The following is a 114651-nucleotide window of genomic DNA, read 5'->3' as shown; positions in this document are numbered from 1 at the left end:
GGGCAAGGCGGCGCAGGTGGCACAGGATCTGGCCGCCGCGCTGTCGCTGAAGAATCCGCCCCGCGCATGGCATGCGATGCGCGACGGAGTGGCTGAATTCGCGGGGCTGTTGTCGCTGGTCAGCGGCACTCTGGGCAAGATGGGGCAGGACATCGCCCTGATGGCGCAGCAGGGCATTGCCGAGATCGCGCTGTCGGGCGGCGGCGCATCCTCGGCCATGCCACACAAGCAGAACCCGGTTCTGGCGGAATTGCTGGTCACACTGGCGCGGTTCAACGCGGTGCAACTGTCGGGCCTGCATCAGGCGCTGATCCATGAACAGGAACGCTCGGGCGCGACATGGGCGCTGGAATGGATGATCCTGCCGCAGATGGCACAGGCGACCGGACGGGCGCTGGAGGTGGCGATCACGCTGACCGCTCAGATCAACCGCATCGGCACCCCTGAATGAGATCGGGCGCGGGATGTACCCCGCGCCCACGGCATTCCATGAAACAGGGCCCCGCAGCGCCGCTTTTCGTCAGACCTTCTGCGTCAGCACCTTCGACTGCGCCAGCGCGATGGCCCCCAGCAGGCCGACGATGGCAAAGGCGTAAAAGCCCCAGGGATGGCCGATGCCCATCGACACCAGCGTGCCTCCGGCCAGCGGCCCGGCGATGGCCCCCAGCCGCCCGACACCCGCCGACATGCCAAGTGCGGTTGCCCGGATTCCCGGCGGATAGTTCGAGGCAACGAAGGCATAGACCAGAATCTGCGCCGAAAAGACGAAGCAGCCGGTCAGGAACACCATCGGATAAAGCAGTACCGGTCCCATCCTGACCGACAGACCCGCCAGCAGCACCGCGCCGCACAGGAACCATGCCACCGCCGCAAGTTTCAGCCCGACGCGGTCGCCGACCTGCCCCGCGACCAGCAACCCGCAGACCGCCCCGGCATTCAGCAACAGCAGCAGCCACAGCCCGCCGGTCAGGCTATAGCCCGCGGCGACCATCAGCTTGGGCAGCCATGTGTTCAGGCCATAGACCAGCAACAGCCCCATGAACGAGGTCACGCAGATGGCGATGGAATTGCGCAGGAACGTGCCCCGGAACAGCGACCCGAAAGAGGCGCGTTCCTCGGGCTGGGGCGCGGCCTCGGGCAGGGTCAGGTGATAGTCAGCGGCGATTCTTTCGGCCTCGGCCCGCCGCCCGGTCGCCAGCAGGAACGAGGGCGATTCCGGCAGGTGGCGATACATGATCGGCGCAAGGACAAAGCCCGGGATCGCACCGATGATGAACATCGCCCGCCAGCCAAGCGATGGCAACACGATCAGCCCCAGCAGCGCCGTCGCCACCGCCCCGACGTGATAGCCGGTCATCACCGTGGTCGAGGCCTTGCCCGCCCGGCCGCGCGAAAACTCGGTCACCATGGCGATGGCGGTCGGCAGGCAGCCGCCCAGCCCGAACCCCGCCAGAAAGCGGAAGACGCCCAGCTGGACATAGCTTTGCGAGAATGCGCAGGCCAGCGTCAGGGCGGAAAAGGCGGTAACCGCCCAGATCATCACCTTGCGCCGCCCCAGCCAGTCGGTCGCGATGCCGATGGACAGCGCGCCAAGCGTCATGCCGACAAGGCTGATGGTGGAGACAAAGGTCGCCTGCGCGGCGGTCATCCACGGAATCTCGCCACCGGTCAGCGTCGGGATCAGCGCGCCAAGGACCACAAGATCGAAGCCGTCCAGAACGACGGCGATCCAGCACAGCAACGCGACAGTGCGCGCAGCCGTGCCATGCGCCACGGTGTGGGTCGAGGTGAGTGTCATATCGTCTCCTTCCCGATAAAGGGACGGCGACAAGGCTCCTCTGCCCCGGCATCGCGTTCACACCGCGAATCCAATCCCCCGGCGCGACGTTAAACCCGTCGGGACGGGCAGGACAATATTCAACTCTTGCCCGGAAACATGATATTACACCGTCACGACATAACCCATCGGTTAATAATCATTCCGCCAGATCCATGACGGCGCGCACCGCATGAACGTATCCACGCGCGCCCAAACCGGCGATCACCGCCGTCACCACCGGCGACATCAGCGACTTGTGATAGATCGCCTCGCGCCGGTGGATGTTCGAGATGTGCAGCTCGATGATCGGGCCGGGAAACATCTTCAGCGCATCCATGATGGGGACCGATGTAAAGGTCAGACCCGCCGGATTGATGACGATTCCCGTGGCGCCTTCGTCGGTGGCCTCGTGAATCCAGTCGATCAGCTGGTATTCGGCATTGGACTGATGGAACGCCACCGGGACAGACCCCGCCGCCTCGCGGCACCAGCCCTCGATCTCGGCAAGGGTCGTGGCGCCATAGATTTCGGGTTCGCGCCTGCCAAGGCGGTTCAGGTTGGGACCGTTCAGGATATACAACGTCATGTCGGTTACTCTTGCAGATCAGCCCTCATAGCCCGCCAGTCGCGGCAGCCAGAGCGAGATTTCGGGAAACAGCGTGATCAGGATCAGACACAGCAGCATCCAGCCCAGAAACGGCAGGCAGTCGCGGATGATCGCCTTCATCGGAGAGCCCGAGATATTGGTCATGATGAACAGCAGCAATCCATAGGGCGGCGTCACCAGCCCCAGCATGATGTTCACCACCACCACCACGCCGAAATGCACAAGGTCGATGCCAAGCGCCTGCGCCGCGGGAATGAAGACCGGCACGATGATCAGCAGGACCGCCGTGCCCTCCAGCACGCAGCCCAGCAGCAACAGGATCACATTGACCAGCAGCAGGAATTGCAGGGGTGTCAGTTCCCACCCTTGCAGGATGGCGCGCAGGGTCTCGGGGATGTTCTCGATAGTCACGACATAGTTGAAGACCAGCGCGCCGCCGATCATCATGCCGATAGAGGCCGATGTCTTGGCGCTGACAAGGATCGCGCCATAACCCTCGCGCCAGCTGAGGCTGCGATAGATCACCACCGACACCAGCACGGCATAGGCGGCGGCAAGGGCCGCGGCCTCGGTCGGCGTCGTCACACCGCTATAGATGCAGCCAAGCAGGATCACCGGCATCAGCAGGGTGGGAAATGCCTGCCATGTCACGCGCGGGATTTCACGCAATGGCACCCTCTGCTCGACCGGAAAGTTCAGGCGCCGCGCGTCCCAGCCGACCTGCACCATCTGCAAGGCGGTCATCAGCAGGCCCGGCACGACACCGGCAAGGAACAGATAACCGATCGAGGCATCCGACACGAGCGCATAGATCACCATCGGGATCGACGGCGGCAGGATCGGCCCGATCACCGCCGTCACCGCCGTCAGTGCCGCCGCATAGCTGGGCGTATAGCGGTTCTCGCGCGTCATCATGTTCTGCATCATCCGCCCCGATCCGGCGGCATCGGCGATGGCCGAACCCGACATGCCCGCGAAGATCAGGCTTTGCACGACGTTGATCTGCGCCAGCCCGCCCCGGAAATGACCGACCAGCACATTGCAGAAACGCAAAAGCCGCTCGGTCATGGAACCCGAGTTCATGATCTCGGCGGCAAAGATGAACAGCGGCACGGCCAGGATGATATAGTTCGAATACATCCCGTTCAGGAACTGCTCGGCGGCGGTTCCCATATCCATGCCGTTCATCGACAGATACAGGATCGAGCCGCAGATCATCGACAGCCCGATGGGCAGGCCCAGAAGGGCCAGTCCGGTGATGGCGACGATCGCGATGGAAAAGGGGCTGGTCAGGTTCATATGCCGGAACTCGCCTTGGTCGGGTCATAGGCCTCGGGCGCGCGTCCGAAAACCGCGGCCCAGCCAATCCAGAGCTGGCGCAGGATCATGCCGACGGCAAAGACGACATAGATCGCATAAAGCCAGTCGAACCGGATACGCAGATAGGCCGACCGTTCGATCTTCATGAAGGTGACGTAATCCCAGGTTGCCGGAAGCGACCAGCAGAACAGCGTCACCAGAATGACGGCGGTGGTAAAGGCCAGCGCCCGCCGCGTGCGCGGCCCCACCGAGCCGTAAAGCAGATCGAAACGCATCTCTTCGGTATCAGGAACAACGAATGTGGCCCCGAAAAGCACCAGCCAGATCCACAGGATGACGCTGATCTCATGCGTCCATCCGATCGGCAGGTTCAGCGCATAGCGCGATACGATCTGCAACAGGAAGACAAGGAACATCGCCAGCAGCATCGCGGCCAGCAGGTTTTCGGCGCGGCGGCGCAGCCACGCAAATACGGGTCTGATCTTTGGCATCGTTTACCATCCCTGCCCTGCCGCCAGCCGGTCGGACCGGCCGGCGCGGGCTGCGTTACAGGGCCGAGACACGCTCGATGATGTCATCCGGCCACTCGGCCGCCAGCGCCGAATCCAGATAGGCGGCCTGCACATGCGCGCGGAACGCCTCGACATCGGGCGCATAAACCCGAAGGCCGCGCTCGGCGAAGGACTGGGCCAGCTCTTCCTCCTGCTTCACATGCTCGGCCGTGGACCATGCGATGGCCTCATCCGCCGCGGCCTGAAGGCTGGCCTGCTGGTCTTCGGTCAGCCCCTCCCAGAACCGCCCGGACACCACCAGCAGATCGAACGCGACCAGATGCGCCGTCAGCACGATCTGGTCCATCACCTCATAGAATTTCATGTTATCGACATTTGGCAGGGGATTGTCCTGCCCGTCGATGGCCCCGGTCTGCAGGCCGGTATATACCTCGGCATAGGCCATCGGCGTCGGATTGGCACCAAGCGCCTGACCAAGGAATTGCCATGCCTCGCCCCCCGGCATCCGCAGCTTGATGCCCGCCATATCCGCCGGAGTGTTGATTTCCTTCGTCCCGCGCAGACCGACCTGCCGGGTGCCGAAAAAGGTCGGCCCCAGGACCTTGATCCCCAGCGACTCTTCCGCCATCCCCGTCATCTCGGCCCCCACATCCGAGGCAAAGAACGCCGTCAGATGCGCGGGATCGCGGAACAAATAGCCCGAGGTCAGCGACGACCATGCGGGCAGCTGGTTCGAGACATCCTGCGGCGCGATATTCCCCATCTCGAGGTTGCCGCGCTGAAGCGCGACCAGCTCGGTCGCCTGCTTGAACAGGGTGCCGCCATAGAAGCCCTGATAGTTGAACCCCTCACCGATCCCCGCCGCGAATTTCTTCATCATCTCGGCGCGGATATCCTGTTCCGAGAACACGGCGGAAAAGCGGATCCTGACAGGATCCTGCGCCCAGCCCGCACGCGCCAGAAACGGCGTTGCCAGACTGGCGGCGCCAAGCGCCACGACAGAGCGCCGCGAAATCTTGTAGGTCATGGTCTCCTCCCCGGTATGCCCCCGGCTTTTCTGCGGGATGCCGGTAAAGTCTGGCACCGGCTATTTTCAAAATCAACGCGTAAATTAATTTTCATCTGATATTTCTGTTTTTCGCCTATGATAGTGGCTATGAACGACGTGTCGCACTTGATGCGGCATCGGACTTTGGTGAAACTGGCAGGACGAAGGGGAAGCGGGAATGGTCGTGCTGGATTCACAGGATTCTATCGGTGGCGGCCTGCATCGCCGCCTGCGCGACGACATCATCTTCGGCCGTTTCGCCCCCGGCTCGAAATTGCGGTTGGAGCAGTTGCGCAAGCATTATGATGTCAGCATCACCACCCTGCGCGAGGCCCTGCCCCGTCTGGTCTCGGACGGTCTGATCCACTTCGAGCCCGCCAAGGGGTTCGAGGTCGCCGCGATCTCGGCCCGCGAATTGCGCGAGATTTCGGACATGCGCCTGCTGCTGGAACAGCACGCGATCGCGCAATCCTTTGCCAAAGGCGGGCTGGACTGGGAGGCATCGGTTCTGGCCGCGCATCACAAGCTGTCACGAATGGAAACCCGCATGCTGTCCGGCGACAGGTCCGTCAGCGAGGCATGGAAACGCTATGACCGGGAATTTCACGCAGCGCTCATCTCGGCCTGCGGGTCGCCCGAATTGCTGGCCGCGCATGATCGCATCTTCGACCGCTTCCTGCGCTATCAGGTCCTGCTGGTCATGTTCCGTGGCAAGGAGGCAAGCGACGAACATGATGCGCTGATGGCGGCGGCGCTGGACCACGACGCCGACCGCGCGCAACGCCTGCTGGTGCAACATATCGGGGCCTGCATCGACTATACCGTCGCGCATGGCCTGCTGGAGGATGCGCAATGACGACCGGCGGCAGAATGGCGGAAGCCCCCGAAAATCTGGGCGAGACAATCTATCAGAAACTGCGCATCGACATCATGATGGGGGTGCTGTCGCCCGGCCAGAGGCTGCGGCTCGATGCGCTGAAGCGGGATTATGCCGCCGGTGCCAGTACCCTGCGCGAGGCCCTCAGCCGTCTTGTCGCCGAGCGTTTCGTCATTGCCGAAGATCAGCGCGGCTTCAAGGTTGCTCCGATCTCGGAATCCGGTCTGCGCGACATCGCCGCCTTGCGCCTGCTGATCGAAGAACACGCCCTCGCCCTGTCCTTTGCCGCCGGAACGCTGGACTGGGAAGCCGCCGTGATCGCCGCCCATCACCAGCTTGACGCGCATGAGGACCGGCTGGAGCGTGGCGACACATCCGGGCTTGCCGCATGGCGCGAAAGCGACTGGAAATTCCATCAGGCGCTGATTTCGGCCTGCAATTCCCGGGTGCTGATGCAAAGCCATGCCGAGGTCTTCGACCGGTATCTGCGTTATCAGATGATCGCGCTGGCCTTCCGCCCCGCCGCGTCCCGACCCGAACACCGCGCCCTGATGGAGGCCGCCCTGCGCCGCGACACGGCCGCCGCGTCCTCGATGCTGCGCCATCACATCAATGCCGGGCTGGCGCAAGCCATCGCCCTTGGCAACCTGCCCGCGGATCAATAGGACGCTGACAGACGCCCCTGTCCGACCTGTCCTGTCTTGACCTTCCGCGCCATTGCGGCGACCAAAGGCGTCTCTGTTTCCGCAGCGTCACCAAACGCGGGTCATCCATGCCTGATTACTACCGTTCGATTGCCGACGAACTGGCCGAGGCCCTGACCTCGCAGCGCAACCGTATCGCGCTGCGCGACCGGCAGCTTTGTCTCAGCTATGGCGACCTTGCGGCCTTCGTCGGGGCAGCGCAGAAACTGCTGGCGGGGCAGAAGGCGGTCGCGGTCTATGGCGCACCGGGGGCGCTGTTCGGCGCGGCGGCGATCGCCTGCGTGATCGACGGGCGGCCCTTCGTGCATCTGGACCCGGCGATGCCCAGGGCGGTGCTGGGCAATATCCTGGCAGAGCTTGAAATCGGGATGATCCTTACTGCGCAACCGCCGAAGGAAGGCCAGTTGCCGACCCATTGCCGGGTTGTCGATGCGGCGGCGCTGCTGGACGCGCCATCTGCCGGGCCGGTGCTGCCCGCGCGCATCCGGCCCACCGATCCGATCTATCTGGTGGCCACATCCGGCACGACGGGGCGGCCGAAATGCATCCCGGTGACCCATGACGCGGCCTTGCTGTCCTATCACTGGCGCGACGAGTTCACGCCTTACCTGCCCGGCATGAAGGTGGGCGTCTATATCTTCGCCATCTGGGAAATGTTCCGACCGCTGAGAAACGGGGCCGAGATCTGCTTTCCCGGCCTTCAGGACCTGCTGTCGCCCTTGGCATTGGCGTCGTTCCTGTCGGATCACGACATCCACGAGATGCTGTTCACGCCCTCTTTCCTTGAAAAGATCCTCGGCGGGATGGAACCGGCCATCAGCGCCGCCCTGCCGCTGCGACGGGTGATCCTGAACGGAGAGGTGGTCAGCGACCGGCTGATCGCCGAGGCGCGGGCCAGGCTGCCCGGCGCGCGGCTGTGGAACCTCTACAGCATTTGCGAGACCCATGACATCTGCATGTCCGAACTGACTGCCCCCGCAGGCGGGGATGGCGGGGTGACGGTCGGCAAGCCCATGCCGCATCTGCGCGCGGTGGTGCTGGATGATGACGACCGCCCCTGCCCGCCCGGCATGCCGGGTCTGCTGCATTTCGAGGGCCCGCGCATGCTGGGGCCGGGCTATGTCAACCGGCCCGAGGAAACCGCCCGCCGCTTTCGCGAACTGGTGATCGAGGGGCGCGCGACCCGGCTCTATGACACCGGCGATCAGGGTTATGTGGGCGAGGACGGCCAGATAACCGTGCTGGGGCGGGTGGCGCATATGCTCAAACTGCGCGGGCACAGCATCCAGACGCAGGAACTGACCCAGACCATGGCCGGGCTGCTGGAATTCTCGCAGGCAATCCCATGGGTGCGGCAGATCGACGATCACGGGCAGGCGCTGGTCTTCTACTATACCGCCGATGCCGCGCAAAGGGCCGGGAACACAGCGCGCTGGGGGATTGCACCAGACAGCAACCGTATGCCCGAGGCACTGGCGGCGGCGCTGCGCGAGGTGCTGCCCGGCTATTGCGTTCCGGCCTATCTGGTGCGGCTGGACGAGATTCCGATCCATCAGGTCTCGGGCAAATGCGACTTCAAGGCGCTGCCCGCCGTGGCCGCCGAACCCGGCCAGCCGGTCGGGGCGGGCGATACGCTGCCGGTCGTCGCCCATGTCGCGCGGATCCTGCGCTGCGGGATCGACGGTGTTGACCCCGAACGCTCTTTCCACGATCAGGGCGGCGATTCCCTGATGTGCGTCGATCTGATCCTGTCGCTGGAGGCCAGCCACGGGCGGCGCGTCGATTTCGACTGGGCGCTGAACCTGCCCCTGACGCGGTTGCATCAGCTGCTGACGGAACAGGCGGTCGCGGCGCCGCAAAGCTTTGAGCGCAAAGGCATCCTGCTGACCGGGGCGACCGGCTTTCTGGGCGGGCATGTGCTGGCGGCGGCGCTGGAACGATTGCCTGCGGATGAGGTGATCTATTGCCTGATCCGCCCGCGCAACCGTGATCCGCAGCTGCGCCTCGATGCCGTCGCGCAGGCGCTGGATGCCCCGCCGGGCCGGATCGTCGCGGTCGTGGGTTCGATCGACGATCCGCGTTTCGGACTGGACGCGGCGCATTATTCCGCGCTGTGCCGTCAGGTCCGCACCGTCATCCATTGCGCGGCGACGGTCAATCTGGCCGTGGACCGCGCCCGGATGGAGGAATGGTCGCAGACCGGCATCCGCACCACCCTGCAATTCTGCCGCGACGCGGGTGCGGATCTGCGCTTTTCCTCGTCATCGGCGGTGTTTCCCGCGACCGGAGGCCCCTGGCCCGAAGCCCCCGCGCGGCTTTACGACGGCTGTTCCGGCTATGGGGCCGCCAAGATCGTGGCCGAGGCCGAAATCGCCGCATCCGGGGTGGCGGCGGCCGTTGTGCGGCTGCCGTCGCTCTATGACCTTGACGCGCCCAATCCCAAGGATATCTGCGAGATCATCCTTGATGCCTGCCGCGCGTCACGCAGCATTCCCGCCGGGCTGAGCTTTCCCATGTCCGATGTCCGGGCCGCGGCCCAGTTTCTGGTCGGGCTGCCGCCGTCGGATGGCCTGTCCTTTTACAACCTGATCGCGGAAGGGCCGATCACCCCCCGCGCAGGCACAGCGCTTGCCCCCGACACATGGCTGGCGGCGGCCCCTCTGCCCGACGCGGTGCGGCGTCTGATCGCCGCCGATCCCCTGATCCTGCATGCGGATGCGACATTCGACAACGCCGCTGCCAGCGACGCATGGCGGCAGGCCGGGGCCGGGCCGTTCGAAAGCATCTTGGACGGCCCCGCGTTATTGACGCGCAGATTGGGCTACCACAATGAGCCGGCATTGACCTGATAATCGGCCATCGTCACCGCGCGTGCGGCCTCGCTGGTCAGATAGGCCACCAGTTCGGCGACCTCCTCGGGCTGGACCAGCTTGCCCTGCGGGTTCGAGGCCTCGTATCTGGCCACCACCTCGGATCGCGGCGCGCCCTGCGCCACCTCGTCGTCGATGAACTTCTTCAGCATTTCCGTCTCGACCCAGGTCGGGCTGACGCTGTTGCAGGTGACGCCGGCCGCCGCCCCTTCCAGCGCGACGCAGCGCCCCAGCCCCAGCAGCCCCGCCTTTGACGCGCAATAGGCGGCGTTGTCGGCCATCCCCTGATGCGCGGCGACCGAGGCCAGATTGACGATCCGCCCCCATTTCTGCCGCATCATCGAAGGCATCACCGCGCGGATCATCTTGAAGGTGCCGGTCAGATTGGTGTCGATGGTGTCGTCCCAGATCCGGTCCGGATGGCCGCTGACCGGGGCTTCTTCATAGACCCCCGCCGCATTGACCAGAATGTCGATGCGTCCGTAGGCGTCCAGAACCCGCCCGACAAACCCTTCACAGCTTTGCGAATCGCGCACATCGAGGCGGTCGAACCCGATCCGGTCGCCGAACTGCCCGGTCAGCCCGCGTGTCAGCTCGGGGTCGGCGCCACGCCTTGCACCGATGAAAACCACCGTGCCGTCCCGCGCCAGCCTGCTGGCGATGGCGCGCCCCATGCCGGACAAGCCCCCGGTGACAATTGCAATCCTGTTCGGGTTTCGCATCAATTCGCCTGTCCTCGCTCCATTCGCGCCCGTAAGTCGCATGAATGCAGGTGCAAGGTCCAGACGACATCAGATCGGGTCATTGCGCGGGGGGCTTGGAACCTCTGCGCCTGCCATTCGTTCTGATCCGGAACCGTAACGGAGTATGACGATGGCCAATGTTGCCGATGATGTCCGGGCCAACCTGGAAAAACAGATCACCGATCTGAAGAAGGAAATGTCGAAGATCAGCAAGTCGCTGGCCTCTTACGCCTCGGATGCGGCAGAGGATGCCGAGGATATTTACGAGCAAGGCAGGGGCCGGGCGCGGCAGGTCGTTCACCAGATGCGCGATCAGGCTCATGTCGCAGCCGATGTCGCCCGGGATAATCCCGGCACCACCGCAACCGTTCTGTCCACCGTCGGTCTGCTTGGCTTTGCCGTCGGCCTCGTCGTCGGGGGGATGCTGGCAAGCGGCGGCAGTCGCCGCTGATCGTAACCGGGCAAGGGACATGCCTTGCCCGCACGACGCGCCGCCCCCGCCGAAGAAAGGCGGGGGCGTTCGGTTTCAGCCTTCGTCGGGCAGCGCATAGGCGATGATGTAATCGCCCCGGTCCGGCGACTGACGCGCACCGCCTGCCGAAATCACCACATATTGCCTGCCGGTATTGGGTGACTTGTAGCTCATCGGGCCGCCCTGACTGCCGACCGGCAGACGGGATTTCCAGACCTCTTGCCCTGTCGCGGCGTCCCATGCCCGCAGATAGTAATCCTGCGTCCCGGCAAAGAAGATCAGCCCGCCCTGCGTCGCCAGCGTGCCACCCAGCGTCGGCAGACCGACCGGGATCGGCAGCCGCATCTTCATGCCAAGCGGGCCGGTGTCGCGCACCGTGCCCACCGGCACCTGCCATGCCACCTGACGATCCTTCAGGTCGATGGCGGTCAACGTGCCATAGGGCGGCTTCTGGCAGGGAATGCCAAGCGGCGACAGGAAGCGGTCCTTGATGACGGAATAGGGCGTGCCCCCCAGCGGCACCTGACCCATTCCGGCATTCGGGGCCTCGCCACCATCCGACAGCGCGGCGCCGGATTCCTGCGGCATCATCTGCACCCACAGACCCAGCCGCATGTCGTTGACAAACAGCAGGTCGTTGTTGGGATCGACCGACACCCCGCCCCAGTTCATGCCACCCAAAGACCCCGGATAGCTGAGCGACATATCCGTATCCGGCGCGGTGAACAGCCCCTCATAGCGCATCGATTTGAAGCCGATGCGGCAGATCAGCTGATCGAAGGGCGTGGCGCCCCACATATCGGCCTCGACCAGCGTATCGGCCCCGATCTGCGGCATCCCGACCGAGACCGGCTGCGTCGCGGCATAGGGCTCGTCGGGGATGTTCGCGGGCAGCACGGGTCGGTCCTCGACCTCGGTCAGCGGCTCTCCGGTCTGGCGGTCCAGCACGAAGATCTGGCCCGCCTTGGTGGCAAAGACCAGCGCCGGGACGCGCGCACCACCTTCGGTCGGAAAGTCGATCAGCGTCGGCGCCATCGGCAGGTCGAAATCCCACAGATCGTTACGCACCGTCTGATAGTGCCATTTCAGCACCCCGGTCGTGGCATCAACGGCCAGCATCGAGGCACCGTAAAGGTGGTCCATCTCGGTCCGGGTCACGCCATAAAGATCGACCGAAGGCGAACCCATCGGCAGGAAAACGGTATTCGAGGCCGGATCATAGGTCGTGCCGGCCCAGACATTGGCCGAGGACCGGCTGTAGGTCTCACCCGGTTGCAACTCGCGGTTGGGCGTCTCGGAGCCGGGATCGAAGGCCCAACGCATCGCGCCGGTCATCACGTCAAAGCCCCGGATCACGCCACCGGGCATATCGACCTGCACGTTGTCGGCCACGCGGCCACCGACGACGATGGTGGTTCCGGCAATCGTCGGGGCAGAGGTCAGCGTGTAATAGGCGATATTATCCACCTCGCCGACACCGTCTTTCAGATCGACCTGCCCGCCATCGCCGAAATCGGCGCAGAATTCACCGCTGTCGGCGTCAATGGCAAACAGCCGCGCGTCGATCGAGTTCATGATGATCCGCCGCTGGCAGGCCGCGTCCTCGGCCAGCGCGACGGGCGGAACCTGCGTCGAGCCGGGCACGCTTGGCTGCTGGATCGGGGCGGTGGCATCGAAATAGGCCAGCCCCCGGCAGCGTTCCCAGACCCCGCCCACACTGGCATCGACATCACGGCGCCAGATCTGTTCGCCGCTATCGACATCCAGTGCGATCACGTTGTTGCTGGGGGTGCAGACGAACAGCTTGTCACCCACCTGCAAAGGCGTCATCTGATCCTCGGCCCCCGAGCCGGTCGAGACCGGCACATCGCCGGTGCGGAAGGTCCAGGCGACCTCAAGCTGGCCGACATTGCCGGTATTGATCTGGTCCAGCGCGGCGAAACGGTCATTGGCCACCCCGTTGCCGTAATGCGCCCAGTCGGTCTGTTCGGTTTCCGGCGTCACCGCCACCGCTTCGGCGGCAGGGGCGGCCGCCACGACCTCGGGATGGATGCGGAACATCGACCCAAAGCCCGCAAGCCCCGCCACCAGCAGCACCAGCGCGCCGAACAGCGGCAGGACCGGACGTGCAGGGCGCCCCGCGGCACGGTTCAGCAGCGGCAGCGTCGCCAGAACCACCGCCGCGCCAAAGCCCATCGCCAGCAAGCGAGAGATCAGGCCCCAATAATCGGCGCCGACCTCGAACAGCGCCCATGCGACGGTTCCGCCGAATGCCAGCAGATACAGCCAGACGCCCACGGGCCGGGCCCGGATGATCTGGATGGCCGACAGGATCAGGACGAGGCCCGCCACCACGAAATACCAGCTTCCGCCAAGCATCAGCAGCCTGACCCCGCCGATGGCGAAGAACAGCCCCGCCGCCAGCAGTACGATACCCAGAAGCCAGAGCCATAGCCGGGCCACCGCCGGAATCGGTCGCGTTGTTGTTGTCATGCTGTCTCGTCCTGATTGTTTTGTTGCCTGGGTGTGGTGCCATCCAGCCACCCTTGGTCTGCCATCGGATTATACCCGCCGACGGGAAACCTCAAGGTTGTGCCGGAATGGCGGAACGTCGGTGGCAAAGCGCCCCCTCGGCGCGACCCCATTTCGACCGCAGCAAGGAATTGCCGATGGGCATATGCCCATATCACGGGCAATTGATAATCCCGAGTGTTTCTGTCAATATGGCGTGATCGACTCATGTCTCAGGAACGCGCCATGTCCCCTTCGCCCCGCCGCGCCTTGTTGCTTGGCGCCAGCCTCATCGTCCTTGCCCATCCCGCGCTGGCGCAGGATGACAGCGGAACCACCGTTCTGGGCGTGATCGAGATCACGGCGGATGCCGCCCGCTCGGTCGCGTTGGACGGTTATGTCGCCACCAATTCCCAGGTCGCGACCAAATCGAACACGCCGCTGGCCGAAAGCCAGCAATCGGTCTCGGTCGTCACCAACCAGCAGATCCGCGATCAGGGTGCCGCCAATCTGAGTCAGGCGCTGTCCTATACGGCGGGCGTGTCCAGCCAGCCCTTCGGCGCCGATCCCCGGGCGGACGAGCCCATCGTGCGCGGCTTCAGTTCGTCGCATGCGCAATATGTGAACGGTTTGCGTCAGGGGCGCTATTTCGGCGCCACCAACTATGAGCTGTATGGCATGCAGCAGGTCGAGGTGCTGCGCGGGCCGTCCTCGTCGCTTTATGGCGCGGGTTCTCCGGTGGGCGTGATCAACCTTGTGCAGAAACGCGCGCAGGATTTCGATTTCAACGAGGTCGGCCTGTCCTATGGCAGCAATGACAGCCGCAAGCTGTTTTTCGACCTGAACCGCGTGGTCTCGGACGATCTGTCATGGCGTCTGACCGGACTTGGCAGCGATATCCGCCAGCAAGTGCGCGAGGTGAACAACGAACGCGGCTATCTGGCGGGGGCGGTGCGCTGGCGGCCCGACGATGCGACGGTGATCGACTTCATGGCGTCCTATACCAAGGATAAGCCGATCTCGCCCATCGGCCTGCCTTACGAATTGACGCAGACGGGGGATGGCGATTATCTGCGCGATCTTTATGCCGGGCAATCGGATTGGGACGACAGCGACCGGACCATGTGGAATCTGGGGCTGGAGATGAGCCACCAGATGGACAACGGCTGGACGCTGGCGCAGGCCTTCCGCTACGAAAAGCTGGACTGGGATTATACCGGCACCTATCTGCCCATCGGCGCCACCCTGCAACCCGATGGCACCTTCCCGCGCGGATCCAGCCGTCAGAGCGAACGCAGCGAGAGCATCAGCCTTGACACCCGCCTGTCGGGCGAAATGCAGACCGGCGCGGCCACGCATCAGTTGCTGTTCGGTGTGGATATCCGCAAATACGATGCCGACGAAAGCAGCCATTTCGGCACCGCCCCCGGCTTCGACCCGCGCACCGGAACCGCGACTGATGGCGAGCGTGGCTTTGCAGGCACGCCCAACGCGGGCAGCGTGACGCTGAAACAGGTCGGCGTCTATGCGCAGGACGAGATCGTCTATGACAACTGGCGCGGATCGCTGGCGCTGCGTTACGATTACGTCAAGCAGACCGGCGAGCAGTATGGCTTTGAATCCGCTTATAAGGAAAACGACCTGACCGGGCGGGCGGGCCTGTCCTATGTCTTTGCCAATGGGGTGATGCCCTATGTCAGCTATTCGTCCTCTTTCGATCCGCAGACCGGCCGGACCGAGGATGGCCGCCCGCTGGACCCCACGACCGGGCGGCAATGGGAACTGGGCGTGAAGTATCAGCCGGCTGAATTCGACGCGCTGTTCACCGCCGCGATCTATGACCTGCGGCAGAAGAACATCAGGCAGGCGATTGGCGGCAACCTCTATCAGCAGATCGGCGAGGTGAAGTCGCGCGGGGTGGAACTTGAGGCGACGGCGGAACTGGCGCAGGGCTGGGATATTCGCGCGGGCTATGCCTATAACGATACCGAGCAGGTGGGCGGCACCAATACCGGCCAGCCGATGCCCAACGCGCCGCGCCACACCGCCAGCCTGTGGCTGGACCGCGATTTCGGCAACGGGCTGCGGGTCGGCGGTGGCGTGCGCTATGTCGGCGCGCGTGACGATACCACCAATACGCACCGGCTGGACGATGTGACGCTGGTCGATCTGGGCGCAAGCTATACCCGCGACAATATCGAGGCATCGCTGAACATCCACAACTTGACCGACAAGACCTATGTCTCGACCTGCAGCTTCTTCGGCTGCTTCTATGGCGAGGGTCGCACGGTCATGGCCACGGTCGCCTACAAGTGGTGACAAGGCCCGGCGCGGCCTTCCGCACCCATCGGCGCAGGGTTCTGATGGGCAGCGGTGCCCTGCTGGCGGCGGGGCTGGCGCCGGGGGTGCTGCGCAGCGCACCCGCCGCGCCCCGGTTGGCGACGATCGACTGGGCGATGATGGAAACCGCCATCGCCATCGGCCACATGCCGGTGGCGGGGTGCGAGTTGATCCGCTATCGCGCCGATGCCGTCAGCCCCGAGATCCCCGATCAGGTGACCGATCTGGGCCTGCGCGGCGCGCCGAATTACGAATTGCTGCAACTGACCCGGCCCGACCTGATCCTTAGTTCGCCCTATTACACTCGATACGAGGCGCGGCTGGCCTCGATCGCGCCGGTCCTGTCGCTGCCTTTCTATCTGCCGGGCGAAGCGCCTTTGCCCAGGGCCCTGTCGGCGCTGGACGGGCTGGCCGCCGCCATCGGCGATGCCGGGGCGGGACGGGATGCGCGTGCGGCCTGCGAGGCCGAATTCGACCGGCTGGCCGGGCGGCTGCGCCCCTTTGCGGATCGCCCGGTCTGTCCGGTCAATCTGGGCGATGCCCGCCATCTGCGCGCCTTCGGCAATGACAGCATGTTCGGCAATGTGCTGGAGAGGCTGGGGCTGATAAACGCCTGGACCGGCGGAACCCGGTTCAGCTTTCTGGCACCGGTCCCGATCGAGGAACTGGCCCGCATCCCCGAGGCCCGCATCGCCATTGTCGGCGCCGTCCCGCCCGAGGCCCGGCGCGGCTTGCGGCGCAGCGTGCTGTGGCAGGCCCTGCCCGCCGTCGCGGAAAACCGCGTCTTTCAGTTGGGCCGGGTCAATCCCTTCGGCGGGGTGCCTGCCGGGCTGCGTTTCGCGCGACTGCTGGCCGATGCCTTCACCCGCGCCCCGCAACCGGTGGAAAGCATCGGATGACCCCTGCCCGGCTGTCGATCCTTCTGGCCGCCCTTCTGGCGCTGGCCTCGCTGATGTGGTTGTCGGCGGCGCTGCGGCTGCTGCCTGCGTCCGACTGGCCCGCCCTGCCCCTCAATCCGCAGCGAATGAGCCTTGGCCAGATCCTGCTGGGCTTTGGCCTGATGCCGCGCGGGGTGATCGCGCTGCTGGCGGGGGCGGCGCTGGGTCTGTCGGGGGCGCTGCTGCAGGCGGTGCTGCGCAATCCGGTGGCCGATCCGACGACGCTGGGGATCTCCTCGGGCGCGCAGCTTGCGCTGGTGATCGCCACCATCCTGACCCCCAGTCTGCTGGATACGCTGGGGCGCTGGCCCGTCGCCATGGGCGGCGCGGTGCTGGCGGCGGCGTTGGTGATGGCGATCGGGGCGGCGCGCGCCTTTGCTCCGGTGACGATGGTCATTGCCGGGATGCTGATCGCCATGACCGCCAGCGCCATCGCCACCGCGATCACGCTGGCGCAGGGCGAATATCTGCTGTCGCTGGTGATCTGGAACGGCGGCTCTCTGGTGCAGCAGGACTGGTCGGGCGTGCGCGGGCTGACCGCGATCCTGCTGGCCGGGGCGGGGGCGGCGGCGCTGCTGGCGCGGCCTTTGCGGGTGCTGTCGCTGGGGGTCGAGGGCGCGCGCGGGCTGGGCCTGAACGTCACCGCGATCCGGTTGGCCGCGATGGCGCTGGCGGTGGCGCTGGCGGGGTCGGTCTCGGCCGAGCTTGGGCTGATCGGCTTCGTCGGTCTGGCCGCACCGGCGCTGGCGCGCACGCTGGGGGCGCGCAACATGGTGCAGGTGCTGTGGCTGGCCCCGCCTATCGGCGCGCTGATCCTGTCGCTTTGCGACGGGCTGGTGCTGGCCATCGCCGGACGGCTGCACGAGATGTTCCCCACCGGCGCCCTGACCGGGCTGATCGGCGGGCCGCTGCTGATCTGGCTGCTGCCGCGACTGCGCGGCTCGACCCCGCCCGGAACCGAGGCCGCCGAAGGCCCGCCCCCGCGGCTGCGCCGCCCGGCAAGGCTGCTGGCGGCATTGGCGCTGTTGCTGATGGCGGGGGCGCTGATGCTGGTCTGGATCGGGCGGGTGCCCGGCGGCTGGACCGTGCTGGACCGCGAAAGCGTCGCCGCCTTCCTGCCGCTGCGGCTGCCGCGTCTGGTCGCCGCAGCGGGCGCGGGCGCGGCGCTGGGGCTGGCCGGGGCGCTGTTGCAACGGCTGACCGCCAACCCGCTGGCCTCGCCCGAGGTGCTGGGCGTGTCGGGAGGCGCCACGCTTGGCTTTGCGCTGGTGCTGTTCATGATCCCCGTCCCATCGGTGCTAGCGCAGATCGGCGGCAGCATGGTGGGAGGCGCGCTGGCGCTGGCGCTGCTGGCGATCTATGTCAGCCGCCGCGACATGCCTGCCGAACGTGTGCTGCTGGCCGGAATCGCGGTTTCCGCCCTGTCCACGGCGGTTCTGTCGGCGATGATGGCGGTGGGCGATGCGCGCGCCTTTGCGGTGCTGTCATGGCTCAGCGGTTCGTCCTCGGCCATCGGGGGGCGCGAAGCTGTGGCCATGGCCCTGCTGGCCGTGCTGCTGCTGGTGGCGGCGCTGCTGATGCGGCGCTGGCTGGCGGTGCTGCCGTTGGGGACCGGGGTCTCGACCGGGCTGGGCCTGCCCCTGCGCCGGGCGCGGCTGGCCATCGTCGGGCTGGCCGGGCTGGCAACCGGGGCCGCGACCATGCTGGTCGGCCCGCTCAGCTTTGTCGGGCTGATGGCACCGCATCTGGCGCGGCGCGCGGGTTTTGCCCGGCCGCAGGATCAGATCGCCGCCGCCGCGCTGATCGGGGCCGCGCTGATGATGACCGCCGATTTCGGCGCGCGCATGGCCGGTTTCCCCTATGAGTTGCCGCTGGGGTTGTTCGCCTCGCTCATCGGGGCGCCGTGGCTGTTGTGGCTGATGATGAGGAAGACCAGATGACCACGCCGCTGTTTCGTATAACAAACCTCTGCGTCGATGTGCCGGGCCGCCGCCTGCTGCATGATCTGACGCTGGATCTGCCGCAGGGCCGGATGATCGCGCTGATCGGCCATAACGGCTCGGGCAAATCGACGCTGCTGAAGGTGCTGGCGCGGCAGATCGCGGTGGCCGAAGGTCAGGTCGGCTTTCAGGGGCGGCCCTTGGGCGACTGGCCGATCCGCGACTATGCCCGGCAGTTGGCCTTCCTGCCGCAGCATCCGCCCCCGGCCGAGGGGATGCTGGTGCGCGAGTTGGTGGCGCTGGGGCGTTATCCTTGGCATGGCGCGCTGGGGCGGTTCGGGCCGGACGACCACGCCGCCTGCGCCGGCGCGCTGGAGGAATGCGGCCTAACCGGAATGCAGGACCAGTTGGTCGATACCCTGTCGGGCGGCGAAAGGCAGCGATGCTGGCTGGCCATGCTGGTGGCGCAACAGGCCGGAACACTGCTGCTGGACGAGCCGATATCGGCGCTGGACATCGCCCATCAGGTCGAGGTTCTGGCTCTGGTGCGCCGGATGTGCCATGCGCAGCAGCGCACCGCGATCATCGTGCTGCATGACGTGAACATGGCAGCGCGTTTCTGCGATCATGTCGTTGCGCTGAAACGGGGGCGGCTGGCGATGCAGGGCAGCACGTCCGAGCTGATGCTGCCCCGGACGCTGCACGAGATCTATGGCTTGCCGATGCAGGTGCTGACCCGCCAGGACGGGCTGCCGGTGGCCATCCCTGCCTGAGCCTGCCAACCCTGTTGTCAGTTGCCCCCTTGTTCATGGACGGCAAGCAGGTCCTCGACAGGATATCGAAGCGATCTTGCCACCAGAACCGAAGGATCATAATTCCCGATGGCGATGAATGAGATCAGCGCCTCGCTTTCTGGAATTTTCAGAATGCGCCGGATGGTGGTTTCACGCTGGGAACCCATCGCCGCATTCAATGGGCAGGCACCCAATCCGACCTGCTCCAGCCCAAGCAACAGCGCCATCATGAACAGGCCGCCATCAATAAAGCCCTGATTGCGTTCCATCGAGAAAACGAACGCGGTCAGATCACAGGTGACCAGCAACAGCCCCGGCGGCTTGGGATAGCCACCAAAACCGCCTTGCAGATTCACCAGCTTTTCGATCTGGGTCGGATCGCGAAAGTAATGGACACGCGGCCCCTGCCGATTACAGACCGATGGCGCCTGCGAAGCGATCTGCACCGCCTGCCTGACCTGATCCAGATTGATCGGCTCCGGGGTATATTCCCGAACGCTGCGCCTGCCATAGACAACATCCATGAAGAATTTGTCGCCCCCGGCGACCGGAACCGCTTCGCGATCCAGTCGCGATTTCAGCGCCCCGCCATGCTGATCGTCGGCCTGCGTTATCAGTTCCTGCACGCGCGGAGAAAACATTTCCCAGAAATGCGAGACATCGAAGTCAAGGCGTTCATGTCGATCAAAATAAACATGCGCAGCGGAAATCGCCGCCTTGAAAAACGGATCATCAATACTTTTACCGGATTCAAGCCACTTCCTCGTGTCCCTGGCCACACGCCCCATCGGCTTTTTGCCGAATCCGGGTCGGAATTTGGAATGGCTCAGACCTTTTTCAAGCGCATGGGCATGAAACATCAGCCGCGCACGAGCCTGCCCGACAGGATCGCCGTTCATATAGGCGGCAGAAAATCTTTCACTGTCATATAATGCCAGATCCCGGGCACCCTTGATAAAACCGTCATCCACCGCCACCGGCGCGCCATTGTTTTTCACGGGCAGGCCGCTGCTGTCGGACCGCTTCTTCCTGCCGCTGACACGCACCGCCTGTCCGGCGTCCGCTGTCAATCCCAAGGCATCAAGCAGAAACTGTCTGGAGTGCGCCCGGAGGGTCTCGATCCGCTGGTTGACGCCGTCCCAGTCGATCGGTTGCAGCAGCTGTTCAAGATCGGCGGCCTCGGCATCGATGACCAGACGGTCCTCCAGCCCGGCCATCTTCAGGATCGACGTGAACCGTGCCATCCCCCGCTGCGGATTGGCGAAAGCGATGAAGGGCCTGTTGAACAGGATCGAGAAGGCCACGCCGTGAAAGGAATCGGTAAACACGAAATCGGCCTGATAAAAGGCGGCCAGCCAGCCCTCGACCGATGTATCGCGCGACGCGGCGCCGGTGGACAGGATGGGCATGGAAAGCCGGTCTGATATCGCATCCATCAACCGCAGCTTTTCGGGGTTCGGATCCAGCACATAGCTGGTGATCCGGCGTCCGGCAGCATCGCTCAGCCGGTCCGCGAACAGCTGGCGATAGCGTTCCGGCGTCAGCAGCAGCGTCGGGTCCAGCACATGGCTGGCGTCGGCACCCAGATGTTCGCGGCACAGATCGACGGCGCTGTCCTCGCGGACCGAAACCGCGTCGAAGCGGCTGATCAGCTCTGCCGCCTTCCGCGTCTGCTCGTCGCTGAACTCCCAACTGTCTGCGCCGAAGGACGCGGCATAGCTGATGCGCCGGATGCTGCGGTTCTCTCCGTCCAGATAGCCGTGGAAGAAATCCATCAGCAGGCCGCGCGCATATTTCGGGCGCCAGACCTGATCGCTTCCGGCCACGACCGCATCCAGATCGTAATCGGCCAGATGTTTCCTCAGCTGTGCCGAATTGCGGAAGCTGCGGGTGATCGGCAGGATATTGCTTTCGATGAAAGAGCGGTTCTCGCAATCGGTCTCGAGGTCGATCCGGTTGGTGATCGGCGCCATGTCGTCCTGCGGCACGCGCCGTGCGGGGTTCTGGATGACATATCGCCTGTTGATCAGCACCGGATCACATCCCAGATCCTGAACCGCCTGCATCAGCGCATAGGCCTGCAGGTTGCCGCCATAGTTCTTGCTGAGCGGCAGGGTCAGGATACCGACCTTGCGCCGCCGCACCGGTTCGGTTTCGGCTTCCGGCACCGGGCCGCTGTCGGTATTGTCCGCGCGATGGGCATCAATGCGGGCAGTCAGGTCGCGCAGCCTTGCCACGACCGTCGCAATCGCCTCATCGGCCGAGGCATCACTGGCCAGCCGGTCCTTCTTTTCGCCGCTTTCGGTAACCGAAAACACCTGCGACTTGCCGCGTTGCACCAGATCGACCGCAAGCCCGCCTTCCGGCAACAGCGAAAAATCAACGCCGAAATGAACCCGCTGATAGGCAAAATCCACGACAAGGGATCGCTGCTGATACACCCAGATCCGCTTGACATGCCGACCCAGGTCGTTGCTGTCCAGAGCCTCGGTGACAGAACCGGTCAGTTCCTTCGCCTTGGACGGGCTCATCTTCGCGTAGTTCATCCCGGTTCCCTTGCTGCGTGCGCGCGATGCCTGCATTACCCCGATTGTCTATACCAATCGTGACAGGGCATGAACCCCGGTCATGCAACCGGCGCCGACTTGACGCCATAAGCCGTAACGGACAGGTTGCGCGCGACTTCTGGGGGTGGCGAATGCGGGACGCTTTGGGCGAATTGATGCGGCGCAGACGCTCGGTGCGGGCCTATCGCGACCAGCCGGTCGCGCGGGACGTGATCGAGGAAATCTGTCGACTGGCCCGCACGGCCCCCAGCGGCGCGAACCTTCAGCCCGGGCATTTCCACGTCCTGACCGGGGCGGCGCTGGATGATCTGGTGCGCGGGCTTGGGGCGGCGATCGACGCGGGCCTGCCCGAGACCAGCGAATATTCATGGTTTCCCGACCCGATGCCCGCCCGGCTGAAGGCGCGACAGCGGGCAGCGGGGTTTGCGCTTTATCAGGCGCTGGGGATCGACCGGCGCGATCTGGAGGGACGGCGGCGGCAGTTCCGGCGCAACTATGCCTTTTTCGGGGCACCGGTGGGTGTCGTCGTCACCATCGACCGGAACATGGGCAAGGGCTGCTTCATGGATCTGGGGATGAGCCTGATGGGCTTTCTGCTGGCCGCCGAAGCGCAGGGGCTGGGCACATCCGGCATCGGCGCGCTGGCGAATTACGGGCCCACCATCCAGCGGCTTTTGGACCTGCCCGACGAGGAAATGGTCGTCTGCGGCATCGCTCTGGGCTGGCCCGACCCTGACGCGGCGGAAAACCGGTTGCGCACCGAACGCGAGGACCTGCCCGCATTCACCAGCTTCCGGGGCTTCTAGGCAAGCCGCTCCAGCGCGACGGCGGTGCCAAGCCCGCCTGCGGCGGCGATGGCCGCCAGTCCGGTCTGGCCACTGGCGGTCAGCTCGTGGAACAGCCGCACCAGATTGATCGCGCCCGAGGCTCCGATCGGATGGCCCCGCGCCAGCGCCCCGCCGCCCCGGTTGATCCGCCCGACCGGCAGCCCCGTCAGCTGCGCGCAGGCAATGGCCTGAACGGCAAAGGCCTCCATCAGTTCGACGGCCTCGAACGCATCGGCGGACAGCCCCGCCGCCCGCAGCACCGCGCGGATCGCCGGAACCGGGGCCAGACCCGGCAATTCGGGATCGTCCCCCAGCGTCGCCCCCGCAAGAATACGCAGCCGTGGCACCCTCAGCCGCTGCGCGACGCGGCCCGAGACCAGCAGGCAAAAGCCCACGCCATCGGCGGCCACGGCGGTATTGGCGGCCGTCACGCTGCCCGTCAGCACCGGCGCGCGGGCGCAGGTCCGCACCGTCATGGCGCGGGTAAAGCCGTCCTGCGCCACCCCGGCCAGAGCGGTGATCTCGGCCTGCATCCGGATCTGCGCGGCCAATGCCCGGGTATGGCTGGCGATGGCCCATCCATCCTGTTCGTCACGGGTGATTCCCATCTGCACCGCGATGGCTTCGGCGGCCTCGGCCATGCCGGGATCGCGGTCGGGCCAGGGGGTGAAGGGCGGCTGGTCATAGGCGCGCGGCGCGCCACCCTGCGGATCGCTGCGCAATCGCAACGGGCGGCGGGACCAGCTTTCGGCACCGCCCGCGATCACGACCTCGTGCCGCCCCGCGCGGATCAGCGCATCGGCCAGCAGAATTGCATCCATCCCGGCGCAGCATTGCCGGTCGATGCTCAGCCCTGCCACATGCTGCGGCAGCCCTGCGGCCAGGGCAGTAACCCGCGCCGGATTGCCCCCCGCCCCCAGCGCATTGCCGAGGATCACCTCGTCCACATCCCCGGGCGCAAGCCCTGCATCATTCAGCAGATCTGCGATGACCGGGGCGGCCAGCTGATGGATCTCGAGCGCACGAAAGGCGCCGCCGCGCGGCATGACGGGGCTGCGGCGCGCGGCGACAATGACCGGGTGGTTCACGGAACGGTCCCGAACATACCCGCCAGCGCCGCCAGATCGGGCTTGTCCGAGGCCAGCATCGGCAGGCTCGGCACAAAGACGACACGGCGCGGGGCGGCATGATCGCCCAATGCGTCACGACAGGCACGGCGCAACCGGGCGGCAAGGGCATCGTCTTCCGCCCCCTCGACCACGGCAATGACGGCATGGCCGCGCTGCAAATCGGGCACCGCCACGGCGGCACAGGCACCTGCGCCCACCGCCATCATCGCGGCCTCGACATCCTCCAGAAACAGGTTGCGGTCGGCCACCGTGACCATGCGGCTTTCCCGCCCGCGCAGAAACAGATGGCCCGCCGCATCAAGCCAGCCGATATCACCGGTGCGGATATAATCGCCGTCGCGCGGCACGGGCAGCAGGTCGGGCTCGGCATAGCCGTCGAACAGATAGGGGCTGGCGACGAAGATCCGCCCATCCTCGTCAATGCGGATCCGCACCTGCGGATAGGCCCGGCCGACCGAACCCCCGGGCGTGCCAGCATCCGCGATGGTGATGAAGCTGGTTTCCGAGGCGCCGTAGAATTCCCGGATCGTGGCATTCGGGCAAAGCGCCGCCATGCCGTCTTGGCAGGCCTGATCCAGCTTGCCTCCGCCGCAGATGATATGGGACATGGCGGGCAGGGCGCCCTCGGCCGCCAGCAAAAGCCGCCGCAGCTGCGTCGGCGTGGCGTAAAGCACGGTGATCCGCAGATCGGCCAGCTGCCTTATCTGGCTGCGCGGACCGTCGCCGGCAAGAACGGCCAGACCCGCGCCCAGATGCAGCGCCTCCAGCGCGGCATAGAGCGACAGCGAATGGCCCATCTGGCCCAGCACGCCATAGCGGTCGCGGTCCGACAGCCCGAAAGCCGCGCGGTTGACCTCGAAACTGGCGATCCACGAGGCATGGCTGCGTCGGATCGTCTTGACCCGCCCCCCGGAACCCGAGCTTTGGCAGTAAAGCAATGGCGCGGGCTCAGGGGCGGCGGCGCGAATGCCGTCAAGGCTGGCATGAACGGGCAGCCCCCGCGCCAGACAGTCCAGCAGGGCCGCGACCGCCCCGGCATTCTGCCCCCGCAGACCGCAACCGATCACCGCACCGGGGCGCGCAGGGTTGAAATGCGGGGCGACCCCGTCCTTCACAGGCGCAGATCGCCCGCGCCGGGTGCCGCGCGATGCCAGGCCAGCGTTTGCGGCCGGACCTTCGCCAGCGCCTGCACCAGCATCCCGGTGATCGCCGCCTTCAGCAGATCGCCCGGAATGAAGGCGGCGACCAGCGTGACGGCCTCGACCGGGCTTTTATCCAGAACGATGGCCAGCCCCGCCGCGCCAAAGACATACAGAACCACGATCCCGCCAAAGACCGCGCCCAGCCCGGCAACCAGCCCGACCGGACGCAGCCGGACATGCTCGACAAACAGGCCCGTCGCATAGGCCGCGACCGGAAAGCCAAGCGCAAAGCCCGCCGTGGGCGAGACAAAGACCCCAAGCCCCCCACGTCCGCCCGCCAGCAGCGGCAGGCCAAGCGCGACCAGCAGCAGGAACAGCCCGACCGCCGCTGCCCCCCGGCGCGCGCCCAGCACCGCCCCGGCCAGCATGACGCCAAGCGTCTGCGCCGTGATCGGCACACCGAAGCCAAGGGTGATCTGCGGCACCAGCCCCAAAGCCGCGATCATCGCGGCGAAAAGGGCGATATGGGCGATACTGCGTTCCATCTGGTGTCTCCTGTTCCTGCGGTCCCGATGGCCCGCCTTGCGCGCGCGAAGTTTCACCGACATGACCGGCGCCGTCCAGTACTTACAACGTATCGGCAGGCCCGGACAGTCAGTCGTCATCGAACACGCCACGCAGCAGGTGTTTCTCGACCTCCAGCACCACCAGCGTCAGCACCCCGATGGTGACGATGATCACCCCGTCCATCAGGCCAAGCGGGCGCGATCCGAAAATGCCGTTCATCACCGGCAGATAGGTAAAGGCGAACTGCCCCGCGACCACCACGGCGATGGCCGCCAGCACCGGCCCGGTGCCTTTCAGGCCGGTCAGCGTGAACGAGGTCATATGCAGATAGCGGATGTTGAACAGATAGAAGATCTCCATCACCACCAGCGTATTGACGACCATGGTGCGCGCCACCTCGATCTCCCGGCCCTGCCCCAGCGCCCAGAAGAACACGGCCAGAGAGATCGCCATGAACATCACCGAAACAAAGCAGACGCGCCACAACATGAACGGCGTCAGCAGCCCCGCCCCCGCCTTGCGCGGTTTGCGGGCCATCACGCCGGGCTCGGACGGCTCGAAGGCCAGCACAAGGCCCAGGGTCGAGGCCAGGATCAGGTTGATCCACAGGATCTGCACCGGCGTCATCGGCAGCGCGAAGTTCAGCAGGATCGCCATGATCACCGTCAGCGCCTCGCCGCCATTGGTGGGCAGGGTCCAGCCGATGACCTTGCGGATATTGTCATGGACCGTGCGCCCCTCGTGCACGGCGGCGACGATCGAGGCGAAATTGTCGTCCATCAGCACGATCTGCGCGGCCTCCTTGGCGGCCTCGGTGCCCTTGATGCCCATAGCGATGCCGACATCGGCCTGTTTCAGCGAGGGCGCGTCATTCACCCCGTCGCCGGTCATCGCAACCACCCGGCCCTGCGATTGCAGGGCGCGGACGATGCGCAGCTTGTGTTCGGGGCTGGTGCGGGCAAAGACCTGCGTGCGCGCGACCGCCTTGACGAAACCGGCATCGGGGATGCGGTCCAGATCCTGCCCGGTCAGCACCTGCGGATCGCGGGCAAGGCCAAGCTGGCGGGCAATGGCGGCGGCGGTTTCGGCGTGATCGCCGGTGATCATCCGCACCTCGATCCCGGCGCGGTGGCATTCGGCGATGGCCGCGACCGCCTCGGGGCGCGGCGGGTCGATGAAGCCGGTGATGCCAAGAAAGGTCAGCCCGCCCTGCACATCGTCAAAGCCGATGCCGGTCGTCCCTTGCGGCATGGCCTTGAAGGCATAGGCCAGCACCCGTTCGCCTTCGCGCGCGGCCTCGTCGATACGGTCGGTCCAGAAGGCGGCGTCCAGCAGCTGCGGCCCCGACGCGCCCGCCTGATCGCCGGACATGGTCAGCAGCCGTTCGGGCGCGCCCTTGACCAGCAGGACCGGGCCTTCGGGCAACGCGTGCAGCGTCGCCATGAACCGATGTTCGGCGTCAAAGGGGATCGCGTCCAGCCGCCCTGCCCCGCGTTCCGCCGCCGGATCAAGCCCCGCCTTGATCGCGGCGGCGATCAGCGCGCCCTCCATCGGGTCGCCCTCGACCTTCCAGCCATCGGGGCGCAGTTCCGCATCGTTGCACTGGATTGCCGCCCGCAGCAGGTCGCGCGTGATCCCGTCGGGGGCGAAACCGTGCCCGGTCGGGTCATAGCCCGCGCCCTGCACCATCGTCACCCCATCGGCGGTGACGACGCGGCGCACGGTCATCTCGTTCCGGGTCAGGGTGCCGGTCTTGTCGGAACAGATGATCGAGGTCGCGCCAAGCGTTTCGACCGCAGGCAGGCGGCGGATCACCGCGCGGCGCGACGCCATACGCTGCACCCCGATGGCCAGCGTGATGGTGATGACGGCGGGCAAGCCCTCGGGCACCAGCCCCACGGCCAGCGCGACGACCGCCATCAGCGCGTCCTCCCAGCTGAACCCGCGCAGGGTGACGGCAAAGACAAAGATCAGCGCCGCGCCGGCAAAGGCGAAAAGGGTGAAGCGGCGGGCAAAGGCATTGATCTGGCGCAGCAATGGCGTGGTCAGGGTCTGGACCTCGCCCAGCATGGTGCTGATCTGCCCGATCTGGGTCTGCGGGCCGGTGGCGGTGACCACGCCGCTGCCCTGTCCGCTGGCGACCAGCGTGCCGGACCAGGCCATCGGGCGGCGATCACCCAAAGCCGCGTCGGCGGCCACCGGATCGGTGGCCTTGGAACTGGCAACGGATTCGCCGGTCAGGATCGCCTCGTCGATCAGCAGGTTGCGGGCGCTGATCAGCCGCAGATCGGCGGGCACGCGGTCACCCGCCTCGATCAGCACGACATCGCCGGGGACCAGATCCGCCACGCCGACGCTGACCCGGTGACCGTCGCGCAGCACGCTGGCATGGGGCGCGATCATGCCGCGAATGGCGTTCAGCGCGTTTTCGGCCTTGCCCTCTTGCAGAAAGCCCACCACCGCGTTGACGATCACCACCGCCATGATCACGCCGGCGTCGATGTAATGCGACAACAGGGCCGCGGCGGTGGCCCCGGCCAGCATGAACCAGATCAGCGCATTGTTGAATTGCCCAAGGAAACGCAGGATCGCGGGACGGGGCGCCTCGTCCGGCAGGCTGTTGGGTCCGTGACGGGCCAGCCGTGCGGCAGCATCAGCCGCAGTCAGACCGGAAGCCGAGCTGTCCAGCGCGGCAAGAATGGCGGCGGCTGGGCGGGCATGGCTGTCGGCCGTGGGGCACGGATCGGTCATGTCGTCTTCCTGTTGCGGCATCGGGCGGCTGGACAGGACAAGGCTTGCCGCAGGGCCGGTTTGTCAAGCCGCCGCACTGTCGCAGCAAGGGCAAAAGGCCGGGGGCAGGATCAGGCACGCAGCCAGTCCGGCGCATGGTGGATATCGTCCACCCCGGCCAATGGCGCCAGCCTTTCGAATTCCGCCCGCAGCGCCGCGACACGCGCCGCGCCCATGCGTATCCCGGGTTCCGGCCAGAACGCCCGGACGACCAGCGCCCCGGCCTCTCGCTTGGCGTCCACCCGCCCGATCAGCCGGTCTCCCTGCATCACCGGAAAGACGTAATAGCCGTAACGGCGTTTCGGCGCGGGCACGAAGATCTCGATCCGATAGCGAAAGCCGAACAGACGCTCGGCCCGTGCCCTGTCGCGCAGCGCCGGATCGAAAGGCGACAGCACCCGCACCCGTGCCGATGGAGCAGGCAGCGACGGCACCAGATCCAGCAGCGCCGCATCGGAAAAGCAGCGCCGCCGCGACCCATCGGCCATTTCCACGTCGATCTCGACGATCCGCCCGGCGGCCAGCGCCTCGGCGCACCACAGCTTTGCCTCGTCGCGGGTGACGATCTCGAAAAAGGCGGCCAGTTCGCCGCTGGTGCCGAAGCCCAGCCGGTCCAGCGCCGCCGTCATCGCCCAGTCGATGATCTCGGCATCCTCCCTGCTGGCGGTCAGGTGTTCCGCCGGAATGACCCTCTCGCTGAGGTCATAGAACTTGCGGAACCCCTCGCGGCGGCAGATCGCCAGCCGCCCGGACCGCCACAGATATTCCAGCGCGGTCTTGGACGGATGCCAGTCCCACCAGCCCGTTGATCCCCGTTCCTCGCCCTCGCCGACATCCTGCGACGAGGCGGGGCCGTGATCCGCGATCCGCCGCAGCACCGTGTCCAGCTCCGAGTCCCAGCCCTCGCGCCGCCATTTCGGCCAGCGTTGCTGCATCCGAGCCTCGTCGCGGGCGAATTTCAGCCGCCACATCGGATAATATGGCATCGGCACCACGGCGGCATCATGGGTCCAGTGCTCAAATGCGGTCCGGTGCCGCGCCACCATGTCTTGCAGCGCGCGCGGACGGTATCGGCCCCGGCGCGACCACAGGATCAGGTCATGCGCACGCGCCAGCGTGTTCACGCTGTCCACCTGCACGAAACCCAGCCCCGCCAGCAGCCCGGCCAGATCGGCGCCCTTGCCCGGTCCCGATCCGGGCCGCAACAGCAGATGCCGGTCCAGAAACAGGCGGCGGGCGTCGCGATTGGCAAGCAGTGGTCGGGTCATGACCGTATCGATTGCCGGTTTTCGGCGCGGACGCAAGCGCGGGGCGGCGATCAGTCCTGCTGGCGCAGGATGCGGGCGGGGCGGGTGGCCAGCGGGCGCAGCGCAAACAGGATGCCCGCGCCCAGCACCGCCACGACCCCGCCCAAGACGATGGCGATGGCCGACAGCGGCTCGAAGGCGAAACTCGTCTCCATCACGAAGGTGACGACCGCCCAACCCGCCACCGCCCCGGCAAGGATCGCGACACCCCCGCCGCCGCCCCCATCAGCACCGACCGCAGCGCGAACGAGGCCAGCACCCATCCCCGCGTGGCCCCCAGTGTGCGCAGCACCGTCGCCTCGAAGATCCGCTCGCGCTCTCCGGCGGCGGCGGTGCCGATCAGCACGACAAGCCCGGTCAGCAGCGTCGCGCCGGCGGCCCAGGCGGCGGCCGAGGCGATGGCACCCAGAACGGCGGTCGCCTGATCCACCGCGTCGCGCACCCGGATCGCCGTCACATTGGGCATGTCGCCGGCGATGGCGCGCAGGATACGGCCCTCGGCTTCCGGGGCGGCATAGACGGTGGCGATATGGGTATGGGGCGCGCCCGCCAGCGCAGCGGGGCTCATCGCCATCACGAAGCCAAGGCCACCGGTCGAGAAATCGACCTGACGGAAGCTGGTGATTTCACCCTCGATATCGCGGCCAAGGATATTGACGGTGATGCTGTCGCCCAATTGCAGGCCCAGCTCGGCGGCCTCTTCCGCGCCGAAAGAGATCTGCGGCGGGCCGTCGTAATCGGCCGGCCACCATGTGCCTTCGGTGATCGTCGTGCCCTCGGGCGGGGTGTCGGAATAGGTCACGCCGCGGTCACCGCGCAAAACCCAGTGATCGCCCGCGACCTCGGTGGCGGGGCGGCCATTGATCCGGGTCAGGATGCCGCGCAGCATCGGCGCGGTCTCGACCCGCTCGACCCCCGGATCGGCCGCCAGCGTCGCGTTGAACGCGTCCAGCTGGTCGTTCTGGATATCGAGGAAGAAATAGGCCGGCGCGCGGGCGGGCAGGTCGCGGTCGATGGCGGCGCGCAGGTTGGCCTCGATCTGGCCGACGCTGGCCAGTACCGCAAGACCCAGACCAAGCGACAGCATGACCGAGGTGGTTTCCGAACCCGGTCCGCCGACCGCCGCGAAGGCCAGCCGCAGCGCCGGGCGGCCCCGCATGATCCGGCTGCGCGCAAGGGCCCGCGCCAGCAGGCGCACCAGAACCGCCGCGCCCGCCAGCAGCGCCAGCGCGCCGATCACACCGGCGGCGGTGCCAAACGCCAGATCCGGCGCGCCGGAAAACCACGCCGCCCCGCCCACCAGCAGCACCGCCAGCCCGGCGCTGACCATCCACCAGACCGGCCGCGGCGCCGCCCCCGCGCCGCCCACCGCCGCGCGATAGAGCGCCGCCGCGCGGACCTGCGCCGTGCGCGCCAGCGGCCACAGCGTGAACAGCAGCGCCGTTACCAGCCCGTAAAACGCGGCCTCCGCCAGCGGCGCGGGCCAGGGCGCAAAGACGGCGGGCACGGGCAGCAGACGCTCCAGCACCGGGGCCAGCGCCATGACCGCTCCCGTTCCAAAGATCAGCCCGGCCAGCACACCCAGCAGGGCCATGGCGCCGATCTGCACCAGATAGACCATGAAGATCAGCCGCTGTTCCGCGCCCAACGTGCGCGGCGTGGCGATGGTCGCCGTCTTGCCCGCCAGATAGCTGCGCACGGCGGCGGACACACCCACGCCGCCCACCGCCAGCCCGGCCAGACCCACAAGGATCAGGAAGGCCCCGATCCGGTCGATGAAATTCTCGGCCCCCGGCGCGGCGCGGCGGCTGTCGCGCCAGCGCAGACCGGTGTCGCGGAATGCCGTCATCGCCTCGGTTCGCAGGGCGTCCAGATCGGCGCCCGGCGGCAGGATCATGCGGTATTGCGTGTCGTAAAGCGTGCCCGGCCCGATCAGCCCCGAATCCGCCAGCGCCCCGGTCGCCACCAGCGTGCGCGGCCCAAGGCCAAACCCGCCTGCCGCCGCGTCGGGTTCATGGGTCAGCACTGTCATCAGCCGGAAGGATTGCATGCCCAGCCGGAACTCGTCGCCGGGGGTAAGGCCCAGCCGTTCAACCAGCACCGCATCCATCGCCGCACCCGGCAGCCCCTCCGCGCCCGCCAGCACCTCGGACACCGGCATCGGCGGATCAAAACCCGGATCGCCCAGCAGCGGCCAGCCGTCGTCCACCGCCTTGACCTGCGTCAGACCGCGTTCTTCACCCACCACGGCCATCGAGCGGAAATCCACCACCTCGGAAACGCGCATCGCGATGCGGTCCATGAAGGCGTGTTCGTCATCGGTGGCGAAGCGATAGATGAACTGCATCCGCGCATCGCCGCCCAGCATGACCGCACCCTGATCGGACAGGCCCTGCCGGATGGATTCGCGCACCAGCCCCACCGCCGCGATCGCCGCGACGCCAAGGATCAGGCAAGCCAGAAAGATGCGGAAACCCGCCAATCCCCCGCGCAACTCTCGCCGGGCGATGCGAAAGGCCAGTGCGGCGCTCATTCGGCGGCGGCCCGCTGTGCGTCCTCAACGGCGATCCGCCCGTCGGCCAGATGCACCACCCGGTCGCAGCGCGCCGCCAGTTCCGGCGCATGGGTCACAAGAACCAGCGTCGCGCCATGCCGGTCGCGCAAACCGAACAGCAGGTCCATGATCGCCGCACCGTTCGCGCCGTCCAAATTGCCGGTCGGCTCATCCGCCAGCAGGATCGCCGGGCGCGCCACGGCGGCCCGCGCCAGCGCCACGCGCTGTTGTTCGCCCCCCGACAGCTGCGCCGGGTAATGGCCCTTGCGCGTCGCAAGGCCGACGGCGGCCAATTCGTCCTCCGCCCGTTCAAAAGCATCGCGGGCGCCGTTCAGTTCCAGCGGCAGGGCGACGTTTTCCAGCGCGGTCATCGTCGGAATCAGGTGGAAGGACTGGAACACCACCCCCATATTGTCACGGCGGAACCGGGCGAGCTGATCCTCGTTCAGGGCGGTCAGGTCGCGGCCCTGCGCCATCACCTCGCCACCCGTGGCGCGTTCGAGCCCGCCCATGAGCATGAGGAGAGACGACTTGCCCGAACCCGACGGCCCCACCAGCCCCAATGTTTCCCCGCGCGCGACCTGCAAGGTAATGCCGCGCAGGATCTCGACCGGCCCCGCCGCGCCCGTCAGCGACAGCCGCGCGTCGCGCAGCGAGATCACAGCTTCTGTCATCCGTTCCGCCCCCATGCGCCGCCTTCGCAGGCAATATGGGGGTATGTCGCGTTTCTGCAACCGCAAAGCGGCGGCCATCGCGGCACTTGTGATGCTGGCGGCAACCCCCGGCTGGGCCGAGGCGCTGCGGCTGGTCGCGCTTGGCGACAGTCTGACTCAGGGCTATGGCCTGCCACCCGAGGACGGCTTTACCGCGCAGCTGGAACGCTGGCTGACCTCGCAGGGGCGCGATGTGCAGGTGGTGAATGCGGGCGTGTCGGGCGACACGACGGCGGGCGGGCGATCGCGGGTCGGATGGGCGCTGGCCGATGGCGCGGATGCGATGCTGGTCACGCTTGGCGGCAACGACCTGCTGCGCGGGATCGACCCCGCGGTCAGCCGCGACAACCTGGACGCGATCCTGACCGAAGCCGCCGCGCAAGAGGTTCCCGTTCTGCTGGTCGCGATGGAGGCACCGGGCAATTACGGCCCCGAATACCGCGCCAGTTTCGACGCGATCTATCCCCAGCTTGCCGAAGAACATGGCGTCGCGCTGGCCGAAAGCTTCCTCGCCCCGCTGCTCGACGACAGCCAGGATGCGGCGCTGCGCGACTATCTGCAAGAGGACGGGCTGCACCCCAATGCCGAGGGCGTGGCGCGCATCGTCGAAGGGCTTGGCCCAAAGGTGCTGGACCTGATCGACACCGCGACCCGGTGACACCCCGGACCAGGGGGCGCAGGCACCATCCGCCAAAACGAAAAGGGATCGCCGGCACATCGCCCGCGACCCCTGCACCCGCCCCAATCGGGCAGGCCTTTCCGGGAAAACCGAAACTTATCCTTCAGGGGCCGGCGCGGGGGCTTCCGGTGCGGGGGCTTCCGGTGCGGGGGCTTCCGTCGCGGGCGCGGCGGCAGGATCGGTGATCGCGGCATCGCCGGCCTCACCGTCTTCCTTGCATGCCGCAAGCGCGGTGGTGGCAGCAAGCGCGGCGACAACGACAAAGGCACGCAGGGGTTTGTGACGAACAGACATCAGGCTTATCTCCATTGCGGTTCCGTTTCGCGTCCCGCGATCCGTATGCCATCGGACATGCGTCGCGAGATTGCCCCCCTGATCTGATCCATCCGCGCCAGCGCGACCAGCCCCCATGAAATCACCCAGCGAAAACAAGCCATTCGCGCAAGTCCCGCTTGGCGGGTTCCCGCTGTCATCACAGGGGCGCAAAAAACCGCCGAGAGGGGCGAACCGGGGCCGGAGTGCCGCCCGGCACCCATCAGCAGGCGGGCAGCGCGAAGGGATTGAAGCCGCTGCGACCGTGGCCCTCGTCACCGGCGGCGGCGTCAAGCGCAAGGCTGGCCAGATCGTCGGCGACCACTTCGGCGCCGGGGTCTCGCTCAAGGCTGATGACCTTCAGATAGCTGCCGCAGGCACTGCACGCCTCGGCCCGGATGGCGGCCTCGGGCGTGTCGAAGCTGAGATAGTCCAGCCGTGTCGAATCCCCGCAATTCGAACATTTCGCCCGCACCATATGCCATTCGCATTCACACAGCGCGCAATGCAGATAACGCAGCCCCTGACGGTCGCCGGTATGGATCACGCTGGCGACGGGGGCGGTGCCGCAGATGGGGCAATCGGCGGGCTCTTGCTGTGCCGCTGCGGGCAAGGGGGCGGCGCGCGCGGCCTGCGCGACCCGCGATGACAATGCCGCCCAGAGGAACGGGGCCAGCGCCGGATCGACGGCATCGAACCGACCCTCGACCAGCGCAACCCCGGCGTCACGCCGGGCGGCCTCGGGCATCTGCGACAGCGCGGCCAGATGCGGCGCGACCTGATCCGGGGCGCGCGGGGTCAGCCGGGCGATCATCCGGTCCAGAGCCTCGGGCCAGTCGCCATTCTGCGCCAGCGCCACCGGATCGACCGGGCCGGATGGTGCGATGTCGGTCAGGCAGGCGGCCTGCGCCCCGGCCATATCGGCGGCCAGCGCCAGATAGGCCGACAGCTCGTGCCCTTCGGCCAGCGCGCGCAGACGGGCGGCGCGAGTGACATAAAGCACCGCCAGATCCGGGCGCAGCACCGGGTCGAAGTGGCGGCTGGCGGACTCGGGCGGGACCGAGGGGCGCAGGTTCGGTGTCACGCTCATGGTTTTCCTCTGCCGGGTGCGGCCTCTTTCGCGTCGAGCTCATCGGCCCAACGGTCGTGATGCTGACGCGCCCATGCTTTCGAGACATAGCCGGTCACCATGCCGCTGACCGATCCCCGAACCCAGATCGCCAGATAGATATGGCCGAGGATCAGCAGGATCAGCCCGATTCCGGCCACCGAATGGACAAGGATCGCCAGCCTGATCACCGGGATCGTGAAATATTCCGAGAAATAGGCCCGCCACATGATCAGGCCCGAGACCAGAAGCACGATGATGGATGCCATGATCGCCCAGAACAGCAGTTTTTGCCCGGCATTGTATTTGCCGATGCGCAGCGGCTGTTCGTGATTGTTCAGCAGCACGCCCCTGATATTGCGAAACCAGATCGCGTCGGTCCGCGCGGGCAGATTGTATTTCACGAACTTCACGAACATGTAGCACAGGCCGACAAACACCGCGATCCCAAGGAAGGGATGCAGGATGCGCGCCATCTGCGGCGTGCCCAGCAAGCCCGACAGCCATGCGAATGTCGGAAGGAACCACGAAATCCCCGAAGTCGCGGCGAGAAAGAAGCACAGCACGATCATCCAGTGGCAAAGCCGCTCGGGGAATTTCGTGCGCAGGATCTGATCCTTCTTGCGGTTCATGGTGATACCCTCGCTTATTCCGCCGCTTGACGGGGTTGCGTTTCGGCGTTCTCGGCGTCCCCTTCGGGGTGATCGCCCTCGTCAACGTCATTGGGGCCGACGCCGATGTAATGCGCGACCATGCCGGCCACGGCCACCGCGCCCGCCACCGCCGCCGCAGGTTTCAGAACATCCTTCCAGCCCGAGACGGCGGCGCTGATCTTGGGATCCTTTGGCAGACCCGCATAACGTTCCGGGTCGTCGGCATGTTGCAGCACATACATGACATGGGTGCCGCCCACGCCCGCAGGGTCGTACAGCCCGGCATTGTCAAAGCCGCGCTCGTTCAGTTCGGCCACGCGGGTGGCGGCCAGATCCTGCATCTCGGCCTTGGAGCCGAAGGCAATGGCGCCGGTCGGGCAGGTCTTGGCGCAGGCGGGCGCCTGACCGACCGCCAGCCGGTCCGAGCACAGCGTGCATTTATAGGCCTTGTTATCCACCTTCGAGATACGCGGCACATCGAACGGACAGCCCGCCACACAATAGCCGCAGCCGACGCAGAGATCGGACTGGAAATCCACCACGCCATTGGCATATTGCACGATCGCGCCGGGGATCGGGCAGGCCTTGAGACAGCCCGGATCCTCGCAATGCATGCAGCCATCCTTGCGGATCAGCCATTCCAGCTTGCCGGATTCGTCCTCGTGTTCGGTAAAGCGCATCAGCGTCCAGCTGTCGGGAGACAGATCGCGCGGGTTGTCATAGACGCCGACGTTCTCCTGCACCTCGCCGCGCAGGTCGTTCCATTCGTTGCAGGCGGTCTGGCAGGCCTTGCAGCCGATGCAGATCGACACGTCGATCAGCTTGGCGACCTCCATCTGGTGGTCGCGGATCTGCGGCGCGGGGGTGGCGGCACTGGTGGCCGAGCGGCGGACGATATTCTGCGAGTTCATGCCAGCGCCCCTTCCGCCTTTTCGACATTGACCAGAAACGCCTTGAATTCAGGGGTCTGCGAATTCGCATCCCCGACGCCCGGCGCCAGCGTATTGGCCAGATAGCCCTTGCGCGTCGCGCCCTCGAACCCCCAATGGCAGGGGATGCCGATCTGCTCGACCTCTTGCCCCGCGACATTCAGCGTGCGCATCCGTTTCGTCACCACGGCCTTGGCGGTGATATAGCCGCGCTTGGTGGTGATCTTGACCGTATCGCCGTGACCGATGCCCTTTTCACCGGCCAGCTTCTCGCCGATCTCGATGAACTGCTCGGGTTGCAGCATGGCGTTCAGGTGGCTGTGCTTGGTCCAGTGGCGGAACAGCTCGGTCACCGAATAGGTCGTCGCGACATAGGGGTAATCATGCCGGTTGCCCATCCGCTGCGCATCGTTCTGGAAGATGCGCGCGGTCGGGTTATGGGTCACGACCTCATGCAGCGGGTTTTTGGCGATGGGGCTTTCGACCGGCTCGTAATGTTCGGGGAAGGGGCCGTCATTCATGCCCTTTTCCGAGAACAGCCGCGCCATGCCTTCGGGCAGCATGATGAAGGGCGCTGCGGGCGCTCCGGGCGGCAGATCGGCCGGGAAATCGGGAATATCCGCGCCGGTCCATTTCTCGCCGTTCCAGTGCAGGATCTGCCGGTTCGGGTCCCACGGCTTGCCGTCCACATCCATCGAGGCGCGGTTATAAAGGATGCGCCGGTTCGCGGGCCATGCGAAGGCCCAGCCGGGGGTGTTTCCAAGGCCGGTATCGGTATTGTCGCGATTGGCCATCTGGTTCCCGCGCTCGGTCCATGACCCGGTAAACACCCAGCAAAAGCTTTGCGTCGTGCCGTCATCGCGAAGCTGCGCGAAACTGTCCAGCAACCGCCCCTTGCGCAGGATCCGGGTGCCGTTTTCGTCGAACACGTCCTCCAGCGCATAGCCATTGGATTCCTTGGCCATTTCCTCAGGATGGGGGAAATGAGGATCGTGATAGGTGTCGTGGTCCCAGCTCATATGCAGAACCTGCTCGGGGCAGGCGCCGCCTTCGGTCTGATACAGCCGGCGCAGCTCCATCATGATGTCGCCCAGGATTTTCGGGTCGTGGCGGGCCTCTCCCGGGGGTTCCTGCCCGGCCAGATGCCATTGCAGCCAGCGGCCCGAATTGACGATGGCCCCGTCCTCTTCGGCAAAGCAGTTCGAGGGCAGGCGGAACACCTCGGTCATGATCTCTTCGGTGGGAACGTCGTTGAAGCGGCCCTCATTGCGCCAGAAATTCGATGTTTCCGTGACCAGCGGGTCGATCACGACAAGGAATTTCAGCCGCGACAGCGCCTTCGAGGTCTTGTTCTTGTCCGGCATCGCCGCCAGCGGGTTGAAGCCCTGCGCGATATAGCCGTTCACCTGACCTTCATACATCATGTCGAAATAGGCCAGCATGTCATAGCTGCGATCCCATTTCGGCAGCAGATCGAAGGCGAAATCATTGTCGCGGGTGGCATGCCTGCCATAAAGGTTCTTGAGCAGCGAGATGAAGAATTTGGGCGTGTTCTTCCAGTAATTGACCTGCCCCGGCACCATGTTTTTGGGCGTCACCTCGTCCAGATATTGCGCCAGCGTCTGCTGATCGTCCGAGGGCAGGTTCATATAGCCCGGCACCCGCAGCGACAGCAGCCCCAGATCGGTATAGCCCTGAATGTTGGAATGGCCGCGCAGCGCGTTCACGCCGCCGCCCGCCATGCCGATATTACCCAGCAACAGCTGGATCATCGCCGCGCCACGAATGATCTGCGCGCCACCCGTGTGATGGGTCCAGCCAAGCGCGTAAAGCCATGTCATGGTCCGGTCGCGGGCCGCGCATGACCCGACGATCCCGGCGATTTGCAGGAAATCCTCGCGCTTGACGCCGGTGATCTCCTCGACCATCTCGGGCGTATAGCGGTCCACATGCTTTTTCAGCAATTGCAGCACCGAACGCGGATGCGTCATCGAGGGGTCGCGCAGGGCATTGCCCTCTGCGTCACGCTCATAGGTCCAGCTTGATTTGTCATAGACCCGCGTTTCGGGATCGAAGCCCGAAAACACGCCCTCGTCAAAGTTGAAATCCTCGCGCACGATCATCGAGGCATTGGTGTAATCGCGCACATAGTCATGCTGGATCTGGCCGGTATCCAGCAGATAGCGCACCATCCCCATCAGAAAGGCCGCGTCCGACCCGGCGCGGATCGGCGAAAAGATATCGGCCACGGCAGCGGTTCGGTTGAAACGCGGATCGACGACGATGACCTTGGCCTTGTTCTTGATCTTGGCCTCGATCACCCATTTGAAGCCGACCGGATGCGCCTCGGCCGGGTTGCCGCCCATCACGATGACCACATTGGCGTTCTTGATATCGACCCAGTGATTGGTCATCGCACCGCGCCCGAAACTGGGCGCCAGCGCCGAAACCGTCGGCGCGTGGCACAGCCGCGCCTGACAATCCAGACCCAGCATGCCAAGCGCGCGGGCGAATTTGAAATCCAGCACGCCGGTTTCATTGGACGCCGCCGAGGATGCCAGCATCCCCGAGGACAGCCAGCGGTTCACCAACTGGCCTTTTTCGTTGCGCTCGATGAAATTCGCGTCGCGGTCGTCCTTCAACAGGCGGGCGATACGCCGGGTGGCCTCGTCCCAGCTGATGCGGATCCATTCCTTTGATCCCGGCGCGCGATATTCGGGATGGGTCAGCCGACCCTTGGAATGGATCATGTCGATCAGCCCCGCGCCCTTGGGGCACAACGACCCACGGCTGACCGGATGATCGGGATCGCCCTCGATATGGAAGATGCGGGGTTTGGCGTTTCTGGCCCCGTCGCCAAGCGAATACATCAGAATGCCGCAACCGACCGAGCAATAGGTGCAGTTGTTGCGGATTTCCTTGGCGCGCAGCAGCTTATAGGGCCGGACCGCGGCGGATACCTGCGCCTCGGCGGTCGAAAGACCCATTGCCGAGGCCGACACAGAGGCCGCCCCCATCCCGAGGATCTGAAGAAACCGCCGTCGTCCAAGTTTCATTGCGGTGCCATTCACGGTGCCAGCCCTCCCCTGAAATCCTGCCATTGTGTGCCATCGCACACCGCGCATTTCCGGGACCTAGCGCCGCCAGAGCCGTTCAGGCAAGCCGCAAGACGCCCACCGTTTCGGCAGCGCAGCGACAAATTGCAGCATTTGGCGACACCACAAATCCTGACTGTTTTACAGGTATTTAGCAATTCCTTGTAGGGCAAGGGAATTGAGATTTTGATATGCGTTGCTTATTATGCAATATGCACCGAATATCAATGTAATGTGAGCGGCCACCATGCACCGGACAGAGGGGACAGTGACGATGTACCAGCCGTTTCGCCGACAGGAAACCGACCGATTCGGGATCAAAGCGATATGTATTCGTGGATATATCGAAACCACGTCCCGCGCAACTTCGGACTGGGGCAGCGGGGTTGCAGCATGCTGATCCGCCATCTGGATTTCTTCGTCACCCTGGCCGAGGAAGAGCATTTCGGACGCGCGGCAGAGCTGTGCGGCGTCAGCCAGCCGGCGCTGTCGCTGGCGATCCGCAAGCTGGAAGAGGATCTGGGCGCAACGCTGGTGCTGCGGGGCAAACGCTTCATGGGGCTGACCGCCGAGGGGCAGAAGGCGCTGGCATGGGGCCGTCAGATTTTGGCCGATTACGGCCATCTGCGCGACGATCTGGTCGGTCGGCGCAAGGGCGGGCTGACGGGACGGCTGCGACTGGGCGTCATCGCCCCGGCGATGCCGCTGGTGCCGCTGATCTCGGCCCGGTTCGAGGCCCGCAACCCCATGGCCCGCATCGCCATACGGCTGATGTCATCCCCCGACATCGCCACCGCCATCCGCCAGTTCGACCTTGACGGCGGGCTGACATGGCTGGAAGGCCGCGCCCCCGCCAACAGTTTTGCGCAGCCGCTCTGGTCCGAACGCGCGCTGTTCGCTTGCCGCAAGGACCACCCTTTCGCCCCCGACCCATCGGTGCCGTGGCGTGATGCGGTGACGCAGCCGCTTTGCGTGGCGGAAGGCGCCATCGCGGCATATCTGGAAACCCGCCATATCCGCCCGGCAATCACCTGCACATCGCTGGACGGGGTGCTGGCCCATCTGCGGGCGGGCTTCTGGTGCGGCATCGTACCCACGGGTTTTCGCGCGCTGCTGGCCCCCGGAGACGAGGTCGTTCTGCGCGATCTGGACGATGGCGGGCCACGGATGCAGCTGGGGGCCACGCTGATGAAGCGCGATCCGCAATCACCGATGGTACAGGCCTTGCAGGATTGCATCGCCTCGCTGACCCAGGATGGCAGCCTGACACCCCCCTGACCGGTGGCTGTCCCGCCTTGTCCTTGATCCGGCAAAATGCGAACATCGCCGCTCTGCGCCTCGGATGCCCGGTTCGGGAACAGGAGGAAAACTTGCCCGCCCACAGCAGTCTTACGGCCACGCCCCGCGCGACATCGGCCTTTGCCACCCGCCTTGCGCAGGTCTCGGTCCTGATCGTCGATGACGAGCCGGGGATGCGCAATTTCATGGCCCGCATCCTTGGACCGCAATGCCGCCGGATCGAGTTGGCGGCAAGTACGGGCGAGGCCGGCGACTGGCTGGCGGTCGAGCATTTCGATGTCATCGTGCTGGACAACATGCTGGGCGGCGACCGTGGCCTCGACTGGCTGAAACGCCAGCGCGAAAAGGGTTTCGTGCCGCCGGTGGTGCTGATCTCGGCCTATGCCGATCTGGAAATCGCGATCGAGGCGATGCAGGCCGGGGCCGCCGACATGATCCTGAAGCCCTTCCGGTCGAACCAGCTGATGAACGCGGTGCTGCGCTCGGTCGAGCAGACGCGGCTGCGTGCGGAAAATCAGGTGCTGCGCCATGAACTGCGCCGCAATACCGATGCCAACCTGCGCCATGACCAGCTGATCGGCACCTCTGCCGCGATCGAGGAAATCCGCAGCACCGTCGCCCGCGTGGCCCCCCTGCCCTCATCCGTGCTGCTGACCGGCGAATCCGGCACCGGCAAAGAGATCGTCGCGCGGATGATCCATGACCTGTCGAACCGCGCGCAAGGCCATTTCATCGCGGTGAACTGCGCCACGATGGCCGAGGACATGGTCGATTCCGAACTGTTCGGCCATATCGAGGGCGCCTTTCCCGGCGCCACCTCGCATCGCGAGGGGCTGTTTCTGCACGCCCGAGGCGGTACGCTGTTTCTGGACGAAATCGCCGAATTGCCGCTGACCACGCAGGCCAAACTGCTGCGCGTGCTGGAGGATCGCAGGATCCGCCCGCTTGGGGCCGAACGCGAACTGCCCGTCGATCTGCGGCTGATCTTCGCCACCAATACCGATCTGGAGGCGCGCGTGGCCGAGGGGCGTTTCCGCGCGGATATGTATTACCGCATCAATATCCTGCAACTGCGGATGCCGCCGCTGCGCGACCGGGGCGCGGATGTACTGGAGCTGGCGCGGCCGTTCATGCAGCGCCATTCGCGCGAACTGGGCCTGCCCGCGGTGCCGATCACGCCCGAAATCGAGGCCGCGCTGATGGCGCAGCACTGGCCCGGCAATGTGCGCGAATTGCGCAACCTGATCGAACGCGCGCTGATCCTTGGCCGCTTCCCCGCCGATATCCTGCCGCCGCAGGACGCCCCCCTTGGCTAGACGCGGGCGGTCGGTCCGGGCGCGGCTGCTGATCATCGCGCTGCTGCCGATGCTGATCCTGATGCCGCTGCTGATCGGGATCACCACGCAGCGCTGGCTGTGGCGGACCGACCAGATCCTTGCCGCGCGGGTGGCCAGCGACCTGACCGTGGCGCAGCAATATCTGGCGCATCTGATCGACAGCACCGGTGGGCAGGTCGCGGCGCTTGGGCAATCCGCCGCCTTTCGCGATCACACCGTCGATGATCCTGACCGTTTTCTGGCCACAAGCCGTCAGCGGCTGGGGCTGGATTACCTGCTGCTGCTGGATGGTTCTGGCCGGGCGCTGACCCCGGATGAGGTGACGCTGCCGACCGGCACCGGCATCGCGCTGCTGGAGGCGCCGACCCTGGCCGCCCTGTCCCAGCCGCTGGCCGAACGCGCCCGCATCCCGCTGATCGCCACCCCCGCCAGCGCACCGGACGGGCGGCAGGCCGAAACGCGCGGCATGGTCATCCATGCGACCAGCCCGGTGACGCTGCCCGGCGGCGATACCGCCCTGCTGGCGGGCGGCATCCTGCTGAACAACAACACCGGTTTTATCGACCGCATCAACGAACTGGTCTATCCCGCTGCCGACAGCAACATGCAGCGCGTCCTTGCCGGGGGGTTCGATCATGGCGTGACCACGCTGTTTCTGGGCGACACCCGCATCGCGACCACGCTGCGCCCCTCGGGCAGCGCACGCGCGCTGGGAACCCGCGCATCAGCCGAAGTGCGCAACCGGGTATTGGTCGAAGGCGGCAGCTGGCATGATACCGCATTCGTGGTCAGCGAATGGTATATCTCGGCCTATGAGGCGATCACGGATATCAGCGGCGCGCGTGTCGGCATGCTTTATACCGGCATCCCGAAGGCACCCTATACGGCGGCGCGCAAGGTGACATGGGCGATCACCGGCGGCGCTTTTCTTGTGGCGCTGCTGCTGTCGCTGCCGCTGTTTCTGCACTGGGCGCGCGGCATCTTCCGCCCGCTGGAGGCGATGGGCCGCACCATGTCCCGCGTCGAACGTGGCGACATGGACGCGCGCACGCTGACCGATCCGCCCCCCGGCCCGGATGAGATGCTGCGCCTTGCCCGCCATCTGGACCGGCTGCTGGACCTGCTGCAACAGCGCGACCGTGATCTGCGGGCGCTGAATGCCGATCTGAACACCCGGGTCGAGGAACGCACCGCCGATCTGACCCGCGCCAATCTGGCGCTGGAGGCCGCGACCCGGCAACTGATCCTGTCCGAAAAGCTGGCCACCATCGGCGAGGTGACGGCGGGCGTCGCGCATGAGATCAACAACCCGCTGGCGGTGATTCAGGGCAATCTCGAAATCGTGGGGATGGTTCTGGCCGACCACGGCGGCGACGCCGCGACCGAGCTTGCGCTGATCGACGAACAGATCCGCCGCATCGGTGCGCTGGTCAACCAGTTGCTGCAATTCGCCCGCCCCGAAGAGTTCGACCACGGTCCCGACACCGATCCGGCACAGGTCGCGCAGGGGCTGCGCCCGCTGATCCAGCACCTGATGGCGGGTATCGAGTTGCAATGCGACATCCGTTCAACCCGCAGGGTGCGGATGAATATCCACGAATTGCAGCAGATCCTTGTGAACCTTGCAGTGAACGCGATTCAGGCGATGCCGCAGGGCGGAACGATCTTTCTGACCTGCAGGGATGCCGCGGCGCAGGACGGCCGTGACGGCGTCCGCCTGACCCTGCGCGACACCGGAACGGGCATGGACAAGGACACCCTGTCGCGCATCTTCGATCCGTTCTTCACCACGCGCGGCACCAGAGGCACCGGGCTGGGACTGTCGATCTGTCAGACATTGATCAACCGGCACATGGGCAGGCTGGACGTGCACAGCACGCCGGGACAGGGAACCACCTTCTGCGTCTGGCTGTCCGCTGAAGGGCAAAGCTGACCCCCGGCGCACGGTCCCGCACAAGTGTTGAATAGATTGTGATGCAGCCGATCACGCATGGGCGCGTTGGGTCACCTGACCACGGAACAACAACGCCGAAAGGGCCTCATGCAGCGGCTGGAGATACTGGATGGCATGCGAGGGTATTTCCTCGTCTTCATGATGCTGAACCACCTGACGTTCGCCGGCGGCTATCTGCTGGTCAAGTTCAACCACGGCGAATTGGGCTATGTTCAGGACGCGCAGGGGTTCGTGTTCCTGTCGGGGATGCTGGTCGGCATGGTTTATGCCCGCCGGATGCTGAAGAAGGGCTATGAGACCGGCGCCCGCCAGATCCGCAAACGGGCATTCGACATCTATCGCTATGCTGCCGGTTCGCTGCTGGTAATCATGGCGCTGGGGTTGGTCCTGAAGGAATCCGCCACCTATTGGGAGCCGTGGTTGTGGGACCTTGCAAGCCACGATCCCTTCTATGCGGCGGCGTCTCTGCTGCTGATCTATCAGCCCACCTATATGGACATCCTGCCGCAATACATCATCTATATGCTGGTGGCGCCGCCGCTGGTCTGGCTGTGCGTGACCGGGCGCTGGATCTGGGTCGTCGCCTTTTCGGTCGTGTTGTGGGTGGCCGTCCAGCTCAGCCTGCACTATCCGCTGACCGAAGGGATGCGGGGCCTGCTGGATCAGGTGCATGAAGCCCGGATGCTGCGCACCGCCTTCAATGTGCTGGGCTGGCAGATCGTGTTCATGTCCGGCCTCGTGCTGGGTGCGCTGACCTCGACCGGGCAGATCGACTGGCAAAAGGCCTTCGCACGAAAAGAGGCGGCCGTTCTGGCATGGGCGGCTTTCAGCGTCGTGCTGATCTTCATGGGCATCCGCTTTGGTTTCACCTTCAAGGTCATGCCCGACGACATGGCCGAGCAGATCCGAAGCCTCGACAACCGCATCCGGTTCAGCTTCATCTATCTGGTGAATTTCATGGCGACGGGCTATCTGGTCGCGTGGATGGTCATGGCGGGCGCGCATACGCGCCACCGGATCGTGCGGGCATTGGGTCAGGGGATGCGCTGGATCTTCAGCCTGCCCTTCCTGCGCCTGATCGGCCGTCATTCGCTGCAGGTCTATGCGTGGCATGTGATCGTGATCTATCTGCTGAAGGGTGTCGAATATCACTATGGCCCCTTCAACGAATGGACCAAGACGGCGATCGCGCTGACGGCGATCGCGTCGCTGGCCATCCCCGCCCTTTACCGAGAGCGGGCGACCCTGTTCGCCAAACCCCTTGCCCTGGAACGCGAGGCAAGCCCGGACGCGAAACGCAGGTGACCGCCGGTCAGCCGGGCAAGGTGACGACGACGGCCCCGCGATCCGTCGCAACGACCGTGTGCTCATACTGCACGACCGGCGCCGATGGCTCGCTATACAGCGCCCAGCCGTCATCCCCTTCCTCCGCCCATTGCCCACCCATGGACAGGAACGGCTCGACCGTCAGCACCGGCCCCTTGTTGATCCGCCGCTTGGCGTCATGGGCGCTTGTCTGCCGAAACCCGGGCCTTGCCCGCTTTAAGGTTGAAACGGCCTTGCAAGCGCGGCAAAAATGCGACTTGGGACAGTAAAACAAAGCAAACCTATGACAATCCAATCACCGAAGTCGCGATTTGTCGCGGCTGCCGCCGTCACGCTTCTTGCGCTGGCGGGGTGTTCGGGCGGCCAGTCGGACGGCCCGCGCCCCTATAATCAAAGCGATCTCAACTGCATGGAGCGGGCGATCTTCTTCGAGGCCAACCGCTCCAGCCGCGCGGGAATGATCGCGGTCGGCAGCGTCGTGATGAACCGCGTCGAATCCGATCAGTATCCCGATACGGTCTGCGGCGTCGTGGGACAGAAAGGGCAATTCGCGCCCGGTGTCCTGACCCGCCCGATGAACTCAAAAGCGCTGCCGGATGTGCGAGAGGCCGCGATCGCGGTTCTTCGCGGCGAACGGCAGCCACGGGTCGAAAATGCCATGTTCTTCCATACCAATGGATATACGTTCCCCTATGACAACATGCATTACGTCCTCGTGGCGGGCGGGAACGCCTTTTACGAAAAGCGCAAAAGCCATCTGGTGACGCAGCGCGTCCCGCCGCCCCCCATCGAGCGCGGCAGGCGCTGAGGTCATCCGGCGGGGGTCAGAAACGCGACAGCACGATCCCGCCGCCGACCATGAGCGCGGCAAGAATGCGCGGCAACGAGATCTCGCGCACCGGCAGGCCGAACGCGCCCAGCCGGTCAAGGATCAGCGCGGCGACCATCTGTCCCAGCGCAAGGGCGCAGATCGCGGTCAGCACCCCCATGCGCGGCAATGTCCAGACAATCGTCCAGACATAGAACGCGCCCAGCAGGCCACCCAGCCACAGGTGCCATTCCTGCCGTACGGCGGTGGCAAAGCCACGCCCCTCTCCGACCGCCAGCGCCGCAGCCGTCAACAGGACGAAGCCCACGCCGAAGGAAATCGCCGCCGCCACCAGCGGGCTTTGAACCGCCCGCCCAAGCGCGGCATTGATGGGCGCCTGAAGCGAGATGCAGGCACCTGCAAGGACAACCATGATGACGGGAAGGATGGGCAGTTGCATAGGCGTGTTCCTGTCTTGGGGGCAGGCGCAGCATCGCCCGGATCGCGACGGACCGAAAGCCGGAAATCGTTGAATGTGTTTCGACCCGTCAGGGCGGCGCGAAACCGCCACGACATGACAGGCGAAATAACCTGTTCACTTGCAGGTTGTGTTGACGTATCTTTGGACCGGCTTTTGCATTCCAGCCAGCCTTCCAGGCGTGACCCAAAAGGCTGCCACCGCGACGATGCAGGGCGCATCACACAGGATGCCAATAAGGGGTGGGGATATGGTTTTCCGATATCGGGGCGTCTCATTCATGCGGGTCTGGGGCGTTGCGGGAACGCTGGCGACCGCTGCCGGGGCGGCGCTGGCGCAGGATCCTCTGGCATCGAATAACGGGCTTTATCCCACGGCCGACGAATGGGACGGGCGGTTTCTGGCGGCTAATCTGGGCTATCCCACGCCCGCCTCGAACGACATCCTTCTGGCCGCCAACAGCTGGTCGCCCGCGCGCGACAGAACGCCGCTGCAACTTGATACCGCCGCCGCTTATGCCGACCGGTTGCTGGACCATCTGGCACAGACGCTGCGCCCGCTGGTCGACCAACCCGCAGAATGGGACCCGGTTGCGGCAGGCTGGTATGATCTGGTCTGGAGCGGTGACGGCACCAAAGGCCCCGACGGGATCGACCCGACCTCGGGGAGAGAGGCACTGATGAACACCTATTCCGGTCAGATCGTGCCGCCGGAAACATTTTCCGAACCTTACCAGCCAACGGTGCCGGTGCAGAACCACGCGGTGATCTATTACAACCATGTGGCTGCCGGGATGCTGGGCAGGCTGTGGTCGAATATCTATCTGCCCGATCTGAGCGAAACCGAATTTCCCACCGGCTCGATCGTGGTCAAGGTCGAGGCCGTCACCAATAACGAAGACAACTGGAACGTGGTGGCAAACAGCGGGTTTTGGCAGGTGTTTCGCCCGACGACCGAGGATCAGGCCAGCGGCAAACGCAATCTGGTGCCGCAGGTGATCCCGGCCCGGCCGTTCCAGATCGCCGTCAGGGTCAAGGACCCCGTGGCGGCGCCGGAAACGGGGTGGGTCTTTGCCATCTATGTCCATGACGCCGGGGCCGAAGGCGACACACCGTGGGATCGGTTCGTGCCGGTCGGATTGCAATGGGGCAACGACCCCGACCAAGCCCGCAACTTCCTCGAACTGACCGGGACCGAGACCCTGCAACAAAGCTGGATAAACCCCGCGGCACCTGCCTTTGCGCGCGACACTCTGGGCTGGGAAGGGCGTCTGGCCGGGCCGATGGATGTCGCCACCCGGCACAATGTCATCACGGTTTCCGGCACACGCTATACCGGCGACAACAGCCTGCCCGCCTCGTCCTGCCAAAGCTGCCACGGCGCCGCCGAATACCCGTTCACGGCCAACCTCTACCCCTCGCCCAATCGCGTCCTGCCCCGCGACGGCCAGCCTTTCCTGTTGTATGATCCGGGATCGCCCGACTGGGCGCGCTGGTTCCAGAACCGCCCCGGCACCGAGGCGATGTCGGCGAATATCGGCGGCAAGGGGCTGGATTACGATCTGGCGCTGATGAATGCGCTGTCGGTCCATGCCGAGGCCGTGGGCAACGAGGCGTTTACGCAAGGACGCCTGCATGTTCACTGAACCGATCCCACCGATTGCAAAGACCCGGAAGACAGCAGGCGGCATGACCGAGGCATGGTCGGAATATCGCCCCGTCTCGGCCCTGTTCGTCGATCTCGAGAACTCGGTCGGGCAGGTGGCGACCCTGGGCCCCGAGGCCTATGACCTGGCCTTGCAGGGCTTTCATGCGCTGGTGGATCGGCAGGTGCGCAATTACGGCGGGGAAGTCGCGCAATATATGGGGGACGGGGTGATGTGCCTGTTCCACTCTCCGCCCGCCAGAATGTCGCGGGCCGAGGCGGCGGTGGCCGCAGCACAGGAAATCGTCGCCGCGATGAAGGCGCCGGATGCGCCTTTCAGCAACGATGTCCGGATCGGGATCGCCTCGGGTCTGGCGCTGTTCAGTCAGGATGGGCAGGCGGCGGGCAAGCGGATGATCGGTAACTGCATCAATCTGGCCGCCCGGCTGCAAGCCGCCGCGCATCCCGGTGAGATCCTCGTCTGTCACGATACCAAAGACGGTGCCGAGGCCCGGTTCACCTTTACCGAGGTGACCGGGCGACCGCTCAAGGGGTTTTCGGGGCAAACGCAGCTGTGGCTGGTCGCGGCGGCGCGTCCCCAGCCGCATGAGGACCTGCCGCGCCTTGTTCCCGCGCATCTGACGGATGTTCCCCTGATCGGGCGCGAGGCCGAACTGTCGCGTCTGGAAACCGACCTGTCGGGCACCATCGCCGGTCACGGCCGCTCGATTGCCGTCGCGGGCGAGGCGGGGATGGGGAAATCCCGGCTGGTGCAGGAGTTTCTTCACGGAACGCAGGCGACAGGCTGCGCCCGCATGATCATCAGATGCAGCCGCGACGGCGCGGGCAGCGATTACCACCCGATCAAGGATTACCTGCAACGGCAGGCCGGGGTGACACCCGCAGATCGCAGCGAGACCCGCGCCGCGCGGCTGGAACGGCTGTTCGGTCAGGACTGGGGCCTGACCGGCACGCAGATTTCGGATCTGCTGCTGCTGCTGGACGCCCATCCCGACCCGCAGGCGGCGCTGAGTGACGATCCGATCATCCTGCGCGGCTGGCTGTCGCAGTTGATTATCCGGCGGATCATTCAGGCGCGCGCATCGCAACCGGCGCTGATCGTGGTGATCGAGGACGCGCATTGGCTGGACCACAGCTCTCGGGACCTGCTGGCCGATCTGCACGCGGCCCTGCCGGATCAGCCGATCCTGCTGATCTTCACCCAGCGCCTTGCCGGGGAAATCGCGACCCCCCTTCTGCCAGCCGATCAGGTTCTGCGGCTGAGACCGCTTGGCGAGGCAAGCGCGGTGCAGCTGATCCTCAGTTGTCTGGCGGACAGGCAAAAGGATGCGGGCATCGTCGAATGGGTCAGGGACAAATCGAAAGGGGTGCCGCTGTTCCTGTCCACCTTTGCCGATTTCGTGCGCAAGCAGGACAATCCCGATCCGGGCCAGCAAAAGCTGCCGATGGACCTTCTGGACCTGTGCGAGCAAAGCCTGATCAATCTGCCGCTCACCACCCGGCGCTTTGCGCAGGCGGCCGCCGTCATGGGATCAAGCTTCGATCCCGAACTGGTCGCGGCCCTGATGGGCGACAGCCCGGCGCAGATGGACAGCCATATCCAGAGGCTGGCGCAGGAAAACCTTGCCGCCCGGCGCCCGACCGGCGGCGGCATGGATTTCGCGCATGATCTGGTGCGCGAGGCGATCTATGGCAATCTCAGCCAGCAATTGCGCCGCCGGCTGCATGGCGAACTGGCCGATCTGATGCGGAAAACCTGGCCGGATGCGCCGTCGCATCTGCTGGCCCTGCATTACGGGCAGGCCGAACGCAATGCCGACGCCATCGCCCAACTGGTCAATGCCAGCGTCGCGGCGGTTCGTGTCGGCGCCCTGCGCGAAGCCCGCGATCATCTGGCGAGGGCCTTCGATTTGCTTGAACGCCTTCCAGCCGGCACCGACAGGCTGCATCAGGAACTGCTGCTGCGCAGCGTGGAAGGACCGCTGCACATGATCCTTGGCGGGCCGGGCAATCTGGCCTTCGGCACCGCCCAGCACCGCTCGATGAAGCTGATGGAGGAGTTGGGGATCACCCACGGACGGACCCATGTGCTGTATAATTCCGGGCTGCATGACTGGGCCTGCGCCCGGCTGGACGACGCAGGCCGGATCAGCCGCGACATCCTGTCGATACCGGACGGCGGCGAAGAGGCCCTGCTCAGCGGTCACACGCTGGCGGGGCTGGTGGCGTGGCACAAGGGCGATATCGCCACGGCCAGGGTGCAGATGGGCCATGCCATCGCGCTTTACCGCGCCGATGACCACGCCGCGCTGTTTCCGAAATACCTCAAGGATTTCGGGGTGTTCAGCCTGTTCTATTCGGCGCTGGCCGCGGCTATTGCGGGCGAATCGGACGTTGCCCGCAGTTTTGCCACCCGCGCCGAGGATCTCAGCGAACGGCTGGGCATCGCTCATGCCAAGGGCTTTGGCAAACTGGCGCGCTTCCTGACCGAGATGTTCTGCGGCGATCCCGACGCCGCCGCCCATCACGCGACACGGGGGCTGGAACTGGCCCGGACCCACCGCTTTCCCGAATTCGAGGCGATGGCGATCTTTACGCAGGGCTGGGCGATGACGCAAAACCCCGCGACCCATGCCGAGGGGCTGGAGCAGATGATCGCGGGCTTCCGGCACTGGTGCGATACCGAATTCATCGCATGGCAATCCCTGTTTCAGGCGATGATCGTCGAGGAACTCGTCACCGCCGGTCGCCACCCAGAGGCGACCCGGCATCTGCATCAGCTCAAGACCCGGCTGGGTTGGACGCATGAGGCGCAGTTCCAGCCTCTGGCCCTGATTGCCGAGGCCCGCCTGCTGGCAGCCGAAGGGCAATCGCCAGCCGCCCGCGACTGCGCCCGACGCGCCGTCGAACTGGCGGACAAGATGGGCATGGCGCTGTGGCTGAAACGGGCAAGGGACGCCCAGTCCGGGATCGACGGATGACGCCGCCCGACATGCGCGATATCGACCGCTTCACGCTGCTGGCCCGGCTTGAACCCGATGCGAAACAGCACGCGGCGGCGGCGCTGCGCTGGCGCAGCTATGGCGCGGGCGAGATCGTCATGGGGCCAGATGAGGACAGCGGCGACGTGTTCTTTCTCAGCACCGGCCAGATCTTCGCGGTGCACTGGACGGCGGATGGCCGCGAAATCATCTTTTCCGCCATCCCCGAAACCGGCTATTTCGGCGAATTGATGGCCATCGACGGTGTGCGGCGGTCGCTGTCGGTCTATGCCCGCACGCCCGCCAGTCTGGCCATCATGCCCGGCGGTATTTTTCGGGAGCTGATGGACAGCAGCCCGGCTTTCCGCCGCGCCGTCCTGATCGATCTGGCCCGAAAGGTCCGCGACCTGACCGAGCGGAACTGCCAGCTGACGACCTATTCGGTCATCGACCGGGTCAAGGCCTTCATCCTGCGCTTCGCGGCGGAAGCCAGCCGTCTGCAACCCGGCGCCCTGTTGCCTGAACTGCCGACGCATGCCGAAATCGCCGCCCATATCGGCGCGAACCGAGAGGCCGTGAGCCGCGCATTCTCGACGCTGAGACGGCAGAAGATCATTACCGGCAGCGGCCGGGGCCTTCAGATCAGCGACCCCGAGGCGCTGATGACGCCGTTCGGCAGCGACGAGGATCAGGCGGATTCCGGACATCCGCATCATCTCCCCGCCGCCGCCGTCCGATAAAGGACATACTCGTTAATCACCGCATCGGCCGTCGTCGCCGACCAGCCCCTCACGCCGTATCCGGCGCCAGACCCAGACGGCTCGCCTGATAGTGCAGCCGCTCATAGACCGGGCGATAGCGCGTGTTGTGCATATAGGCGCTGAGCGCCGACAGGATCAGCGTCAGGTCCTCGGCCGACAGCAAGGGCCGGAACTGTGTCTCCGCTTTCTGGTGCAGCATGGACATTCTCCCCTTGAGCAAGAGCCATTTCCCGTGGCTCGCAGGATTGAATTTATCGCCGCTGAGCTGCGGACGATGTGCGCAAGGTCACAAATCGCGAAATAATTTCACCGATCAGACAGGTTCGCGACGTCGCGGCGGCGGATCGGATCGATCACAGACGCATAATTATCCCGCCCTTTCCAGCACTTGCCGATGAACGTCGCGCGGAGATCCTTGCGCGGCGGGGAACCGAATTCTCTGTCCGATGGGTCGGGCGGTGATTTCAGCCTGCCGGTCGGGGTGAGTTTGGAATGGCGGGTCGCGGCGGCGGGCTTTATGAATTCACCAGCAATCAAGTCGTCTTTTTCGGAGATCCCCGTGCCCGGACCACGTTTCGTCGCCTTTTCCGGCTCCTGGAGCCAACCCTCCAAAACCCGCATCCTCGTGCAGGAAGCCACGACACGGGCCATCGCCCGCTTTGGCGGCAGCGGGCATGTCTTCGACATTTCCGACCTCGGCCCCGATTTCGGCACACTGCGCCAGTCGCAGCAAGGGCCGCACAACCCGCATCTGGACGCCTTTCTGGCGGCGGATGCGCTGATCGTGGCCAGCCCGGTCTACAAGGGCAGCTATACCGGCCTGTTCAAGCATTTCCTCGACCTGATCGACCCGGCAGCGCTGGCGGGCAAGCCGGTGCTGCTGGCGGCGACGGGCGGCGGGGATCGTCACGCACTGGTCATCGAACACCAGTTGCGCCCGGTCTTCGGCTTTTTCGAGGCGCATACGCTGGCGACCGGGCTTTATGCCTCGTCCACGGATTTTCAGGGCGACCGGCTGGCCTCGGATGCGGTGTCGCTGCGCCTTGACCGGGCGGTGGGGCAATTCGCCGCCCATCTTCCCCAAACCGGCACCGCGCCCCTGCGGGCGGCGGGCTGACGTCAGAGACCGTCACGGCAGCGCGCCGGTCAGGACATAGCGCAGGATCTGGACGACCTGTTCGGGATGTTCCGCGACGGCAAGGGCGGCGGCATCGACCTCTTTCAGCGCGTGCTGATGTTCGGGACCGTGCAGCACGATCAGCGATTTACCCAAAGCCGAGGCGACACCGGCGTCAAAGGCGGCATTCCATTGGCGGTATTTCTCGCCAAAGCGGACCACGACGACATCGGCCTGTTCGATGCCGCGCCGGGTGCGGATGGCGTTGATCTGCGCGCCCTTGCGGTCATGCCAGAACTTGCTGTCCTCGCGCCCCAGAATCGCGACGCCGCAATCGTCGCTGGCGTCGTGATCGGTCACCGGGCTGTCGAAGCTGATGTCCAGATCCCTTGCGCCGTTGATGATCTGGTCGCGCCAATCGGTGTGAATCTCGCCGGACAGATAGACTTTCAGCGCCATGATGCTTTTCCCTCTTGCTGTGCTGGCCCGACATCATGCGAAAATTGCCCGAAGTTGCAAATGGCCGGGGCGATCAGGTGCGGGCATAGCCCGTCGAGGCGGCGATGAGGTGGCGGGTGTAATCATCCTGCCCGGTCCCGCGCCGCAGGGCCTCCACCTCCATGATCTCGACGATGCGGCCCGCCTGCATGACCGCCAGCCGGTCGCACATATGGCCCACGACGGCCAGATCATGGCTGACCATCACATAGGTCAGCCCGTGTTCGGCGCGCAGATCGGCAAGCAGGTTCAGGATCTCGGCCTGAACGCTGACATCCAGCGCGCTGGTGGGTTCGTCCAGCAGCAGCAGCCGAGGCTCGGCCGCCAGGGCGCGGGCGATGGCGACGCGCTGGCGCTGGCCGCCCGAAAGCTGGTGCGGATAGCGGAAGCGGAAGCCACGGCCAAGACCCACATCGTCCAGCAGCCGGGTGATGCGGCGGTCGATATCGCCCATGCCCTGAAGGCGCAGCGTCTCGGACAGGACGGCATCGACGGAATGGCGCGGATGCAGGCTGGCATAGGGGTCCTGAAACACCATCTGCACGGTCTTGTAGAAGGCCCGGTCACGGCGGCGGGCGGCAACGGTCTGCCCGGCGACCTCGATCCGGCCCGACCATGTGTCGATCAGCCCGGCAATGGCGCGCAGGATGGTCGATTTGCCCGAGCCGGATTCGCCGACGAGGCCGAAGCTTTCGCCCTGGGCGACGCGGAAGGTCGCGGATTTCACCGCATCCACGCGGTCGGGTTCCTGGCCGAACCAGACATTCAGGTTTTCCACCGTCAGCATGGGCGGCACCCTGGCCGCGGGGGTTTCACACCCCCGCGCCCCCGTGGGATATTTGAACACCAAAGATGAGGCATTTTCATGGGTTCACCGGCGGTTCGGGCGTGGGGTTCCGGGTGATCGTGTCGGCGTCGCGCCAGTCCGGCTGACGTTGCAGCACCGGCAGGCGGGCGACCGGGGCATCGAGGCGCGGCAGGCTGTTCAGCAGCCCCTGCGTATAGGGATGGCGGGCCTGATGCAGGTCGCGCGCGGCCAGCGTTTCCACGACCCGGCCCGCATACATGATCAGCACCCGGTCGCAGAATTGCGCCACGAGGTTCAGGTCGTGGCTGATAAAGATCAGCCCCATGCCGCGATCGCGCACGAGGCGGTCCATGATGTTCAGGACCTCGGTGCGGACCGAGACGTCCAGTGCCGAGGTGGGTTCGTCGGCGATCAGGATCTCGGGGTCGGGGGCCAGCATCATCGCGATCATGATGCGCTGGCCCATGCCGCCCGAGACCTCGTGCGGCCAGGCTTCCATGACCCGTTCGGGGTCGCGGATCTGGACCGCCTGCAGCATTTCCAGCGCCTTGCGGCGGGCCTGGGTCCTGGCGCCCCCGGCATGGAGGCGATAGGCCTCGATGATCTGGTCGCCCACGGTCATCACCGGATTGAGGCTGAATTTCGGGTCCTGCATGACCATGCTGATCCGGCTGCCGCGGATCCTGCGCATCCGGCGTTCGGACAGGTTCAGAATCGACTGGCCGTCAAGCTGCATCCGGTCGGCGCTGACCTGACCGGGCGGGCGGACGAGGCCGAGGATGGCGCGGCCGGTCATGGATTTTCCCGAGCCGGATTCGCCGACGACGCCCAGCCTTTCGCGGCCCAGATCGAAGCTGACGCCGCGAACGGCCTCGAACAGGCCCTGCCGGGTGGGGAAGCTGACGCGCAGGTTTTCGACCGAGAGCAGGGTCATTGTCTGCTTCCCTTCGGGTCCAGCACGTCGCGCAGCCCGTCGCCCAGCAGGTTGAAGGCCATCGAGACGATGAAGATGGCGATGCCCGGCATGGCCGCCACCCACCAGAAATCGAGGATATAGGTGCGCCCGTCCGAGATCATCGCCCCCCATTCCGGCATCGGCGGCTGCGCGCCGAGGCCGAGAAAGCCCAGACCCGCCGCCGACAGGATGATCCCCGCCATGTCCAGCGCCACCCGCACGATCAGCGACGAGACGCAGAGCGGCCAGATATGCCGGATCAGCAGCCGCATCGGCCCGGCCCCTTGCAGGCGGGCGGCGGCGATGTAATCGGCATTGCGGATGGTCAGCGTCTCGGCCCGCGCCAGCCGGGCATAGGGCGGCCATGCGGTCAGCGCCAGTGCCAGCACCGCATTGCCGATACTGGCGCCAAGGGCCGCGACGAAGGCCAGCGCAAGGATCAGCTTGGGGAAGGCCAGAAAGATGTCGGTGATGCGCATCAGCACCTGATCGACCCAGCCGCCCGCGAAGCCCGCCACCGTGCCGATGAAAAGGCCGATGATCGGCGCGATCAGCGCCACGGTGCCGACGATGAACAGGGTGATGCGCGAGCCGTGGATCAGCCGCGACATGATATCGCGGCCCAGATGATCCGTGCCCAGCCAATGCGCGGCCGAGGGCGGTTGCAGCCGCCCGGCAAGGTTCTGGCTGAACGGGCTTTGCGGGGCGATCCACGGCGCCAGGATCGCCATGCCGATCAGCACGATCAGCACGATCAGCCCCAGCATCGCCAGCTTGTTGCCGCGGAATGTCAGCCAGCCCTGATAGATCGACCCCAGCCGCGCCTGCCGGCGGGTCTGCGGCGCGTCCGACAGCAGCCATTCGCGTCGGGACAGGGGGCGGGTCATCTCTGTCTGGCTCATTTCGACCTCGGGTCCAGCACGCGATACAGAAGATCGCTGAACAGGTTCAGCAGCACGAAGCAGATGCCCACGACCACGGTGCCGCCCAGCACCGCGTTCATGTCGCCCGACAGCAGCGCATTGGTGATATACTGGCCAAGGCCCGGCCAGCTGAAGATGATCTCGGTCAGCACCGAACCCTCCAGCAGCGAGCCGAAGGACAGCGCGATCACCGTGACCAGCGGGATCTGGATGTTGCGGAAGGCATGCCGCCAGATCACCGCGCGTTCCGACAGGCCCTTGACGCGGGCGGTGGTGATATATTCCGACGACAGCTGTTCCAGCATGAAGCTGCGGGTCATGCGGCTGATATAGGCAAGGCTGTAATAGCCCAGCAGGCTGGCGGGCAGGATGATATGGCTGAAGGCATCCTTGAACGCACCCCAATCGCCCGCGATCAGCGAATCGACAAGGATCAGCCCGGTGACGACCGGCACCATGCCGTCATAGATGATGCCCTGCCGCCCCGGCCCTCCGACCCAGCCGAGGATGCCGTAAAACACCAGCAGGCCCATCAGCCCCAGCCAGAAGATCGGCATGGAATAACCCACCAGCGCCACCACCCGCGCGATCTGGTCGATGATGCCGCCGCGTCGCGCCGCCGCGATCACCCCCAGCGGTACGCCGACAAAGACACCGATCAGGGTGCCAAGCGTCGCCAGTTCGAACGTGGCGGGAAAGACGCGCTTGATGTCGTTGACCACCAGCTGCCCGGTCGAGATCGAACGGCCGAAATCGCCGGTCAGCACATCGCCGATATAGCGCCAGAACTGGATGTAAAGCGGCTGGTCCAGTCCCATCGCGCGATATGCGGCCTCGTATTGCGCCTGCGAGGCGCGGTCGCCCACCACCTTCAGCACCGGGTCGATGGGCATGACGCGGCCGATGATGAAGGTGACCAGCAACAGCCCCAGCAGCGTCAGCGCCAGCGACAGAAGCGTGCCGCCGATGCTGCGGGCGCGGCGGCGACGGGCGGCGCCCCGTCCGGGGCGGCCCGGCGGGGCGGCGCCCGGCCCCAGCCCAGGATTGGTATCGGTGACGGCCAAGGCTTATTCGCCCTTCGTCACCTGACGATACATGACCGACGTCACCGCCCGGCCCGAGAACCAGTTCTGCACATTCTCGCGCAGACCGGTGGGTTCGATGCGCTGGAACATCGGCACGATCGGCGCCTCGGCCTGATATTGCTTCTGGATGTCGATATACATCTGGGCGCGGGTGTCGGCATCCTGTTCCAGCGTAGCCGCCTGCGTCGCCTCGTTCATCTCGTCGGGCACGGCATAGGCGTTGCGCCATGCCAGCAGGCCGGTCGCCGCCGCCTCGGCGCTGTTGTCGGGGTTGAAGGCGAAGGTCGCGGCATTGGTGTTCGGGTCGGAATAATCCGGGCCCCATTCGCCGATGAAGATCGGCACCGACCGCGCGCGATAGGCATCCAGCACCTGCGCGCCGGTCATCTGTTCGATATTCAGCGTCAGCCCGGCCTCGGCCATGCTGGCCTGAAGCGCCTGCGCCACGTCGGTATATTCGCGCAGGTCGCGGACCTTGGTGGTGACGGTGCTGCCGGCCAGCCCGGCTTCCTCGATCAGCGCCTTGGCCTTTTCGACATCATAGGTCCAGGGCTGATCCTCCAGCACGCCCAGATAACCCATGGGCAGGAAGGTCTGATGCGGCGCGAACATCCCCTTGAGGAAGCTGTCGGCGATCCCCTCGTAATCGACCAGATGCTTCATCGCCTCGATGACGGCGGGGTTCGACAGCACCTCGTCATTCTGGTTCAGGCCCATATAGAGGATACGCCCGCGCGGCTCGTCCTGAATCGTGACCCCCTCGACATTGCGCAGCGAATCCACATCGGTCGGCGACAGGTTCCGCGCCACGTCGATGTCGCCCTGTTCCAGCAGCAGCCTTTGCGCGCTGGATTCGGCGACGTTGCGCACGATCACGCGCTTCATCTCTGGCGCGCCCTGCCAGTAGTCGTCATAGGCGGTGAACTGCACGGCCTCGTTCGCGCGCCACGCGGCCAGCGTATAGGCGCCCGAACCCGCGGCATTGGTCGACAGCCAGGCATTGCCCAGATCCTCGCCGTCGACATGCGGCAGGACGGTTTCCTTGTCCACGATGCTGGCGATATTGGCGGTCAGGCAGTTCAGCACGAAGCTGGGCGCATAGGGCTGATCCATATGCAGCGTCAGGGTGGTGTCGTCGAAGGTGATCTTTTCCTCGACATTCTCGGGGGTAAAGCCGAACTGGGTCAGGATGAAGGCGGGGGTCAGGTTCAGCTTGACCGCGCGTTGCAGCGACCATGCGGCATCCTCGGCCCGGACCGGGTTGCCGGAATGGAACGTGACCCCCTCGCGCATCTTCAGGGTGATGGACATGCCGTCCTCGGCCACTTCCCAGCTTTCGGCAAGGCTGGGTTTGAAACCGGCATCAGGGTCCAGCGGATCGAAATCGACCAGTCGGTCATAGGTGTTCTGGTTCACGTCATTGCCCGAGAACTCGAAGCTTTGCGCGGGATCGAGGCTGATGATGTCGTCGATGGTATGCGCCACGACCAGCGTGTCGGCGGGCGTATCCGCATAGGCTGCGGGCGCGATGGCCAGCGCCGAGGCCAGAAGGATGGCGCGCGGGGTCAGAAGATGTCGCATGGTGGTTTCCCTGATGAATGGTCTGCCCCGTTGGTCCGGGGTTTCTGACATGAACCGTGACGCAAGGCGCCAAAAGGCGCAAGCCCCGCCGAAGCCAATGGCACAAAGCGGCGCATCTGCCCGCCTGCCCCCGACGATTTCAGCGTAACCCGGTTGGCAAATCCCGCCCGTCCGGCGATTGTCGGGGCGGAAAGAACGGCGACGGGAATGTTTCGATGGATTGGCTTGCCCCGGTTGATGCCTATTGCGAGCGCACCGGCCCGGAATACTGGTCCGAGCCGGTCAATGCGCTGACGAACCTTGCTTTTCTGATCGCCGCCATCATCGTCTGGGCGCGGCTGAGGGGGCCGGGCATGGCCATGGGCCGGGCGCTGGCGGCGGTGCTGTTCGTCATCGGCATCGGGTCGTGGCTGTTCCACACCCATGCGAACCGGCTGACCGGGCTGATGGATGTGCTGCCGATCCTGGGCTTCATCCTGCTCTATGTCTTTGCCGCGACCCGCGACTATTTCGGCGCGCGGCCGTGGGTGGCGGCGCTGGTCACGGCGGGCTTCATCCCCTATGCCGCCGCGACGGTGCCGGTCTTTTCGATGGTGCCGGGGCTTGGCTCTTCTGCCAGCTATGCGCCGGTGCCGCTGTTGATCCTGATCTATGCGGTGCTGCTGCGCAAACGCCTGCCGGATACGGCGTGCGGGCTGGCCATTGGCGCGGGCATCCTGATCGTATCGCTGACCTTCCGCACGCTTGACCAGTCGCTGTGCAAGGCCATGCCGCTTGGGACGCATTTCATGTGGCATATCCTCAACGCCATCATGCTGGGCTGGATGATCGAGGTCTGGCGCAGGCATCGGTCGCCTTCCCACGCGACAGCGCAGGCGCATCGTTAACCGCGAAGCTGCCGCCTGAAATAGACCGATGCACCGGCGGCATGGGCCATTTCCCGCGCCGCATCCAGAAGCGCGGGGGCCAGCGCCTCCATCTGCGCCACATCCAGCAGAATCGACGGCCCCGCCACCGAGATCGAGCCGATGGCGACCGAATCCGCCGACCGGATCGGCGCGGCAATCGCCGCCATGCCGGGAATGAAGCTGTCGATGCTGATCGCATAGCCCTTGCCGCGTGTCTCCTCCAGCCGCCGGATCAGGTCTGCCGCCGAACCCGGCGCGCCCGGCCCGGAACAGTCCTGCACAAAGCCCTGCTGCGCGACCTTCATCAGCGCGTCCTCGTCGCTCATCGTGGACAGCCATGCCAGTCCGCTGGCCGAACTGGCCAGATGCGCCGTCGCCCCCTGTTCCCGTCCGGGGTCGTAACGCAGCCCGGTCGTCGCCCCCTGCGCCACCGCGACCCAGACCAGATTGCCGCCGTCGATCACGCTGAGCCGCACAAGCTGGCGGCTTTGCGCGGCCAGCCGGTCAAGAATCGGCTGCGCGACATCGGTAATGCCGCTTTGCGCCAGAAAGGACAGCCCCAGCGCCGGCAGTTTCATGCCCAGCATATAGGCGCCCTTGGTCCCGTCCTGATGCACATAGCCGTAATCGACCAGTTGCTTCAGCATCCGATGCACACCGCTTGGCGGCAGATCAAGCTCTGACGCGACCTGCCCGACCGCCATTCCCTCGGGCTGTCTGGACAGAAGATCCAGAATCGTCAGCCCGCGTTCCAGCGAAGAACTCATCCGGTTTACCCCATACTTCAGGTCATTCTGTTCCAAAGTGGATTGATATTCCATTTTTTGCCAAAGAACAAGGTCGCTGCAAATGCATTTTAATCAGTAACTTGCGGCAAGAACGCACCGCTCATCTCACCAGCATCATAAATCGGAATACCATTCAACTATTGACTTACATCACATTTATCGCAATTCATCGCATCAGCAAAGGAGAAGACGCCCATGCAGCTTGACGGAGAGACGCGGCTTATTCCGATCCTTGGCGACCCCATCGCGCAGGTGAAATCGCCTGCCCTTCTCAGCCAAAGCCTGGCCGGGCGCGGCGTGAACGCCATCGTGCCGCCGCTGCATGTGCGTCCCGCGGATTTCGCTGCCGTGGTCGAGGGGCTGAAACGGATCGGCAATGTCGATGGGCTGGTCATCACCGTCCCCCATAAATTCGCGGCGGCCGGGATTTGCGACCGCCTGTCGGACCGGGCCGCCTTCATCGGCGCAGCCAATATCCTGCGGCGCGAGGCTGACGGCGCATGGCTGGGCGATCATTGCGACGGTCAGGGCTATGTCGCGGGCATCCGCGCGCAGGGCGGGCAGATCGAGGGCAGGACGGTCCTGCTGATCGGTGCGGGCGGCGCAGGCTCGGCCATCGCTTATGAATTTCTGGATCAGGGCGCGGCCTCGCTGGCGGTCCACGATGCCGATCAGACGCGCCGGGACGACCTGATCGCGCGGCTGACGGCGCGTTTCCCCGGTCGCGTGAGCCTTGGCAGCGCCCGGCCCGATGGCTTCGACATCATCGCCAATGCCACGCCGATGGGCATGAACCCCACCGATCCCCTGCCCGCCGATCCGGCAGGGCTGCACCCGAAGCAATTCGTCGCCGATTGCGTCACCCGCCCCGAGGTGACGCCGCTGATCGCGCAGGCACGCGCGGCGGGATGCGGGACGATGACCGGGCTTGGCATGTTCAACGGTGTCGCCGAACGGATGGTGGCGTTTTTCGCCGATTGACCGACCGCGCGCAGGAGGGCGCGCAACCACGGACTGGTTTCAACAGGAGGAGAAGGCAAGATGATACGGAAGTTCATACATGGCGCGGCGGTGCTGGCGCTGACCACGGTTCCGGCACTTTCTCAGGATTATCCCGACCGCGATATCAACGGCATCATTCAATGGGGTGTCGGCGGCGCGACCGATACAGTCAGCCGCGCGCTGAAACCCGTCGCGGACGAGGTTCTGGGCCGCAGCGTCGTGATGAACAACCGCAGCGGCGGCTCGGGCGTGATCGGGATGCGCTATGCGCAGGCACAGCGGCCGGACGGTTATACCCTGCTGTTCGGGGCGGAAAACCCGCAGATTTACAAGGTTCTGGGGCTGGCCGACGCGGATTACAGCGATTTCTATCCGGTCAACCTTCCGGCGCGCGGCGTGGTCGTGATCGCGGTGCCGATGGATGCGCCCTATCAAAGCCTTCAGGATCTGCTGGACGCGGTGCAGGCCCAGCCGGGCAAGCTGCGCATGGGCACCATGGGGCCCGGCAGCCTGTCGCATGTCGTTGAAACCATGATCTCTTCGGCGGCGGAATTCGATGTGACCGCCGTTCCCTTCGATGGCGAGGGGCCGGGCTTTACCGCCATGCTGGGCGGCGCGGTCGATTTCATCCCGACCAGCCTTTCGGTCGCGAAACCGATGCTCGAGGCGGGCCGCGCCCGCGCGCTGGCGGTGGTCGAAAGCGATGCGATCGCGCAACTGTCCGATGTGCCGCCGATCACCGACACGCTGCCGGAACTGGAACGGTTCCTGCCCTGGGGGCCGTTCTATGGCGTCTTTGTCGCCCGCGACGCCCCCGAAGAGGCCCGGGACAAGCTGGTCGAGGCCTTTGCCGCCGCCACCGACAGTCAGGACTTCCGCCGGCTGATGGAAAATCGCGGCAATCTGATGATGAACATCTCGGGCGACGAGGCCGAGGCGTTCCTGCACAACTGGCAATCGGTGTCCAGCTGGCTGCTGTTCGACGCGGGCGTGGCGCAGAAATCGCCCGAGGAATTCGGCATCCCCAAACCGTAATCACGCAACCGCCCGGCCGCGCCCGGGCCCTGAAAGGTTCCCGCAATGAATGTCGCGGCACAGATGGATGAAACGGTCGATGTGGTCGTCGTGGGCTCGGGCGCGGCCGGGCTGGCGGCGGCGATCACGGCGGCGCATCACGGTCTGTCGGTCACGGTGCTGGAAAAGCATCCGCGTTTCGGCGGCACCAGCGCATGGTCGGGCGGCTGGCTGTGGATTCCCCGCAATCCGCTGGCGCGCGAGGCCGGGATCGAGGAACCCCCCGACCTGATCCGCACCTATCTGCGTGCCGTGCTGGGCAACAACCATGACAGCGACCGGATCGAGGCGTTTCTTCAGGCCGGGCCGCTCATGGTCGGGTTCCTGCGCGATCTGGGGATGGAGTGGCGCGACGGCAATGCGGTGCCCGACATGCTGGGCGATCTGCCCGGCGCGGGCACGGGCGGGCGTTCGGTGACGGTGGCACCTTTCGACGGACGCCGTCTGGGTCGCGATCTGCACCGCCTGCGCCGTCCCAAACGCGAAACGACCTTCATGGGCATGGGCATCGCCTCGGGCGCCGATCTGGGGCATTTCCTGCAAGTCACGCGCTCGGTCGCGTCATTCTGGCATGTCTCGCGGCGTTTTCTGCGCCATCTGCTGGACAGCGCATGGCATGGGCGCGGCATGCATCTGGTCAACGGCAATGCGCTGGTGGCGCGGCTGGCCGCGATCGCCTTTGCGCAGGGGGTCGAGATCCGCACCTCGACCCCTGCATCGGGGTTGCTGCGTCAGGACGGCAGGGTCGGCGGCGTCATGCTGCCGGACGGGCGCCGGATCCACGCGCGCCGTGGGGTGGTGCTGGCGGCAGGCGGCTATCCCGCCGATCCGGCCCGGCGCAGGACCAGCTTCCCCCACGCGCCGACCGGGCAGGAACACTGGACCGCCGCGCCCCCCGAAAATACCGGCGACGGGCTGGCCCTTGGCGAATCCGTCGGGGGCCGGATCGACGCCGCGCTGCTGCATCCGGCAAGCTGGGCGCCGGTGTCGCTGGTGCCCTGTCGCAACCGCCCGCCGGGGCATTTCCCGCATCTGATCGAGCGCGCCAAGCCCGGCATCATCGCCGTCACCGCCGATGGGCGCCGCTTTGCGAATGAGGCCGATGGCTATCACCAGTTCATCGGGCGGCTGTTGCAGGTGACGCCGCAGGGGCAGCGCCCGGTCTGCTGGCTGATTGCCGATCATCGCTTTGTCCGCCGCTATGGGCTGGGTCATGCAAAGCCGGCGCCGGTGCCGCTGTGGCCATCGATCCGCTCGGGCTATCTGAAGCGCGGGCGGACATTGCGCGATCTGGCGACCGCCTGCGGCATCGACCCGGTGGGGCTGGAGGCAACGATCGCGGCCTATAACGAACATGCGCAGCATGGCCGCGACCCGGCCTTCGGGCGCGGAGAGACGCCCTATAACCGCGCGGGCGGCGATGCCGGGCATGGTCCGAACCCCTGCGTCGCACCCATCGGAGACGGCCCCTTTTACGCGGTCGAGGTGGTGCCGGGCAGTCTGGGCACCTTCGCAGGCCTTGCCGTCGATGCGCGGGCACGGGTGCTGGACGGGGCGGAAGCCCCCATCGCGGGGCTTTATGCGGTGGGCACCGACGCGGCCAGCGTGATGGGCGGCACCTATCCCGCCGGCGGCATCAATCTGGGTCCGGGGATGAGCTTCGGCTTTCTTGCCGGACGCGATCTGGCCGGCCTGCCCGCCTTGACCGGACAACACGCTGAACAGGAGATGACAGCATGACATATTACGAACTCGCCACCCTGTTTCTGCCCATGGGCACCGCGCCGCGTGCGGTCGAGGGCGTGCCCGCCTTTGCAGCCGAAGGTCAGGGACGGTTGCTGGGCATGTGGATGGTCGATATCGGGCGGCTGAACCGGATGCTGGTGCTGCGCGGTTTCGACGACGCGGGCAGCCTGCTGGCAGAACGCAAACGCACCCATGAAAGCACCAGCCCCTTCAACTGCGGCGACGTGCTGGCCGATCTGTCGCTGGACAGCTATGAGCCGTTCCCCTTCATGCCGCCGGTCGAACCCGGCCAATATGGCGGCGTGTACGAGTTCCGCACTTACCCCTTCCGCATCGGCGGCGGCTATCCCGAAACCGCCGCGAAATGGGAAACCGCCCTGCCCCGGCGCGAGGCGCATTCGAAATGCCTGATCGCGATGCGGGCGCTGGATGGCAGGCCGCGTTTCACCAATATCTGGCCCTATGCCGATATCGCCGCCCGCAGCAAGGCCCGCGCCGATTCGGTCGCCGCCGGGATCTGGCCGCCGAAAGGGGGGCCGGACTGGCTGAAATCGGATATGGAATCGACCATCGCCCTGCCCGTCGCGGGATCGCCCCTGACCTGACCGCCGCCCAACGCAAGGAGCCACCGGATATGCCGCACCCTCTGTCGCTGGCCTTTCTGACATTGCCCAACGTCCCGCCCGTGCAGATGATCGAGGCCGCGGCCGAGGCCGGTTTCGCCTCGGTCGGGCTGCGCCTGCTGCCCGCGGCGCTGTCGGGCGAGGGGCCATATCCGTTGCTGACCGATGACCGGATGCTGCGCGAAACCCGCGCCGCGCTGCGCGACACCGGCATCACCGTCGCCGATGTCGAGATCGCCCGCCTGAATGAGCGGTTCGATCCCGAAGGCTTCCGGCCCTTTCTGGAACGCGCCGCCCGGTTGCAGGCGCGTCATGTTCTGGTCGCGGGCGACGACCGCGACGAGGCGCGCCTGACCGACAGCTATGGCCGTTTCTGCGACGTTGCCGCCGAATTCGGGCTGACCGGCGATCTGGAATTCATGCCCTGGACCGCCGTGCCCGATCTGGCGAGCGCGCGCCGCATCGTCCAGACCGCCGACCGGCCCAATGCCGCGATCCTGATCGACGCGCTGCATTACGACCGCGCGCCCACCACCCTTGACGAGATCCGCGCGGTCCCCGCCTCGCAGATCAACTATGTCCAGTTCTGCGACGGCCCCCACCCCTATGATCCCAGCGATGAGGGGCTGATCGCCATTGCCCGTGGCGGGCGGCTGATGCCGGGCTGCGGCGCCATCGACCTTACGGGCCTTGCCCGCGCCATCCCCGATGACGTCGCGATCTCGGTCGAGGTGGCGGATCTGTCCAATCGGCTGTCACCGCGCGAAACGGCGCTTCGCGCAGCGCAAACCACGCGTATGATACTCAGGGCAGCCGGACGCTGTGACCGGTCGCCTGACCAATCCCGAGAGGAGTGAGTGAGATGTCCTATCGATCGATTCTTGCGGTTTATTCCGGCGAAGCCGATGGCCGGGCCAGCCTTGCGATGGCAGTCGGCCTGCAACGCGCGTGGAACCTGCATGTCACCGGGCTGGCATGGCACGGGCTGAACACCCTGCAACGCCACTGGCGCGGCGTGCTGCCGCGCGACATCGAGGACATGCTGGCCGAACGCGATGCGGATACGGTGTCCGAAATCCGCGACAGGTTCATGACCGCCCTGCGCGAACGCGGCGATCCCTCGCGCGCCGCATTTCTGGAAATCGCGGGCAATGGCAGCCTGTCGCTGGCGGAAACCGCGCGCGGCTTCGATCTGGTGGTGATGGGCCGCCGCTCGTCCGAGACCGGGTTGGAGCATTTTTCGGCCCGGCCCGACGTGGTTGCGCTGCGTTCGGGCAGGCCGGTGATGGTGACGCCGCCCAACCATCCCGAAGGCCCGCTGCCGCAACGCGTGGTGATCGGCTGGGACGGCAAGCGCAACGCGGCGCGGGCGATCCTTGACGCCCTGCCCTTCCTGATCGCCGCCGACGAGGTGCTGCTGCTCAGCATCGGCAAGGCCCCGCCCGAGCGCAAGGGCGCCGAGATCCTGAACCTGCTGAAACATCACGGCGTCAAGGCGCGGCAAGAGATCCGGGCCGAAGGCCGCGGCAATATCGGCCGGCAGATTCTGGACGCCTCGCAGGAACTGGGCGCGGGAATGCTGGTCATCGGCGCCTATGAACACAGCAAGTTCCACGAGGATCTTCTGGGCGGCGTGACCAACCTGCTGCTGGAACAGGCGCATCTGCCGGTGCTGATGTCGCACTGATCCACGCCCCATCTGCAAGGAAAGGATGACCCGCGCATGTCGCAGGCCAACAAGACAATTGTGCCCGAAGATGTCGATCTGCTGGTCATCGGGGCGGGTGCCGGGGGAATGACCACGGCACTGATCGCCGCGCTCGAGGGGCTTCGCGTCGTTCTGTGCGAAAAGACCGGGCAGGCGGGTGGGACCACCTCGACCTCGGGCGGGACGACCTGGGTGCCGGGCAATTCGCTGGGGGCCGAAATCGGCGCGCCGGACGATGCCCGCGATGCCGCCGCCTTCCTGCGCCATGTCACCGGCGACCGCGACGGCGAGGATCTGCGGCAGGCCTTTCTTGCCTCGGGCCGCGCGGCCATCGACGACCTGCAAAACCGCAGCGAGGTGAAATTCGCCGCCTCGGCGGCCCATCCCGACTATCTGGACGGGCCGGGCAGCGCATGGGGCGGGCGGGCGCTTGGCCCCCTGCCCTTCGATGGCAGGTTGCTGGGCGATGATTTCCCCCGGGTGCGCCCACCGCGCCGCGAATTCATGGGGCTGGGCGGCATGATGGTCGGCCGGGCCGAGATCGACGCGCTGCTGAACCCCTTCGGCTCGGTCGCGAACTTTCGGAATGGCACGGGCATCGTGCTGCGCTATCTGAAGGATCGGCTGCGCCATCCGCGCGGCACCCGGCTGCTGATGGGCAATGCGCTGGTCGCGCGGCTGCTGTTCAGCCTGCGCAGGCTGAACGTGCCGGTGCTGTTCGACACCAGCTTGGACCAGTTGCTGGTCGAGGATGGCCGCGTCACCGGCACCAGCCTGCGCGATCCGCAGGGCGGACGGGTGATCCGCGCCCGTCGCGGGGTGGTGCTGGCCACCGGCGGCATCGGCTGGAACGACGCGATCCGCACCCGCCTGTTCCCCGAAGCGACGCGCGGGTTGTCGCTGTCGCCCGAAACCAATACCGGCGACGGCGCGGATGCGGCGATGCGGATCGGCGCGCGCCTGACCGATGGCGGCGACAGCCCGGCGCTGTGGATGCCCTGCTCGACCTTTCGCCGCGCGGATGGGCAACTGGCGGTCTGGCCGCATATCCTGCTGGACCGGGCAAAGCCGGGGCTGCTGGCGGTCGATGCCTCGGGGCAGCGTTTCGTGAATGAAAGCGACAGCTATCACGATTTCTGCATGGGCCAGATCCGCAAAGGACGCCCGGCGATCCCGGCATGGCTGATCTGCGACGCGGCCTTCATCCGCCGCTATGGTCTGGGCATGGTGCTGCCGGGGGGGCGCGGTCTGCGGGCGATGCTGAAGGCGGGCTATCTGCTCACGGCCCCCGATCTGACCACGCTGGCCGAACGGATCGGGGTCGGGGCAGAGGCACTGACCCGGACGGTCGCGCGCTATAACCAGTTTGCCACCAGCGGAGAGGACAGCGATTTCGGGCGCGGCACCAGCGCCATGAACCGCTTCAATGGCGACGCGCAGGCGGGCGGCGCCAATCCCTGTCTGGGGCCGGTCGGGCCGGGGCCGTTTTATGCGCTGGCGGTGACACCGGCGGATCTAGCCTCCAGCGCGGGTCTGGCGGGCGACATTCACGGTCGGGTACTGGATCAGGCGGGCGCGCCGATTGCGGGGCTTTATGCGGTGGGCAACGATCTGGCCTCGATCTTTGGCGGCACCTATCCGGGGCCGGGCACCACCATCGGCCCGGCGCTGGTCTTTGGCTGGCGGGTGGCACGCCACGCCGCCGGGCTGCCGACCCCCGACCGGCTGGACTGAGTTCAGGCGGCCTTCAGCCCCAGAATGTCGCGCGCCTGTTGCCATGTGGCGACGGGGCGGTCGTATTTCCCGCACAGTTCGGCGGCGCGTTTCACCAGCGCGGCGTTCGACGGCGCCAGCCGGTCGCGGTCCAGACGGACGTTATCCTCCAGCCCGGTGCGGGCATGACCGCCCGCCGAGATCGCCCATTCGTTCAGCACGATCTGGTTCGGACCAATCCCCGCCGCGCACCACGGCGCATCCTCGCCGAACAGGCGATGAACGGTCTTGATATAGTAATCGAACACCTCGCGGTCGGCGGGCATGGCGTTCTTGACGCCCATGACGAACTGCACATAGGGGCGGTCCTTGATCTGACCCGCCCGCCACATCTGATGCGCCTTGATGATATGTGACAGATCAAAGGCCTCGATCTCGGGCTTGACCTCGTATTTCACCATTTCCGCCGCCAGCCAGTCCACCAGATCGGGCGGGTTCTCATAGACGCGGGTGGGAAAGTTGTTCGAGCCGACCGACAGCGACGCCATGTCCGGTGCCAGCGGCAACATGCCGCCGCGCGCCTGACCCGCCCCCGAACGACCGCCGGTCGAAAGCTGGACGATCATGCCCGGACAGTGCTTTTCCAGCCCCTCTTTCAGCGCCGCGAAACGCTCCGGGTCCGAGGTCGGCCTGCCCTCGTCGTCGCGCACATGGCAATGGGCGATGGAAGCCCCCGCCTCGAAGGCCTCTTGCGTGGACTCGATCTGCTCGGCGATGGTGATCGGCACCGCAGGATTGTTGTCCTTGGTCGGAAGCGAGCCGGTAATGGCCACGCAGATGATACAGGGATGGCTCATCAGATCCTCACAGGTCAAAAAGCACGGGGGCCATTAACGCCTCGCCGGCCTATACCGAACCCTCAGGCAAGACAATCAGACGGTTCATGTCAAGGCCGCAACCGCAACGGTTCAGCATTGCGGCGCGTCCCAGCTGTCGCGCGCGATCGCGGTCGCCATCTCGCGGCGGAACCGCTCGATGGTGTATTCGGCAAAGCTGGACAGGTGGCGGCCCTTGCGCGTCACGACCCATGCGGTGATCTCGGCGCGTTCGACCAGCGGGCGGCGGGTCACGCCGGGCATATAGACCTCGGCCACGGAAAACTCGTCGATCAGCGCCACGCCCAGCCCATGCCGCACAAAGCTGACCACCGTCTGCGCGAACCGGCCCCGCATCGCATAACGCAGCGTGATCCCGGCATCCCTGAACGGCTTTGCCAGCAGCGCGCCATAGGGGTCATCGGGATCGACACCGATGAAATCCTCGCCCTCCAGATCATGCACCGAAATGGCGGATTTGGCCGCCAGCGGATGATCGTCGGCGACAATGACCACCAGCCTGCCCCGCGCCAGCAATTCGTTATCCAGCGCACTGTTATCGATGGGCGAACTCATCACCACGAATTCGCCGCGATCCAGCAACAGGTAATCAACCGTTTCCTCGATCTTCAGGATGTTCAGGTCGATGAACAGATCGGGAAAGCGGTTGCGGACGCCGCGCACCACCCGGGCCGCGATGAACTGCGCGATAGAGGGCGCCGAGGCAAAGGCCAGCCCCACATCCTCGCCCTTCTGCAACGAGGCGACTGCGGTGTTCAGGTTCTCCATCTGGCGATAGACCTGATGGACCATCTCGAAGATCGTGTCGGCCTCGCTGGCCGGCACGAACAGGCCGGCCTTACGCTCGAACAGCCGGATCCCCAGCGATTCCTCGGTATGTTTCACCAGACGCGAAATCCCCGGCGCCGACACATTCAACAGCTTTGCCGCACCCTGAATCGTCCCCGCCATCATCACGGCGCGGATCACCTCGACCTGTCGCAAAGTCAGTTCCCTCATGGCACAATGGAGGCAGAGCCCCCGCCCCCCGTCAAGCCTTTGCGCGCCTTGGTCAGAAATAACTTCAGGTTACTCATATGGCTTAACATATACTTGCTGTTATGCGGTGTCAGTGCGAATCATGGGCCATGCTTCATGGGGAGGATGGAATGAAAACCTCGATCGCCACCGTCTCGATCTCGGGCAGTTTTCGCGACAAGCTGACGGCCATCGCGCAGGCCGGTTTCGACGGGATCGAGATTTTCGAACAGGATTTTCTGGCCTCGGATTTTTCCCCGCGAGAGGTGGGCTACATGGTCCGCGACCACGGGCTGGAGATCACCCTGTTCCAGCCGTTCCGCGATTTCGAGGGCCTGCCAGAGCCGCATCGCGCCCGCGCCTTCGCCCGCGCCGAACGCAAGTTCGAGCTGATGAACGAATTGGGCACCGACCTGATCCTGATCTGTTCCAGCCTGCATCCCGAAGCGATGGGCGGCATCGACCGCGCCGCCGCGGATTTTCACGAACTGGGCGGGATCGCGGCGAAACACGGCATCCGGGTCGGCTATGAGGCGCTGTGCTGGGGTCGCTATGTGAACGATCACCGCGACGCGTGGGAGATCGTGCGCCGGGCGGATCATCCGAATATCGGGCTGATCCTCGACAGTTTCCACACTTTGGCACGCCGCATCGACCCCGACACCATCCGCAGCATCCCCGGCGACCGGATTTTCTTCGTGCAACTGGCCGATGCGCCCGCCATCGACATGGACCTGCTGTATTGGTCGCGGCATTTCCGCAATATGCCGGGCGAGGGCGATCTGGACGTGACCGCCTTCACCCGCGCGGTTCTGGCCACCGGTTATGCCGGGCCGCTGAGCCTGGAAATCTTCAACGACCAGTTCCGTTCCGGCCTGCCACGGCTGGTCGCGCAGGACGGGCTGCGCAGCCTGATCGCGCTGACCGATCAGGTGCGGCGCAACGAGCCGTCCCTGAAGATCGACCTGCCGGATTTTCCTGCCCCCACCCCGGTCGAAGGGGTCGAGTTCATCGAATTCGCCTCCAGCCGCGACGACGCGCCGGTGCTTGAATCGCTGCTGGCCGCCGCCGGGTTCGAACATGCGGGCCGGCACCGCTCGAAACAGGTTTCCCTGTGGCGGCAGAACGGCGTCAACCTGCTGGTCAATACCGAAACCGAAGGCTTCGCCCACAGCGCATGGCTGACCCACGGCACCGGCGTCTCGGAACTGGGGCTGCGGGTGTCCGACGCGCAGGACAGTTTCGCCCGCGCCATCGCACTGAAAGCCGCCGCGCACGACCCCCTTGGGCAGAACGCGGCAGAACTCGACATCCCCGGCATTCGCGGCGTCGGCGGCAGCCTGATCCGCTTTCTCGATGGGAAAAACGATCTGTGGCAGGTCGATTTCGAGATCAGCGATCCGCAACCCAAAGGGGCCGGGCTGGCAAAGGTCGATCACATCGCCCAGACCATGGCCTATGAGGAAATGCTCAGCTGGTCGCTGTTCTACACCTCGATCTTTCCGGCCCGCAAGGCGCCGGTGGTCGATGTGGTTGACCCCGACGGGCTGGTGCGCAGTCAGGCCATCGACACCGGCGCCCTGCGCATCACCCTGAACGGCGCCGAGACCCGCCACACACTGGCCGGACGGTTCATCGAGGACACCTTCGGCGCCTCCACCCAGCATATCGCCTTTGCCTGCGACGATATCTTCGCCACGGCACAGGCGATGGCCGCGCGGGGCTTTCCGGTGCTGAAGATCGGGGCCAACTATTTCGACGATGTCGAGGCCCGCTTCGGCCTGCATCCCGATCTGACCGAACGTCTGCGCGCGCATAACATCATGTATGACGAGGACGGCAGCGGCAGTTTCCTGCAATTCTACAGCCAGCCTTTGCCGGGCGGCCTGTTCTTCGAGATCGTCCAGCGCAGCGGCGGCTATGGCGGCTATGGTGGCCCCAACGCGCCGTTCCGCATCGCCGCGCAAAAGCGCAATATCCTTCCCTTCGGGATGCCGCGCAGCTGAGGCGCGGCGGAATACGAAACGGGCGCCGGGATCACCCCCGGCGCCCGTTCGCTTTGCCGCCCCGACGCTTACAGCCGCGTCAGCGCCTCGCGCAGGATATCCTCGGCGATGGGCTTGCCGTGGAACAGTTCATAGGCATGCAGGCCCTGATAGAAGAACAGCTCGTATCCGCTGATGATCCGCAGCCCGGCAGCAGCGGCATCGCGCAGGAACTGCGTCTCGACCGGGGTATAGACCGCATCAAAGGCCCATTCCGCCCCCCGCACCAGATCGGCGGGGATCGGTGTGCCCTCATAGCCGACCATACCCACCGGCGTGCAGTTTATCAGCCCGGCGGCACCCGCCGTCCCGGCGGCGACATCGGTGGTGGCGCTGACCTTCAGCGCGGGGTCGGCGGCGGTCAGCGCCCGGGCCAGCGCCTCGGCTTTGGACAGATCACGCTCGACCAGCCGCAGCTCGGTCATGCCAAGCGCCAGCAACCCGAAGGCCACCGCCTTGCCGACGCCGCCCGCGCCCACCATGCAGACGATGCCGGGCGCGGCATCCCCCATGACCCGGCGATAACCCGCCATGAAGCCCGACCAGTCGGTGTTGTAACCCTGCGGCCCATCGGCGGTGAACAGCACGGTATTGCAGGCCCCCAGCGCCGCGACATGCGGATCGGGAATACTGACCAGAGACACCACCCGCTCTTTGTAGGGATAGGTGATGTTCAGCCCGCGAAAGCCCCCGGCGCGCGCAGCCTCGAAGACCTGCTCGAAATCCTGGCCCCGCTCTGGCGGGATCAGGCGTTGATAGGTGACGTCTGCGCCGGTCAGACGGCCCGCCAGCTCATGCAGGCGCGGCGATTGCGAGGCGGCGATATTGTCGCCGATCAGGCCAAGGCGCACGGTATCGTCACGGGAGGGCGCGTTCATCTCGGGGTCCTTGTCATGGGGCATGGCGGTCCACTCAGGTCTTGCGGGTCACGGCCCGGCGCAAAGCACCGAACAGCCGCGTCTGGCTGAGCATGATCACCATCACCGTCAGAAACAGCACCAGCGACAGCGGGCTGGTCAGCAGGTTGGCAAAGAAACTGCCAAGGCTTTCCTGTTCCGATATGATCGCCCGGCGCCAGTTCTCGTCGATCAGTCGCGACAGGATCACGCCCAGGATCACCGGCCCGACCTGATAGCCGTATTCCTTCATGAAGAAACCCAGCACGCCAAAGCCCAGCATCCAATAGACATCGGTGACCGAGTTGTTCAGCGCATAGGCCCCCACCACCGACAGCATCAGGATCAGCGGCAGAAGGATGCCCTTCGGGATTTCAACGATGCGGGTAAAGATCTTGATGCCGGTCAGGCCGAAGATCAGCAAAAAGATATTGGCCAGAACCAGCCCGCCGACGATGAACCAGAACATGTGCGGCTGCTCGATCATCAGCATCGGGCCGGGGTTCAGCCCGTGGATGAACAGCGCGCCGATGAAGATCGCCGTCACCGCATCGCCGGGAATGCCAAGCGTCAGCATCGGGATGAAGCAGGCGCCCACGGCGGAACTGTTGGCGGTTTCCGGCGCGACCAGACCTTCCTTGGCACCCTGACCGAAGGGCACCTCGGGCTTGCGCACGGTGCGTTTGGCATAGTCATAGGCCATCAGCGCGGCAATATCGCCGCCCACGCCCGGCAGCGCGCCGACACCCACCCCGATGGTCGAGGTCTGCAACGACAGCGGCAGGAACTTGCGGACCGAGGACCAGCGCGGCACGATCCGCGACAGGTCCTGCTTGACCGCGACCTTGTCCATGTGGCGCAGCTGGAACAGCACCTCGGACACGCCGAACATGCCGATCATCACCGCGATGAAGGAAATCCCGTTCCACAGCCCGACCATGCCGAAGGTGAAGCGTTCCTCGGCGGTCAGCGGGTCAAGACCGACCGTGCCGACCAGCATCCCGAAGGCACCGGCGACGACGCCCTTGGCCAGACTTTCCCCGGCCAGCGAGCCGACCAGAAGGATGCCCAGAATGGCCAGCAGCATGAAGTCGCGCGGCTGGAACCCCAGCGCGAAATCGGAAATCGAGGGCGCGGCCACCGCCAGCGCCAGAATGCCGACGAACCCGCCGATCACCGACATGACCGTGGACAGGCCGATGGCCTCGCCCGCCTCGCCACGCTGCGCCAGCGGATAGCCGTCCAGCGCCGTGGCGATGGATGATGGCCCGCCGGGAATGTTCAGCAGGATCGCCGTCCGCGCGCCGCCATAGACGCCGCCCACGAAGATGCCGATCATCAGGCACAGCGCGTCATTGACCTGCCACGAGAAGGTGAAGGAAATCAGGATCGACACCGCCATCGTGACCGACAGGCCGGGGATCGCGCCGATATAGATGCCCGCGAAGGTGCCCGCCGCCAGCAGAAAGACCAGCCAGGGATCGACCCACGAGATCAGGAAATATTGCAGGGCTTCCATCAGCGTGCTCCTCCGAAGAAACTGCCGATTGCGGCCATGATCTGCCGCTCGGGAATGATGCCCTCGGGCAGCACGACCTGAAAGACCAGCCGGAAGACGACATAGATCAGCACCAGCGTCAGCAGCACGATGCCAAGCGTTTTCACAATGCCGCCCCGGTACAGCAGCAACATCCCCGCCATCAGGAACAGAAACGAGGACAGCAGAAAGCCCACAGGCTCCAGCAGCAGCGCATAGACGACGATCAGTCCGGCAAAGACCAGTCCGGTCAACGTGAACACCGGCGTCCGTTCGACCCCGGACCCGGCACCGGCGCCGGCGCTGTTGCGCCGGACATTCTCGCGCACCACCAGAAGCGAGCCCAGAACCATCGCGGCCGAGGCCGCCATCGGAAAGGAACCCGGAGAGCTGAGCGCGGAAAAACCGGAAATTTCATATGATTGCCACAGCAGCGCGATGCTGACTGCAAGGGTGGCAAGGCCAAAGATATCCTCGCCGGGCCGTTTCGACCTGATCGTCTGCATTGCTAGGGTTCTCCTCCCCCGATGACTTTTGCGCAGGGCCGGGTTTCCGCCCGGCCCCGTATGTTACGGCCGCGGAATATCGAAATCCTCGGGCGAGTTCTTGGCGATGCCACCGTCATAGACCAGCCACGAGGTCACCGATTGCCAGCGGTTCAGGAAATCGACCGCCTCGTCGCCGGTGGCATTCATCAGCACGAAGCCGCGCTCGTCCATCAGTTGCTGAAAGCTGTCCTGCGCCGCCGCTTCGCCAAAGGCCGCGCGCAGCTTCTCGACCGGCTCATCGGGCGTGTCCTTGTGGACGAAGATGCCGAAGAACGGCCCCCAGGGCAGGAAACGCTCGAATTCCGGGTGATCTTCGGTGATCGCAGGCACATCGGGCAGCAATTCGTTGCGCTGGTTGTCGATCACGACGATGGGCTTGACGCGGTCGGCGCGGACATTCTCGATCGCGGCGCCCAGAACGGCGGGCAGCACATCGACGGCGCCCCCCATCAGCGCGGTCTGCGCCGGGCCGTCGCCGTCATAGGGCACGGCGGTAAGCGGCAGTTCGATCTCGCTTTCCAGCATGGCCGCGATCACCGAAGGCACACCCCCCGGCCCGGTCGAGCCCATCCGCACCTTGCCCGGATTGGCCTGAACATATTCGACCATCTCGGCGAAGGTATCGAAGGGCGCGTTCTTGTTGGCGACGATCAGCGGAACGCCGCGGGCCAGAATGTTGATCGGGGTGAAATCCCCGTAATCGATATCGCCAAGACCCATGACCTTGAAGATCTGCGGGTTCTCGGCCCCCATCAGCAGGGTATAGCCATCGGCCCGCTGCGTGGCGACATAGCGCGTCGCGATCGCCCCCACACCCCCGGTCCGGTTGGTCATGACCACGCTGCGGCCCAGCACCTCTTCGGCATGGGGCGTCACCGCGCGCATGATCACATCGGTCGAGCCCCCCGCCCCCCATTGGATGATTCCCTGCAGGTCACGCTCGGGGAATTCCGCGCTTGCCGTGCCTGCACCGATGACAACGGCGGCAGCAGCCGCCAGCAGATATGTTTTCATTGTTCCTCCCATCGGAAATATTCGAACGCCGGACAGGGCGTTGCTTTCCTTCCTCAGAAATCGCAGAGGATACGCCTTAACGTCAAATGCAAATTTCTATGAAAGATTAACCTGAAGTTATTTCAAGGTCGGCAGGTGTCGTCCGCTGCCCCCGCGCGCATCCCCCGATCCCATCGCGATTTACGCACATGTCATGTGCATCCTGCGGCATCCAATTCCGCCACAAGGCCCGCTAGATAAGGCACCACGCAGCCGTTCGGAGACAACATGCCACGCAACACGACCCACAGCTATGGAAGCATCGCCAGATCGCTGCACTGGCTGACCGCGCTGATCATTCTGGCCAATATCGTGCTGGGCCTCGTGGCGGTGCGTCTGCCGATGGAGGCGTTGCAGACCAAATTCCAGCTGTTCTCATTGCACAAGACGCTGGGGATCGCAGCCTTTGTCGTGGCGCTGCTGCGGATCGTCTGGGCGCTGACCCAGCCCCGGCCCGTGCCCGTCCATCCCGAACGCAGGCTGGAAACCTTTCTGGCGGAAAGCATGCATTGGGTCCTCTATGCCGCGCTGGTGCTGGTGCCGCTGACCGGCTGGATCGAACATGCCGCGACCGAAGGCTATGCGCCGATTCTCTGGCCGTTTGGGCAGGGCCTGCCGATGGTGCCGAAATCGCCGCAGGTGGCGGAGGTGATGGCCTCTATCCACCACATCTTTGCGTGGGTGCTGATCGGCGCGATTGTCCTGCATGTGGCCGGTGCGATGAAACATGCCGTCATCGACCGCGACGGCGTGCTGGCACGGATGCTGCGCGGCAGGCCCGCAGGCACCCCGACGGACCGGCGCCACCTGACCCCTGCCCTGACCGCGCTCGTGGTTTTCGTGGCCGGCACCGCCTTCGCCATTGTACCGCGCCCCGATGACGCGCAATCCGCCGCGCCGTTGGAGCAGGCGGCCTCGGAATGGCAGGTGACCGAGGGCGATCTGGGCTTTGCCGTCGCGCAGATGGGCAGTCAGGTGCAGGGCGGCTTTTCCGACTGGACCGCCGCCATCGCCTTCGATCCCGACACCGGGCTGGGCGAGGTCGAGGTGACCATCAACATGAATTCGGTCACTATCGGCACGGTGACCGATCAGGCCAAGGGCGCCGAGTTTTTTGATGTCGCGAACAATCCCGTGGCGGTTTTCCGCGGCGACATCCGCCCCGATGGCGACCGCTTCATCGCCGAAGGCCCGCTGTCGCTGAAAGGGCATCAGACCACGGTCACCCTGCCCTTCACGCTGGAAATCAACGACGGAATCGCCACCATGTCGGGTGAAACGACGCTGGACCGGCGCGACTGGAACATCGGCCAGGGCTATGACAACGAATCCTCGGTCGGCTTCCCGGTTTCCCTGGCGGTCCGGCTGACCGCCCACCGCTGACGGATCTGTGCAGAGACAAGCAGGGCCTGTTCGCCCATCACCAATTGTTCCCCTTCGGCAAATCGCCGATCTATCCCCCACAAAAATGGAGAATTTGATGTTCAAGACCACCGCATTTGCCGCCGCCTTTGCCCTTGCCGCTGGCGCCGCACTGGCCGAACCGCAGGAATATGCCTTCGACAGCTCGCACAGCCAGATCGTTTTCGAATACAACCACCTTGGTTTCTCGACCACGACCGGCATGTTCAGCGGCATCACCGGCAAGATCGCTTTCGACGCGGATCAACCCGCGAATTCCTCGGTCGAGGCGACCTTCCCGCTGGCCTCGCTGATGACCGGCGACGAGGGCCGCGACAAGCATTTCCTTACCGCCGATTTCTTCGGCAGCGATGCCGCCGCCCCCGAGGTGACCTTCGTATCGACCTCGATCGAGGTGACCGGCGACAACACCGCGCTGATTACCGGCGACCTGACCCTGAACGGCGTCACCAAGGAAACGGTGCTGGACACCGTGCTGAACCAGCAGGGCGATCACCCGATGGAAAACAAGCCGTGGCTGGGCTTTGACGTGACCACCACCCTGCTGCGCAGCGACTTCAATCTGGGCGCATTCGCCCCGGCGGTCTCGGACGAGGTCGAAGTGTCGATCTCGGTCGAGGCGATGGCCGAAGGCTGATCCACCGCGCCCCACCATACGAAAGCCCGCGACAGCATTGTCGCGGGCTTTTTGCTGGCAGCCGTTGAGCGGCAGAAGGTCAGGCGCGTCGTCAGATAAACGCCGCGCCCCGACTTGGGGAAGCCTTCCGCCAGTTCATGATCGCGAACGAACAGGTTGCGGATACCGAAAATCACGCTGGCCTGATCGGTGGGGCGGAAAGCCGGGCGGATCGGATCGCTGAGCCCGCGATGCAGTCGGATGCAATTCGCCACCAGCCCAAGGCTGCCGTGAATACGATTATTACTTGCGGCCAGGAACTCATTATATCTGCATTATTCTGTGATTTTGCGGCTTACTTCCACATCCAGTGTTTACCGCCCCAGCAGGCCCCGGCCCGCAACGCCACCGGGGAGGGCCCCACCCTGCCCCGGTTTCGCCGCGAAACCTATTTTTCCAGCAGCGCCCTGATTTCGGCCATCAGCGATTCCATCAGGTCGTTGCTCAGCAACGCGCCTTCAAGCCGCAGGATATGGGCATCGCCATCACGGCCACGGCGGATGGTGATGCCGCTTGTGGTGCGGATGGTCTGATCGTCGATCCAGCCATATTGCACCGGGCTGGCGGATTTCGGACGCCCGCCACGGGACGGGTCGCGCGGGGCCTTTTCATAGCCGTCCAGAACCGGCTCGATCAGCGCCCATTCTTCATCCGGCTGATCCGGGCTGCGCGCCGACAACGCCTGCCGCAACCGCGCCTCTGCCCCGCTGCGCAGCGCCGCCGACAGGCGCAACCCGCGCTTTTCGGTCAGTGCTTCGGGAAAGCGCAGCATGTCGCCCAGCTCTTCGAAGATCAGCGCGAAGGAACGCACCTTCGAGCGCTTGGCCTTGGACCCGGTCGCGAACAGCTTGTTCACCGCATCCTCGGTATTGGCAAACGCGCCCTGATTGGCGGCGATGACGGCGATGCGGCCGCGTTCGAAATGGCTCAGTTCCTCGCGGACCTCGTTCTCTTCCACCATCGAGACGAAGGCCTGATCGGCCTCGGTGCGGGGGCGGATCAGGGCGCGGATATGGCTGTATTTCTCGGCCTCGGTCAGTTCGTGCAGCGCCCGGATGGCGTGCAGGCGGCGATAGCCGGACAGCAGGCCGTAACGCGGCCCCTGCCCCTCGGCGCGGTCCAGTTCGAACACCTCGATCGGCAGACGCAACCCATGCGCCGCGATCGACTGGCGCAGTTCCATCATGTCCTCTTCGCTCATCACCATGCGGTCACGGATCATCGCGCCTTCGTCGATCTGCGAGGTCGGAAGTTCGACCATCAGCAGGCCCTGTTCTTGCGCCTGCCGCAGCCGTTCCGCGTCGGCTTCGGTTCTGGCGCGGGCCGCGCGTGCATCCGCATCGTCGGTCTGCGCCAGCGCGGCGCTGTCGGCCACCACCTGCGCGATGGGCGCAATGCCCGGACCGATCGACGGCCTGCCAGAGGTTTCGCGGCGAAACTCCTGCTCGATCCGGTCCAGATCGGCGGTGCTGGGCGTGTCGAGCCGTCTGCGCTTAGCCATGTGCCTGTTCCTCCGTCTTTCCGGCTTCTTCCAGTTGCTGGTCGCGCCACCATGTTCCCAGAATCAGTTCTTTCACTTCGGCCCATGTGCGGTCAAAGGTTTCGCGCCCCCGGACATAGGTGTCGCGGTTGAATTCGCGGTAATCGGCCTCATAGATCCCGTTCACCTGTTCGCCCGCCTGCCCGACCATCGCGGTCAGTTCCTGCCGGTAGGTGGTCATGAAATCGCCGAAATAGGCCTGAATGACATTGGCCAGATCGGTCTGCTGGGCGGCATCGAAGCGGGTGACGATGGCGCGTACCGCGTCCCATTCAAAGCGCATCTCGGGCAGCCCGTCTCGGCGGCGGGCGGCGTTTTCCCCATCCTCGACACTGGCGAAGGTCGAATAGAGCATGTCGAAGAAACGCCCCGTGGAATCGAATTCAAGGAAGGATGCCCCAAGCGGCACCAGCAGGATATCGGCAGCGGCCAGGGCGTTGATCGTCAGATAGCCCAGGGCCGGAGGAGTATCGAGAATGATGATGTCATATTCGTTAACGATGCGGTCGTTGTTAAGCGCATTGCTGAGCGCATCCCATAACGGCCATGCGCGCAGCCCCATGCGCCAGACCGGAATCTGGAATTCCGCCCAGTACAGGTTCAACTGCGCGCCCAGAAGGTCGATATTCGGCCAATGGGTCGGCTGGATCAGATCCTGCGCCGAGATCTTCAGCGCCTCGGTCAGGGTCTCATCGAAGGGCAGGGGGGGCTGACCGGCGGCCTCGCGTACCCGGTTTTCGTCCTGCATGGCCTGCGCGTAATCCTTGGCCAGCAGCGGAAAGGCGGTGGACCATTCATCCGCCACCTTGCCGCCCATGATCGAGGTCATGCTGCCCTGACTGTCCAGGTCGATCACCAGCACCTTGTAGCCGTCCAACGCCGCCGACATGGCCAGATGCGCGGCGGTCGAGGTCTTGCCGACGCCACCCTTGAAATTCGCCACGGCGATGGTCTTGGCGGGCAGTCCTTCGGGTCGCCACGGGCGGTATTCGCGCCCGGCTGCACCTTCCGCCGCGAAATGGTCGCGCAGGCGAAGGACATCTTCGAGACTGAACCATTTCGAGTTGCCCTCTCCCATGCCCTGCGGCAGGTCGGGAAACTTGCGCAGCACGCGGCGGAAATGCGCGGGCGCGACCGGGATCAGATAGCGGCAGACCTCCCATGTCGAGAAGCGGCGCAAGCGCTTGCGGCCATCGGGGGCATAGCCGCGTTCGGCCAGATCCTGACGGCCACGGGCGGCGAAGGCGGCGGCTTTCGCGAATCGGGCCGTGTCGATAGGATCGGACAGACGCGCGGCCGCCTTTGCCGGGTCGATGTTGAAATATGGGGGGAGGGGGTCCTTGCCTGCGGACATGTCGCTACCTCTGAGATGTGCTGCATTGATGCGTGTTTTGGTGAAACTATTGCACATGCAAAGGCCCGAGTGAATCGCCAAGATGGGTTTCGCTGCGAAATCCAGCCTGATTCGGCAGAAAACGACGACATAAAGCTTGTGGATAGTTTAAGGACTTTAGAATCTTTACTGTCAGATATTCGTTTTATTTCAATTGATTGAGTGATATCAGGCACCCATATACAGGGTCATTGGCACCCATCTGCGGGATAGAGGGTGCCCGATTCCGGGACCATCAGCACCGATTCGCGGGATCATGGGTTTCCCTTTGCGGGATTGCCCGGTTTGCGATGGTTTTGACCAGAAACCCCCTGATAAGCGGCCCTTGCGGTCCCGGAAACGGGTGCCTGAGATCGGGGTGGATCAGTAAGGGACCCATTTACGGGACAGGGTCGGCCACGGAAACGGCGGGTTTCAGGTGCCCATGAAATTCTTGTCGATGGGCACCTTATCAGGCATACTCATGGGCAAAACATGAGTCGGGCAGACCAATGGACGAGATTCCTCGCGACCAGTTGACGGGCGCGCTGCGCCGGGGCGCGGTCAAGAAGCATGTGGCCGCGATCCACGTTTCGGGCAAGCTGACGCTGTTGCAGCGCAAGCTGTCGAATGTGCTGCTGCTGAACGCCTATGACACGCTGATCAGCCGCACGCGCCACCAGATCGACGCGCGGACGCTGTGCCTGATGATCGGTTACAATTCGAACGATATCGAGACGCTGAAACAGTCGCTGAAGGGGCTGGCCGAGACGGTGGCGGAATGGGACATGCTGGATGAGCGGGGCCAGCAGGAATGGGGCGTGTCCAGCCTGCTGAGCTATGCCAAGCTGAAAGGCGGGGTCTGCGAATATGCCTATTCCCCGGCGCTGGCGGAAAAGCTGCATGATCCCAAGGTGTTCGCGCTGATCAACCTGAACATCCAGCGGCGGTTCACCTCGGGTCATGCGCTGGCGCTGTATGAAAACTGCTATCGCTTTGTGCGGACCGGCTCGACCGGGTGGTGGCCGCTGGATCTGTTCCGGCGACTGATGGGGGTCGATGGTTCGGCTTATTACGAGACGTTCAAGCATCTGAACGCCAAGATCATCAAGCCCGCCGTGGCCGAGGTGAACAAGACCAGCAACATCATCCTGACGCCTGAGACCAAGAAGACGGGCAGGGCGGTCACCGATATCCGCTTTCGCATCCGCGAAAACCCGCAGCTGGCGATTCTGGATATCGACGATGGCGAAGGGGTGCGGCATGGGCCGGTTTATGCGCGGCTGCGGGCTTTGGGGGTCAGCGACAGGCTGGCGCGGCAATGGCTGTCGGCGCATGGCGAAAAGCAGGTGCTGGCCAAGCTGGATTACGTGGAATCGCGGCCGAATGTGAAAAGCATGGTCGGCTATCTGACCGCCGCGCTGGAGGGGGATTTCCAGACCGTTGCCGATGGCGGCGGGGCAGGGGAGGGGCCTGCGCCCAACGGTCGGGCCGAGGTGCTGCGCCGCATCCTGGAGGCGGTCAAGGCGCGCACGCCGACGCAGCGCGATGCCGACAGGCGGCTGTTTCTGAGTCAGATTTCCGACCGCCGGATGCGCGAGGATTTCGAGAAACACGGCTGGATGTCGCCGCTGAACGCCACCCGCATCACCATCTTCTGGGAGGAGATGTCGCCCGGCCTGATGGAAGGGCTGCAAGCGGCAGAGTGATTACTTGCGGAACTCCTGCTTGGCCGATGCGGTATAAAGATAGGTCTGCATGTCGGCGAAATTCTGCGTCAGGGAGTTGACCAGATCGGCGATCTGCGTGTTGCGCAGCCGGTGGCTGGCGAACAGCGCATAAAGCGGCACCTCTCGCGAGGACCAATCGGGCAGGACCGGAACTAGCAGGCCCTGTTCGACCTCTAGCCGGGCAAAGAATTTCGGCACGAAACAGATGCCGTGATCATGGATGGCCGACAGTTTGATGACCCAGTAATCGTTGCTGAGCAGCTTGGTATGGGGATGCAGGCTGTATTCCTCATCGCCGTTGCGCAGTTCCCACAAGGTGATGTTTTCGGCATTGTGATAGGCCAGCAGATCGTGCTGGCGCAGCTGGGTCGGGTTTTCGGGCGCGCGGTGGCGGGCCAGATAGCCGGGGCTGCAATAGAGACCGAAGGTGAACCGGCCCAGCAGGCGGCCGGTCATTTCCGAGACCTGCGGCATCGGCGGTTCGCCCAGATAAAGCAGACAGTCATAGCTTTCGCGCGAACTGAGCAGCAGGTCAGAGCGCACCACCGTCAGATCCAGCCGCAGGTCGGGATTGTGGCGTGCGAAATGCAGGATCAGCGGCGCGATCAGGTTCGAGGCGAACTCCCCGGTCGAGCCGATGCGCATCGTGCCCTGCGCGTTCTTCTGGCCGGTCCGGGCGCTGTCCAGACCGCGTTCGCAGGCCCGCCGGATCGTGCGCGCATGTTCCAGAAACTCGGTCCCCGCATCCGACAGCACCAGCCGGTTGGCCGAGCGGATGAACAGCGGCGCGCCGATTTCCTCTTCCAGCCTGCGCAACTGGTGGCTGACCGTCGCCTTTGGGCGATAGAGCACCCGCGCAGCACCCGTCAGCGACCCTTCGGCGGCGATCTGCAAAAACACGGTGATGTCTTCAAGATTCATAGATGTTCAACATTCTTGAACGCATGTTTCAAAATAGCTGTCTATGCACGGTGCCGCAAGCCTTCGTAAGTTGGGGGCAATTGACGCAGCCCAGTGCAACGGAGATTGTGAATGGCCCCCGACCAGTGGAACGCGGTGGCTCTGGACAGCCAGATCCGCGCCTCATCCAGCAACCCTGTCATCGTGAACGACTATGCCGTGGCCCTGTGGCGCAGCGCCTCGGGCGAGGTGAACGCATGGGAGGATCGCTGCCCCCATCGCGGCATGCGGCTGAGCCTGGGCTTTGTCGAGGGCGATAATCTTCGCTGCATCTATCACGGCTGGGGCTATGCGCCGGACGGGCAATGCAAGGTGATCCCGGCGCATCCGGGCCTGACCCCGCCGAAAACGATCTGCGCGCAGCGTCACGCGGTGGCAAGCCGTTACGGGCTGATCTGGACCAATCTGGCGGCGGACCCGCAGGCCGCGTTGCCCGATCTGGGCGCCGATGATGGCTGGCAGGCGGTACGCAGCATTTTTCTGAACCTTGCGGTTCAGGATGCCCGCAAGGCGGTGACGGATGATCTGGCCGGGTGGGGCGGGGCGTTGACCGACGGCGATGTGGTCACGCTGGAATTGCAGGATGGTTCAACGCTGGCGGCGGCGTTCCAGCCGGTCGATGCGGGATCGACCGGGGTGCATTTCGTCGTGCGCGGCCCGGCGGCATCGGCCGAGGGGCGGCACGTTCTGGCGCGGCAGGTGGTGCAATTGCGCGACCGGATCGAAAACAACTGACAGGAAGGGAAATGCCATGACTGCGACCACCGACCCGGTTGCCCGTAACGAATGGATCGCCTGTGGCTGGCTGGGCCAGATCCAGCCGGGCGCCAGCCATGACACGATGATTCTGGGCCAGCCGATCCGCGTGACCCGCACGGGCCAGGACAGCTATCGCGTCACCGAGATCGGCGAGGACGGGTCCGAGGGGCGCGAATTGCCGGTCCAGACCCGCTTCACCTGCATCTTCACCACTCTGGGTGAACCGACGCGGCCCTTGCCCGAGATCGCCGAGTTCGACGAACCCGACCGCACCGTCGTCGGCTGCGGCAATGTCGGCGTGAATACCAGCCCCTATCGGCTGGTCGAGAACTTTCTGGACATGGCGCATTTCTCGTTCATCCATGTCGATACGCTGGGGGCGACGGACAAGACCGAGGTGCTGGCCTATCGCACCGAACATCGCAAGGACGTGGACGAGATCTGGGCGGTGGATTGCACCTTCTTCCAGCCCGCCGCGTCGAAGGCGGTGAAGGGCGGGCAGATGACGCGCTATCTCTATCGGGTGATGTCGCCGTTCAGCGTCATGCTGTACAAGAATATCAGCGAGGATTCCGACCGCAACGATGCGATCTGCGTCTTTATCCAGCCGCTGACCGAGACGCGCTGTCTGGCCTATATGCCGATGGCCATCGTGGATAACGAGAACACCGCCGCCGATATTGCCGATTTCCAGCAGTCGATCTTCTTGCAGGATCGGGTGATTCTGGAAAATCAGCGCCCGGCGCTGTTGCCGCTGGATCCGACCTATGAATTGCCGACCCGCGCGGATGCCAGCTCGATCGCGTTCCGCCGCTGGCTGAAGGCGATGGATATCCGTTTCGGCATTTACGAAAAGCAGGCTGCCTGACCCATGACGATCACGCTTCACGACTATTCGCTTTCGGGCAGTTGCTACAAGGTCCGGCTGATGCTGGGCTTTCTGGGGCTGGAATATCAGCGCCGGCAGGTGGATTTCTATCCGGGCCGTCAGCACAAGACGCCGGAATTTCTGGCGATCAACCCGCTGGGGCAATTGCCGGTGCTGGAAGATGACGGGCTGGTTCTGCGCGATGCGCAGGCCATCCTGTGCCATCTGGCGAATAAATACGACAAGGACGGCACATGGCTGCCGCGCGATCCGGCCAGCTTTGGCCCGGTGATGATGTGGCTGATGTTCGCGGGGGGTGAACTGATGGCGGCGTCAAGCGCGCGGCTGCATGATGTGATGAGCTATGATCTGGATATTGATGCCGCGCGCAGATCGGCGCGTGCGGCGTTCCGGGTGCTGGACGATCACCTGACCCATCGCGAAATCGACGGCGGCACATGGATCGTGGGCGATCATCCCACCATCGCCGATCTGGCCTGCTTTCCCTATGTCGCGTTGTCGGGTGACGGCGGCATCGGGCACGAGGAATATCCGGCGATCCGCAACTGGCTGCGCGAATTCCGCAAGCTGCCCGGTTTCCATGCCATGTCCGGCATCTCCGAGTATGTCTGATGACGGATGAGAACGAATTCGAGGTCCGCATCCGCAAGGTCCGATCCGAGACATCGGAAATCCGCAGCTTTGAATTCGAGGCGGTGAATGGCCAGCCCCTGCCGGAATTTCAGGCCGGGGCGCATATCTCGATCTCGCCCTTTCCGGGCGTGGTGCGGCAATATTCGCTGGTCAATGATCCGGCGGATCGCAGCCGTTACCTGATCGGGGTCAAGCGCGAGTTGAACGGGCGCGGCGGATCCAGCGCGATGCATACGCAACTGCACGAGGGCGGCACCGTCCGCATCACCGCCCCGCGCAACAATTTCGCCCTGCGTTCGGGCGAGGGCGGGCGCCGCCTGCTGCTGGCGGGCGGAATCGGGGTGACGCCGCTGCTGAGCATGGCGCAGGTGCTGGCCGCGCAGGGCGAGGATTTCGAGCTGCACTATTTCGCGCGCACCAACAGCGAGATCGCCTTTCGCGACCTGATCCTGGAAAGCGAATGGTCGGATCGCGTCGCCTATCACTTCGGGCTGGTGCCGCCGCTGCTGACCGAGGTGCTGCACGAGATCCTGCGCGAGGGCGGCCATTCGGTCTATCTGTGCGGGCCCAATCCGTTCATGGATATCGTGCGCCATTGCGCCGAGGCGACCGGCTGGCCCGCCGACGCGATCATTCTGGAACATTTTTCGGCAGAGGTGCCGGTTCTGACGCCGGGAGAGGGCGAATTCGTGCTGCGGTTGGCCAAAAGCGGGATCGAGCTTGTGGTGCCGTCGGACCGCACCATCATCGAGGTCATCCGCGAGGCGGGGATCGAGATCAAGACCAGTTGCGAACAGGGTGTCTGCGGCACCTGCATCACCGAAGTGATCGAGGGGGAAGTGGAACATCACGATCTTTTCCTCAGCCCGGACGAGCAGGAGGGCGGCAGGCTGATCATGCCTTGCGTATCCCGCTGCACATCCCGGCTGCTGGTGCTGAATATCTAACCGGGCAGCGGGCAGGGTGTCTGTAAGCCTCGGAGACATAACAGGGAGATAACATATGGGCATGGCCGCCACAGCCGCCTGTCACCCCGAGCCGGTCGAGGCCGGTTCGCCGCTGCTGGATCTGGGCGGCGTGACCAAGGCATTCCAGACGGTGGTTGCGAATCGCGATGTCTCGCTGGCCATCCGCCCCGGCGAAATCCATGCCGTGCTGGGGGAAAACGGCGCGGGCAAAAGCACGCTGATGAAGATGATCTATGGCGTCTTTCCCCCCGATGCGGGCGAGATGCGCTGGAATGGCGAACCCGTTGTGCTGACCAGTCCGGCGCAGGCGCGCAAGCTGGGCATCGGCATGGTTTTCCAGCATTTCTCGTTGTTTGAATCGCTGACCGTGGCGGAAAACATCTCTTTGACCGTGCCGGACAGCGTGGCCCGGCTGGCGGGACGTATCCGCGAGATCGGGCAGCGGTTTTCGCTGCCGGTGAACCCGGATTCGCTGGTTCATTCGCTGTCGGTCGGCGAACGGCAGCGGGTCGAGATCATCCGCTGCCTGTTGCAGGAGCCGCAGCTGATCATCATGGACGAGCCGACCTCGGTGCTGCCACCAAGCGGGATTCCAGCGCTGTTCGACACCATCCGCGAACTGGCCGCGCAGGGCTGCGCCGTGCTGTTCATCAGCCACAAGCTGGAGGAAATCCGCAGCCTGTGCCACAGCGCCACGGTGATGCGCGCGGGCGAGGTGGTGGCGACGGTCGATCCGCGCCGGGCCAGCGCCTTGGAACTGGCGCATCTGATGATCGGGCGGGAAATCCCGCATCCGAAACGCACCGCCCCCATGCCGGGGCGCGATCCGGTGCTGGAACTGGCGCAGCTGTCGCAGCCTTCGGACGATCCGTTCGGGGTCGGCCTGCATGATCTGGATCTGCGGCTGTATCCCGGAGAGATCGTCGGCATTGCCGGGATTTCGGGCAATGGCCAGAAGGAACTGGCGGCGCTGCTGTCGGGCGAGGCGGTGCTGGACCGCCGCCGCCGCGATCTGGTCCGGGTGCTGGGTCAGGGATGCGGCGACATGGATGCCAAGCTGCGCCGCGGGATGGGGCTGGCCTTCGTTCCCGAGGATCGCAACGGTCGCGGGTCCGTTCCCGAAATGACGCTGGCGGAAAACGCGCTGCTGACCGGCCATGCGCAGGGGATGGTGCGGCGCGGTCTGATCGAGCGGTCGCGGATGCGCGCCTTCGCCGAAACCTGCATCCGTGAAATGGGTGTGCGCTGCACCGGCCCCGAGGCCGAGGCCCGCAGCCTGTCGGGCGGCAACCTGCAAAAATTCATCATGGGCCGCGAAATCCGGCTGAAGCCGAAGGTGCTGGTGGCCGCGCAGCCGACATGGGGCGTGGATGTGGGCGCCGCCGCGCTGATCCGCCAGCAACTGATCGACCTGCGCGATTCCGGCGTCGGCATTCTGGTCATCAGCGAGGAGCTGGACGAATTGTTCGAGGTCAGCGACCGTATCCATGTGCTGTTCCGGGGCCGCCTGTCGCCCGCGCTTGGCCGGGCCGAGGCCACCGTCTCGACCATCGGCGATTACATGACCGGGGGCTTTCTGCCCCGCGATGTTACCAAGGCGAGGGTCACGGCATGATGCGGCTTCCCTGGATCGTCGAGCCGAGGATCGGCAGGACCGGCCCGCGCGCCCTGCTGGCGCCGCTGATTGCGGTGGTCACGACGGTGGTGGCGGCGGTCATCCTGATGTCGTCGCAGGGCGTCGCGCCGTCGCGTGCGATCTGGCAGCTGTATGTCGCGCCGCTGTCCAGCCTCTACAATCTCAGCGAGGTGCTGCTGAAGATGGCGCCTTTGCTGATTATCGCGCAGGGGCTGGCGATCGGCTTTCGCGCCAAGGTCTGGAATATCGGCGCCGAAGGTCAGTTGCTGCTGGGCGCGATCGGCGGCAGCCTGTTGCCGCTGTGGTTCAATGACAGCGTGAACCCGATGATGCTGCCGACCATGGCGATGTGCGGGATGCTGTTCGGCATGGGCTGGGCGGCGCTGGCGGCGTTTCTGCGCACGCGGTTCAACGCCAACGAGATTCTGGTGACGCTGATGCTGAACAGCATCGCGCTGCAACTGCTGTACTATCTGGTATCCGGGCCGCTGCGTGATCCCTATGGCTTCAACTTTCCGCAATCGGCGCTGTTTCCGCAGGTGGCGATGCTGCCGTCGCTGTTCGGGATGGGGCGGGCGAATGTCTCGATCATCGTCGCGCTGCTGGCCACCGTCGCCGCGTGGATCTTTGTCGAGCGCAGCATGACCGGCTACAAGTTGCAGGTCGGCGGCGTGGCCCCGGATGCGGCCCGCTATGCCGGGTTCCGCGAGAAACGCGCGGTCTGGCTGAGCCTGTGCATCGGCGGCGCGGCGGCGGGTCTGGCCGGCGTGTTCGAGGTGGCCGGCCCGCTGGGGCAGTTGCAGCGGGTGGTGTCGCCCGGTTACGGTTTTGCCGCCATCATCGTGGCCTTTCTGGGCGGGCTGAACGCCATCGGCATCCTGTTCGCGGCCTTCTTCATGGCGGTGATCTATGTCGGCGGTGATATGGCGCAGGCCTCGGCCGGGGTGCCCTATGCGGTGAATACCTCGCTGCAAGGGGTGCTGCTGGTCAGCTATATCGGGGCACGGCTGTTCGTCGATTACCGCGTGCGGTGGCGGCGTGACATCACGCAGCAGGGGGTGAACTGATGGGAACGACACTTGTTTTCCTGCTGTCGGGCACGCTGCTGGCCGCGACGCCGCTGTTGCTGGCCGCGATGGGAGAGCTGATCGTGGAACGCGCGGGCATCCTCAACCTGAGTATCGAGGGGATGATGGCGCTGGGGGCGGTGGTCGGTTTCGCCACGATCATGGCGACGGGCAGTCACTGGCTGGCGCTGGGGAATCAGGTCGCCACCGGCATTGCGGTCGGTATTCTGGGGCTGGGCCTGTCGGGGCTGATCGGCAAACCCTATGAGGGCATGACGGTCGCGCCGATGAAGCGGATCCCGATCCCGGTCCTGTCCGAGATCCCGATCATCGGCCCGGGCCTGTTCAACCATTCGGCTCTGGTCTATCTGGCGCCGCTGCTGGCGGTTGGGCTGTGGTGGATGCTGCGCAGCACGAGGATCGGGCTGATCATCCGCGCCGTGGGCGAATCGCCGGAATCGGCCCATGCCATCGGCTATAGCGTGCTGATGACCCGGTTTCTGGCGGTCATGGTGGGCGGCTTCATGGCCGGGCTGGCGGGCGCCTTCATCGCCACCGTCTCCGCGACGTTGTGGTCGGACGGGATGATCGCCGGGCGCGGCTGGATCGTGGTGGCGCTGGTGGTCTTTGCCACATGGCGCGTGGACCGGCTGGTCATCGGCGCCTGGCTGTTCGGGCTGGCCACGATTGCCGAATTGCTGGTGCAGGGGGCGGGTATCTCGGTGCCATCGCAACTGCTGACCAGCATTCCCTATATCGCCACGATCATTGCCATTTCGATCCTGTCGATGGATGGCCGCAAGATGCGCCTGAACGCCCCGGCCTCTTTGGGCCGCACCTATAACAGTACCGCCTGAGCAGGCATGCCAACGGCAGAAGGAACGATGCCAATGAAACGCAGACTGACAAACTGGATCGCAGCCGCCTGCATGGCGCTGCCGCTGACCGGGATCGCGGCCACGGCCGAGCCGGTCCTGATCGGCCTGATCTATCCGACGCCGGTGGCGGATGTCGGCTGGGCCAAGCAACTGGATCTGGGGCGCGAAGCCGTCGAGGAAGCATTCGGCGACCGCGTGACCACCCGCGTGGTCGAGAATATCCCCGAAGGGCCCGATGCCAGTCGCGTCGTGAACCAGCTGGTGGCCGATGGGGCGAAATTCGTCGTGCTGGGGTCGTTCGGTTACATGAATGACGGGTTGCGGCTGGCGCAGCGCAGCCCGGATGTGGATTTCATCCATGCCAGCGGTTTCCGGCAGGCCGAAAATTTCGGCACCTTTACCGCACGCAGCTATGAGGCGTTCTATCTGGCCGGGATGGCGGCGGGCATGGTCACCGAAAGCAACACCATCGGCATCGTCGCGGCATTCGCCATCCCCGAGGTGATCGCCGAGGTCAACGCCATCACGCTGGCCGCCCGCAAGGAAAACCCCGATGTCAATATCCGCATCGTCTGGGTGAACAGCTGGTTCGATCCGGCCCGCGAACAAGAAGCCGCGCGGGCGGTGATCTCGCAAGGGGCGGATGTGGTGTTCTCGTTGCATCAGGATACGCCTTCGGTGGTGAATGTGGCGCAGGCCGAAGGGGTCTATGTCGTCAATACCGGATCGGACATGAGCGCGCATGGGCCTGATGCGGTTCTGGGATCGGTCGTGCATGACTGGAGTTCCTATTTCGTCGAGGCTGTCGGTGCCTCGCTGGAGGGCAATTTCGAGGGCCATGACGAACGCGGCGGGCTGGCATCGGGTGCGGTGTCGGTGCAGGCGTGGAATGACGTGCTGACCGAGGAGCAGATGGCCCGGATCAACGAGACCGAGGCGGCGCTGATCAGCGGCGAGGCGCATGTCTTTGCCGGCCCGCTGAAGGATCAGAGCGGCACCGAGCGCGTGGCCGAGGGCGAGGCTTTGCCCGATCCCGAGATTTTCGCGATGAACTGGCTGGTGGAAGGTCTGACCGGATCGCTGCCGCAATAAGCGCCCTTGCGGGCCGTCCCGATCCGTGGGGGGCCCGCCGGGTTCGACAGCCTGAAAGGATGCACGAGTTGGACTTTGAAAGCGGCGAATTCGGGCGGGGCGGGCAAGAGCTTTGCGCGGTCGAACTGATCTATCGCGGCACCCTGGGCGAGCCTTTCGTGGCCTTCGCCATAGCCCGCGCCCGCAGGCTGAGCCTGAATGGCTGGATCAGCCCCGGGCCCGATGGCGTCAGGATCGCGGCGCAGGGGCCGCAGGCGATGGTCGATGCGTTCGAGATCGTGTGCAGCCTTGGCCCGATCGAGGCCGATGTGCGGGAATGGGGCCGCAGCGATACGCAGCCCGGCATGAACAGCGACGGGTTCGAGCGGCGTTGAGCGCAGGAGAATGACGATGGCCGCTACCCTGATCCGCAATGCGCAGATCACCGTGACCATGGATGCCGACCGCAGCGAGCCGGAAGGTGTGTCGATCCTGATCGAGAATGGCGCGATCGCCGCCATCGGTCGCGACCTGCACGCCCCGGCCGGGGCCGAGATCGTCGAGGCAACCGGGCTGATCGTCACGCCGGGGCTGATCAACACCCATCACCATCTTTACCAGACCCTGACCCGCGCCGTGCCGGGCGGGCAGGATGCGCTGCTGTTCGGCTGGCTGCGCACCCTTTATCCGATCTGGGCGCGCTATCGCCCGTCGGATTTCGTGCTGGCGGCGCAGGTCGGGCTGGCGCAACTGGCGCTGTCGGGCTGCACGATGACTTCGGATCATCAATATCTGTTTCCCAATGGCGCAAGGCTGGACGACACCATCCATGCCGCGCGCGATACCGGTCTGCGCTTTCACGCCACCCGCGGCGCGATGAGCATCGGCGAAAGCAAGGGTGGTCTGCCCCCCGATGCGCTGGTCGAGGATGAGGCGGCGATCCTGAAGGACTGCATCCGGGTCATCGACGCCTTTCACGACCCCTCGCCGCAGGCCATGACCCGCGTGGCGGTGGCGCCCTGTTCGCCCTTTTCGGTCAGCCGCGAGTTGATGCGCGATGCGGCCCTGCTGGCGCGCGACAAGGGCGTGATGCTGCATACCCATCTGGCCGAGAATGACGAGGATGTGGCCTACAGCCTGTCCAGTTTCGGCTGCCGTCCCGGTCAATATGCCGAGGATCTGGGCTGGGTGGGGCAGGATGTCTGGCACGCCCATTGCGTCAGGCTGAACGGTGACGAGATCGCCCTGTTCGCGCGCAGCCTGACCGGGGTGGCGCATTGCCCCTGTTCCAATTGCCGTCTGGGCTCGGGGATCGCGCCGGTGCGGGCGATGCGCGACGCGGGCGTGCGGGTCGGGCTGGGGGTCGATGGTTCGGCCTCGAACGACGCGGCGGACCTGATGAGCGAGGCGCGGCAGGCGATGCTGTTGCAGCGCGTGGCCAATGGCGCCGACGCGATGAGCGCGCGCGAGGCGCTGGAGATCGCCACCATCGGCGGCGCGCAGGTGCTGGGCCGGGCGGATCATCTGGGCTCGGTCGAGGTCGGCAAGCGCGCCGATCTGGCGCTGTGGGATGCGGGCACGCTGCCGATGGCGGGGGGCTGGGACCCGGTGGCCGCGCTGATTCTGTGCGGCCCGCACCGGGTCCGGCATCTGTTCGTCGAGGGCAGGCAGGTGGTCCGCGACGGCGTCCTGACCACACTGGACGGCGCGGAACTGACCCGCCAAAGCGCCGAAGCCACGGCCCGGCTGGCGGGCTGAGCCGACAGCCGTTTCATCCACCAGACAGAAGGGCAGGGCGCAAGTCCCTTTGCGCCGTGCGGATTCCGTGGCAGGGTCGGCGCAGATCCCCACAGGCCTTTCCGAGCGGACCAGACTAAAGTTGGAATGGACGTGGATTTCGGAGCCTCTACGATCTTATTATAGTTTTATAGTCTCTGGGAGGAGAACCTGATGAGAGCCGCCATGCCGATCCTGGCATTAGCCACTCTGTTCACGACAGCCGCTTTTGCTCAGGATCAAAATGTCGAGCCGGTGAACGACGATGGTGTCCGCTGGTACAATTCGGATGAGATCCCGACATACAAGATCGAAGAGGATGGCACCGTCGATTGGCCGACCTTTTCCGGCTATCGCCGCTATCACGCGGAATGCCATGTTTGCCACGGCCCCGACGGCGAGGGCTCGACCTATGCGCCCGCGCTGAAAAGGTCGGCGATGCGGATGGATTACTATGATTTCTATGGCGCGGTCGCCAGCGGCATTCAGAAGGTCGGGGCGTCGGACAACCAGGTGATGCCCGCGTTCGGCACCAATCCCAACGTGATGTGCTATCTGGACGATATCTATACCTATCTGCGTGCGCGTGGGACCGATGCGATCCCGCGTGGCCGCCCGGCACAGCGTGCCGACAAGTCCGAAGACTATACGGAAGCAGAAACCAACTGCATGGGGGGTTGATGATGCGGCCCCTTCTTCCGGCCGTGTTGCTGGCGGCTCTGGCCAGCGGGGCGGGCGCGCAGGTGGCCGATCTGGTTGACCGCTCGGCCCTGCGGGTCTGCGCCGATCCGGCCAACTCGCCGCTGTCGTCAGAGGATGGCAGCGGCTTCGAGAACCGGATCGCCGAACTGCTTGCGGCCGAGATGGGCGTGCCGGTGCAATATACATGGTTCCCGCAGGTGATCGGCTTTGTGCGGCAAACGCTGAGCGCCGGCCGATGCGATCTGGTGATCGGCTTTGCGCAGGGGGACGAGCTGGTTCTGAACACCAACCATTACTATACCTCGACCCATGTGCTGGTGGTGCGGTCCGACAGCGATCTGACCGAGGTCGATCATCTGGCCGATCCGGCGCTGAAGGGGCGACGGATCGGGGTCGTCGCCGGTGCGCCGCCCACGACCCATGTCGCGCGGCTGGGGATGATGAACGACGCCAAGCCCTATGACCTGATGACCGACCGCCGCGTAGAAAACCCGGCGGGCGACATGTTGCAGGACGTGCAGGACGGGGTGACCGATGCCGCGCTGATGTGGGGCCCGATCGCCGGGCCGCTGGTCAAGGACAACCCCGAACTGACGATGATCCCGCTGCTGAAGGAATCCGGGCCGCCGCGCGTGTTCTTTCGCATCACCATGGGCGTCCGCGCGGGCGAGGATGTCTGGAAGCGGCAGATGAACAGCATGATCCGTCGCCATCAGGACGAGATCGACGCGATTCTGCGCGATGCCGGGGTGCCGCTGGTGGACGATTACGGCAAGTCGCTGAAGCCTGAAGCAGAGGCTGCCGAACTCTGACCGCTCTGGTCGGCGTGCCTGATCCTGCCGAAATCCTCGGCCAACGCGCTGGCTCCGGGCGTGATGCGCCAGCTTGCCCGACAGGCTGGCGCAACGTCCGCATTTTTCACGAAAATTGCTATTATTATATTTTTATTACATAAAATAGCTTTGCCGCGGCGGCAGGTCGTGCATCAATCGGCATCGAGGGAGGATCAAATGCGGGAAATTCATCGACTCGCTGCGGCGAGTGTTGTTCTTTGTCTTGCTGCGGCGCTGCCAGCGCGGGCCGATGTCGAATACCGGGCCGCCGTGCTGCGGGTGGATGCGCAGGGGACCGCGCCGATTTCGCGGCTGGACCTGAAACCGGACGATCTTGGATTCGCGGGGGCCGAACTGGGCACCGCCGACAATGCCACGACCGGCGGCTTCATGGGACAAAGCTTTACCACCGAAACGGTCGCCGCCACGCCCGACACAGCCGAGGACGAACTGACCCGGCTGCTGGATGAAGGGTTTTCCTATATCGTGCTGCTGGCCGATGCGCCGATGACGGTGCAGCTGGCTGATCTGGCGGGCGAACGGGCGCTGGTCTTCAACGCCTTCGCAAGCGACGATTCGCTGCGCGGCGCGGATTGCCGGGCGAACCTGCTGCATGTCGCACCATCGGATGCGATGCTGGCCGATGCGCTGGCACAATATCTGGTCTGGAAGCGGTGGAGCGACTGGTATCTGATCGAGGGCAGCCACCCGCAGGATCAGGCGCTGGCCGACGCCTATCGCCGCGCGGCCGAGAAATTCGGCGCCCGGATCGTCGAGGAACGGGTCTATGAGGATACCGGCGGCGCAAGGCGCACCGACAGCGGTCATGTGCAGGTGCAGGCGCAGATGCCGGTCTTTACCCAGCGGGCGCGGGATCATCATGTGGTCGTCGCCGCCGACAGGGCAGGGGTCTTTGCCGACTGGCTGCCCTATCACACATGGGACGCGCGGCCGGTGTCTGGATCGGCGGGGCTGGTGCCCGAAAGCTGGCATCCCGCGCATGAGGCATGGGGCGCGACCCAGTTCCAGACCCGGTTCGAGAAGCTGGCGAACCGCCCGGCGCGGGACGAGGATTATCAGGTCTGGATGGCACTGCGCGCGATCGGAGAGGCCGCGACCCGCACTCAGGGCGGCGATTTCGCGGCGATCCGCGATTTCATCCTGTCCGAAGATTTCGACCTGGCGGCCTTCAAGGGCCAGAGCCTGAGCTTCCGCGACTGGGACGGTCAGCTGCGCCAGCCGGTGCTGCTGAGCGCGGGCAATGTCGTGGCCTCGGTCAGCCCGCAGGAAGGGTTTCTGCATCAGGTCAGCCAGCTTGACACTCTGGGCATCGACCGGAGTGAATCGGAATGCAAGCGATAAAAAATGGGGGGAACTGATGAGATTTGCTGCGATATTGGCCTGCTGCACGGCGCTGACAGCCGGGCCGGCACTGGCCGACAAGATCTTCGTATCCAATGAAAAGGGCAATTCGGTCACGGTGCTGGATGCCGACAGCCTGGAGGTGATCCACACCATCACCGGGATGCAGCGCCCGCGCGGGATCACCGCCTCGCCCGATGGCAAGGTGATCTATGTCTGCGCCTCGGACGACGATCTGGTGCGGGTTTATGACGCGGAAACCTATGAGGAACTGCCGTCGCTGCCTTCGGGGCCGGACCCGGAACTGTTCGTGCTGCACCCGTCGGGCAACCCGCTGTTCATCGCCAATGAGGACGACAATATCGTCACCGTGGTCGATGTTGAAACCCGGCAGGTGCTGGCCGAGGTTCCGGTGGGGGTCGAACCCGAAGGCATGGGTGTCAGCCCAGATGGCAAGATCGTGGTCAACACGTCCGAGACCACCAACATGGCCCATATGATCGACACCGAGACCTTCGAGATCGTGGCCAATGTGCTGGTCGATTCGCGCCCGCGCTTTGCCGAATATTCGCCCGACGGATCGCTGCTGTTCGTGACGGCCGAGATCGGCGGCACGGTCAGCGTGATCGACCCGGTCGCCAACGAGATCACCAAGAAGATCGAATTCGAGGTCGCGGGCGTGCTGCCCGAGGCGTTGCAGCCCGTGGGCCTGCGGGTGACGGCGGACGGCAGCAAGGCCTATGTCGCGCTGGGGCCTGCCAACCGGGTCGCGGTGATCGACGTGGCCAGCCTTGAGGTCACGGATTATCTGCTGGTGGGGCAACGGGTCTGGCAGCTGGGCTTTTCGCCCGATGGCAGGTTCCTTTACACGACGAACGGCAATTCCAACGACATTTCGGTCATCGACACCGAAACCGACACGGTAACCGAGTCGGTGCCCGTGGGCGAACAGCCCTGGGGTGTCGTGGCGGTGAAATCAGACTGAGGGGAGTAAATGATGAAGGCATTGATTTTCGGGGCCGCGATGCTGGCCGCAGGGGGCGCCGTGGCGCAGCCGTTCGACTATGGCTTTGCCGGGCTGATGGCCAACAAGAACCGGGAGACGCTGGCGCCGCTGACGCTGGGTTCGGGCAAACCGGTGGCCGAAGAGGAATACGAGCTGAAATCGGGCACCTATTACAAGATGAATATCGTGGCCGACGGGTCTGCCGAACTGGCGCTGTCGGGTGGCGATTTCTTCCGCGCGATATGGATAAACGAGATCGTCATCAACAAGATCGAGATCCGCCCGATGGGCGTTCACTCGCTGGAATTCGACGATGCGGGCGAGGCCGAGATCAGCTTTATCGCCATCACGCCCGGCAGCTATACGCTGTCGATCCCCGGATCGTCTGGCGAAAGCCAGCGCGCCGTGTTCAATATCCGTTAACCAAGCAGGAGGAGACCCATGAAACGCATTCTTCTGGCCGCGACGCTGGCCGCCTTTGCCGTTCCGGCATTTGCCGATGACGATCCGACCGATGAACAGATCGCCCGCATCGACGAGGTGCTGGCCGAGATGACCTGCGAGGTCGATCCCGACAATATCGAGGTCGAGGATGACGGCAGCTTCGATCTTGACGATGTGATGTGCGCCGACGGACAATATGACATCAAGCTGAATGCCGACTTCACCGAGAAGGAGCGGCGCAAGGAATGATTTCGGAACCGGGCGCGGGGGATGATCCCCCCGCGCTTGACATACAGGGCGTCAGCCATCGTTTCGGCGCGATCGAAGCCCTGCGCGACGTCAGTTTCCGCGTCGGCCCGGGCAGCTTCTGCGCCCTTCTGGGCATCAATGGCGCGGGCAAGACGACGCTGTTTTCGCTGATCACCCGGCTTTACGATTCCACATCCGGCAGGATTTCGGTGGATGGGTTCGACGCGCGCCGTCAGCCGGGCAGGGCGCTGGCGCGGCTGGGCGTGGTGTTCCAAAGCCGGGCGCTGGATGCCGATCTGACCCTGCGCCAGAACCTTGCCTATCACGCCGCCTTGCACGGGATCGGCGGGCGTGCCGCGCGCAGGCGTATCGCCGAGGTGCTGGAACTGGTCGATCTGACCGACAAGGTCACGGCCCGCGCCTCGACCCTGTCGGGCGGCCAGCAGCGCCGGGCCGAGATCGCGCGCGCCCTGCTGCACCGTCCCCGGCTGTTGCTGCTGGACGAGGCGACGGCGGGGCTGGACCTGCGGGCGCGGGCCGATGTGCTGGCGCTGACGCGACGGCTGATCTCGGAAGAAGGCGTCTCGACCCTCTGGGCCACGCATATCTTCGACGAGATCGCGCCCTCGGATCATGTCGTGCTGCTGCATCGGGGGCAGGTGCTGGCCGATACGCTGGCCGCCGATCTGGCAGGGGATGAAACCTTGAGCGAGGTTTTCCTGCGCCGGACTGGCATCACGGCGGAGGAGATGGAATGAAAGGCTGGAGCATTGCCTTTGGCGGCATCGCCCGCCGCGAATTCCTGCGCTTCATCCATCAGCGGGAACGGTTCCTGTCGGCGCTGGTGCGGCCGCTGATCTGGCTGTTCGTCTTTGCCGCCGGGTTCCGCTCGGTTCTGGGGCTGTCGATCACGCCGCCTTACCGGACCTATGTGCTGTACGAGGTCTATGTGACGCCGGGGCTGTGCGGGATGATCCTGCTGTTCGCGGGGATGCAGTCGTCGCTGTCGATGGTCTATGACCGCGAGACCGGGGCGATGCGCAGCCTGCTGGTCAGCCCCTATCCGCGCTGGTTCCTGCTGGGGTCCAAGCTGTTCGCCTCGGTGCTGGTGGCGGTGTTGCAGGTCTATGCCTTTCTGGTGATCGCGTGGTTCTGGGGCATCCGGCCACCGTGGCAGGGCTATCTGTCGGCGCTGCCCGCGCTGTTGCTGGCGGGGATGATGCTGGGATCGCTGGGGCTGCTGATCTCATCCGCGATCCGGCAGCTGGAGAATTTTGCAGGGGTGATGAATTTCGTGATCTTCCCGATGTTCTTCGCATCCTCGGCGCTGTATCCCTTGTGGCGGCTGCGTGAATCCAGCGTGCTGCTGCACGACATCAGCGCGTTCAACCCGTTCACCCATGCGGTGGAGTTGATCCGATTCGCGCTTTACAGCCGGGTCGAGCCGCTGTCCCTTGCCGTGACAGCAGGCTGTCTGCTGCTGTTCTTCGGCGTTACCGTATTCATGTATGATCCGGCCAAGGGCCTGTGGCGCGGCCGGAAAGGAGGAGGTCGATGAGGCTCACCATCCGTTGTGCCATGCTGCTGGCGGCGCTGGCCGCTGGCACCGCCCATGCGCAAGAGGGGCCGGTGCCCGATCCCGACTGGCCCTGCATCCAGCGCCGGCAACCGTCGCTGTCGGTCGGTCAGGTCTGGGGCGGCCCGCCCCCCGATGAGGCCGCCGAGGCCCATGCCGCCGACAAGGACGTGAAGGATCTGGCCCATGTGATCGCGTTGCGCCGCACGGCGATGGCGGATGCCCAGACGATGATCGCCGATTTCGCCGGAACCCATGACGAGCCCGCGCTGGTCGGGCTGTTTCTGGCCGTCTTCGAGCAGATTCAGGGTCAGCGCAACCGGGTCATGGCCGGGATCACCCGCTATGCCCATCAGCAAGAGGCGCTGGATGCCCGGATCAAGCAGCGGCGTCAGGATTTCGCCCGGCTGACCGAGGCCGAGCCGCCCGATTTCGACGCCATCGACCGGGTCGAGGAGGAAATCGACTGGTCCACCCGCATCTTTCAGGACCGCCAGCAATCGCTGACCTATGTCTGTGAAACCCCGGTGATTCTGGAGCAGCGTATCTTTGCGCTTGGCCGGGCGATCGCCTCGCATCTGCCGCGTTGAGAGGGATGCGATGACCTGCCAGCCAAGCCTGCGGATGCGCCTGTGGCTGGGGGCGGCGGTGCTGGCGCTGCTGGCGGTCACGGCGGCCGGGATCGGCGCATGGGGGTTGCAGCGGATGCAGTCCCATGCCGCCGAGGCAATGGCTGCGCAGCGCCGGATCGAGGCTTATGACGCGCTGTCGGTCAGGGTCAGCCAATGGATGTTGGGCTGGATGGCGCCGCCGGGAACGGTCTCGGGCGGGCCGAGACCGCGGCCTGACAACGCCCCGGTTCGTGATGCGCTGGATCATATCGACCGGCTGCTGGGGCAGGATGTCGAGGCCGCGACGTCCGAGGCCGAGGCGACGATCCGCGCCCGCCAAAGCCTTAATGCCGCACGGTTGCGGGCGCTGTTCCGGCAGCTTGACACCACCTTGCGCGCCAACCCGCCCGATACGCCGGCAGGGCAGGCGGCGCTGGCCTTTCACGCCGCCCAATCGCCGGGCACCGTCGTTGCTCAGGTTGAACACGAAACCCGCCGCCGCGATGTGGCGCTGGCCTCGATGGAGGCGCTGCGCCGCCCGGTTCTGCTGGCCGCCGCGATGATCGCCGCCATTGCACCGCTGGTGCTGGTGGGGCTGTATCTGGTGGTGCTGCGCCCGCTGTTCCGGCGGCTGTCGCAGGCGACGGCCTTCGCGCCCTCGATGGCGATGGGGGATCTGCCGCCCGGCGCGGCGGGGCATGACGAGCTGGGGCTGATGTTCGCCCGGCTGCGGCAGCAGGCGGCGCGGATCAGGCGCCGCCGCGACCGGCTGGAAACCATCGTGGAGGAGCGCACGGCCGAGCTGTCCGCCGCGAATGAGCGGCTGGCGCTGGTCGATCTGCGCCGTCGCCGGTTCTTTGCCGATGTCGGCCACGAATTGCGCACGCCCCTGACCGTCATCATGGGAGAGGCCGAACTGGGCGCGCGGCACCCCGATGCCGAGACCCGCGCCTCTTTCGACACCATCGGCACGCGGGCGCAGCGCCTGTTCCGGCGGATCGAGGATCTGCTGCGGATCGCCCGGTCGGAAAGCGGGCAGCTTGAACTGGCCAGCGAAAGCGTCGATCTGGCCGGGGTGGTGCAGGCGGCGCTGGCCGATCTGGCCCCGGTGCTGAAACGCGCGGGCGTCAGCGTCAGTCTGGACCTGCCGCCTGATCTGGCGGTTCAGGGCGATGCGGACTGGCTGCGGCAGGTCTTTGCCGGTCTGTTCGAGAATGCGGCGAAATATGCCGGGCGCGGGGCCAGCGTCACCGTGTCCGCGCGGGCCGGGAATGGCGAGGCCCATATCACGGTCGCGGATACCGGGCCGGGCCTGCCCGACGGCATGGGCGAGGCGATCTTTGACCGCTTTACCCGCGACGACGAATCGACGGGTTTTGGCGTGGGCCTTGCTCTTGCCCGTTGGGTCGTGGAAACCTCGGGTGGCAGCGTGCGGCTGGCGGGGTCCGGTCCGGGACTTGCGCTGGAGATGACATTGCCGCTGTGGAAGGGGGGCTGATGGCGCATATCCTTGTAGTCGAAGACGATTCCGACATCGCCTCGCTGTTGTCGCGGGGGCTGGGCGCGGCCGGGCATCGCGTGGAATGGGCGGAAACGTCGGACGCCGCCGCGCGTCTGCTGGCCCGCAAGGGATGCGACGCGGCGATCATCGACATGATGCTGGGCGATGAAAGCGGCGCGGTGCTGCTGGCGGATCTGCGTGCCAAGGGCCATCGGATGCCCGCGATCATGCTGTCGGCCCTGTCGCGGATCGAGGATCGGGCCGAGGGACTGGAGGCGGGCGCGCAGGATTATGTCGTCAAGCCGTTCCAGCTGTCCGAATTGCTGGCCCGGCTGGAGGTGCAGCTGCACCGCGCCGCCCCGCGAGAGGCGCCGATCATACTGGCAAGGCTGCATTACGACCCGCTCAACCGGATCGTGACCCGGTCTGATGCCAGTGGCTCCGACCGGCCCGTGGTGATGACCGAGCGCGAGGGTGACCTGCTGGCCTATCTGCTGGCGCGGCCCGGCCAGGTGCTGACGCGAGGGGAACTGTTCGACGCGCTGTGGGCCCAGCATGGCGGCTCGACCGAAAATGTCGTTGATGTCTATCTGGGCTATCTGCGCAGGAAACTTGGAAATTTTGAACCGTACGGCCTGACGCTGCGCACGCTGCGCCGCCGCGGTTTCGTGTTGTCGGCAGAGGATACCGAATGAAACACCTGTTTGCAGCAATGCTGTTTCTGGCCAGCCCCCATGTCGCGGCGGCGGGCGAGTTGACGGATCTGATCATGGCGCCCGGCCTTTTCGCGCAGGCGGAAGGGCAGGGCGAGATCCTGCGCTATGCCCATACCCGGCAATTGCCTGAACCCGCCGAGGGGGCCGAGCTTCCCGGTGCGGACAAGGGCATCGCGCTGCCGCGTCCGATAGGTGAGGGGCAGGTGGTGCTGTCGCGGGTGGACGATGACAGGCTGACGCTCAGCCTTGCGGATCAGGAAACGCCGGATCATGTCGTCGCCGATTTCCCCGCCAGCGGGCCGAATCCGATCCTGCTGATGTTTCTGGAGGATGTCGTCAGGACCATGACCGCGCAGACCGGGGGCAGCCCCTATTACATCCGCAACCGGATCCGCGACAGCCTTGTCGGGTCAGGGCAGGGCGAGGCGCAGGGCGAATTGATGGTGACCCGGCTGCAACCATTTCTGGACGACCCGAACCGGCAGCGGATGGGCGATTTCGCCGATCTGGCGCTGACGATCGCCTATGACCCGTCACAGCCCGCCCGGCTGGTCGAACTGGTGGCGATGACCGGAACGGGGCAGGGCGGCTATACTGAACGCATGATTCTGGAGGAGTGATGCTGAAATTTTCTCTGGCGCTGATGCTGTCGGCCACGCCGGTCGTGGCGCAACAGGCGATCAACGATTACCCGACCGAGGCGCGGGCGGAATATGTCTTTGCCTGCATGTCGGCCAATGGCCAGACCCAGGATGTGCTGCGGCGCTGTTCCTGTTCGCTGGACGAGATCGCGGCGATCCTGCCTTATGACCGCTATGTCTCGGCGGAAACGGTGCTGCGAATGCGTCTTGGTTCGGGCGAGCGTGCGGCGATGTTCCGTGGTTCGGCGACCAGCAACGCGATCACGGCCGATCTGCGCCGCGCGCAGGCCGAGGCCGAGATGCTGTGTTTCTAGGCCCGGTTATCGCGCGTCGAACAGGGCGCGCACGCGGCCATTGCCGACAAGATCGGACAGGATGCGGAAATTGTTCCGCTCCTTGCGGATGCGACCGGCGATGATGGCGGCGTCGATCCCCAGCGTTTCGGCATCCTGCAAAACCGCCTCGGGTGTGGGCGACAGGCGCGACTGGCAGTCGGCCCAGAGGGTTTCGGGCAGAAGATGGGCCATCGCGAACTGATTGGCCTGAATCTCGATGGGGTCCCGGCAGGCGCCGCCTTCGCCATCGACAAAATCGAAATGCAGGCCCCGGAACAGATGCAGAAAGACATGACCCAACTGGTGAAACAGCGTGAACCAGAAGTTATCAAGGCGATCATGGCGCAATGTCATGCCGATCACCGGATGGCCGCTGTCCGCCAGCATCGTCGCGCCGTCCAGACCCGCACCCGGCATATAATCTTCCATAACATGGATTATTCCGTTGTCAGCCAATATCCCGCTGGCGCGCTGCGGCCCGTCCGCCTGCGGGATCAGCGCAACAAGGTCCGGCAACCAACTGGAGCTCATTGAAAAATCTGCGACCTGCCCGCTGGATGCAATCGGTTTGGCAAGGTCGAGGATACGCGCCTGCCACGCCAGCAGCCCATATTCATCCGGCAGGCTGGCCGTGCACAGTTTCTTGCGGTGATCGGCTGTCGCGAAACCCGCGCCCGCGGCCTGCATGAAATAAGCGCGCGCGCATTCGACCGGATCGGCGCCTTGGGGCAGCGGGAACCAGCGCCGCCTTGCCATTTCCTCGACCGGAAGCGACTGCCAGATCAGCTCGTCAAGACTGTTCCAGCAATAGACCGCGCTGTGCAGCCCCGCCCCGCGCTCAAAGCAGATTGAGGCGTCCACATTCAGGATTCCGCAAATCTCGGTCACGCGGGCCAGCGGCACGCCGCGATAGCCGGTATCCTCGTATTGCTTGACCAGATGGGGTTTGATGGCCAGCGCGGCGGCCAGATCGGCCTGGCTCATCCCCGCCGCGATCCGGGCCTGAACCAGCACCGAGGGCAAGGATTCCAGTGAGAATGACCGCAGCGTTACCTGACCGGAGCTGAGCAGATCGTAAAAGGAAATATCCGCTTCCAGCCGGGTGATGACGTGCTTCAGTCCCTCGATCTCGATATTCCCGACCCGGTCCTTGCCCGGTGGCCCGGCTTCGGTTTTCGACAGCGCGCCCTTCAGTTTCTCCAACTCGTCTATCGAGGTGCCATATTGCCTTTTGCTGTAGATCATGGCGCCTCCTGACTATCGAAGCGGCGGGTTCTGGGAACCCTGCCCGAATGGTTGCTGGGGGTCTTGCGGGCATGCGGGGCCGGATGGGATCCGGCCGTGACGCCGATCCCCGGATGTGCCCGATGCCGCCCCGAAGGGCGGCATCCGTTGATGTGAAAGTCTTTGCGGCCGTGCCTCAGTTCGGAACGGTGAACACGGTCAGCTGGCCGCCAAGCGCGGTGTAATCCGACAGCGCGGCATAGCCGCCCACGGCACCCAGACCGTCATTGGCATTGGTCAGACCGGCCGCAAGACCGATACCTGCCCAGCCGCCGATCCCCGACAGCACGCCGACATATTGCTGGCCGTCATGCTCGTAGGTGAAGACGTTGCCGATCACGCCCGAGGGGGTCTTGAAGCGATAAAGCTCTTCCCCGGATTCCGAGTCGACCGCCTTCAGATAGCCTTCCAGCGTGCCATAGAACACCACGTCGCCAGCGGTGGCCAGCGCACCGGACCAGACCGAGAACTGTTCGGGCAGCGACCATTTGATCTCACCCGAGACGGCGTCCCATGCGATGAAGTTGCCCATGCCGCCATGGCTGTCCGGCGCGGGGAACATCGACAGCGTCGCGCCGACATAGGGCTGACCGGCGGCATAGCTGACGCGGAACGGCTCGTAATCCATGCAGACGTGGTTGGTCGGCACATAGAACAGGCCGGTTTTCGGCGAATAGGAGGCAGGCTGCTGGTCCTTGGTCCCCAGCGCGGCCGGGCAGATGCCGGTCGTGTTCACGTCCTCGCCATTCTGTTCGGTCGAGTATTCAGCGACCACTTGCGGACGGCCATACTGGTCCGATTCGGGGTCCATCTCGACATGGGTCGCCCAGTTGACCACCGGGTCGTATTTTTCCGCCACCAGCAGCTCGCCGGTTTCGCGGTCCATCGTATAGGCAAAGCCGCCACGGTCGAAGTTGACCAGCAGTTTGCGCATCTCGCCGTCGATTTCCTTGTCGACGAGGATGTTCTCGTTCACGCCGTCATAGTCCCATTCGTCATGCGGCGTCTTCTGATAGAACCACTTGGCCATCCCCGTATCCGGGTCGCGGGCCATGATCGTCATCGACCATTTGTTGTCGCCCGGCCGCTGGCTGGGGTTCCAGGTCGAGGGGTTGCCGGTGCCGTAATAGATCAGGTTCAGCTCGGGGTCATAGGTGGTCCAGCCCCAGGTGGTGCCGCCGCCGATCTGCCATTGATCGCCCTCCCACGAATTGAGCGAGCTGTCGGCGCCGATGGGCGTGCCCAGATGGGTGGTGGTTTCGGGATCGACCAGCATTTCCTCGTCCGGGCCGGTCGAATAGGCGCGCCAGGCCTGGCTGCCATCGGCGATGTTATAGGCGGTCAGATGCCCGCGCACGCCGTATTCCCCGCCCGAGATGCCGACCAGCACCTTGTCCTTGACCACCAGCGGCGTCGCCGTGGCGGTTTCGCCCTTGGTCGGATCGCCGTTCACCGTGGACCATTTCACGTCGCCGGTCGTGGCATCCAGCGCCACCAGCGTCGTGTCGGCCTGGCTGAGGAAGATCGTGCCATCCGCATAGGCCAGACCACGGTTGACCGTGTCGCAGCACATCACCCCGATCACGTCGGGATTCTGTTCGGGATGATAGCGCCACAGGATCTTGCCGTCCTCGTTCAGGTCCAGCGCATAGACCATGTTGGGGAAAGGCGTGTGAACATACATCACGTCGCCGATCACCAGCGGAGAGCCCTCATGCCCGCGCAGAACGCCGGTCGAGAACGTCCATGCGACCTGCAGGTCGCCGACATTGTCCTTGTTGATGGCATCCAGTTCGGAATAGCTCGTGCCGGCATAGTTGCTCAGCTGCATGGTCCACTGTTTCGGGTCGTCCTGACCGGCCGTGACCGAGTCATTGGCCAAGGCAGGTGCCGCCACTGAAACCAGAAGTCCGGCCAAAAGGCCAAGCGTCGTATTCTTCATCGTCATCCTCCCTGACAATCGATCCGTCCAAGTTCCGATGCCCGGCCGATTGATGCTGATCCCCGCAAGACCCTTGGCGGGTCCCCCATTTCTTCGCATCCTGGCGCAAGCCCGTCTCTTATTCAACTCTTATAAAGAAGCGCAGACCGCGCGCTTGTCAACGAAACCTTCCGCCGTCGCCACGAAAGTATGACCTTGGGGCAATGAAAAACCGCGCCTTCTTGCGAAGACGCGGCGGGGTCGGGCGATGGGATGCGGTTTATTCCGCCGCAGCCTCACCGGCGCTGGGGCTGACGCTGGTCAGATAGGCGATCAGGTCGGCGCGCTCCTCGGGTTTTTTCACGCCGGGAAAGGCCATCTTGGTGCCCGGAACCATGCCCTTGGGGTCTTCGAGGAACTTGTCCAGTTCTTCGGGCGACCAGACATGGCCTTCTTCCCCCAGCGCGGCCATCGGGTCCGAATAGGCAAAGCCTTCGGCCTCGGCGGTGGGCCGGTTCACGATGTCGAACAGGTTCGGGCCGATCCGCGACGGGCCATCCTCGGTCGCGGTATGGCAGGCGGCGCATTTGCGGAAAGCCTTTTCGCCATTGGCAGCGTCGCCATCGGCAAAGACGGGTGAAGCAAAGGCGGCCATCAGGGCTGCGGCGATGATTCCTTGCTGAATGCTGGGCATGTCGTTCCTCCTCTTGGTATTGTCTGTTTGTCAGATGTTCACGGGGTGCGGCGGCGGACCGGTCGCTGCGATGAAACACGCAAAGGACCGACGCGGCGCATGGCGCGGGCGCGGTCGCCCTGTCCTTTCCATTGCCGGGGGGATCGTCGCGTTCCACACGGTCAGGACCCGGCATTGCCCGACGCGAACATTTCCTCGGGCAGAGTCTGACCCATGCCGGACCACCCGGCAATTCGGCCAAATGGCGTAGATGGCGGGTTTCCCACGCGGTTGCGGTTGTGATTCGGCCAAGCCGCGCAACCGATATGCGGCAAGCCCTTGGGCGTATGACCGAATCATTCCCGCCTCCGGTTGTCAGGAGCATAGATCGCGCGCTCCAGCGCGGCCAGCCGGTCGCGCGACAGGCCGATCCGTTCACCCAGGCGCCGCGCGGTCAGCAGATCGCCGCGACGGCGGGCGCGCAGATAGGCGAACCAAGCAGGAACCGAAAACCGCCCGCTGATTCGCCGCCAGCCCGCAGCCGTCATCTCGGGCGCCAGCCGGAACGCGGCCAGCCCCAGCCCCAGTGCCAGACCCAGTCCCATACTGCCCGCCAGCGCCGTCAGTTGCGCCCCGCCCAGCCGCCCGGTCGGGGCCTGCCCGGTATAGAAGCTGGCATAGCCGATGGTCAGCGCCGGGATTTCCACCACCTGCAACCGGTGCTGGCCGGTGTCGAACCACGGGATCTTGACCGGTTCCAGCACCCCCGGCTCGCCCGTATGAGGGCGGAACTGCCATGTCCAGACGGCTTCGGCGACGGGGCCCTCGTCGGTCAGGATCAGGTTGCGCTCGACCGGCGGGGCGAAGGTGATCAGCCAGTTTTCCGACACCACCGGACGCGGCGGCAGATGCTCGGGCAAGGCCCCCAGCGCCCGCAGAGTCACCCGCCGCGTCACCACCTGCCCGTCGGTCAGCCTTGCGGGATCGGTTGACAGATCCTCGGTCAGCTCCAGCCTGCGGGCGGTGAAATGCCAGCCCTTCTGCGTGGGATATTCACCCACCGACAGGGACAGAGGCCGGGCCTGAACCACCACATCGCGGCGCTGGCTTTGCTTGTCGATCACTGTCAGGTGGTGTCGCACGGGGCCGAATTGCAGCGGACCCGCGCGTTTGGGCCAGATCGCCAGATGCCGCTCCATCACGATGCGCAGGGCGCCGTCGATGCGCTCCTCGCGCCAGTCGTCGGCGCGGGTCTGGATCCAGTCGAAGGCGTCGCTCGGGTCGATTTCCAGCTTTTCATTGGCGATCTTGCGGTCATAGACGGCGCGGATGGTGACCGCCACCATCTCGCCCACCACCGGACGGGAGGCGGTGGAATCGGCCAGAATGGTCAGGCGCAGATCGCCCTCGGCATGCAGCGGCATCGCCGACAGCAGCAGGATCAGCATCGCCAGCAGCCGCATCACCATGGGTCACCCACCTCGGGCGCGGTCAGGCCCATCGACAGGCGGCGGTTCTGTTCGGCCTCCAGCCGCAGTCGCAGGAACTCTCCGGGGTCGTCGGGCAGCGTCGCCAGCCATTCCGCATCGGCGACGCGGCGGCCTTCGTCCAGAGGGCGGCCAAGGCGCTTGATCTCATCCACCGGCGATCCGCCCGGCGTGGCAATGACGGTGGCGGCGATGCGGCCCGCCGCGTTCGCCTCGCCCCGGTTCGGCGGGATCAGCGCGTTCACGGCATTGCGGTTTTCCCGCGCCTGACTGTCGGCGGGATTGCCGAACAGCACCGCGTCGAAATAGGCCCGCGACAACGGGTAATCCCCCGTCGCCGCCAGCGACAACCCGCGATTATAGGTCGAGCCCCGCCCTGCCCTGCGAAACGCATCATCCGCGCCCTTGTAATCGCCCGCCTGATACAGCGCCACGCCCTGAACGGCGGGGTCGGCCCGCAGCAGTGGCGCGGCCAGTTGCGGCAGCCCCGCCGCCAGCGCCAGCTTGGCCACCGGCGCGGCCCCGGCAAAAGCCAGCGCGATGATGCCTGCAACTGCCAGTGCCAGCGCGATCCTCATCCCCGCCTCCGGAACAGGGGGAGCATCGCCAGCATCGCGAGGGGCAGAAGGAAGGGGCCGAAATCGCGGAAACCCTGTCCGGCGATGTCTTCGCGCGCAAGGCGGATTGTGCGGCTGGCGGCGATGCGGTCCATCAGCGCGGAGGCCTCGTCCATCGCAAAGGCGTCACCGCCGCCCGCGCGGGCCAGCTGTGCCAGCGCGTCGGGGTTGGGGGGTGGCGCGCCTTCTGCGGCGTGCGGCAGGGTCAGCGCCCAGACCCGTGCGCCGTCGGTCGCCAGTCGCGCGGCTTCCTCGACGGCGCGCGGGCCGGTGCCGCCGCCATCGGAGATCAGCACCAGATCGGCGCCGCCGATGCCGGGACCGTTGCGCCCGCCGAACAGGTCGCGCGCCATCGACAGCGCGATATCGGGACGGCTGCCCGCCACCGGCATGGTGTCGCGGGCCAGAACCGCGATCAGCCCCGACAGGTTGTCCGCGTCCGAGGTCGGCGCCGAGGCCAGATAGGCATCGGCGGCATAGACCATCATCCCCACCGGCCGCCCGTTCGCCAGTTGCAGCAGCGTCGCCGCCGACGCCTGCGCATCGGCCAGCGCACGCGGATCCGCGACGACCGAGGGCGACAGATCCAGCGCCAGCACCAGCGGGTCCAGCGCGCGATATTCCACCGCGCCCTGCCGCGGCATCGCCGGTCCCGACAGCGCCAGCGCCAGCAGCGCCGCCGCCGCAAAGGGCAACACGACCGCCGGATCGCGGCGACCATCGGACAGCAGTCCAAGGCGGCGCAGCGCGGGCATCAGCGCGGGCTCGATCACCCCGGCCCATGCGCCCGCCAGCCGCCGCCGGCGCATCCAGATCGCCGCCAGCAGGGTCAGCGGCAGCACCAGCAGCCACCACGGGCGCAGCAGGATCAGGGCCGGAAGACCGCTCATTCCCGCGCCCCCAGTCCGGCGATCATGGTCAGGATCAGCGCCACGGATGCGGGCCAGATCCACAGTGGTTGCGGTTGCGCCACCGGCGGGCGGGCCGAGGGGTTCGGCTCCAGCCGGTCCAGTTCCTCGGCCATCTGCCGCAGATCGGCCATGCTGCGGACGCGGAAGGTCCGTCCGTCCGCCGCCTCGGCGATGGCGCGCAGGGTGGTCAGGTCCACGGCGTCGCGGGCAGCGGGGCGGGTTTCCAGATCTTCGGGGCCAAGCGCGACGGTATGGATACGCACGCCGCGTTCCGCCGCCAGTGCCGCCACCTCCGTCGCATCCAGCCGGGCCGAGGTGTCGCGCCCGTCCGACAGCAGCACGATGACATTCGATTCCGAGGGCTCGGCCATGACCCGTCGCAGCGCCAGCCCCAGTCCGTCCGAGATATTGGTGGACCGGCCGCTGAGGCCGATCTGCGCCTCGGACAGCGCCAGCGCGACGGCGCGCAGGTCATGGGTCAATGGCGCCGCGACATAGGCGCGGTCGGCAAAGATCACCAGCCCGATCCGGTCGCCGGTGCGGGCGCGGATAAAGCCCTCGGCCACCTGCTTGACCGCCGCCAGCCGGGTGACGGTCTGACCCTCCAGCGCGAAATCTGGCGTTGCCATGCTGCCCGACATATCCAGCGTGATGACGATATTGCGGCCCGACGCGCTACGGTCGGGGACCATGACGATCCGCTGCGGATGCGCCAGCGCCAGACACAGGCACAGCCAGATGCCCGCCGCCAGCGCCAGCATCTGCCAGCGCCGGGGACCGGGCGCGGGAACGGCGGTGGCGGCGATGCCGCCGGGCAGCGCCATCGCCTGCCCATGTGCCGCCCGCGCAGGCAGCAGCCGCGCCAGCAACGGCAGCGGCAACAACAACAGCGCCGCCGGGAAAGCCAGCTCGATCATGCCGCCCGCCCCTTCGGTCTGTTGCGGCGGCGCAGGATCAGCGCCTCGATCCGGCCCGGATCGCCCGCCTGCCCGCGATAGAGCGCCTGCCGCTGATCGGCGGGCAGTTCGCCACCCCGTTCCGCCAGCAGCCGGGCCAGCGCCAGCAGACGCTCGGGCGCGGGCAGCGTGGCGGCAAGGGCGATCCGTTCGCGGGTGCGCGGCGGGCGCGGGCGGCGGCGCAGCGCGGGCATGGCGACGGCCAGCACCAGCGCGGCCAGCAGCAGCCCCAGCCCGAACGCCGCTAGCAGATCGTCCCAGCCCGGCGCGGCAAAGGCTTCGGGCAGGCGCGGCGGATGCAGGCTGGCGACGATCTCGGGCGTCATGTCGCGCCCTCGCGCCGGGCCGAGGACAGCCGCTGCACGCGGATGCCGGGGCGATCCAGACGTGCGGCCCGCGCGGCCCGTGCGGCGGCCAGGCCGGAAAACCGCGCGAAAGCCGTGCCCCGGGGCGCGGCATAGGGCAAGGGCCCGGCCGGGGGGGTGGTCTCGAAACGATCCTCGATCAGGATCAGCCGCAGCGGGCCGCGCGCGGCAAGGGCGGCCAGCGCGGCATCCAGATCTTCGCCCGGATCGTCCAGCGCCGTGGCCAGCACGATGCCCGCGCCGGGGGGTGCCTGCCGGGCGGCGCGGACCAGATCGGGGGCCAGCGGGCGGATCGGCGGTGTGATCCCCTGCCCCGCTGCCCGTTCGGCATCGTCAAGCGCGGCGGCATGGGCGCGGGCCAGACAGGCCGCGACCAGCGCCATGCCCCGATGGCGCGGACGCGGCGCCTGCGCATCCGGCCCGGCATCGGTCAGCGCCACCACGCCCACCGCGCCACCTTGCAGCGCGGCCCGCCAGCCGGCCAGAGCCAGCGTCTCGGCCGCCGCGACGGATCGCAGCGGCCCCGCCGTTGCCCACAGCATCGGGCGGCGGAAGTCGGCGATCAGCAGCAGGCTGCGTTCGCGGTCCTCGTGGAAACTGCGCACCTGCGGGCTGCCGGTGCGGGCGGTCGCGGCGGCGTCGATATGGCGGGGGTCGTCGCCTTCGCCAAAGGGCCGGATCTCGCGGATCTCATGCCCCTGCCCGCGCCGCCGGGTGGCGGTGGTGCCGGGCCGTTCCGCCAATGCCGCGGCTTCGCGCCCGGCCCGCGCCGCCAGCGGTTCCAGCGCCATCAGCGAGGCGGTGCTGATGATGGCGGGATCGGCCGCCGCAGGGCCTACCATGGCCGGATATGGGTCAGCAGCCGCGCCACCAGATCGCGGGAACCCAACCCCTCGGACGTGGCCCGCCAGCTGGGAATCAGCCGATGCGACAGCGTATCGGCGGCCAGCGCCTCGACATCCTCGGGCAGGCCGTGATCGCGGCCCAGCAGCGCCGCCCGCCCCCGGACCGAGGCCGCCAGCGCCAGCGTTCCGCGTGGCGAGACCGCATGTTCCACCAGACCCGCCAGCGGACCCTCGGCATCGCGGGTCGCCACCACCAGCCGCACGATGAAATCCTTGAGCGCCGGGGCCAGATGCACCGCCGCCACCGCATCTCGCGCCGCGTGGATCGTTTCGGCCCCAAGCTGCGTGGCGGGCGGGGCCGGTTCGCTGCGGGTCTCATCCTCGACCAGATCGAGGATCGCGCGTTCGGCCCCGGCATCCGGCAGGGTCAGGTTCAGATGCAGAAGGAAACGGTCCAGCTGCGCCTCGGGCAGCGGAAAGGTGCCTTCGTGCTCGATCGAGTTCTGCGTGGCCACGACCATGAACGGATCGGGCAAGGCGCGGGTCACACCGCCCGCCGTCACCTGCGATTCGCCCATCGCCTCAAGCAGCGCGGATTGCACCTTGGGCGGCGCGCGGTTGATTTCATCCACCAGCACCAGTTCGTGAAACAGCGGGCCGGGCAGAAAGTCGAACGTGCCGCTGTCGGGCCGGAAGACCTGCGTGCCGGTCATGTCCGAAGGCATCAGGTCCGGCGTGCACTGGATACGGGCGAATGTGCCCGCCAGACCATCGGCCAGCCGCTTGACCGCGCGGGTCTTGGCCAGGCCGGGCGGGCCCTCGATCAGCACATGGCCGCCGGTCAGCAGCGCCACCATCAGCCGCTGCACCAGATGCTGATGCCCGATCAGGCCCTGCTCTACCTGTGTTGCCAATTCGATGACGGGAACCAGCGGCCCCGACAGATCCTTTGCCACGCTGCTCCTCCCCGGGGACGTGTTTCGGGGACAGATTGACAGGGTTTCCGTGACCCTGCCAGCGGATTGCTTTCGCACTTTGGTATGAGTTTCCGGGATGAATGGCCGGATAAACACAGGTGATTTCACCTGTCTTTATTTGCCATTCTGTCCCGAATGTGGATTCCCGCTGCCACCATTTTGCCGCTTTCTTTTTCGCCCGGATCTGGCTATCGCAGGGCGGTCATCAGTCAGCGGACATTACCTTGCCGATCACAGGCCCGGATATCATCAGCCGCGCGTCGC

At 65.5% G+C, this 114651-nt stretch carries 103 protein-coding genes and 3 pseudogenes (2 of these 106 running past the window's edge); 56 read left to right on the top strand and 50 right to left on the bottom strand.

Translation table 11 applies throughout. The features are described from left to right. Nucleotides 1-451, top strand: partial view of a 3-carboxy-cis,cis-muconate cycloisomerase gene (locus JHW40_RS19450; RefSeq protein ID WP_090610496.1) — the 3' end only. It extends 608 nt beyond the left edge of the window; 451 of the gene's 1059 nt are visible here — the last part of the coding sequence; its start codon lies beyond the left edge, outside the window; its stop codon occupies nucleotides 449-451. A 69-nt stretch (nucleotides 452-520) separates the two neighbouring features. On the opposite strand, the gene JHW40_RS19445 is transcribed toward JHW40_RS19450, so the two are convergent. The 5 genes from JHW40_RS19445 to dctP all read right to left on the bottom strand — a co-directional run bounded on the left by JHW40_RS19445 (nucleotide 521) and on the right by dctP (nucleotide 5285). Then, nucleotides 521-1798: an MFS transporter gene (locus tag JHW40_RS19445; RefSeq protein WP_090610497.1), complete on the bottom strand. Its 1278-nt coding sequence runs from the start codon at nucleotides 1796-1798 to the stop codon at nucleotides 521-523. A 178-nt stretch (nucleotides 1799-1976) separates the two neighbouring features. Next, complete coding sequence (locus tag JHW40_RS19440; RefSeq protein WP_090610498.1) at nucleotides 1977-2405, bottom strand: type II 3-dehydroquinate dehydratase; 429 nt, start codon at nucleotides 2403-2405, stop codon at nucleotides 1977-1979. Nucleotides 2406-2423: 18 nt separating this feature from the next. Then, on the bottom strand, nucleotides 2424-3725 hold the full coding sequence (locus tag JHW40_RS19435; protein ID WP_090610499.1) for a TRAP transporter large permease: 1302 nt from the start codon (nucleotides 3723-3725) through the stop codon (nucleotides 2424-2426). Next, nucleotides 3722-4237, bottom strand: coding sequence for a TRAP transporter small permease (locus tag JHW40_RS19430; protein ID WP_090610500.1), 516 nt, complete (start codon nucleotides 4235-4237; stop codon nucleotides 3722-3724). Before JHW40_RS19430 ends, JHW40_RS19435 begins: the two co-directional genes overlap by 4 nt. A 55-nt stretch (nucleotides 4238-4292) precedes the next feature. After that, nucleotides 4293-5285, bottom strand: coding sequence for a TRAP transporter substrate-binding protein DctP (gene dctP, locus JHW40_RS19425; protein WP_090610501.1), 993 nt, complete (start codon nucleotides 5283-5285; stop codon nucleotides 4293-4295). A gap of 199 nt (nucleotides 5286-5484) precedes the next feature. On the opposite strand from dctP, the gene JHW40_RS19420 reads away from it, so the two are divergent. The 3 genes from JHW40_RS19420 (at nucleotide 5485) to JHW40_RS19410 (ending at nucleotide 9736) form a co-directional block, all read left to right on the top strand. After that, entirely contained in the window at nucleotides 5485-6162 is a 678-nt protein-coding gene (locus JHW40_RS19420) for a GntR family transcriptional regulator (protein WP_090610502.1), read from the top strand. Next, the gene (locus JHW40_RS19415) at nucleotides 6159-6848 is read left to right on the top strand and encodes a GntR family transcriptional regulator (RefSeq protein ID WP_244519103.1); all 690 of its coding nucleotides are present in this window, start codon (nucleotides 6159-6161) and stop codon (nucleotides 6846-6848) included. Before JHW40_RS19420 ends, JHW40_RS19415 begins: the two co-directional genes overlap by 4 nt. Before the next feature lie 107 nt (nucleotides 6849-6955). Further along, a complete protein-coding gene (locus JHW40_RS19410) occupies nucleotides 6956-9736 on the top strand; it encodes an AMP-binding protein (protein WP_090610503.1) in 2781 nt (926 codons plus the stop codon). Here the strand turns inward: JHW40_RS19410 and JHW40_RS19405 are convergent. Then, complete coding sequence (locus JHW40_RS19405) at nucleotides 9709-10479, bottom strand: SDR family NAD(P)-dependent oxidoreductase (RefSeq protein WP_090610504.1); 771 nt, start codon at nucleotides 10477-10479, stop codon at nucleotides 9709-9711. The two genes, JHW40_RS19410 and JHW40_RS19405, sit on opposite strands and share 28 nt — an antisense overlap. 151 nt (nucleotides 10480-10630) lie before the next feature. On the opposite strand from JHW40_RS19405, the gene JHW40_RS19400 reads away from it, so the two are divergent. Next, nucleotides 10631-10951 carry a hypothetical protein gene (locus JHW40_RS19400; RefSeq protein ID WP_090610505.1) on the top strand — a complete coding sequence of 107 codons (321 nt, stop codon included), beginning with the start codon at nucleotides 10631-10633 and terminating at the stop codon, nucleotides 10949-10951. Between the two features lie 75 nt (nucleotides 10952-11026). Here JHW40_RS19400 and JHW40_RS19395 read toward each other — a convergent pair whose 3' ends face one another. Next, a complete protein-coding gene (locus JHW40_RS19395; RefSeq protein ID WP_090610506.1) occupies nucleotides 11027-13465 on the bottom strand; it encodes a membrane-bound PQQ-dependent dehydrogenase, glucose/quinate/shikimate family in 2439 nt (812 codons plus the stop codon). A gap of 264 nt (nucleotides 13466-13729) precedes the next feature. Here JHW40_RS19395 and JHW40_RS19390 point away from each other — a divergent pair, with 264 nt between their 5' ends. Genes JHW40_RS19390 through JHW40_RS19375 form a run of 4 tightly spaced genes read left to right on the top strand, consistent with a single transcriptional unit; the run spans nucleotide 13730 to nucleotide 19474 of the window. Next, nucleotides 13730-15802, top strand: a complete 2073-nt coding sequence (locus JHW40_RS19390; RefSeq protein WP_090610507.1) for a TonB-dependent siderophore receptor — start codon at nucleotides 13730-13732, stop codon at nucleotides 15800-15802. A gap of 44 nt (nucleotides 15803-15846) precedes the next feature. After that, complete coding sequence (locus JHW40_RS19385) at nucleotides 15847-16722, top strand: ABC transporter substrate-binding protein (RefSeq protein ID WP_090610508.1); 876 nt, start codon at nucleotides 15847-15849, stop codon at nucleotides 16720-16722. Continuing rightward, a complete protein-coding gene (gene fhuB, locus JHW40_RS19380) occupies nucleotides 16719-18701 on the top strand; it encodes a Fe(3+)-hydroxamate ABC transporter permease FhuB (protein WP_090610509.1) in 1983 nt (660 codons plus the stop codon). The genes JHW40_RS19385 and fhuB overlap by 4 nt, the downstream gene beginning before the upstream one ends. After that, nucleotides 18698-19474 carry an ABC transporter ATP-binding protein gene (locus JHW40_RS19375; RefSeq protein ID WP_090610510.1) on the top strand — a complete coding sequence of 259 codons (777 nt, stop codon included), beginning with the start codon at nucleotides 18698-18700 and terminating at the stop codon, nucleotides 19472-19474. Before fhuB ends, JHW40_RS19375 begins: the two co-directional genes overlap by 4 nt. Nucleotides 19475-19491: 17 nt before the next feature. Here the strand turns inward: JHW40_RS19375 and JHW40_RS19370 are convergent, their stop codons facing one another. Next, the gene (locus JHW40_RS19370; RefSeq protein ID WP_170851725.1) at nucleotides 19492-22041 is read right to left on the bottom strand and encodes a polysaccharide pyruvyl transferase family protein; all 2550 of its coding nucleotides are present in this window, start codon (nucleotides 22039-22041) and stop codon (nucleotides 19492-19494) included. Nucleotides 22042-22193: 152 nt separating this feature from the next. Between JHW40_RS19370 and JHW40_RS19365 the strand changes: the two genes are divergently transcribed. Next, on the top strand, nucleotides 22194-22868 hold the full coding sequence (locus JHW40_RS19365) for a nitroreductase (protein ID WP_090610512.1): 675 nt from the start codon (nucleotides 22194-22196) through the stop codon (nucleotides 22866-22868). Here JHW40_RS19365 and JHW40_RS19360 read toward each other — a convergent pair. The 7 genes and pseudogenes from JHW40_RS19360 to JHW40_RS19330 form a co-directional block, all read right to left on the bottom strand. Then, complete coding sequence (locus tag JHW40_RS19360; protein ID WP_090610513.1) at nucleotides 22865-23977, bottom strand: thiolase family protein; 1113 nt, start codon at nucleotides 23975-23977, stop codon at nucleotides 22865-22867. The two genes, JHW40_RS19365 and JHW40_RS19360, sit on opposite strands and share 4 nt — an antisense overlap. Next, nucleotides 23974-25134, bottom strand: coding sequence for an AMP-binding protein (locus JHW40_RS19355; RefSeq protein ID WP_090610514.1), 1161 nt, complete (start codon nucleotides 25132-25134; stop codon nucleotides 23974-23976). The genes JHW40_RS19360 and JHW40_RS19355 overlap by 4 nt, the downstream gene beginning before the upstream one ends. Beyond that, complete coding sequence (locus JHW40_RS19350; RefSeq protein WP_090610515.1) at nucleotides 25131-25706, bottom strand: biotin transporter BioY; 576 nt, start codon at nucleotides 25704-25706, stop codon at nucleotides 25131-25133. The genes JHW40_RS19355 and JHW40_RS19350 overlap by 4 nt, the downstream gene beginning before the upstream one ends. Before the next feature lie 109 nt (nucleotides 25707-25815). Then, nucleotides 25816-28479 (bottom strand): cation-transporting P-type ATPase, encoded by a 2664-nt coding sequence (locus tag JHW40_RS19345; RefSeq protein ID WP_211657213.1) that lies wholly within the window; start codon nucleotides 28477-28479, stop codon nucleotides 25816-25818. Nucleotides 28480-28589: 110 nt separating this feature from the next. Continuing rightward, nucleotides 28590-29786, bottom strand: coding sequence for a winged helix-turn-helix domain-containing protein (locus JHW40_RS19340; protein WP_090610596.1), 1197 nt, complete (start codon nucleotides 29784-29786; stop codon nucleotides 28590-28592). A 50-nt stretch (nucleotides 29787-29836) separates the two neighbouring features. Next, a pseudogene (locus JHW40_RS19335) lies at nucleotides 29837-32358 on the bottom strand (ABC transporter permease). Beyond that, entirely contained in the window at nucleotides 32355-33053 is a 699-nt protein-coding gene (locus tag JHW40_RS19330; RefSeq protein ID WP_090610597.1) for an ABC transporter ATP-binding protein, read from the bottom strand. The pseudogene JHW40_RS19335 and the gene JHW40_RS19330 overlap by 4 nt, the downstream one beginning before the upstream one ends. Before the next feature lie 43 nt (nucleotides 33054-33096). On the opposite strand from JHW40_RS19330, the gene JHW40_RS19325 reads away from it, so the two are divergent. Next, the gene (locus JHW40_RS19325; RefSeq protein WP_090610518.1) at nucleotides 33097-33750 is read left to right on the top strand and encodes an arylesterase; all 654 of its coding nucleotides are present in this window, start codon (nucleotides 33097-33099) and stop codon (nucleotides 33748-33750) included. A 117-nt stretch (nucleotides 33751-33867) separates the two neighbouring features. Here the strand turns inward: JHW40_RS19325 and JHW40_RS19320 are convergent, their stop codons facing one another. From JHW40_RS19320 to fdnG, 5 genes are all read right to left on the bottom strand, one after another. Further along, complete coding sequence (locus JHW40_RS19320; RefSeq protein ID WP_139208104.1) at nucleotides 33868-34065, bottom strand: hypothetical protein; 198 nt, start codon at nucleotides 34063-34065, stop codon at nucleotides 33868-33870. Between the two features lie 241 nt (nucleotides 34066-34306). Continuing rightward, nucleotides 34307-35173: a formate dehydrogenase accessory protein FdhE gene (gene fdhE / locus JHW40_RS19315; protein ID WP_090610520.1), complete on the bottom strand. Its 867-nt coding sequence runs from the start codon at nucleotides 35171-35173 to the stop codon at nucleotides 34307-34309. Next, nucleotides 35170-35823: a formate dehydrogenase subunit gamma gene (locus tag JHW40_RS19310; protein ID WP_090610521.1), complete on the bottom strand. Its 654-nt coding sequence runs from the start codon at nucleotides 35821-35823 to the stop codon at nucleotides 35170-35172. The genes fdhE and JHW40_RS19310 overlap by 4 nt, the downstream gene beginning before the upstream one ends. A gap of 14 nt (nucleotides 35824-35837) precedes the next feature. After that, nucleotides 35838-36755, bottom strand: a complete 918-nt coding sequence (gene fdxH / locus JHW40_RS19305; RefSeq protein WP_090610522.1) for a formate dehydrogenase subunit beta — start codon at nucleotides 36753-36755, stop codon at nucleotides 35838-35840. Further along, nucleotides 36752-39829, bottom strand: a complete 3078-nt coding sequence (gene fdnG / locus JHW40_RS19300; RefSeq protein WP_090610523.1) for a formate dehydrogenase-N subunit alpha — start codon at nucleotides 39827-39829, stop codon at nucleotides 36752-36754. Before fdnG ends, fdxH begins: the two co-directional genes overlap by 4 nt. 432 nt (nucleotides 39830-40261) lie before the next feature. Between fdnG and JHW40_RS19295 the strand changes: the two genes are divergently transcribed. The 4 genes from JHW40_RS19295 (at nucleotide 40262) to JHW40_RS19280 (ending at nucleotide 45763) form a co-directional block, all read left to right on the top strand. Next, nucleotides 40262-41146, top strand: a complete 885-nt coding sequence (locus JHW40_RS19295) for a LysR family transcriptional regulator (protein ID WP_090610598.1) — start codon at nucleotides 40262-40264, stop codon at nucleotides 41144-41146. A 92-nt stretch (nucleotides 41147-41238) separates the two neighbouring features. Continuing rightward, nucleotides 41239-42483 (top strand): sigma-54-dependent transcriptional regulator, encoded by a 1245-nt coding sequence (locus tag JHW40_RS19290; protein ID WP_244519104.1) that lies wholly within the window; start codon nucleotides 41239-41241, stop codon nucleotides 42481-42483. Continuing rightward, a complete protein-coding gene (locus tag JHW40_RS19285) occupies nucleotides 42476-44437 on the top strand; it encodes a sensor histidine kinase (protein WP_244519105.1) in 1962 nt (653 codons plus the stop codon). The genes JHW40_RS19290 and JHW40_RS19285 overlap by 8 nt, the downstream gene beginning before the upstream one ends. Before the next feature lie 108 nt (nucleotides 44438-44545). After that, nucleotides 44546-45763, top strand: a complete 1218-nt coding sequence (locus JHW40_RS19280; protein WP_090610524.1) for an OpgC family protein — start codon at nucleotides 44546-44548, stop codon at nucleotides 45761-45763. Nucleotides 45764-45770: 7 nt separating this feature from the next. On the opposite strand, the pseudogene JHW40_RS19275 reads toward JHW40_RS19280, so the two are convergent. Further along, nucleotides 45771-45938 (bottom strand): annotated as a pseudogene (locus JHW40_RS19275) (type I methionyl aminopeptidase); the annotation flags it as partial. 129 nt (nucleotides 45939-46067) lie between these two features. On the opposite strand from JHW40_RS19275, the gene JHW40_RS19270 reads away from it, so the two are divergent. Next, complete coding sequence (locus tag JHW40_RS19270; RefSeq protein WP_090610525.1) at nucleotides 46068-46592, top strand: cell wall hydrolase; 525 nt, start codon at nucleotides 46068-46070, stop codon at nucleotides 46590-46592. 16 nt (nucleotides 46593-46608) lie between these two features. Here JHW40_RS19270 and JHW40_RS19265 read toward each other — a convergent pair whose 3' ends face one another. After that, nucleotides 46609-47052 carry a DMT family transporter gene (locus JHW40_RS19265; protein ID WP_090610526.1) on the bottom strand — a complete coding sequence of 148 codons (444 nt, stop codon included), beginning with the start codon at nucleotides 47050-47052 and terminating at the stop codon, nucleotides 46609-46611. A gap of 268 nt (nucleotides 47053-47320) precedes the next feature. Here JHW40_RS19265 and JHW40_RS19260 point away from each other — a divergent pair, with 268 nt between their 5' ends. Genes JHW40_RS19260 through JHW40_RS19250 form a run of 3 tightly spaced genes read left to right on the top strand, consistent with a single transcriptional unit; the run spans nucleotide 47321 to nucleotide 52456 of the window. Beyond that, nucleotides 47321-48715 (top strand): hypothetical protein, encoded by a 1395-nt coding sequence (locus JHW40_RS19260; protein WP_090610527.1) that lies wholly within the window; start codon nucleotides 47321-47323, stop codon nucleotides 48713-48715. After that, nucleotides 48705-51716 (top strand): ATP-binding protein, encoded by a 3012-nt coding sequence (locus tag JHW40_RS19255; RefSeq protein ID WP_170851726.1) that lies wholly within the window; start codon nucleotides 48705-48707, stop codon nucleotides 51714-51716. Before JHW40_RS19260 ends, JHW40_RS19255 begins: the two co-directional genes overlap by 11 nt. Then, nucleotides 51713-52456: a Crp/Fnr family transcriptional regulator gene (locus tag JHW40_RS19250; RefSeq protein WP_090610529.1), complete on the top strand. Its 744-nt coding sequence runs from the start codon at nucleotides 51713-51715 to the stop codon at nucleotides 52454-52456. The genes JHW40_RS19255 and JHW40_RS19250 overlap by 4 nt, the downstream gene beginning before the upstream one ends. Nucleotides 52457-52505: 49 nt before the next feature. On the opposite strand, the gene JHW40_RS19245 is transcribed toward JHW40_RS19250, so the two are convergent. Further along, nucleotides 52506-52676, bottom strand: coding sequence for a hypothetical protein (locus tag JHW40_RS19245; protein ID WP_170851727.1), 171 nt, complete (start codon nucleotides 52674-52676; stop codon nucleotides 52506-52508). Nucleotides 52677-52783: 107 nt separating this feature from the next. Continuing rightward, nucleotides 52784-53014 (bottom strand): hypothetical protein, encoded by a 231-nt coding sequence (locus tag JHW40_RS19240; protein WP_139208105.1) that lies wholly within the window; start codon nucleotides 53012-53014, stop codon nucleotides 52784-52786. Nucleotides 53015-53036: 22 nt separating this feature from the next. Here JHW40_RS19240 and JHW40_RS19235 point away from each other — a divergent pair, with 22 nt between their 5' ends. Next, on the top strand, nucleotides 53037-53594 hold the full coding sequence (locus JHW40_RS19235) for an NAD(P)H-dependent oxidoreductase (protein WP_090610601.1): 558 nt from the start codon (nucleotides 53037-53039) through the stop codon (nucleotides 53592-53594). Between the two features lie 12 nt (nucleotides 53595-53606). Here the strand turns inward: JHW40_RS19235 and JHW40_RS19230 are convergent, their stop codons facing one another. The 6 genes from JHW40_RS19230 to JHW40_RS19205 all read right to left on the bottom strand — a co-directional run bounded on the left by JHW40_RS19230 (nucleotide 53607) and on the right by JHW40_RS19205 (nucleotide 59444). Beyond that, nucleotides 53607-54053: a YtoQ family protein gene (locus JHW40_RS19230; RefSeq protein ID WP_090610530.1), complete on the bottom strand. Its 447-nt coding sequence runs from the start codon at nucleotides 54051-54053 to the stop codon at nucleotides 53607-53609. 73 nt (nucleotides 54054-54126) lie between these two features. Continuing rightward, nucleotides 54127-54879: an ABC transporter ATP-binding protein gene (locus JHW40_RS19225; protein ID WP_090610531.1), complete on the bottom strand. Its 753-nt coding sequence runs from the start codon at nucleotides 54877-54879 to the stop codon at nucleotides 54127-54129. Between the two features lie 76 nt (nucleotides 54880-54955). Continuing rightward, on the bottom strand, nucleotides 54956-55834 hold the full coding sequence (locus tag JHW40_RS19220; protein WP_090610532.1) for an ABC transporter ATP-binding protein: 879 nt from the start codon (nucleotides 55832-55834) through the stop codon (nucleotides 54956-54958). Then, nucleotides 55831-56757 (bottom strand): nickel transporter permease, encoded by a 927-nt coding sequence (gene nikC, locus JHW40_RS19215; RefSeq protein ID WP_244519106.1) that lies wholly within the window; start codon nucleotides 56755-56757, stop codon nucleotides 55831-55833. The genes JHW40_RS19220 and nikC overlap by 4 nt, the downstream gene beginning before the upstream one ends. Then, on the bottom strand, nucleotides 56754-57746 hold the full coding sequence (locus JHW40_RS19210) for an ABC transporter permease (RefSeq protein ID WP_090610602.1): 993 nt from the start codon (nucleotides 57744-57746) through the stop codon (nucleotides 56754-56756). The genes nikC and JHW40_RS19210 overlap by 4 nt, the downstream gene beginning before the upstream one ends. 99 nt (nucleotides 57747-57845) lie before the next feature. Then, entirely contained in the window at nucleotides 57846-59444 is a 1599-nt protein-coding gene (locus tag JHW40_RS19205) for an ABC transporter substrate-binding protein (RefSeq protein WP_090610534.1), read from the bottom strand. Nucleotides 59445-59659: 215 nt separating this feature from the next. Here JHW40_RS19205 and JHW40_RS19200 point away from each other — a divergent pair, with 215 nt between their 5' ends. After that, nucleotides 59660-60331: a ceramidase domain-containing protein gene (locus JHW40_RS19200; RefSeq protein WP_090610535.1), complete on the top strand. Its 672-nt coding sequence runs from the start codon at nucleotides 59660-59662 to the stop codon at nucleotides 60329-60331. Here the strand turns inward: JHW40_RS19200 and JHW40_RS19195 are convergent. Further along, on the bottom strand, nucleotides 60328-61119 hold the full coding sequence (locus tag JHW40_RS19195; protein ID WP_090610536.1) for an IclR family transcriptional regulator: 792 nt from the start codon (nucleotides 61117-61119) through the stop codon (nucleotides 60328-60330). The genes JHW40_RS19200 and JHW40_RS19195 overlap by 4 nt on opposite strands. Nucleotides 61120-61335: 216 nt before the next feature. On the opposite strand from JHW40_RS19195, the gene JHW40_RS19190 reads away from it, so the two are divergent. Genes JHW40_RS19190 through JHW40_RS19160 form a run of 7 tightly spaced genes read left to right on the top strand, consistent with a single transcriptional unit; the run spans nucleotide 61336 to nucleotide 69027 of the window. After that, entirely contained in the window at nucleotides 61336-62121 is a 786-nt protein-coding gene (locus JHW40_RS19190) for a shikimate dehydrogenase family protein (protein ID WP_090610537.1), read from the top strand. 60 nt (nucleotides 62122-62181) lie between these two features. Beyond that, nucleotides 62182-63177, top strand: a complete 996-nt coding sequence (locus tag JHW40_RS19185; RefSeq protein WP_090610538.1) for a Bug family tripartite tricarboxylate transporter substrate binding protein — start codon at nucleotides 62182-62184, stop codon at nucleotides 63175-63177. 45 nt (nucleotides 63178-63222) lie between these two features. After that, nucleotides 63223-64956 carry an FAD-dependent oxidoreductase gene (locus JHW40_RS19180; RefSeq protein ID WP_244519107.1) on the top strand — a complete coding sequence of 578 codons (1734 nt, stop codon included), beginning with the start codon at nucleotides 63223-63225 and terminating at the stop codon, nucleotides 64954-64956. Continuing rightward, a complete protein-coding gene (locus tag JHW40_RS19175; RefSeq protein WP_090610539.1) occupies nucleotides 64953-65567 on the top strand; it encodes an NIPSNAP family protein in 615 nt (204 codons plus the stop codon). Before JHW40_RS19180 ends, JHW40_RS19175 begins: the two co-directional genes overlap by 4 nt. Nucleotides 65568-65596: 29 nt before the next feature. After that, complete coding sequence (locus JHW40_RS19170; RefSeq protein ID WP_090610540.1) at nucleotides 65597-66442, top strand: sugar phosphate isomerase/epimerase family protein; 846 nt, start codon at nucleotides 65597-65599, stop codon at nucleotides 66440-66442. A 5-nt stretch (nucleotides 66443-66447) separates the two neighbouring features. Further along, nucleotides 66448-67272: a universal stress protein gene (locus JHW40_RS19165; protein ID WP_090610541.1), complete on the top strand. Its 825-nt coding sequence runs from the start codon at nucleotides 66448-66450 to the stop codon at nucleotides 67270-67272. Nucleotides 67273-67308: 36 nt separating this feature from the next. Then, on the top strand, nucleotides 67309-69027 hold the full coding sequence (locus JHW40_RS19160; RefSeq protein ID WP_090610542.1) for an FAD-dependent oxidoreductase: 1719 nt from the start codon (nucleotides 67309-67311) through the stop codon (nucleotides 69025-69027). 2 nt (nucleotides 69028-69029) lie between these two features. On the opposite strand, the gene JHW40_RS19155 is transcribed toward JHW40_RS19160, so the two are convergent. Then, a complete protein-coding gene (locus JHW40_RS19155; protein WP_090610543.1) occupies nucleotides 69030-69863 on the bottom strand; it encodes a 3-oxoadipate:acetyl-CoA acetyltransferase in 834 nt (277 codons plus the stop codon). Between the two features lie 111 nt (nucleotides 69864-69974). Next, nucleotides 69975-70901: a LysR family transcriptional regulator gene (locus tag JHW40_RS19150; RefSeq protein ID WP_090610544.1), complete on the bottom strand. Its 927-nt coding sequence runs from the start codon at nucleotides 70899-70901 to the stop codon at nucleotides 69975-69977. Between the two features lie 149 nt (nucleotides 70902-71050). On the opposite strand from JHW40_RS19150, the gene JHW40_RS19145 reads away from it, so the two are divergent. Next, nucleotides 71051-72925, top strand: coding sequence for a bifunctional sugar phosphate isomerase/epimerase/4-hydroxyphenylpyruvate dioxygenase family protein (locus JHW40_RS19145; RefSeq protein ID WP_090610545.1), 1875 nt, complete (start codon nucleotides 71051-71053; stop codon nucleotides 72923-72925). A 68-nt stretch (nucleotides 72926-72993) separates the two neighbouring features. Here JHW40_RS19145 and JHW40_RS19140 read toward each other — a convergent pair whose 3' ends face one another. The 4 genes from JHW40_RS19140 to JHW40_RS19125 all read right to left on the bottom strand — a co-directional run bounded on the left by JHW40_RS19140 (nucleotide 72994) and on the right by JHW40_RS19125 (nucleotide 76959). Further along, on the bottom strand, nucleotides 72994-73842 hold the full coding sequence (locus JHW40_RS19140) for a shikimate dehydrogenase family protein (RefSeq protein ID WP_090610604.1): 849 nt from the start codon (nucleotides 73840-73842) through the stop codon (nucleotides 72994-72996). Between the two features lie 34 nt (nucleotides 73843-73876). Continuing rightward, a complete protein-coding gene (locus JHW40_RS19135; protein ID WP_090610546.1) occupies nucleotides 73877-75379 on the bottom strand; it encodes a tripartite tricarboxylate transporter permease in 1503 nt (500 codons plus the stop codon). Beyond that, nucleotides 75379-75903, bottom strand: coding sequence for a tripartite tricarboxylate transporter TctB family protein (locus JHW40_RS19130; protein ID WP_090610547.1), 525 nt, complete (start codon nucleotides 75901-75903; stop codon nucleotides 75379-75381). The genes JHW40_RS19135 and JHW40_RS19130 overlap by 1 nt, the downstream gene beginning before the upstream one ends. Before the next feature lie 63 nt (nucleotides 75904-75966). Further along, nucleotides 75967-76959, bottom strand: coding sequence for a tripartite tricarboxylate transporter substrate binding protein (locus JHW40_RS19125; protein WP_090610548.1), 993 nt, complete (start codon nucleotides 76957-76959; stop codon nucleotides 75967-75969). Nucleotides 76960-77226: 267 nt separating this feature from the next. Here JHW40_RS19125 and JHW40_RS19120 point away from each other — a divergent pair, with 267 nt between their 5' ends. Both JHW40_RS19120 and JHW40_RS19115 read left to right on the top strand, forming a co-directional pair. After that, entirely contained in the window at nucleotides 77227-78381 is a 1155-nt protein-coding gene (locus JHW40_RS19120; protein ID WP_090610549.1) for a cytochrome b/b6 domain-containing protein, read from the top strand. Nucleotides 78382-78478: 97 nt separating this feature from the next. Beyond that, a complete protein-coding gene (locus tag JHW40_RS19115) occupies nucleotides 78479-79057 on the top strand; it encodes a YceI family protein (protein ID WP_244519108.1) in 579 nt (192 codons plus the stop codon). A gap of 427 nt (nucleotides 79058-79484) precedes the next feature. On the opposite strand, the gene JHW40_RS19110 is transcribed toward JHW40_RS19115, so the two are convergent. Together JHW40_RS19110 and JHW40_RS19105 are read right to left on the bottom strand one after the other, a co-directional pair. Beyond that, on the bottom strand, nucleotides 79485-80597 hold the full coding sequence (locus JHW40_RS19110) for a ParB/RepB/Spo0J family partition protein (RefSeq protein WP_090610551.1): 1113 nt from the start codon (nucleotides 80595-80597) through the stop codon (nucleotides 79485-79487). Next, nucleotides 80590-81990 carry an AAA family ATPase gene (locus JHW40_RS19105; protein ID WP_090610552.1) on the bottom strand — a complete coding sequence of 467 codons (1401 nt, stop codon included), beginning with the start codon at nucleotides 81988-81990 and terminating at the stop codon, nucleotides 80590-80592. The genes JHW40_RS19110 and JHW40_RS19105 overlap by 8 nt, the downstream gene beginning before the upstream one ends. 530 nt (nucleotides 81991-82520) lie before the next feature. Between JHW40_RS19105 and JHW40_RS19100 the strand changes: the two genes are divergently transcribed. Then, nucleotides 82521-83717 carry a replication initiation protein gene (locus tag JHW40_RS19100; RefSeq protein ID WP_090610553.1) on the top strand — a complete coding sequence of 399 codons (1197 nt, stop codon included), beginning with the start codon at nucleotides 82521-82523 and terminating at the stop codon, nucleotides 83715-83717. Here JHW40_RS19100 and JHW40_RS19095 read toward each other — a convergent pair whose 3' ends face one another. Then, a complete protein-coding gene (locus JHW40_RS19095; protein WP_090610554.1) occupies nucleotides 83718-84659 on the bottom strand; it encodes a LysR family transcriptional regulator in 942 nt (313 codons plus the stop codon). A gap of 111 nt (nucleotides 84660-84770) precedes the next feature. Between JHW40_RS19095 and JHW40_RS24265 the strand changes: the two are divergent. The 23 genes and pseudogenes from JHW40_RS24265 to JHW40_RS18980 form a co-directional block, all read left to right on the top strand. Next, nucleotides 84771-84971 (top strand): annotated as a pseudogene (locus tag JHW40_RS24265) (Rieske 2Fe-2S domain-containing protein); the annotation flags it as partial. A 478-nt stretch (nucleotides 84972-85449) separates the two neighbouring features. Continuing rightward, nucleotides 85450-86325 carry a (2Fe-2S)-binding protein gene (locus JHW40_RS19085; RefSeq protein WP_090610556.1) on the top strand — a complete coding sequence of 292 codons (876 nt, stop codon included), beginning with the start codon at nucleotides 85450-85452 and terminating at the stop codon, nucleotides 86323-86325. Between the two features lie 3 nt (nucleotides 86326-86328). Further along, nucleotides 86329-86958 carry a glutathione S-transferase family protein gene (locus tag JHW40_RS19080; RefSeq protein ID WP_090610557.1) on the top strand — a complete coding sequence of 210 codons (630 nt, stop codon included), beginning with the start codon at nucleotides 86329-86331 and terminating at the stop codon, nucleotides 86956-86958. Then, nucleotides 86958-87926, top strand: coding sequence for a PDR/VanB family oxidoreductase (locus JHW40_RS19075; protein ID WP_090610558.1), 969 nt, complete (start codon nucleotides 86958-86960; stop codon nucleotides 87924-87926). The genes JHW40_RS19080 and JHW40_RS19075 overlap by 1 nt, the downstream gene beginning before the upstream one ends. 55 nt (nucleotides 87927-87981) lie before the next feature. Continuing rightward, nucleotides 87982-89562: an ABC transporter ATP-binding protein gene (locus tag JHW40_RS19070; RefSeq protein WP_272849121.1), complete on the top strand. Its 1581-nt coding sequence runs from the start codon at nucleotides 87982-87984 to the stop codon at nucleotides 89560-89562. Then, nucleotides 89559-90650, top strand: a complete 1092-nt coding sequence (locus tag JHW40_RS19065; RefSeq protein WP_244519109.1) for an ABC transporter permease — start codon at nucleotides 89559-89561, stop codon at nucleotides 90648-90650. Before JHW40_RS19070 ends, JHW40_RS19065 begins: the two co-directional genes overlap by 4 nt. Further along, nucleotides 90650-91507 (top strand): ABC transporter permease, encoded by an 858-nt coding sequence (locus JHW40_RS19060; RefSeq protein WP_272849120.1) that lies wholly within the window; start codon nucleotides 90650-90652, stop codon nucleotides 91505-91507. The genes JHW40_RS19065 and JHW40_RS19060 overlap by 1 nt, the downstream gene beginning before the upstream one ends. Nucleotides 91508-91540: 33 nt before the next feature. Continuing rightward, entirely contained in the window at nucleotides 91541-92620 is a 1080-nt protein-coding gene (locus JHW40_RS19055) for a BMP family ABC transporter substrate-binding protein (RefSeq protein ID WP_170851729.1), read from the top strand. Between the two features lie 68 nt (nucleotides 92621-92688). Next, the gene (locus tag JHW40_RS19050) at nucleotides 92689-92994 is read left to right on the top strand and encodes an acylphosphatase (protein ID WP_090610561.1); all 306 of its coding nucleotides are present in this window, start codon (nucleotides 92689-92691) and stop codon (nucleotides 92992-92994) included. A gap of 16 nt (nucleotides 92995-93010) precedes the next feature. Then, nucleotides 93011-94357: an 8-oxoguanine deaminase gene (locus JHW40_RS19045; RefSeq protein ID WP_090610562.1), complete on the top strand. Its 1347-nt coding sequence runs from the start codon at nucleotides 93011-93013 to the stop codon at nucleotides 94355-94357. A 192-nt stretch (nucleotides 94358-94549) separates the two neighbouring features. After that, on the top strand, nucleotides 94550-95056 hold the full coding sequence (locus JHW40_RS19040) for a c-type cytochrome, methanol metabolism-related (protein WP_090610563.1): 507 nt from the start codon (nucleotides 94550-94552) through the stop codon (nucleotides 95054-95056). Beyond that, nucleotides 95056-95889 (top strand): substrate-binding domain-containing protein, encoded by an 834-nt coding sequence (locus JHW40_RS19035; protein ID WP_090610564.1) that lies wholly within the window; start codon nucleotides 95056-95058, stop codon nucleotides 95887-95889. Before JHW40_RS19040 ends, JHW40_RS19035 begins: the two co-directional genes overlap by 1 nt. 198 nt (nucleotides 95890-96087) lie before the next feature. Continuing rightward, on the top strand, nucleotides 96088-97272 hold the full coding sequence (locus JHW40_RS19030) for an ABC transporter substrate-binding protein (RefSeq protein WP_090610565.1): 1185 nt from the start codon (nucleotides 96088-96090) through the stop codon (nucleotides 97270-97272). A gap of 16 nt (nucleotides 97273-97288) precedes the next feature. Then, nucleotides 97289-98257, top strand: coding sequence for a PQQ-dependent catabolism-associated beta-propeller protein (locus JHW40_RS19025; RefSeq protein WP_090610566.1), 969 nt, complete (start codon nucleotides 97289-97291; stop codon nucleotides 98255-98257). 9 nt (nucleotides 98258-98266) lie between these two features. Continuing rightward, the gene (locus tag JHW40_RS19020) at nucleotides 98267-98701 is read left to right on the top strand and encodes a cupredoxin domain-containing protein (protein ID WP_090610567.1); all 435 of its coding nucleotides are present in this window, start codon (nucleotides 98267-98269) and stop codon (nucleotides 98699-98701) included. An 18-nt stretch (nucleotides 98702-98719) separates the two neighbouring features. Further along, nucleotides 98720-98971: a PepSY domain-containing protein gene (locus JHW40_RS19015; protein ID WP_090610568.1), complete on the top strand. Its 252-nt coding sequence runs from the start codon at nucleotides 98720-98722 to the stop codon at nucleotides 98969-98971. After that, nucleotides 98968-99729, top strand: coding sequence for an ATP-binding cassette domain-containing protein (locus JHW40_RS19010; protein ID WP_090610569.1), 762 nt, complete (start codon nucleotides 98968-98970; stop codon nucleotides 99727-99729). Before JHW40_RS19015 ends, JHW40_RS19010 begins: the two co-directional genes overlap by 4 nt. Beyond that, nucleotides 99726-100529, top strand: coding sequence for an ABC transporter permease (locus tag JHW40_RS19005; RefSeq protein ID WP_090610570.1), 804 nt, complete (start codon nucleotides 99726-99728; stop codon nucleotides 100527-100529). The genes JHW40_RS19010 and JHW40_RS19005 overlap by 4 nt, the downstream gene beginning before the upstream one ends. Next, nucleotides 100526-101137, top strand: a complete 612-nt coding sequence (locus tag JHW40_RS19000) for a hypothetical protein (protein ID WP_090610571.1) — start codon at nucleotides 100526-100528, stop codon at nucleotides 101135-101137. Before JHW40_RS19005 ends, JHW40_RS19000 begins: the two co-directional genes overlap by 4 nt. Before the next feature lie 10 nt (nucleotides 101138-101147). Continuing rightward, nucleotides 101148-102656: a sensor histidine kinase gene (locus JHW40_RS18995; protein WP_090610572.1), complete on the top strand. Its 1509-nt coding sequence runs from the start codon at nucleotides 101148-101150 to the stop codon at nucleotides 102654-102656. Then, the gene (locus JHW40_RS18990) at nucleotides 102656-103354 is read left to right on the top strand and encodes a response regulator transcription factor (RefSeq protein WP_090610607.1); all 699 of its coding nucleotides are present in this window, start codon (nucleotides 102656-102658) and stop codon (nucleotides 103352-103354) included. Before JHW40_RS18995 ends, JHW40_RS18990 begins: the two co-directional genes overlap by 1 nt. Then, nucleotides 103351-103995: a hypothetical protein gene (locus tag JHW40_RS18985; protein ID WP_090610573.1), complete on the top strand. Its 645-nt coding sequence runs from the start codon at nucleotides 103351-103353 to the stop codon at nucleotides 103993-103995. The genes JHW40_RS18990 and JHW40_RS18985 overlap by 4 nt, the downstream gene beginning before the upstream one ends. After that, the gene (locus JHW40_RS18980; protein ID WP_090610574.1) at nucleotides 103995-104330 is read left to right on the top strand and encodes a hypothetical protein; all 336 of its coding nucleotides are present in this window, start codon (nucleotides 103995-103997) and stop codon (nucleotides 104328-104330) included. Before JHW40_RS18985 ends, JHW40_RS18980 begins: the two co-directional genes overlap by 1 nt. A gap of 6 nt (nucleotides 104331-104336) precedes the next feature. Here the strand turns inward: JHW40_RS18980 and JHW40_RS18975 are convergent, their stop codons facing one another. From JHW40_RS18975 to JHW40_RS18930, 10 genes are all read right to left on the bottom strand, one after another. Next, nucleotides 104337-105596, bottom strand: coding sequence for an XRE family transcriptional regulator (locus JHW40_RS18975; protein ID WP_090610575.1), 1260 nt, complete (start codon nucleotides 105594-105596; stop codon nucleotides 104337-104339). Nucleotides 105597-105771: 175 nt separating this feature from the next. Further along, nucleotides 105772-107577: a methanol/ethanol family PQQ-dependent dehydrogenase gene (locus JHW40_RS18970; protein ID WP_090610576.1), complete on the bottom strand. Its 1806-nt coding sequence runs from the start codon at nucleotides 107575-107577 to the stop codon at nucleotides 105772-105774. Nucleotides 107578-107836: 259 nt separating this feature from the next. Further along, nucleotides 107837-108250: a c-type cytochrome gene (locus JHW40_RS18965; RefSeq protein ID WP_244519110.1), complete on the bottom strand. Its 414-nt coding sequence runs from the start codon at nucleotides 108248-108250 to the stop codon at nucleotides 107837-107839. Nucleotides 108251-108585: 335 nt separating this feature from the next. Then, nucleotides 108586-109698, bottom strand: coding sequence for a BatD family protein (locus tag JHW40_RS18960; RefSeq protein ID WP_090610577.1), 1113 nt, complete (start codon nucleotides 109696-109698; stop codon nucleotides 108586-108588). Further along, nucleotides 109692-110294 carry a hypothetical protein gene (locus tag JHW40_RS18955; protein WP_090610578.1) on the bottom strand — a complete coding sequence of 201 codons (603 nt, stop codon included), beginning with the start codon at nucleotides 110292-110294 and terminating at the stop codon, nucleotides 109692-109694. The genes JHW40_RS18960 and JHW40_RS18955 overlap by 7 nt, the downstream gene beginning before the upstream one ends. Then, on the bottom strand, nucleotides 110291-111223 hold the full coding sequence (locus tag JHW40_RS18950; RefSeq protein WP_090610579.1) for a vWA domain-containing protein: 933 nt from the start codon (nucleotides 111221-111223) through the stop codon (nucleotides 110291-110293). Before JHW40_RS18950 ends, JHW40_RS18955 begins: the two co-directional genes overlap by 4 nt. Then, nucleotides 111220-112161: a VWA domain-containing protein gene (locus JHW40_RS18945; RefSeq protein WP_090610580.1), complete on the bottom strand. Its 942-nt coding sequence runs from the start codon at nucleotides 112159-112161 to the stop codon at nucleotides 111220-111222. The genes JHW40_RS18950 and JHW40_RS18945 overlap by 4 nt, the downstream gene beginning before the upstream one ends. Further along, the gene (locus JHW40_RS18940; RefSeq protein ID WP_090610581.1) at nucleotides 112158-112526 is read right to left on the bottom strand and encodes a hypothetical protein; all 369 of its coding nucleotides are present in this window, start codon (nucleotides 112524-112526) and stop codon (nucleotides 112158-112160) included. The genes JHW40_RS18945 and JHW40_RS18940 overlap by 4 nt, the downstream gene beginning before the upstream one ends. After that, a complete protein-coding gene (locus JHW40_RS18935) occupies nucleotides 112523-113407 on the bottom strand; it encodes a DUF58 domain-containing protein (RefSeq protein ID WP_090610582.1) in 885 nt (294 codons plus the stop codon). Before JHW40_RS18935 ends, JHW40_RS18940 begins: the two co-directional genes overlap by 4 nt. Further along, the gene (locus JHW40_RS18930; protein WP_244519111.1) at nucleotides 113401-114366 is read right to left on the bottom strand and encodes an AAA family ATPase; all 966 of its coding nucleotides are present in this window, start codon (nucleotides 114364-114366) and stop codon (nucleotides 113401-113403) included. The genes JHW40_RS18935 and JHW40_RS18930 overlap by 7 nt, the downstream gene beginning before the upstream one ends. Nucleotides 114367-114611: 245 nt before the next feature. Between JHW40_RS18930 and JHW40_RS18925 the strand changes: the two genes are divergently transcribed. Continuing rightward, nucleotides 114612-114651, top strand: partial view of a DUF2946 family protein gene (locus JHW40_RS18925; RefSeq protein ID WP_090610583.1) — the start only. The gene runs 383 nt beyond the window's last position; the window shows 40 of its 423 coding nt (coding positions 1-40); the start codon lies at nucleotides 114612-114614; the stop codon falls past the right edge of the window.

Source organism: Paracoccus alcaliphilus (assembly GCF_028553725.1).
Lineage (GTDB): Bacteria > Pseudomonadota > Alphaproteobacteria > Rhodobacterales > Rhodobacteraceae > Paracoccus > Paracoccus alcaliphilus.
Note: the sequence above shows the minus strand (reverse complement) of the source record. Positions and strands in the feature narration are given on the sequence as shown.

Coding starts and splice junctions, on each gene's coding strand:
- JHW40_RS19140 (WP_090610604.1), bottom strand. CDS start 73,842: ATGAACGCGCCCTCCCGTGACGATACCGTGCGCCTTGGCCTGATCGGC.
- JHW40_RS18945 (WP_090610580.1), bottom strand. CDS start 112,161: ATGATCGAGCTGGCTTTCCCGGCGGCGCTGTTGTTGTTGCCGCTGCCG.
- JHW40_RS18990 (WP_090610607.1), top strand. CDS start 102,656: ATGGCGCATATCCTTGTAGTCGAAGACGATTCCGACATCGCCTCGCTG.
- JHW40_RS19055 (WP_170851729.1), top strand. CDS start 91,541: ATGAAACGCAGACTGACAAACTGGATCGCAGCCGCCTGCATGGCGCTG.
- fhuB (WP_090610509.1), top strand. CDS start 16,719: ATGACCCCTGCCCGGCTGTCGATCCTTCTGGCCGCCCTTCTGGCGCTG.
- JHW40_RS19265 (WP_090610526.1), bottom strand. CDS start 47,052: ATGCAACTGCCCATCCTTCCCGTCATCATGGTTGTCCTTGCAGGTGCC.
- JHW40_RS19415 (WP_244519103.1), top strand. CDS start 6,159: ATGACGACCGGCGGCAGAATGGCGGAAGCCCCCGAAAATCTGGGCGAG.
- JHW40_RS18980 (WP_090610574.1), top strand. CDS start 103,995: ATGCTGAAATTTTCTCTGGCGCTGATGCTGTCGGCCACGCCGGTCGTG.
- JHW40_RS18985 (WP_090610573.1), top strand. CDS start 103,351: ATGAAACACCTGTTTGCAGCAATGCTGTTTCTGGCCAGCCCCCATGTC.
- JHW40_RS19015 (WP_090610568.1), top strand. CDS start 98,720: ATGAAACGCATTCTTCTGGCCGCGACGCTGGCCGCCTTTGCCGTTCCG.
- JHW40_RS19205 (WP_090610534.1), bottom strand. CDS start 59,444: ATGCGACATCTTCTGACCCCGCGCGCCATCCTTCTGGCCTCGGCGCTG.
- JHW40_RS18940 (WP_090610581.1), bottom strand. CDS start 112,526: ATGACGCCCGAGATCGTCGCCAGCCTGCATCCGCCGCGCCTGCCCGAA.
- JHW40_RS19440 (WP_090610498.1), bottom strand. CDS start 2,405: ATGACGTTGTATATCCTGAACGGTCCCAACCTGAACCGCCTTGGCAGG.
- JHW40_RS19345 (WP_211657213.1), bottom strand. CDS start 28,479: ATGACCGATCCGTGCCCCACGGCCGACAGCCATGCCCGCCCAGCCGCC.
- fdhE (WP_090610520.1), bottom strand. CDS start 35,173: ATGAGCGTGACACCGAACCTGCGCCCCTCGGTCCCGCCCGAGTCCGCC.
- JHW40_RS19005 (WP_090610570.1), top strand. CDS start 99,726: ATGAAAGGCTGGAGCATTGCCTTTGGCGGCATCGCCCGCCGCGAATTC.
- JHW40_RS19115 (WP_244519108.1), top strand. CDS start 78,479: ATGTTCAAGACCACCGCATTTGCCGCCGCCTTTGCCCTTGCCGCTGGC.
- JHW40_RS19065 (WP_244519109.1), top strand. CDS start 89,559: ATGATGCGGCTTCCCTGGATCGTCGAGCCGAGGATCGGCAGGACCGGC.
- JHW40_RS19280 (WP_090610524.1), top strand. CDS start 44,546: ATGCAGCGGCTGGAGATACTGGATGGCATGCGAGGGTATTTCCTCGTC.
- JHW40_RS19435 (WP_090610499.1), bottom strand. CDS start 3,725: ATGAACCTGACCAGCCCCTTTTCCATCGCGATCGTCGCCATCACCGGA.
- JHW40_RS19045 (WP_090610562.1), top strand. CDS start 93,011: ATGGCCGCTACCCTGATCCGCAATGCGCAGATCACCGTGACCATGGAT.
- JHW40_RS19375 (WP_090610510.1), top strand. CDS start 18,698: ATGACCACGCCGCTGTTTCGTATAACAAACCTCTGCGTCGATGTGCCG.
- JHW40_RS19320 (WP_139208104.1), bottom strand. CDS start 34,065: ATGTCTGTTCGTCACAAACCCCTGCGTGCCTTTGTCGTTGTCGCCGCG.
- JHW40_RS18950 (WP_090610579.1), bottom strand. CDS start 111,223: ATGAGCGGTCTTCCGGCCCTGATCCTGCTGCGCCCGTGGTGGCTGCTG.
- JHW40_RS19035 (WP_090610564.1), top strand. CDS start 95,056: ATGATGCGGCCCCTTCTTCCGGCCGTGTTGCTGGCGGCTCTGGCCAGC.
- JHW40_RS19365 (WP_090610512.1), top strand. CDS start 22,194: ATGCGGGACGCTTTGGGCGAATTGATGCGGCGCAGACGCTCGGTGCGG.
- JHW40_RS19145 (WP_090610545.1), top strand. CDS start 71,051: ATGAAAACCTCGATCGCCACCGTCTCGATCTCGGGCAGTTTTCGCGAC.
- JHW40_RS19230 (WP_090610530.1), bottom strand. CDS start 54,053: ATGGCGCTGAAAGTCTATCTGTCCGGCGAGATTCACACCGATTGGCGC.
- JHW40_RS19325 (WP_090610518.1), top strand. CDS start 33,097: ATGTCGCGTTTCTGCAACCGCAAAGCGGCGGCCATCGCGGCACTTGTG.
- JHW40_RS19080 (WP_090610557.1), top strand. CDS start 86,329: ATGACGATCACGCTTCACGACTATTCGCTTTCGGGCAGTTGCTACAAG.
- JHW40_RS19350 (WP_090610515.1), bottom strand. CDS start 25,706: ATGGAACGCAGTATCGCCCATATCGCCCTTTTCGCCGCGATGATCGCG.
- JHW40_RS19310 (WP_090610521.1), bottom strand. CDS start 35,823: ATGAACCGCAAGAAGGATCAGATCCTGCGCACGAAATTCCCCGAGCGG.
- JHW40_RS19260 (WP_090610527.1), top strand. CDS start 47,321: ATGGTTTTCCGATATCGGGGCGTCTCATTCATGCGGGTCTGGGGCGTT.
- JHW40_RS19220 (WP_090610532.1), bottom strand. CDS start 55,834: ATGACCCTGCTCTCGGTCGAAAACCTGCGCGTCAGCTTCCCCACCCGG.
- JHW40_RS19155 (WP_090610543.1), bottom strand. CDS start 69,863: ATGAGCCATCCCTGTATCATCTGCGTGGCCATTACCGGCTCGCTTCCG.
- JHW40_RS19330 (WP_090610597.1), bottom strand. CDS start 33,053: ATGACAGAAGCTGTGATCTCGCTGCGCGACGCGCGGCTGTCGCTGACG.
- JHW40_RS18955 (WP_090610578.1), bottom strand. CDS start 110,294: ATGAGGATCGCGCTGGCACTGGCAGTTGCAGGCATCATCGCGCTGGCT.
- JHW40_RS19225 (WP_090610531.1), bottom strand. CDS start 54,879: ATGCTGACGGTGGAAAACCTGAATGTCTGGTTCGGCCAGGAACCCGAC.
- dctP (WP_090610501.1), bottom strand. CDS start 5,285: ATGACCTACAAGATTTCGCGGCGCTCTGTCGTGGCGCTTGGCGCCGCC.
- JHW40_RS19095 (WP_090610554.1), bottom strand. CDS start 84,659: ATGAATCTTGAAGACATCACCGTGTTTTTGCAGATCGCCGCCGAAGGG.
- JHW40_RS19445 (WP_090610497.1), bottom strand. CDS start 1,798: ATGACACTCACCTCGACCCACACCGTGGCGCATGGCACGGCTGCGCGC.
- JHW40_RS19010 (WP_090610569.1), top strand. CDS start 98,968: ATGATTTCGGAACCGGGCGCGGGGGATGATCCCCCCGCGCTTGACATA.
- JHW40_RS18965 (WP_244519110.1), bottom strand. CDS start 108,250: ATGCCCAGCATTCAGCAAGGAATCATCGCCGCAGCCCTGATGGCCGCC.
- JHW40_RS19245 (WP_170851727.1), bottom strand. CDS start 52,676: ATGCTGCACCAGAAAGCGGAGACACAGTTCCGGCCCTTGCTGTCGGCC.
- JHW40_RS19255 (WP_170851726.1), top strand. CDS start 48,705: ATGTTCACTGAACCGATCCCACCGATTGCAAAGACCCGGAAGACAGCA.
- JHW40_RS19430 (WP_090610500.1), bottom strand. CDS start 4,237: ATGCCAAAGATCAGACCCGTATTTGCGTGGCTGCGCCGCCGCGCCGAA.
- JHW40_RS19130 (WP_090610547.1), bottom strand. CDS start 75,903: ATGCAGACGATCAGGTCGAAACGGCCCGGCGAGGATATCTTTGGCCTT.
- JHW40_RS19190 (WP_090610537.1), top strand. CDS start 61,336: ATGCAGCTTGACGGAGAGACGCGGCTTATTCCGATCCTTGGCGACCCC.
- JHW40_RS19085 (WP_090610556.1), top strand. CDS start 85,450: ATGACTGCGACCACCGACCCGGTTGCCCGTAACGAATGGATCGCCTGT.
- nikC (WP_244519106.1), bottom strand. CDS start 56,757: ATGAGCCAGACAGAGATGACCCGCCCCCTGTCCCGACGCGAATGGCTG.
- JHW40_RS19385 (WP_090610508.1), top strand. CDS start 15,847: ATGGGCAGCGGTGCCCTGCTGGCGGCGGGGCTGGCGCCGGGGGTGCTG.
- JHW40_RS19420 (WP_090610502.1), top strand. CDS start 5,485: ATGGTCGTGCTGGATTCACAGGATTCTATCGGTGGCGGCCTGCATCGC.
- JHW40_RS19000 (WP_090610571.1), top strand. CDS start 100,526: ATGAGGCTCACCATCCGTTGTGCCATGCTGCTGGCGGCGCTGGCCGCT.
- JHW40_RS19165 (WP_090610541.1), top strand. CDS start 66,448: ATGTCCTATCGATCGATTCTTGCGGTTTATTCCGGCGAAGCCGATGGC.
- JHW40_RS19110 (WP_090610551.1), bottom strand. CDS start 80,597: ATGGCTAAGCGCAGACGGCTCGACACGCCCAGCACCGCCGATCTGGAC.
- JHW40_RS19030 (WP_090610565.1), top strand. CDS start 96,088: ATGCGGGAAATTCATCGACTCGCTGCGGCGAGTGTTGTTCTTTGTCTT.
- JHW40_RS19405 (WP_090610504.1), bottom strand. CDS start 10,479: ATGCGAAACCCGAACAGGATTGCAATTGTCACCGGGGGCTTGTCCGGC.
- JHW40_RS19100 (WP_090610553.1), top strand. CDS start 82,521: ATGGACGAGATTCCTCGCGACCAGTTGACGGGCGCGCTGCGCCGGGGC.
- JHW40_RS19070 (WP_272849121.1), top strand. CDS start 87,982: ATGGGCATGGCCGCCACAGCCGCCTGTCACCCCGAGCCGGTCGAGGCC.
- JHW40_RS18960 (WP_090610577.1), bottom strand. CDS start 109,698: ATGGTGATGCGGCTGCTGGCGATGCTGATCCTGCTGCTGTCGGCGATG.
- JHW40_RS19125 (WP_090610548.1), bottom strand. CDS start 76,959: ATGAAAACATATCTGCTGGCGGCTGCTGCCGCCGTTGTCATCGGTGCA.
- JHW40_RS19340 (WP_090610596.1), bottom strand. CDS start 29,786: ATGACCCGACCACTGCTTGCCAATCGCGACGCCCGCCGCCTGTTTCTG.
- JHW40_RS19395 (WP_090610506.1), bottom strand. CDS start 13,465: ATGACAACAACAACGCGACCGATTCCGGCGGTGGCCCGGCTATGGCTC.
- JHW40_RS19250 (WP_090610529.1), top strand. CDS start 51,713: ATGACGCCGCCCGACATGCGCGATATCGACCGCTTCACGCTGCTGGCC.
- JHW40_RS19060 (WP_272849120.1), top strand. CDS start 90,650: ATGGGAACGACACTTGTTTTCCTGCTGTCGGGCACGCTGCTGGCCGCG.
- JHW40_RS19390 (WP_090610507.1), top strand. CDS start 13,730: ATGTCCCCTTCGCCCCGCCGCGCCTTGTTGCTTGGCGCCAGCCTCATC.
- JHW40_RS19400 (WP_090610505.1), top strand. CDS start 10,631: ATGGCCAATGTTGCCGATGATGTCCGGGCCAACCTGGAAAAACAGATC.
- JHW40_RS19160 (WP_090610542.1), top strand. CDS start 67,309: ATGTCGCAGGCCAACAAGACAATTGTGCCCGAAGATGTCGATCTGCTG.
- fdnG (WP_090610523.1), bottom strand. CDS start 39,829: ATGAAACTTGGACGACGGCGGTTTCTTCAGATCCTCGGGATGGGGGCG.
- JHW40_RS19270 (WP_090610525.1), top strand. CDS start 46,068: ATGACAATCCAATCACCGAAGTCGCGATTTGTCGCGGCTGCCGCCGTC.
- JHW40_RS19370 (WP_170851725.1), bottom strand. CDS start 22,041: ATGAACTACGCGAAGATGAGCCCGTCCAAGGCGAAGGAACTGACCGGT.
- fdxH (WP_090610522.1), bottom strand. CDS start 36,755: ATGAACTCGCAGAATATCGTCCGCCGCTCGGCCACCAGTGCCGCCACC.
- JHW40_RS19075 (WP_090610558.1), top strand. CDS start 86,958: ATGACGGATGAGAACGAATTCGAGGTCCGCATCCGCAAGGTCCGATCC.
- JHW40_RS19200 (WP_090610535.1), top strand. CDS start 59,660: ATGGATTGGCTTGCCCCGGTTGATGCCTATTGCGAGCGCACCGGCCCG.
- JHW40_RS19120 (WP_090610549.1), top strand. CDS start 77,227: ATGCCACGCAACACGACCCACAGCTATGGAAGCATCGCCAGATCGCTG.
- JHW40_RS19105 (WP_090610552.1), bottom strand. CDS start 81,990: ATGTCCGCAGGCAAGGACCCCCTCCCCCCATATTTCAACATCGACCCG.
- JHW40_RS19040 (WP_090610563.1), top strand. CDS start 94,550: ATGAGAGCCGCCATGCCGATCCTGGCATTAGCCACTCTGTTCACGACA.
- JHW40_RS18970 (WP_090610576.1), bottom strand. CDS start 107,577: ATGAAGAATACGACGCTTGGCCTTTTGGCCGGACTTCTGGTTTCAGTG.
- JHW40_RS19195 (WP_090610536.1), bottom strand. CDS start 61,119: ATGAGTTCTTCGCTGGAACGCGGGCTGACGATTCTGGATCTTCTGTCC.
- JHW40_RS18935 (WP_090610582.1), bottom strand. CDS start 113,407: ATGGTAGGCCCTGCGGCGGCCGATCCCGCCATCATCAGCACCGCCTCG.
- JHW40_RS19410 (WP_090610503.1), top strand. CDS start 6,956: ATGCCTGATTACTACCGTTCGATTGCCGACGAACTGGCCGAGGCCCTG.
- JHW40_RS18995 (WP_090610572.1), top strand. CDS start 101,148: ATGACCTGCCAGCCAAGCCTGCGGATGCGCCTGTGGCTGGGGGCGGCG.
- JHW40_RS19025 (WP_090610566.1), top strand. CDS start 97,289: ATGAGATTTGCTGCGATATTGGCCTGCTGCACGGCGCTGACAGCCGGG.
- JHW40_RS19170 (WP_090610540.1), top strand. CDS start 65,597: ATGCCGCACCCTCTGTCGCTGGCCTTTCTGACATTGCCCAACGTCCCG.
- JHW40_RS19020 (WP_090610567.1), top strand. CDS start 98,267: ATGATGAAGGCATTGATTTTCGGGGCCGCGATGCTGGCCGCAGGGGGC.
- JHW40_RS18975 (WP_090610575.1), bottom strand. CDS start 105,596: ATGATCTACAGCAAAAGGCAATATGGCACCTCGATAGACGAGTTGGAG.
- JHW40_RS19135 (WP_090610546.1), bottom strand. CDS start 75,379: ATGGAAGCCCTGCAATATTTCCTGATCTCGTGGGTCGATCCCTGGCTG.
- JHW40_RS19175 (WP_090610539.1), top strand. CDS start 64,953: ATGACATATTACGAACTCGCCACCCTGTTTCTGCCCATGGGCACCGCG.
- JHW40_RS19295 (WP_090610598.1), top strand. CDS start 40,262: ATGCTGATCCGCCATCTGGATTTCTTCGTCACCCTGGCCGAGGAAGAG.
- JHW40_RS19150 (WP_090610544.1), bottom strand. CDS start 70,901: ATGAGGGAACTGACTTTGCGACAGGTCGAGGTGATCCGCGCCGTGATG.
- JHW40_RS19180 (WP_244519107.1), top strand. CDS start 63,223: ATGAATGTCGCGGCACAGATGGATGAAACGGTCGATGTGGTCGTCGTG.
- JHW40_RS19185 (WP_090610538.1), top strand. CDS start 62,182: ATGATACGGAAGTTCATACATGGCGCGGCGGTGCTGGCGCTGACCACG.